The organism is Streptomyces sp. NPDC085866, assembly GCF_044541035.1.
Taxonomy (GTDB): Bacteria; Actinomycetota; Actinomycetes; order Streptomycetales; family Streptomycetaceae; genus Streptomyces.
Window position 1 is genome coordinate 429499 of record NZ_JBITSQ010000003.1, and the last position, 112509, is coordinate 542007.

General features: G+C 71.7%; 103 protein-coding genes, 1 pseudogene and 1 riboswitch (1 of these 105 only partly in view). Of the genes and pseudogenes, 39 read left to right on the forward strand and 65 right to left on the reverse strand.

The features are described from left to right. Positions 1 to 136: 136 nt before the first annotated feature. The 16 genes from ACIF83_RS08740 to ACIF83_RS08815 form a co-directional block, all read right to left on the reverse strand. Entirely contained in the window at positions 137 to 1432 is a 1296-nt protein-coding gene (locus ACIF83_RS08740; RefSeq protein ID WP_399724720.1) for an MFS transporter, read from the reverse strand. 82 nt (positions 1433 to 1514) lie between these two features. Beyond that, positions 1515 to 1874, reverse strand: coding sequence for an MmcQ/YjbR family DNA-binding protein (locus ACIF83_RS08745; RefSeq protein ID WP_393470340.1), 360 nt, complete (start codon positions 1872 to 1874; stop codon positions 1515 to 1517). Positions 1875 to 1904: 30 nt separating this feature from the next. Next, positions 1905 to 2405, reverse strand: coding sequence for a GNAT family N-acetyltransferase (locus ACIF83_RS08750; protein ID WP_393470338.1), 501 nt, complete (start codon positions 2403 to 2405; stop codon positions 1905 to 1907). Between the two features lie 26 nt (positions 2406 to 2431). After that, the gene (locus ACIF83_RS08755; RefSeq protein WP_393470335.1) at positions 2432 to 3004 is read right to left on the reverse strand and encodes a helix-turn-helix domain-containing protein; all 573 of its coding nucleotides are present in this window, start codon (positions 3002 to 3004) and stop codon (positions 2432 to 2434) included. Positions 3005 to 3050: 46 nt separating this feature from the next. Next, positions 3051 to 3953, reverse strand: coding sequence for a LysR family transcriptional regulator (locus ACIF83_RS08760; protein ID WP_393470332.1), 903 nt, complete (start codon positions 3951 to 3953; stop codon positions 3051 to 3053). Between the two features lie 31 nt (positions 3954 to 3984). Then, positions 3985 to 5184, reverse strand: a complete 1200-nt coding sequence (locus ACIF83_RS08765; RefSeq protein WP_393470329.1) for a glycine C-acetyltransferase — start codon at positions 5182 to 5184, stop codon at positions 3985 to 3987. Positions 5185 to 5329: 145 nt separating this feature from the next. Further along, entirely contained in the window at positions 5330 to 6358 is a 1029-nt protein-coding gene (tdh, locus tag ACIF83_RS08770; protein ID WP_399724726.1) for an L-threonine 3-dehydrogenase, read from the reverse strand. A gap of 192 nt (positions 6359 to 6550) precedes the next feature. Further along, entirely contained in the window at positions 6551 to 7126 is a 576-nt protein-coding gene (locus ACIF83_RS08775) for a GAF domain-containing protein (RefSeq protein WP_398137759.1), read from the reverse strand. 61 nt (positions 7127 to 7187) lie between these two features. Next, the gene (locus ACIF83_RS08780) at positions 7188 to 7787 is read right to left on the reverse strand and encodes an ATP/GTP-binding protein (protein WP_393470321.1); all 600 of its coding nucleotides are present in this window, start codon (positions 7785 to 7787) and stop codon (positions 7188 to 7190) included. Next, the gene (locus ACIF83_RS08785; protein ID WP_393470319.1) at positions 7765 to 8136 is read right to left on the reverse strand and encodes a DUF742 domain-containing protein; all 372 of its coding nucleotides are present in this window, start codon (positions 8134 to 8136) and stop codon (positions 7765 to 7767) included. The genes ACIF83_RS08780 and ACIF83_RS08785 overlap by 23 nt, the downstream gene beginning before the upstream one ends. Before the next feature lie 2 nt (positions 8137 to 8138). Next, positions 8139 to 8573 (reverse strand): roadblock/LC7 domain-containing protein, encoded by a 435-nt coding sequence (locus ACIF83_RS08790; protein WP_399724731.1) that lies wholly within the window; start codon positions 8571 to 8573, stop codon positions 8139 to 8141. A gap of 77 nt (positions 8574 to 8650) precedes the next feature. After that, a complete protein-coding gene (locus ACIF83_RS08795; protein ID WP_399724734.1) occupies positions 8651 to 10750 on the reverse strand; it encodes an ATP-binding protein in 2100 nt (699 codons plus the stop codon). Between the two features lie 369 nt (positions 10751 to 11119). Further along, the gene (locus ACIF83_RS08800) at positions 11120 to 12190 is read right to left on the reverse strand and encodes a M14 family metallopeptidase (RefSeq protein ID WP_393470311.1); all 1071 of its coding nucleotides are present in this window, start codon (positions 12188 to 12190) and stop codon (positions 11120 to 11122) included. A 17-nt stretch (positions 12191 to 12207) separates the two neighbouring features. Then, on the reverse strand, positions 12208 to 12516 hold the full coding sequence (locus ACIF83_RS08805) for a hypothetical protein (protein ID WP_399724737.1): 309 nt from the start codon (positions 12514 to 12516) through the stop codon (positions 12208 to 12210). A 166-nt stretch (positions 12517 to 12682) separates the two neighbouring features. Continuing rightward, complete coding sequence (locus ACIF83_RS08810; RefSeq protein ID WP_393470305.1) at positions 12683 to 13375, reverse strand: TetR/AcrR family transcriptional regulator; 693 nt, start codon at positions 13373 to 13375, stop codon at positions 12683 to 12685. 125 nt (positions 13376 to 13500) lie between these two features. Further along, the gene (locus ACIF83_RS08815; RefSeq protein WP_393470302.1) at positions 13501 to 14682 is read right to left on the reverse strand and encodes an MBL fold metallo-hydrolase; all 1182 of its coding nucleotides are present in this window, start codon (positions 14680 to 14682) and stop codon (positions 13501 to 13503) included. A 182-nt stretch (positions 14683 to 14864) separates the two neighbouring features. Between ACIF83_RS08815 and ACIF83_RS08820 the strand changes: the two genes are divergently transcribed. Beyond that, entirely contained in the window at positions 14865 to 16043 is a 1179-nt protein-coding gene (locus tag ACIF83_RS08820; RefSeq protein WP_399724740.1) for a Glu/Leu/Phe/Val dehydrogenase dimerization domain-containing protein, read from the forward strand. 94 nt (positions 16044 to 16137) lie between these two features. Further along, entirely contained in the window at positions 16138 to 16758 is a 621-nt protein-coding gene (locus tag ACIF83_RS08825) for a TetR/AcrR family transcriptional regulator (protein ID WP_393470296.1), read from the forward strand. A gap of 74 nt (positions 16759 to 16832) precedes the next feature. On the opposite strand, the gene ACIF83_RS08830 is transcribed toward ACIF83_RS08825, so the two are convergent. The 3 genes from ACIF83_RS08830 to ACIF83_RS08840 form a co-directional block, all read right to left on the reverse strand. Continuing rightward, positions 16833 to 17618, reverse strand: a complete 786-nt coding sequence (locus ACIF83_RS08830) for an SGNH/GDSL hydrolase family protein (protein ID WP_393471292.1) — start codon at positions 17616 to 17618, stop codon at positions 16833 to 16835. A gap of 261 nt (positions 17619 to 17879) precedes the next feature. Then, on the reverse strand, positions 17880 to 18785 hold the full coding sequence (locus ACIF83_RS08835; RefSeq protein ID WP_399724743.1) for a peptidoglycan DD-metalloendopeptidase family protein: 906 nt from the start codon (positions 18783 to 18785) through the stop codon (positions 17880 to 17882). Between the two features lie 4 nt (positions 18786 to 18789). Continuing rightward, positions 18790 to 18952, reverse strand: a riboswitch (cyclic di-AMP (ydaO/yuaA leader). A gap of 303 nt (positions 18953 to 19255) precedes the next feature. Next, complete coding sequence (locus ACIF83_RS08840) at positions 19256 to 21340, reverse strand: alpha-galactosidase (protein ID WP_399725207.1); 2085 nt, start codon at positions 21338 to 21340, stop codon at positions 19256 to 19258. 171 nt (positions 21341 to 21511) lie between these two features. Here ACIF83_RS08840 and ACIF83_RS08845 point away from each other — a divergent pair, with 171 nt between their 5' ends. Further along, a complete protein-coding gene (locus tag ACIF83_RS08845) occupies positions 21512 to 22309 on the forward strand; it encodes a tyrosine-protein phosphatase (protein ID WP_398137754.1) in 798 nt (265 codons plus the stop codon). Positions 22310 to 22315: 6 nt separating this feature from the next. On the opposite strand, the gene ACIF83_RS08850 is transcribed toward ACIF83_RS08845, so the two are convergent. The 20 genes from ACIF83_RS08850 to ACIF83_RS08945 all read right to left on the reverse strand — a co-directional run bounded on the left by ACIF83_RS08850 (position 22316) and on the right by ACIF83_RS08945 (position 43610). Further along, positions 22316 to 22438 carry a DUF6126 family protein gene (locus tag ACIF83_RS08850; protein ID WP_393470287.1) on the reverse strand — a complete coding sequence of 41 codons (123 nt, stop codon included), beginning with the start codon at positions 22436 to 22438 and terminating at the stop codon, positions 22316 to 22318. After that, a complete protein-coding gene (locus ACIF83_RS08855; RefSeq protein ID WP_393470284.1) occupies positions 22435 to 23058 on the reverse strand; it encodes a helix-turn-helix domain-containing protein in 624 nt (207 codons plus the stop codon). The genes ACIF83_RS08850 and ACIF83_RS08855 overlap by 4 nt, the downstream gene beginning before the upstream one ends. A gap of 65 nt (positions 23059 to 23123) precedes the next feature. Next, positions 23124 to 24509 carry an aspartate aminotransferase family protein gene (locus ACIF83_RS08860; protein WP_399724748.1) on the reverse strand — a complete coding sequence of 462 codons (1386 nt, stop codon included), beginning with the start codon at positions 24507 to 24509 and terminating at the stop codon, positions 23124 to 23126. Next, complete coding sequence (gene dxs / locus ACIF83_RS08865; RefSeq protein ID WP_399724750.1) at positions 24506 to 26449, reverse strand: 1-deoxy-D-xylulose-5-phosphate synthase; 1944 nt, start codon at positions 26447 to 26449, stop codon at positions 24506 to 24508. Before dxs ends, ACIF83_RS08860 begins: the two co-directional genes overlap by 4 nt. Before the next feature lie 41 nt (positions 26450 to 26490). Next, positions 26491 to 27606 carry a flavodoxin-dependent (E)-4-hydroxy-3-methylbut-2-enyl-diphosphate synthase gene (gene ispG, locus ACIF83_RS08870; protein WP_399724753.1) on the reverse strand — a complete coding sequence of 372 codons (1116 nt, stop codon included), beginning with the start codon at positions 27604 to 27606 and terminating at the stop codon, positions 26491 to 26493. A gap of 4 nt (positions 27607 to 27610) precedes the next feature. After that, positions 27611 to 28633 carry an adenosyl-hopene transferase HpnH gene (hpnH, locus tag ACIF83_RS08875; protein WP_393470272.1) on the reverse strand — a complete coding sequence of 341 codons (1023 nt, stop codon included), beginning with the start codon at positions 28631 to 28633 and terminating at the stop codon, positions 27611 to 27613. 5 nt (positions 28634 to 28638) lie between these two features. Then, the gene (locus ACIF83_RS08880) at positions 28639 to 29280 is read right to left on the reverse strand and encodes a 1-hydroxy-2-methyl-2-butenyl 4-diphosphate reductase (protein ID WP_393470269.1); all 642 of its coding nucleotides are present in this window, start codon (positions 29278 to 29280) and stop codon (positions 28639 to 28641) included. Beyond that, positions 29281 to 31332, reverse strand: coding sequence for a squalene--hopene cyclase (gene shc / locus ACIF83_RS08885; protein WP_393470267.1), 2052 nt, complete (start codon positions 31330 to 31332; stop codon positions 29281 to 29283). It abuts the gene before it with no gap. 116 nt (positions 31333 to 31448) lie between these two features. After that, the gene (locus ACIF83_RS08890) at positions 31449 to 32513 is read right to left on the reverse strand and encodes a polyprenyl synthetase family protein (protein WP_399725210.1); all 1065 of its coding nucleotides are present in this window, start codon (positions 32511 to 32513) and stop codon (positions 31449 to 31451) included. Positions 32514 to 32581: 68 nt separating this feature from the next. Further along, a complete protein-coding gene (gene hpnE / locus ACIF83_RS08895; protein WP_399724757.1) occupies positions 32582 to 34009 on the reverse strand; it encodes a hydroxysqualene dehydroxylase HpnE in 1428 nt (475 codons plus the stop codon). Then, the gene (locus tag ACIF83_RS08900; protein ID WP_393470261.1) at positions 34006 to 34299 is read right to left on the reverse strand and encodes a DUF6380 family protein; all 294 of its coding nucleotides are present in this window, start codon (positions 34297 to 34299) and stop codon (positions 34006 to 34008) included. Before ACIF83_RS08900 ends, hpnE begins: the two co-directional genes overlap by 4 nt. After that, the gene (hpnD, locus tag ACIF83_RS08905; protein WP_393470258.1) at positions 34299 to 35249 is read right to left on the reverse strand and encodes a presqualene diphosphate synthase HpnD; all 951 of its coding nucleotides are present in this window, start codon (positions 35247 to 35249) and stop codon (positions 34299 to 34301) included. The genes ACIF83_RS08900 and hpnD overlap by 1 nt, the downstream gene beginning before the upstream one ends. Further along, positions 35246 to 36142 carry a squalene synthase HpnC gene (gene hpnC, locus ACIF83_RS08910; RefSeq protein ID WP_399724761.1) on the reverse strand — a complete coding sequence of 299 codons (897 nt, stop codon included), beginning with the start codon at positions 36140 to 36142 and terminating at the stop codon, positions 35246 to 35248. The genes hpnD and hpnC overlap by 4 nt, the downstream gene beginning before the upstream one ends. A 367-nt stretch (positions 36143 to 36509) precedes the next feature. Next, on the reverse strand, positions 36510 to 37298 hold the full coding sequence (locus tag ACIF83_RS08915) for an ABC transporter ATP-binding protein (protein WP_399724764.1): 789 nt from the start codon (positions 37296 to 37298) through the stop codon (positions 36510 to 36512). Next, positions 37291 to 38220 (reverse strand): ABC transporter permease, encoded by a 930-nt coding sequence (locus tag ACIF83_RS08920; protein WP_398137748.1) that lies wholly within the window; start codon positions 38218 to 38220, stop codon positions 37291 to 37293. The genes ACIF83_RS08915 and ACIF83_RS08920 overlap by 8 nt, the downstream gene beginning before the upstream one ends. A gap of 142 nt (positions 38221 to 38362) precedes the next feature. Beyond that, a complete protein-coding gene (locus ACIF83_RS08925; RefSeq protein WP_399724767.1) occupies positions 38363 to 39235 on the reverse strand; it encodes a glycosyltransferase family 2 protein in 873 nt (290 codons plus the stop codon). Between the two features lie 5 nt (positions 39236 to 39240). Continuing rightward, positions 39241 to 40020, reverse strand: coding sequence for a CDP-alcohol phosphatidyltransferase family protein (locus tag ACIF83_RS08930; RefSeq protein ID WP_393470244.1), 780 nt, complete (start codon positions 40018 to 40020; stop codon positions 39241 to 39243). Continuing rightward, a complete protein-coding gene (locus ACIF83_RS08935; protein ID WP_393470241.1) occupies positions 39998 to 41059 on the reverse strand; it encodes an iron-containing alcohol dehydrogenase family protein in 1062 nt (353 codons plus the stop codon). The genes ACIF83_RS08930 and ACIF83_RS08935 overlap by 23 nt, the downstream gene beginning before the upstream one ends. Further along, complete coding sequence (locus tag ACIF83_RS08940; protein ID WP_145877662.1) at positions 41047 to 41799, reverse strand: sugar phosphate nucleotidyltransferase; 753 nt, start codon at positions 41797 to 41799, stop codon at positions 41047 to 41049. Before ACIF83_RS08940 ends, ACIF83_RS08935 begins: the two co-directional genes overlap by 13 nt. Beyond that, a complete protein-coding gene (locus ACIF83_RS08945; protein WP_398137745.1) occupies positions 41796 to 43610 on the reverse strand; it encodes a DUF5941 domain-containing protein in 1815 nt (604 codons plus the stop codon). Before ACIF83_RS08945 ends, ACIF83_RS08940 begins: the two co-directional genes overlap by 4 nt. Positions 43611 to 43877: 267 nt before the next feature. On the opposite strand from ACIF83_RS08945, the gene galE reads away from it, so the two are divergent. From galE to idi, 3 genes are all read left to right on the forward strand, one after another. Continuing rightward, complete coding sequence (gene galE, locus ACIF83_RS08950) at positions 43878 to 44849, forward strand: UDP-glucose 4-epimerase GalE (protein ID WP_399724772.1); 972 nt, start codon at positions 43878 to 43880, stop codon at positions 44847 to 44849. A gap of 136 nt (positions 44850 to 44985) precedes the next feature. Next, positions 44986 to 45927 (forward strand): cation diffusion facilitator family transporter, encoded by a 942-nt coding sequence (locus ACIF83_RS08955; protein ID WP_393470232.1) that lies wholly within the window; start codon positions 44986 to 44988, stop codon positions 45925 to 45927. Positions 45928 to 46110: 183 nt separating this feature from the next. After that, on the forward strand, positions 46111 to 46704 hold the full coding sequence (gene idi, locus ACIF83_RS08960) for an isopentenyl-diphosphate Delta-isomerase (RefSeq protein ID WP_393470230.1): 594 nt from the start codon (positions 46111 to 46113) through the stop codon (positions 46702 to 46704). A 7-nt stretch (positions 46705 to 46711) separates the two neighbouring features. Here idi and ACIF83_RS08965 read toward each other — a convergent pair whose 3' ends face one another. Further along, positions 46712 to 47206 (reverse strand): ATP-binding protein, encoded by a 495-nt coding sequence (locus ACIF83_RS08965; RefSeq protein WP_399725213.1) that lies wholly within the window; start codon positions 47204 to 47206, stop codon positions 46712 to 46714. 235 nt (positions 47207 to 47441) lie between these two features. Between ACIF83_RS08965 and ACIF83_RS08970 the strand changes: the two genes are divergently transcribed. Continuing rightward, positions 47442 to 48191 carry an enoyl-CoA hydratase/isomerase family protein gene (locus tag ACIF83_RS08970; protein ID WP_399724776.1) on the forward strand — a complete coding sequence of 250 codons (750 nt, stop codon included), beginning with the start codon at positions 47442 to 47444 and terminating at the stop codon, positions 48189 to 48191. Here the strand turns inward: ACIF83_RS08970 and ACIF83_RS08975 are convergent. Continuing rightward, on the reverse strand, positions 48178 to 48813 hold the full coding sequence (locus ACIF83_RS08975; RefSeq protein ID WP_145877672.1) for a DJ-1/PfpI family protein: 636 nt from the start codon (positions 48811 to 48813) through the stop codon (positions 48178 to 48180). The two genes, ACIF83_RS08970 and ACIF83_RS08975, sit on opposite strands and share 14 nt — an antisense overlap. An 11-nt stretch (positions 48814 to 48824) precedes the next feature. Continuing rightward, on the reverse strand, positions 48825 to 49784 hold the full coding sequence (locus tag ACIF83_RS08980) for a GlxA family transcriptional regulator (protein ID WP_393470225.1): 960 nt from the start codon (positions 49782 to 49784) through the stop codon (positions 48825 to 48827). 186 nt (positions 49785 to 49970) lie between these two features. Between ACIF83_RS08980 and ACIF83_RS08985 the strand changes: the two genes are divergently transcribed. Both ACIF83_RS08985 and ACIF83_RS08990 read left to right on the forward strand, forming a co-directional pair. After that, positions 49971 to 52376 (forward strand): Tex family protein, encoded by a 2406-nt coding sequence (locus ACIF83_RS08985; RefSeq protein WP_399724780.1) that lies wholly within the window; start codon positions 49971 to 49973, stop codon positions 52374 to 52376. A gap of 222 nt (positions 52377 to 52598) precedes the next feature. After that, positions 52599 to 53177, forward strand: a complete 579-nt coding sequence (locus tag ACIF83_RS08990; protein ID WP_393470219.1) for a DinB family protein — start codon at positions 52599 to 52601, stop codon at positions 53175 to 53177. 257 nt (positions 53178 to 53434) lie between these two features. On the opposite strand, the gene ACIF83_RS08995 is transcribed toward ACIF83_RS08990, so the two are convergent. Then, complete coding sequence (locus tag ACIF83_RS08995; protein WP_399724783.1) at positions 53435 to 55075, reverse strand: ABC-F family ATP-binding cassette domain-containing protein; 1641 nt, start codon at positions 55073 to 55075, stop codon at positions 53435 to 53437. A 67-nt stretch (positions 55076 to 55142) separates the two neighbouring features. Continuing rightward, positions 55143 to 56171: an oxidoreductase gene (locus tag ACIF83_RS09000; protein ID WP_399724786.1), complete on the reverse strand. Its 1029-nt coding sequence runs from the start codon at positions 56169 to 56171 to the stop codon at positions 55143 to 55145. Between the two features lie 90 nt (positions 56172 to 56261). Between ACIF83_RS09000 and ACIF83_RS09005 the strand changes: the two genes are divergently transcribed. Beyond that, on the forward strand, positions 56262 to 57170 hold the full coding sequence (locus ACIF83_RS09005) for an FAD-dependent oxidoreductase (protein WP_399725216.1): 909 nt from the start codon (positions 56262 to 56264) through the stop codon (positions 57168 to 57170). A 98-nt stretch (positions 57171 to 57268) separates the two neighbouring features. Here ACIF83_RS09005 and ACIF83_RS09010 read toward each other — a convergent pair whose 3' ends face one another. Further along, complete coding sequence (locus ACIF83_RS09010; protein WP_399724789.1) at positions 57269 to 59230, reverse strand: Xaa-Pro dipeptidyl-peptidase; 1962 nt, start codon at positions 59228 to 59230, stop codon at positions 57269 to 57271. Between the two features lie 172 nt (positions 59231 to 59402). Between ACIF83_RS09010 and ACIF83_RS09015 the strand changes: the two genes are divergently transcribed. Further along, positions 59403 to 60896, forward strand: coding sequence for a M1 family metallopeptidase (locus ACIF83_RS09015; RefSeq protein ID WP_399724792.1), 1494 nt, complete (start codon positions 59403 to 59405; stop codon positions 60894 to 60896). Positions 60897 to 60908: 12 nt separating this feature from the next. Here the strand turns inward: ACIF83_RS09015 and ACIF83_RS09020 are convergent, their stop codons facing one another. From ACIF83_RS09020 to ACIF83_RS09030, 3 genes are read right to left on the reverse strand one after another with little or no spacing between them, the layout of a single operon-like run. Beyond that, positions 60909 to 61826: an adenosine kinase gene (locus ACIF83_RS09020; RefSeq protein ID WP_393470204.1), complete on the reverse strand. Its 918-nt coding sequence runs from the start codon at positions 61824 to 61826 to the stop codon at positions 60909 to 60911. Further along, positions 61823 to 62311: a macro domain-containing protein gene (locus ACIF83_RS09025; protein WP_393470201.1), complete on the reverse strand. Its 489-nt coding sequence runs from the start codon at positions 62309 to 62311 to the stop codon at positions 61823 to 61825. The genes ACIF83_RS09020 and ACIF83_RS09025 overlap by 4 nt, the downstream gene beginning before the upstream one ends. Positions 62312 to 62371: 60 nt before the next feature. Beyond that, on the reverse strand, positions 62372 to 63838 hold the full coding sequence (locus ACIF83_RS09030) for an amino acid permease (protein WP_393470198.1): 1467 nt from the start codon (positions 63836 to 63838) through the stop codon (positions 62372 to 62374). 233 nt (positions 63839 to 64071) lie between these two features. Here ACIF83_RS09030 and ACIF83_RS09035 point away from each other — a divergent pair, with 233 nt between their 5' ends. Further along, entirely contained in the window at positions 64072 to 64800 is a 729-nt protein-coding gene (locus tag ACIF83_RS09035; RefSeq protein WP_398137731.1) for a MerR family transcriptional regulator, read from the forward strand. On the opposite strand, the gene ACIF83_RS09040 is transcribed toward ACIF83_RS09035, so the two are convergent. The 3 genes from ACIF83_RS09040 to ACIF83_RS09050 form a co-directional block, all read right to left on the reverse strand. Further along, complete coding sequence (locus tag ACIF83_RS09040) at positions 64786 to 66987, reverse strand: 3-hydroxyacyl-CoA dehydrogenase NAD-binding domain-containing protein (RefSeq protein WP_399724798.1); 2202 nt, start codon at positions 66985 to 66987, stop codon at positions 64786 to 64788. The genes ACIF83_RS09035 and ACIF83_RS09040 overlap by 15 nt on opposite strands. Before the next feature lie 41 nt (positions 66988 to 67028). Continuing rightward, complete coding sequence (locus ACIF83_RS09045; protein WP_399724801.1) at positions 67029 to 68243, reverse strand: acetyl-CoA C-acetyltransferase; 1215 nt, start codon at positions 68241 to 68243, stop codon at positions 67029 to 67031. Positions 68244 to 68316: 73 nt separating this feature from the next. Next, entirely contained in the window at positions 68317 to 69477 is a 1161-nt protein-coding gene (locus ACIF83_RS09050; RefSeq protein ID WP_393470187.1) for a CaiB/BaiF CoA transferase family protein, read from the reverse strand. A gap of 200 nt (positions 69478 to 69677) precedes the next feature. Between ACIF83_RS09050 and ACIF83_RS09055 the strand changes: the two genes are divergently transcribed. Continuing rightward, the gene (locus ACIF83_RS09055) at positions 69678 to 70856 is read left to right on the forward strand and encodes a saccharopine dehydrogenase family protein (protein ID WP_399724805.1); all 1179 of its coding nucleotides are present in this window, start codon (positions 69678 to 69680) and stop codon (positions 70854 to 70856) included. A gap of 10 nt (positions 70857 to 70866) precedes the next feature. On the opposite strand, the gene mmpA is transcribed toward ACIF83_RS09055, so the two are convergent. Further along, the gene (gene mmpA, locus ACIF83_RS09060) at positions 70867 to 71013 is read right to left on the reverse strand and encodes a morphogenic membrane protein MmpA (protein WP_393470182.1); all 147 of its coding nucleotides are present in this window, start codon (positions 71011 to 71013) and stop codon (positions 70867 to 70869) included. 203 nt (positions 71014 to 71216) lie between these two features. Between mmpA and ACIF83_RS09065 the strand changes: the two genes are divergently transcribed. Beyond that, complete coding sequence (locus tag ACIF83_RS09065) at positions 71217 to 71405, forward strand: hypothetical protein (RefSeq protein ID WP_393470180.1); 189 nt, start codon at positions 71217 to 71219, stop codon at positions 71403 to 71405. Here ACIF83_RS09065 and ACIF83_RS09070 read toward each other — a convergent pair. Next, positions 71369 to 72076 carry an endonuclease V gene (locus ACIF83_RS09070; RefSeq protein WP_399724808.1) on the reverse strand — a complete coding sequence of 236 codons (708 nt, stop codon included), beginning with the start codon at positions 72074 to 72076 and terminating at the stop codon, positions 71369 to 71371. The genes ACIF83_RS09065 and ACIF83_RS09070 overlap by 37 nt on opposite strands. A gap of 61 nt (positions 72077 to 72137) precedes the next feature. On the opposite strand from ACIF83_RS09070, the gene ACIF83_RS09075 reads away from it, so the two are divergent. Next, positions 72138 to 72434, forward strand: coding sequence for a YciI family protein (locus ACIF83_RS09075; protein ID WP_399724811.1), 297 nt, complete (start codon positions 72138 to 72140; stop codon positions 72432 to 72434). A gap of 10 nt (positions 72435 to 72444) precedes the next feature. Here the strand turns inward: ACIF83_RS09075 and ACIF83_RS09080 are convergent, their stop codons facing one another. Then, positions 72445 to 72777, reverse strand: coding sequence for a plasmid stabilization protein (locus tag ACIF83_RS09080; RefSeq protein WP_393470173.1), 333 nt, complete (start codon positions 72775 to 72777; stop codon positions 72445 to 72447). A gap of 57 nt (positions 72778 to 72834) precedes the next feature. Then, positions 72835 to 73947, reverse strand: coding sequence for a WD40/YVTN/BNR-like repeat-containing protein (locus ACIF83_RS09085; protein ID WP_399724815.1), 1113 nt, complete (start codon positions 73945 to 73947; stop codon positions 72835 to 72837). Positions 73948 to 74134: 187 nt separating this feature from the next. Here ACIF83_RS09085 and ACIF83_RS09090 point away from each other — a divergent pair, with 187 nt between their 5' ends. Beyond that, on the forward strand, positions 74135 to 74551 hold the full coding sequence (locus tag ACIF83_RS09090; protein ID WP_386577770.1) for an SsgA family sporulation/cell division regulator: 417 nt from the start codon (positions 74135 to 74137) through the stop codon (positions 74549 to 74551). 16 nt (positions 74552 to 74567) lie between these two features. Here the strand turns inward: ACIF83_RS09090 and ACIF83_RS09095 are convergent, their stop codons facing one another. Continuing rightward, complete coding sequence (locus ACIF83_RS09095; protein ID WP_393470168.1) at positions 74568 to 75401, reverse strand: isocitrate lyase/phosphoenolpyruvate mutase family protein; 834 nt, start codon at positions 75399 to 75401, stop codon at positions 74568 to 74570. Positions 75402 to 75764: 363 nt separating this feature from the next. Between ACIF83_RS09095 and ACIF83_RS09100 the strand changes: the two genes are divergently transcribed. From ACIF83_RS09100 to ACIF83_RS09110, 3 genes are all read left to right on the forward strand, one after another. Beyond that, positions 75765 to 77390, forward strand: a complete 1626-nt coding sequence (locus ACIF83_RS09100; RefSeq protein ID WP_399724819.1) for an ABC-F family ATP-binding cassette domain-containing protein — start codon at positions 75765 to 75767, stop codon at positions 77388 to 77390. Between the two features lie 136 nt (positions 77391 to 77526). Beyond that, positions 77527 to 78303: a dimethylargininase gene (gene ddaH / locus ACIF83_RS09105; RefSeq protein ID WP_393470162.1), complete on the forward strand. Its 777-nt coding sequence runs from the start codon at positions 77527 to 77529 to the stop codon at positions 78301 to 78303. 227 nt (positions 78304 to 78530) lie between these two features. Beyond that, on the forward strand, positions 78531 to 79505 hold the full coding sequence (locus ACIF83_RS09110) for an acyl-ACP desaturase (RefSeq protein WP_393470159.1): 975 nt from the start codon (positions 78531 to 78533) through the stop codon (positions 79503 to 79505). Between the two features lie 52 nt (positions 79506 to 79557). On the opposite strand, the gene ACIF83_RS09115 is transcribed toward ACIF83_RS09110, so the two are convergent. After that, the gene (locus tag ACIF83_RS09115) at positions 79558 to 79803 is read right to left on the reverse strand and encodes a WhiB family transcriptional regulator (protein WP_386577765.1); all 246 of its coding nucleotides are present in this window, start codon (positions 79801 to 79803) and stop codon (positions 79558 to 79560) included. 337 nt (positions 79804 to 80140) lie between these two features. Between ACIF83_RS09115 and ACIF83_RS09120 the strand changes: the two genes are divergently transcribed. Beyond that, a complete protein-coding gene (locus ACIF83_RS09120; RefSeq protein ID WP_399724824.1) occupies positions 80141 to 80932 on the forward strand; it encodes a VOC family protein in 792 nt (263 codons plus the stop codon). Positions 80933 to 80973: 41 nt separating this feature from the next. On the opposite strand, the gene ACIF83_RS09125 is transcribed toward ACIF83_RS09120, so the two are convergent. Continuing rightward, positions 80974 to 82014 carry a LacI family DNA-binding transcriptional regulator gene (locus ACIF83_RS09125; RefSeq protein ID WP_399724827.1) on the reverse strand — a complete coding sequence of 347 codons (1041 nt, stop codon included), beginning with the start codon at positions 82012 to 82014 and terminating at the stop codon, positions 80974 to 80976. Positions 82015 to 82142: 128 nt separating this feature from the next. Between ACIF83_RS09125 and ACIF83_RS09130 the strand changes: the two genes are divergently transcribed. Continuing rightward, on the forward strand, positions 82143 to 83024 hold the full coding sequence (locus ACIF83_RS09130) for a hypothetical protein (protein ID WP_399724830.1): 882 nt from the start codon (positions 82143 to 82145) through the stop codon (positions 83022 to 83024). A gap of 70 nt (positions 83025 to 83094) precedes the next feature. Next, entirely contained in the window at positions 83095 to 85236 is a 2142-nt protein-coding gene (locus tag ACIF83_RS09135; protein ID WP_399724833.1) for a HEAT repeat domain-containing protein, read from the forward strand. A 12-nt stretch (positions 85237 to 85248) separates the two neighbouring features. On the opposite strand, the gene ligD is transcribed toward ACIF83_RS09135, so the two are convergent. Further along, the gene (gene ligD, locus ACIF83_RS09140) at positions 85249 to 86268 is read right to left on the reverse strand and encodes a non-homologous end-joining DNA ligase (RefSeq protein ID WP_399724836.1); all 1020 of its coding nucleotides are present in this window, start codon (positions 86266 to 86268) and stop codon (positions 85249 to 85251) included. A gap of 74 nt (positions 86269 to 86342) precedes the next feature. Here ligD and ACIF83_RS09145 point away from each other — a divergent pair, with 74 nt between their 5' ends. Beyond that, entirely contained in the window at positions 86343 to 87422 is a 1080-nt protein-coding gene (locus ACIF83_RS09145) for an ATP-dependent DNA ligase (RefSeq protein WP_398140347.1), read from the forward strand. Between the two features lie 94 nt (positions 87423 to 87516). On the opposite strand, the gene ACIF83_RS09150 is transcribed toward ACIF83_RS09145, so the two are convergent. After that, on the reverse strand, positions 87517 to 88707 hold the full coding sequence (locus ACIF83_RS09150) for a zinc-dependent alcohol dehydrogenase (protein WP_393470143.1): 1191 nt from the start codon (positions 88705 to 88707) through the stop codon (positions 87517 to 87519). A gap of 302 nt (positions 88708 to 89009) precedes the next feature. Between ACIF83_RS09150 and ACIF83_RS09155 the strand changes: the two genes are divergently transcribed. Further along, positions 89010 to 89930, forward strand: coding sequence for a DUF3048 domain-containing protein (locus ACIF83_RS09155; RefSeq protein ID WP_399725219.1), 921 nt, complete (start codon positions 89010 to 89012; stop codon positions 89928 to 89930). Positions 89931 to 89942: 12 nt separating this feature from the next. Here the strand turns inward: ACIF83_RS09155 and ACIF83_RS09160 are convergent, their stop codons facing one another. After that, positions 89943 to 90410: a MarR family winged helix-turn-helix transcriptional regulator gene (locus ACIF83_RS09160; protein WP_399724839.1), complete on the reverse strand. Its 468-nt coding sequence runs from the start codon at positions 90408 to 90410 to the stop codon at positions 89943 to 89945. A gap of 181 nt (positions 90411 to 90591) precedes the next feature. Here ACIF83_RS09160 and ACIF83_RS09165 point away from each other — a divergent pair, with 181 nt between their 5' ends. The 8 genes and pseudogenes from ACIF83_RS09165 to ACIF83_RS09200 all read left to right on the forward strand — a co-directional run bounded on the left by ACIF83_RS09165 (position 90592) and on the right by ACIF83_RS09200 (position 98049). Next, complete coding sequence (locus ACIF83_RS09165) at positions 90592 to 91347, forward strand: CoA transferase subunit A (protein ID WP_399724842.1); 756 nt, start codon at positions 90592 to 90594, stop codon at positions 91345 to 91347. Beyond that, positions 91347 to 91991 carry a CoA transferase subunit B gene (locus ACIF83_RS09170; RefSeq protein WP_393470135.1) on the forward strand — a complete coding sequence of 215 codons (645 nt, stop codon included), beginning with the start codon at positions 91347 to 91349 and terminating at the stop codon, positions 91989 to 91991. The genes ACIF83_RS09165 and ACIF83_RS09170 overlap by 1 nt, the downstream gene beginning before the upstream one ends. Beyond that, positions 91988 to 93264 (forward strand): annotated as a pseudogene (locus ACIF83_RS09175) (thiolase family protein). The gene ACIF83_RS09170 and the pseudogene ACIF83_RS09175 overlap by 4 nt, the downstream one beginning before the upstream one ends. Positions 93265 to 93327: 63 nt before the next feature. Next, positions 93328 to 94101: a protocatechuate 3,4-dioxygenase subunit beta gene (gene pcaH / locus ACIF83_RS09180; RefSeq protein WP_393470129.1), complete on the forward strand. Its 774-nt coding sequence runs from the start codon at positions 93328 to 93330 to the stop codon at positions 94099 to 94101. 8 nt (positions 94102 to 94109) lie between these two features. Beyond that, entirely contained in the window at positions 94110 to 94712 is a 603-nt protein-coding gene (pcaG, locus tag ACIF83_RS09185) for a protocatechuate 3,4-dioxygenase subunit alpha (RefSeq protein ID WP_393470126.1), read from the forward strand. Next, entirely contained in the window at positions 94709 to 96049 is a 1341-nt protein-coding gene (gene pcaB / locus ACIF83_RS09190) for a 3-carboxy-cis,cis-muconate cycloisomerase (RefSeq protein ID WP_399724847.1), read from the forward strand. Before pcaG ends, pcaB begins: the two co-directional genes overlap by 4 nt. Next, positions 96046 to 97194 carry a 3-oxoadipate enol-lactonase gene (pcaD, locus tag ACIF83_RS09195; protein WP_393470121.1) on the forward strand — a complete coding sequence of 383 codons (1149 nt, stop codon included), beginning with the start codon at positions 96046 to 96048 and terminating at the stop codon, positions 97192 to 97194. The genes pcaB and pcaD overlap by 4 nt, the downstream gene beginning before the upstream one ends. Before the next feature lie 63 nt (positions 97195 to 97257). Further along, positions 97258 to 98049, forward strand: a complete 792-nt coding sequence (locus tag ACIF83_RS09200; RefSeq protein ID WP_399724851.1) for an SDR family NAD(P)-dependent oxidoreductase — start codon at positions 97258 to 97260, stop codon at positions 98047 to 98049. A gap of 70 nt (positions 98050 to 98119) precedes the next feature. On the opposite strand, the gene ACIF83_RS09205 is transcribed toward ACIF83_RS09200, so the two are convergent. Further along, on the reverse strand, positions 98120 to 100804 hold the full coding sequence (locus ACIF83_RS09205) for an ATP-binding protein (protein WP_399724855.1): 2685 nt from the start codon (positions 100802 to 100804) through the stop codon (positions 98120 to 98122). 295 nt (positions 100805 to 101099) lie between these two features. On the opposite strand from ACIF83_RS09205, the gene ACIF83_RS09210 reads away from it, so the two are divergent. From ACIF83_RS09210 to ACIF83_RS09220, 3 genes are all read left to right on the forward strand, one after another. Further along, positions 101100 to 102329 carry an MFS transporter gene (locus tag ACIF83_RS09210; RefSeq protein WP_399724859.1) on the forward strand — a complete coding sequence of 410 codons (1230 nt, stop codon included), beginning with the start codon at positions 101100 to 101102 and terminating at the stop codon, positions 102327 to 102329. Positions 102330 to 102332: 3 nt separating this feature from the next. Continuing rightward, positions 102333 to 103484 (forward strand): anhydro-N-acetylmuramic acid kinase, encoded by a 1152-nt coding sequence (locus ACIF83_RS09215; RefSeq protein WP_399724862.1) that lies wholly within the window; start codon positions 102333 to 102335, stop codon positions 103482 to 103484. Between the two features lie 182 nt (positions 103485 to 103666). Beyond that, a complete protein-coding gene (locus ACIF83_RS09220) occupies positions 103667 to 104686 on the forward strand; it encodes a DUF2510 domain-containing protein (protein WP_399724865.1) in 1020 nt (339 codons plus the stop codon). A gap of 118 nt (positions 104687 to 104804) precedes the next feature. On the opposite strand, the gene ACIF83_RS09225 is transcribed toward ACIF83_RS09220, so the two are convergent. Next, positions 104805 to 105449, reverse strand: a complete 645-nt coding sequence (locus ACIF83_RS09225; protein ID WP_393470105.1) for a TetR/AcrR family transcriptional regulator C-terminal ligand-binding domain-containing protein — start codon at positions 105447 to 105449, stop codon at positions 104805 to 104807. Between the two features lie 259 nt (positions 105450 to 105708). Between ACIF83_RS09225 and ACIF83_RS09230 the strand changes: the two genes are divergently transcribed. After that, positions 105709 to 106503, forward strand: a complete 795-nt coding sequence (locus tag ACIF83_RS09230) for a phosphatase PAP2 family protein (protein WP_399724869.1) — start codon at positions 105709 to 105711, stop codon at positions 106501 to 106503. Further along, positions 106500 to 107462: a hypothetical protein gene (locus tag ACIF83_RS09235; protein ID WP_399724872.1), complete on the forward strand. Its 963-nt coding sequence runs from the start codon at positions 106500 to 106502 to the stop codon at positions 107460 to 107462. The genes ACIF83_RS09230 and ACIF83_RS09235 overlap by 4 nt, the downstream gene beginning before the upstream one ends. A 114-nt stretch (positions 107463 to 107576) precedes the next feature. On the opposite strand, the gene ACIF83_RS09240 is transcribed toward ACIF83_RS09235, so the two are convergent. Continuing rightward, on the reverse strand, positions 107577 to 108431 hold the full coding sequence (locus tag ACIF83_RS09240; protein ID WP_393470097.1) for a phospholipid scramblase-related protein: 855 nt from the start codon (positions 108429 to 108431) through the stop codon (positions 107577 to 107579). 75 nt (positions 108432 to 108506) lie between these two features. Further along, positions 108507 to 110555, reverse strand: coding sequence for a phosphocholine-specific phospholipase C (locus tag ACIF83_RS09245; RefSeq protein ID WP_399724876.1), 2049 nt, complete (start codon positions 110553 to 110555; stop codon positions 108507 to 108509). A 224-nt stretch (positions 110556 to 110779) separates the two neighbouring features. On the opposite strand from ACIF83_RS09245, the gene ACIF83_RS09250 reads away from it, so the two are divergent. Together ACIF83_RS09250 and ACIF83_RS09255 are read left to right on the forward strand one after the other, a co-directional pair. Beyond that, positions 110780 to 111559: a hypothetical protein gene (locus ACIF83_RS09250; RefSeq protein WP_399724879.1), complete on the forward strand. Its 780-nt coding sequence runs from the start codon at positions 110780 to 110782 to the stop codon at positions 111557 to 111559. Positions 111560 to 111734: 175 nt separating this feature from the next. Beyond that, positions 111735 to 112509, forward strand: partial view of a hypothetical protein gene (locus ACIF83_RS09255; protein ID WP_399724882.1) — the 5' portion only. 41 nt of this gene lie beyond the right edge of the window; the window shows 775 of its 816 coding nt (coding positions 1–775); its start codon is at positions 111735 to 111737; the stop codon falls past the right edge of the window.

Sequence of the window (112509 nt, forward strand, 5' to 3'; positions counted from 1 at the left end):
AACACCCCGCGGCAGCCCACACGAGACCAGCCGCAGCACCGGCTCAGGGCGCGGACGGCGGCCACGCGAAGCCGACCAACGCACCCCACCCAGAACACCCCGCGGCAGCCCACACGAGACCGACCGCGGTGCCTGCTCAGGGCGCCGGTGTCCGCGCCTCCGCTCGCACCAGCCCCCGTATCGCGGGGACCGAGAGCAGGGCCGCGGCCACCACCACGCTCATCGTGGCGGAGACCAGCAGGACGTGGTCGGCGCCGAGGGCTGCGGCCGCCGGGCCCGCGAGGGCCTGGCCCACGGGCATCATCGCCAGGGAGCCGGCCACGTCGTAGGCGTGGATGCGGTTGAGGACGTCGGACGGGACCTGGGTCTGCACGCTGGTCGACCACATCACCCCCCAGAACGACATCCCGGCCCCGGCCACCGCCGCCCCGGCCGCCATGGCAGGCACTCCGAGGCCGGCGCCGACGGTCGCCGGGAAGCCGAAGAAGGCGAACAGGGCGAGCGCACCGGCTCGCAGCATGCGGCGGGGGCGCAGTCTGAGGGCGAGCAGGCCGCCGATCACGGTGCCGGCGCCGAGGGCCGAGTTGACCAGGCCGTAGGCGCGGGGACCGTGGTGCTGGACGACCTCGGTGGCGACGAGCGGGACCGTCGGCCCCCAGACAGCGATCATGTACACGCACCACACGGCGATCACGCCCCAGAGCCAGGTCCGCGACCGGAACTCCCGCCAGCCCTCGACCAGGTCGGCCCGGAAGGCGCGCAGGCCGGGGCCGGCGGTGCGGGCGGCCGCGGGGAGCGGCGGCAGCCGGAGGAGGAGCAGGCACAGGGCGCTGATGGCGTAGGTGGTGGCGTGCACGGCGAACAGGCCGCCCGGCGAGACGAAGCCGACCAGGAGGCCGGCGACGGCCGGGCCTGCGAGCTGTGCCGACGACTCGGCGATCCGGATCGCGCCGTTCGCCCCCTGGATGTCGGGGGCGAGACGGGGCACCGTGCTGGCCACCCCCGGCTGGAAAACGGCCGCGGCCACGCCGTTGACGACACCGATGGCGCAGATCTGCCACAGGACCACGTGCCCGGTGAAGAAGAGACCGGCGGCGAAGGACTGGGTGACGAGCCGGACCAGGTCTGCGCCGATCATCAGCCTGCGGGTGCTGAACCGGTCGGCGATGACCCCGCCGAGTACGACGAGTCCGGCGAAGGCGGCGACGGAGGAGGCCATGGCGAGGCCGACCGCGCCCGCGCCGTACCCGTGCTCCAGCAGACCGGCGGCGAGCGCCACAGGCAGCATGGTGTCGCCGAGGCGGGCGACGGCACGGGCGACGAAGAACAGCGCGAAGTCCCGCGACCAGACGGCCGGAGGCTCGGCACCGGCCTTGCGCCGAACCCGGGAGACGATGCCCACGATGTCACGCCGTGCGTCCGTACCGGTCACTCGTACGCTCCCCTCCCTGCCCCGGGGCATCCCCGCCGCGCGGGATCATGCCACGCCTCCCCCCACCTCCGCCGAGGGATTTTCAGCTGCCGCCGGGCAGACCCAACTCCGGGTGGACCTCGAGGAGTCGGGGCGGGGCGGCCTGCCGCCAGGAGTCGGCGAGGATGTCGCGCAGCTCGTCCTCGCCCTCCAGCGCGGCGAGTCTGGCTCTCACCCAGGCGAACTGCGCCTCGTGGTCGGCGATCCAGAACTTCCCCGGTTCGGCCATGACCAGCTCGTCGCGCTCCTCCTTGGGACAGCGCACGGCGATGGACGTCTCGTCCTCGGGCAGCGTGGCGAACATCTTCCCGGCCACCCGGAACGTGGGCATGCTCCAGGCGATCTTCTCCGTGGTGTCCGGCAGGGACAGGGCGATACGGCGTACGTCTTCAGCATCCGGCATGCCACGCACGGTAGTCCCTGCCACTGACAGTCACCCGGTCGGCGGACCGACCCGCTTGTAGTAGAGGGTCGTCGGGCGCAGTTCGCCGGCCGGGTTCGCCGCGTAGTCGGGGAGGGTGCCGGCCTCGGTCCAGCCGGCCGAGCGGTAGAGGTGTTCGGCGGGGCTGCCGGTCTCGGTGTCCAGGTGGAGGAGGGTGATGCCGGTGGCTGCGGCCGCATCCTCGGCGGTGGTGAGGAGTCTGCGGCCGAGGCCCTGCCCACGCGCGGACCGGTGCACCATCAGCTTCACGAGTTCGGCGCGGTGGCGGCTGTTGGGCTTGTCGGGCAGGGCCAGGCTCACCGTGCCCGCGACACGGTCCGTGTCGTCCACGGCCACCCACACCGCCAGCCGCCCGCTCCCCACCACGTCGGCCCGCTCCCGCCACCAGGCGACGGCCGCCGCCCGCCCGAGCGGCGCGAGGAAGCCGACCGAGGCGCCCCCGGCCACGGCGTCGGCCAGCAGTCCGGCCAACTCCTCGCTCCTGTGACGCACTTGGGCCTCGTTCCAGCGCAGCACCCTCACGGCCGCACCACCGCCAGCGCATAACGAGCCTCTTCCGGCCCGGCGCAGCGGAACCTCGTCGGCCCGAAGACCCTCATCCGCAGGCAGTCGCCCGCGTCGAGACGGTGGCCGGTGTCGCCGACGGTCACCTCCAACTCACCCTCCAGGACCCACAAATGCTGTTCCAGGCCGGACACCGGCGGGCGGTCGTACGCGATGTCGGCGCCCGGGGCGAGCCGGCCCTCGACCAGTTCGCCGCGCAGGCCGGCGTGCGGCGGGGACACGGACCGGCGGACGAAACCGGAGGCGCGGTCCTGCCACACCTGCTGCTCGGCCACCCGTACCAGCGGGGCCGGCTCCGCCTCGACCTCGCTGAGCAGCTGGGACATGGTGCGTCCGTAGACGTGGCAGAGGCGGTTGAGGACGGCCGCGGTGGCACTGATCTCGGCGCGCTCGGCCCGGGACAGGGTCGACCTGCTCACTCCGCTGCGCTCGGCCAGCTCTCCCAGGGACCAGCCGTGGCGAGCCCGGAGTTCGGCGAGCCGGGCACCGATCCGGGCGTCCACGGGGTCGGGACCTTCGCTTCTCATATCCGGGACGCTATCCCGGATATGAGACGTACGTGTTACGGAAGGCTCACGCCTGCGCCGCCTCCCCCAGTGCCGCCAGCACCTGGCGGATCAAGGGGTGCCCCTCGGCTCCTCGCCGTACGGCCGCGAAGACCCGGCGGGTCGGGGCCACGCCGTCGACGGGGCGGACGACCACACCTGTGAGGTCCATGCCGCGCAGGGCCGAGCGCGGCACGAGGGCCACGCCCGCGTCGGCCGAGGCCAGGGCGACGACGGCACGGAAGTCGTCGGAGGAGTGTTCGAGACGGGGCTGGAACCCGGCGCTCTCGCAGGCGAGGACGACCACGTCGTGGCAGGGGTTGCCGGGGTACGGGCCGATCCACGGGTCCTTGGCCAGCTCCGCCAGCGGAACCTCGGGGGCGTCCGCGAGGCGGTGGCCGACCGGGACGACCGCGTCGAAGGGCTCGGCGTACAGGGGCACGTGGGTGAGCCGGGGATCGTCGGCGGGCGGGGCCCCGCGGTACTCGACGGCGACCGCGACGTCCACCTGCCGGTCCAGGACCATGGGCAGACTGGCGTCGCCCTCGGCGTCCTGGACGCGGATGCGTATGCCGGGCGCGGCGGCCGCGAGGCGGGCCACCGCGGGCGCCACCACCTGGGCGATGCCGGTCGCGAAGGCGGCCACGGTGACCGTGCCGGCCTCCCCCGAGCCATAGGCCGCCAGCTCGGCCTCGGCCCGCTCCAGCTGGGCCAGGACCGCGTTGGTGTGGCCGAGCAGGATCTCGCCGGCCGGAGTGAGCCGCACGCCCTTGGCGCTGCGCTCGACCAGGCGGTGCCCGGTCTCCTGCTCCAGGGCCGCCAGCTGCTGGGAGACGGCGGAGGGGGTGAGATAGAGCGCGGCGGCTGCCGCCGTGACCGTGCGGTGGTCGGCCACCGCACGGAGGATGTGGAGCCGCCGGGCTTCGATCATGGGATCAATTATCTCAGGGTGTCCGCACTGGTCAGGCCGCCAGCTCCGCGCGGGCGGCGACGAAGGCGTCCACGGCCCGGTCGACGTCCTCGGTGGAGTGCGCGGCGGACAGCTGCACGCGGATGCGGGCCTGGCCCTGCGGGACGACCGGGTAGGAGAAGCCGATTACGTACACGCCCCGCTCCAGCAGCAGTTCCGCCATGCGGGCCGCCTCGGCCGCGTCGCCGATCATGACCGGGGCGATGGCGTGGTCGCCGGGGAGGATGTCGAAGCCCTCCTCGGTCATCCGGCGGCGGAACAGCGCGGTGTTCTCGGTGAGCCGGACACGCAGGTCGTCGGCCGACTCCAGCAGGTCGAGCACCTTCAGGGAGGCGGCGGCGATCACCGGGGCCAGGGTGTTGGAGAACAGGTACGGGCGGGAGCGCTGGCGCAGCAGGGCGACGATCTCGGCCCGCGCGGCGACATAGCCGCCGGAGGCGCCGCCGAGCGCCTTGCCGAGGGTGCCGGTGATGATGTCGACGCGGTCCATGACGCCGTGCAGCTCGGGGGTGCCGCGGCCGCTGGGGCCGACGAAGCCGACGGCGTGCGAGTCGTCGACCATGACCATGGCGTCGTAGCGGTCGGCGAGGTCGCAGATCTCGCCGAGGGGGGCCACGTAGCCGTCCATGGAGAAGACGCCGTCGGTGACGATCAGCTTGCGCCGCGCGCCGCCCTCGGTCGCCTCCTTGAGCTTGGCCTCCAGGTCCGCGAGGTCGCGGTTGGCGTAGCGGAAGCGGCGGGCCTTGGACAGGCGGATGCCGTCGATGATGGAGGCGTGGTTGAGGGCGTCGGAGATCACCGCGTCCTCCTCGCCGAGCAGGGTCTCGAAGACACCGCCGTTGGCGTCGAAACAGGAGGAGTACAGGATCGTGTCCTCCTGGCCGAGGAACGCGGACAGGCGCGCCTCCAGCTCCTTGTGCACCTCCTGGGTGCCGCAGATGAAGCGCACGGAGGCCATGCCGTAGCCCCAGCGGTCCAGGGCCTGGTGGGCGGCGCCGATCACCTCGGGGTGGTCGGCGAGGCCGAGGTAGTTGTTGGCGCAGAAGTTGAGGACCTCGCCGGGGCGGCCGCCGGCGCTGACGTTGACCGTCGCGGACTGCGGGCTGTCGATGACCCGCTCGGGCTTGTGCAGGCCGGCGGCACGGATCTCGTCGAGCGTGGCTCGCAGGTCGTCACGAACAGAGTTGAACATCAAAGACTCCATCAAGTGCAGGGGCGAGTGAGCCGAAGGGGCGCGCCGGTGTCGAGAGATCGAGCGCGCGGAGGCCCGAAGGGCTGAGCACGGTCGGGCTCTCGACACCGGCACCGAGCGCCCCGGAGGCGAACCGAGCCAGAAATCAGACAGTCCAGTCCAGGATGATCTTGCCGCCGGTGCCGCTGGCCGCGTCGGCGAAGGCCGCCTCGAAGTCGCGGTAGCCGTACCGGCCGGTGATCACCGGGGCGAGGTCCAGGCCGCCCTCCAGCAGGACCGACATCGCGTACCAGGTCTCGAACATCTCCCGGCCGTAGATGCCCTTGATGGTGATCATCGAGGTGACGATCCGGGACCAGTCGACCGCGAACTCCTCGGCGGGCAGGCCGAGCATGGCGATCCGGCCGCCGTGCGTCATGTTGGCGATCATGTCCCGCATGGCCTCGGGGCGGCCGGACATCTCCAGGCCGATGTCGAAGCCCTCGCGCAGGCCGAGCTCCCGCTGCCCGTCGGCGATCGAGGTCCGGGAGACGTTCAGGGCGAGGCTCGCGCCGATCTTGCGGGCGAGCTCCAGGCGCTCCTCGCTGACGTCGGTGATGACGACGTTGCGGGCACCGGCGTGGCGGGCCACCGCCGCCGCCATGAGGCCGATCGGCCCGGCGCCCGTGATCAGGACGTCCTCGCCGACCAGCGGGAAGGACAGCGCGGTGTGCACGGCGTTGCCGAACGGGTCGAAGATCGCGGCGACGTCGAGGTCGACGGGGACGCGGTGCACCCAGACGTTGGACGCGGGCAGCGCGACGTACTCGGCGAACGCGCCGTCCCGGCCGACACCGAGGCCGATGGTGGCCCGGCACAGGTGGCGGCGGCCGGCCAGACAGTTGCGGCACTTGCCGCACACCAGGTGGCCCTCGCCGCTGACCCGGTCGCCCACCCGGATGTCCGTGACGTCGCGGCCGGTCTCGACGACCTGCCCGACGAACTCGTGTCCGAGCACGAGCGGAGTACTGATGGCCTGCTGCGCCCAGCCGTCCCAGGCCCGGATGTGCAGGTCGGTGCCGCAGATACCGGTCCGCATGACCTTGATCAGTACGTCCCCGGGACCGATTTCGGGCTCGGGTACGTCCGCGAGCCAGAGCCCGGGCTCCGCCTTCTGCTTGACCAGCGCCTTCAACGCTACGACTCCTGTGGGTGAGGTCCCGGCCGCGGGCATGCCGAAGGAGCCCGCACCGGGTCAGAGGGGTGGAATCACCCTGCAATCTGCCGTATGCACGGGCCTGGGTCCATCGAGCTTTTCTTAACCGCCGCCTCAGCTTTCCTTCACGCCTCCCGGATCCCCACGGTCGTGTCCATTCCCGCGGGCACCTCAGATCGTCAGCCCGTCGTCCGCGGCCCGTTCGATGCGTACGACGAGTTCGGCGGCCAGCGCCTTGATGGTCTCCAGCCCGGCTCTCCCCCAGGCCCGGGGTGCGATGTCGAAGGCGCACACGGTGCCGAGCGCCATGCCGGAGCTGTCGATGAGCGGGGCGCCGAGGTAGGAGCGGATGCCGTACTCGTCCACGACCGGGTTGCCGGCGAAGCGTGGATAGTCGCAGACGTCCTCCAGCACCAGGGCCTTGCGACGGACCACCACATGCGGGCAGAAGCCGTGGTCGCGCGGCAGGACACGGCCGACCTCGGGCCTGCTGCCGTCCTCCCGGACCACCGGCGCGGCCACCGGCGTGCGCAGACCCGCGAAGTACTGGTGGTCCTCGCCGACGAAGTTGACCATGGCGTACGGCGCGCCGGTGAGCTGGGCGAGATGGTGCGCGAAGGCGTCGAGAGCGGGTTCGGGTCGCTCCCCCAGGCCGAGTCGGCGCAGTCGGGAGATGCGGGCGGGCGCCTCCCTGTCCTCGGGGGTGAGCAGCAGACCCCGGACCGGCCGGGGCGGCTCGTAGCTCATGGCCGGGCTCCGGCGCTGTGGGCGTGTCTCATGGGGCGGCTCCGTGGACGGTATGGCTGGATCACATGTGGGCGCCGTGGCTCGGCGCATGCGCCGGGGCGTGGGCGATGAGGTGGCGTACGAGGGTGAGCAGGGTTTGCACACCGGAGCTGGAGATGCGGGCGTCGCAGCAGACGACAGGGATCTCCGGGTCGAGATCGAGGGCCACGCGCACCTCCTCCGGGTCGTAGCGGTAGCCGCCGTCGAACTCGTTGATGGCGACGATGAAGGCGAGGCCGCGTTCCTCGAAGAAGTCCACGGCCGCGAAGCACTCCTCCAGACGGCGTGTGTCGGCGAGGATGACCGCGCCGAGCGCCCCTTCCGACAGCTCGTCCCACATGAACCAGAACCGCTCCTGCCCCGGCGTGCCGAACAGGTACAGGACGTGCTCCGGATCGAGGGTGATCCGGCCGAAGTCCATGGCGACCGTCGTCTCGACCTTGTTCTCGATGCCGTCGAGGTTGTCCGTGGCGGCGCTGACGGTGGTGAGCAGCTCCTCGGTGCTGAGCGGGGCGATCTCGCTGACCGCTCCCACGAAGGTGGTCTTGCCGACCCCGAACCCGCCCGCCACCAGGATCTTGAGGGCGGTCGGAAACGGGTCAGAGCTGTCGTCGTAGTCCATCGAGCACTGCCTCCAGCAGAGACCGGTCAGTGGGGTTGTGGTGGAAAGCGGGGGGCTTGGTGGTCAGCGCCCCGCAGTCGACGAGGTCCGAGAGGAGCACCTTGGTGACCACGGCGGGCAGTTTCAGATGCGCGGCCACCTCGGCCACCGAGACGGGCGCGCGGCACAGGTCGAGCGCCTGGGCGTGCTCGGGGCCGAGGTAGCCGAGCGGGGTGACACCGGTGGCCATCACCTGCGACATCAGGTCGAGGGCGATGCTGGGCTCGGTGCGGCCGTTGCTGACCGTGAACGGGCGCACCAGCCGCCCGGCCGCGTCGTCGAGCCAGGGTCCGTCGCCGGCTGCGGCCACGTTCAAGGCCTCGTCGCCGTGGATTCGACGGCGTGCTGCCGGGGTGCTGTCACCAGGTACGGGCGGACGCTCTTGACCAGCATCGCCATCTCGTAGCCGAGCACGGCGGCGTCGGCCTCGCGGCCGGCGAGCACGGCGAGGCAGGTGCCGGACCCGGCGGTGGTGACGAACAGCAGCGTCGAGTCGAGTTCGACGACGACCTGGCGGACGTCGCCGCCGTCGCCGAACCGGACCCCCGCGCTGCGGCCGAGGGAGTAGAGGCCGGAGGCCAGGGCCGCCATGTGGTCGGCACTGTCCGGGTCTAGGCCGTGCACGGACTTCACCAGTCCGTCGCACGACAGGAGCACCGCGCTGTTGGTGTGCGGTACGCGCTGCACTAGGCCGCTCAGCAGCCAGTCGAGGTCGGATGCCTGGGCGGTCGGCGCGTCGCTCGCCATGGTGGATCGACTCCTTGGGGTACGAAGGTCAGCGGGAGCGCTGGGGGTGGGGGGTGGTGCGGGACTGGCGAGGGTGGTCATCCGGCCGGTGCGCTCCCGTCGGACCGGCCGGTGCCCTCGGATACGGGCGCGTGCGTGTGCATGTGGGATATGGGCGTCTGGGCCAGAGGGTTGGCCGCGTCCATGGGGTGGGCAGCCATGGGGTTGGCGCCCAGTGGGCTTGCGTCGACGTGTGCGGGGCGCACATGGGGCGACACCGCGGCCGGTGCCGCGTGGGCCGGGCCCGCGTCCAGGTGTCCGGACACCCCGGGTGCGGGCTCCGCACGGGGTGAATCCCCATGTGCAGACTCCCTGTTCTGCTGTGCCTCGGCGAGTCCGATCCCCCGCTGGAAGGCCGCCATCAGACCGGGGTCGTGGCCCGGGACGACGTCGCCGTCCTGGCGGGGAACCGGGCCGCCGCGCAGTTGCGGAACGATGTGCTCCTGGGCGCGCCGGCGGGGCAGTTGGGGCTTGCCCATGGTGCCGCGGACCGCACCGGTGCGTGGAGCGGGCACGGTGCCCGTGTGGGCCTCGAGCACCGACCGGTCCTCGGCGTTGATGCCGGGCGCGGCTTCGGCGATGTGGGGCCGCGGCTCATGGGCGCCACGCACGGGCAGCGGGGGTGGTGAGCCCTCGCCGGGCGAACCCCCGTTCTGGGCGCTCCCGTTGTGCATGCCTCCGCTTTCGGGAGTGCCGCTGTGTCCGGATCCGTACGGCGTGTGCCGCCGCCGTCCGGCCGCCGGGTCCGGTCCGGTCCCGACCTGCCCTCCGGCTCGCGCGCTGCCCGGGCCACTCGTGCCGGGCGCGCCCATCGGGCCCGCCCCTGCCACGGCTCCCGACCGGTGCTCCACGGGTGCGGCGCGCCCCTGCTGCGGCGCCTGGGGGCTCCCCACCGGGTCCCGGGGCTGAGGTGCAGCCCCGGGTACACCCCGCGTCGTGCCCAACAACGCCTGCGGGACCACGAGTACGGCCTGCACACCGCCGTAGATGTTGGTCTGCAGGCGCACGCCGATGCCGTGGCGCCGGGCGAGCTGGGAGACGACGTAGAGGCCGATCCGGCCGTCGGCCAGCAGGCTCGCGACATTGACCTGGTCGGGGTCGGCGAGCAGGGCGTTCATCTTGTTCTGTTCGCCGACCGGCATGCCGAGCCCGCGGTCCTCGACCTCCACGGCGAGCCCGGAGGTGACCAGGTTGGCGCGGAGCAGCACCTGGGTGTGCGGGGCGGAGAACACCGTGGCGTTCTCGACGAGTTCGGCGAGCAGGTGGATGACGTCGGCGACGGCGTGGCCGCGCAGTTCGCCGTCGATGGGCGGCACCAGCTTGACCCGGGAGTACTGCTCGACCTCGGCGATGGCGGAGCGCAGCACCTCGGTCATGCTCACCGGGTTGCTCCACTGTCGGCGGGAGACGGCACCACCGAGCACGGCGAGGTTCTCGGCGTGCCGCCGGATCCGGGTGGCCAGGTGGTCGACGTGGAACAGGCCCTTGAGGAGCGCGGGGTCCTCGATCTCGTGTTCCAGGTCGTCGAGGATCGAGATCTCCCGGTGCACCAGGGACTGCAGCCGCCGCGCGAGGTTGACGAAGACCTCGAGCTTCTGCTCGCTGCCCGCCTGGCTGGAGAGCTGGCTGGCCTGCACGACGGCGGTGACGGCGCCGTCGTACGCGTGTGCCAGGTCGGCGGCGAGCAGCTCGAAGTCGTCGGCGTCCTGCGGCGGCCGGTGACGCGGCCCCCGCTGCGGCGGGGTCTCGCCGTGGCGCAGCGCCTCGACGAGGGCACGCAGATCGGCCTCGCCGCGCGCGGCGCTGCGGCGCAGGGCGCCGACACGGTCGCTGACCGAGCGGGCGGCCCGGTCCGCGGCGACGGCGGCGATCATGATGCCCGCGACGGTCACCGCGACCGCTCCGGCGAGCACGGCCCACAGGGTGGGCGCGGGGCGTGCGCCGGTGGAGCGGATGCTGAACAGGACCGCCGCACTGGCGCTGAGCGCGACCGCGACGGGCGGCAGCACGGCGAGCCGCATGAGCTGAGGCCTTATGTGCGTCTCGGGCAGTGCGGGAGCGGGTCGGGCGACCGGTCGTCCGTGTCGGCCGCCCTCACGGCGGTCGGCACGGGCGGCCGGTGCACGGAGGTGAGACATCTGCGTCCTCGTACTGGTCCGTCGGGCTGCCATCCGGACACTCACAGTAGTCGCCTGAGCATCACGTGCGGTGGGCAGTTGACAAAGTCACCCGGAGAGGGTCCCGCTCTGGTATGAGGCTTCGTACGACAGACCGATAACCGTGCCATGCCCTTCGATCCGACCCGAAAGAGATCGAAACTACCTGCTCAAATGCGGTCATGGGGGCGAGGGGGCGATCCGAGCGCCGGAGCCTTCTCCGCTTCGCCTCGGCCCCGGCGTGAGGCTCGAGATCCCCACCGAAGCACTCCGGAGACCCTCCGCCCGCCCCGAGAAATTGTCACGGAGAGTATCAGTCATGGCCTTGACTCAAGTCCTGTCTGGGGGGTGTCAGTCGAGTGCCGTGACGCAGAACTGGACCAGCCCGGCGTCGACGTCCAGGATGATCCGCTCCATCTCCTGCCAGGGCGGGTGGAAGCCGCCGGGTTCGTCGCCCCACTCGACGGTGAAGCCGAGGATCTTGCCCTTGTGCTCGTCGGCACGGTGCCGGGAGTAGGCGTAGTCGTCGCTGGTTCCACAGGTCGGGTAGAGGTGGAAGGCGGACATCGGGGTGTAGACACGGCCGCGTACGCCGTTCAGTGCCGTGCAGAACTGTTCGGCGAGCACCACGGCGTCGTCGGCGTCGGACTTCGGGAGGTACTCCGCGTACGCGTCACCCGGCACTCCGCGCTGGTGGTCGAAGGCCGGGTTGAGGAAGTTCTGGGACTGGGAGGCGGACTGGTTCTCGTCGTCGCCCCAGACCGTCAGCATGTCCTCGGAGTAGCTGTGCACGTCTACGAGCCAGCGGGTGCGCGGGTAGGTGTCGAGCAGCCAGCGGACGTTGCGGGTCTCGGGTTCCGAGAAGGCGTGGGGACCCTGGTAGACGAGGTCGCCGGGGTCGTCGGAGACGCGCGGTGCCGCGTCCGGGGCGAAGGCGGTGTGGAAATCGAAGAGGAAGTCGTAGTTGCGGTTGATGTCGACGCCGATGCGGTCGGGGTCGCCGTCCGACTGCGCCGGGTTGCGGTTCTTGCGCCACAGCGGCTCGACGGTCTGGCTGTGCAGCCGTCCGTCCGGGTTCACCAGCGGGAAGACGACGACCTCCAACTCGTCCAGGATTCTGTGCACCTGCTCGCTGGTGAAGCTCGTCCCTCCGTAGACCAGACCGGTGCCGGCGTCGTACGCCTCCAGCAGGTCGGCGGCGAAGTGGACCAGGATCTCGCAGCTGCCCCATTCCCGGGCGTGGACGCCGCCGATCAGGACGGCGCAGTCGCGTGTTCCGGCCGGGGCGGCGCCGATCCGCAGAGCGTGACCGGCGCGGCCCTCGACCGAGGGTTCGGGCAGGTCGATGAGCCGGCTCGTGGCCGGGAAGGCGGCGGCCAGGCTGGTCACGCCGGACTCGACCTCGGTGATGTTCAGGTACATGGCGTTCCTCCCGGGCGCTACGCCTTGACGGCCAACCCGTGCGGCACGGCGTCGTCGGGGGCGAACCGGTCCCCCGCGCCGACCTCGGCCTGGCGGGCGAGTCCCTTGGCTGTGGCGTTCTCGACCGTGGTGACCGACACGCCCTCGCGTTCGAGGGCCTCGGCCTGTTCGGCGGTGACGTAGGCATCGATGCTGCACCTGCCGTCATCGGCCCGGCGGGGGCTCCCGCCGACGTCGGGGTGCGCGTCGCGCAGGAGGGCGCGCAGGGTGTCCGCGTCCCGGGCGGTGACGCGCACGCGCAGGACGGGTTGATAGGTGCTGGACATGACCGCTTCTTCCGGCGCCGTCGGGCGCGCCACAAGGCCACCCGGCGGCGCGAGTGCCGCGTGTGAGGACCGTGCGGATTTCGACGATCGGTGACGTTGAATCGGTGAGTTGAACAACGCCGGATGACGTTCGATGACATTTACGTCATATATGTACGTCGTATTCTCAGGGTGCTCCGCCGTGATAGAAGGCGTCAAGGGGAACCTCGGGCAGGCCGCTCAGCAGCCTGTCGAGGCCGGCTGTCAGTTCACGCTCGTCGTCGTACTCGTCGAAGTGCGGGACGAGGGCGCGCAGCCGTGGGTAGTCGGCGGCGGGCAGCCGGTGCAGGCCGAGCCGGAGCATGGGGTCGGGTTCCTCGCTGTCGTCCACCACCTGGCGTTTGTCCACGAGGAGGCAGCCGAGGGTCCAGGCCACGAAGGTGCGGTGGACGGTGAGCACGGTGGGGTCGTCGAATCCGGCGCGAGCCAGGACGGCGAGCACGTGCTCGGTGAGCTGGAGCCAGGACTGCGGGCGGCGAGCCACGGGCACGGCGAGCGGGCGGGTGGCGACCACGGGGAGGATCTCGGGGTGGGCGTGCACGACATACGCGAACACCCGGGCGATCCGGCGCAGTTCGGCCCGCCAGGGCGCTTCTTCGGGTACGGCGCCCGAGCCGGCACCGGCCTGCCGCGCCGAGGTCCGCAGCCGCTCGTTGACCTCGGCGAAGAATGTCTCCACGAGGCCGTCGAGGAGCGCTTCCTTGCCGGCGGTGTACCGGTAGAGAGCCATCGGCTCCACACCGAGGTCGGCGGCGAGACGGCGCATGGTCAGGGCCGCGAGCCCCTCACGGTCGACCAGGTCGACGGCCGCGGCGAGCACGCGGGGACGACTGAGGCGCCCCCGTCTTTCTGGGTTGTCTCGCCGCGCCATGGCCGCACTCCGGATACGACGTACACTTCATCAATAATTGTACGTTTTATCCGGAGAAACGCGCGGGCCGTCGATCACCCGTGGTCGAGCCCCTTGCGCACGCCGGGCTCGGCGGCCAGCGCCCCGAGCGCGCGCCAGGTGCGGCGGACGGTTCCGGAGACTCCTCGCCACCAGGGCTCGGCGGGGAGCTTGCCTGCGGGCTCGAAGGGCTCGCCGGGTCGGGGCAGCGCCACCGCCTGACCGACCTCCTCGGCGACCTCCTTGGTCCACTCGCCGGGTTCGGCCCACGGGTGCGGGGCCAGGTTGAAGGTGCCCCAGTGGATCGGCAGCAGCACTCCGTGCGGGGCGCCGCCCTGGAGGTCGAGGTGGGCGCGCAGGCCCTCCTCGGGAGTCATGTGGATGTCGGGCCAGAACTCGCTGTACGCACCGATCTGGATCATCGTGGCGTCGAACGGGCCGTGGGCGTCGCCGATGTCCTTGAAGCCCTCGAAGTAGCCGGTGTCACCGCTGTGGTAGACGCGGTGCTCCTCGCCCGCCACGGTCCAGGACGCCCACAGGGTGTGCTGGGTGTTGCGCAGGCCGCGGCCGCAGAAGTGGCGGGCCGGGGTGGCGGTGAGGGTGAGTCCGCCGATCTTGGTGGCCTCGTGCCAGTCGAGTTCGCGCAGCCGGTCCGCGGACACCCCCCAGTGCTCGAGATGGGCACCGACACCGAGCGGCACGGCGAACACGGTGTCCGTGCCGGCCAGCGCCTTGATCGTGGGCATGTCCAGGTGGTCGTAGTGGTCGTGCGAGATGACCACCACGTCGACCGGGCCCAGCGCGGCCAGCGGCAGCGGCACCGGGTGCAGCCGCTTGGGCCCGACGAAGGGGAACGGGGAACAGCGCTCGCCCCAGACGGGGTCGAACAGGACGCGGTGGCCGTCGATCTCCACGAGCACGCTGGAGTGGCCCATCCAGGTCACCCGCAGCCCCGTGACCGGCGGCTTGGCGAGGTCGGCCAGGGTGGTGGCGTGCACCGGGACGGTGCCACGGGGGGCGCGCAGCGGCCGGGTGTCCTTGTCCAGGAACACCTTGGCGAAGTCGAGCGTGGAACCGGAGGGCCGGGTGCGGGCGGTGCCGCCGGGGTTCTGGAAGACGCCGTCCTTGAAGTGGGGGGAGCGGCGGATGCGGGCCATGCGCTCACCGCTCGGTTCCGCGCCGAAGGCCTCGGGCTGAAGCATGCCGAGCCCGAAGCTCTGGGAACGCAAACCGGTCACGGTACCTCCTGGTGGAGTCGCTGAGGTCCTCCATTATGGTCGGCGCCGCAGACAGGCCGGGGTGGCCGGGGTCACAGCCCGGCCTCCTGCACGCACCGCTGAGGGTCCGTCGCACGTTGACAGGCCGTCCACCGGATCCAAATACTGACTTGCGATTCAGTAACCCTCACCCGGGAGACCCCATGACCGCCCCTCTGATGTCGCTCGTCTGGACCGACCACATCACCGGCCGCCGGGGTTTCCTGGTCGTGGACCGGCTGGTGCGGGGCGTGGCCAGCGGCGGGCTGCGGATGCGGCCCGGCTGCACCCTGGAGGAGGTCACCGGACTCGCCCGGGGCATGACGATGAAGGAGGCCCTGCACTACGACCCCGAGGGCCGTTACGTCCCTCTCGGCGGCGCCAAGGGCGGCATCGACTGCGATCCGCAGGACCCCGGGGCGTACGGGCTGCTCGTGCGCTACCTGCGGGCCATGCGGCCGTACATCGAGAGCTTCTGGACCACCGGCGAGGATCTGGGCCTCACCCAGGACCTGGTGGACCGTGCGGCGGCGGAGGCGGGCCTGGTCTCCTCCGTGCAGGCCGTGTACCCGCTGCTGGACGACGAGGCGGCGGCCCGCGAGCGACTCGCGGACGCCTTCGCGGTCGAGGTGGACGGCATCGGCCTGGACGAGCTGGCGGGCGGCTGCGGGGTCGCGGAGTCGGTGCTTGCCGCCCTGGACCGGGCGTCGGTGCCGTACCGGGGCACCCGGGTGGCCGTGCAGGGCCTGGGCACGATGGGCGGGGCCACGGCCCGCTTCCTCGCGCGCGCGGGCCTCACGGTGGTGGCCGTGGCCGACATCAAGGGGACCGTCGCCAACCCGGAGGGTCTCGACGTGGAGGCGCTACTGGTCGCGCGGGACGCCTACGGCACGCTCGACCGCTCGGTGCTGCGCCCCGGCGACCGCGAACTGCCCGGTGACGCGTGGCTGTCCGCGGACGCGGAGGTACTGGTGCCCGCGGCGGTGTCGTACGCGATCGGCACCGCCGAGCAGCAGCGGATCGCCGCCCGCTGGATCGTCGAGGCGGCCAACATGCCCGTCCTGCCCGAGGCGGAGAGTCTGCTGGCCGCGCGCGGGGTGACCGTGCTGCCGGACGTGGTGGTCAACTCCGCCACGAACGCCTGGTGGTGGTGGACCCTGTTCGGCGACATCGGCCCGGACGCCGACGAGGCGTTCGCGCACATCCGCCGCTCGATGCGCGCCCTGGTCGACCTGGTGCTCACGCGCGCGGAGGCCGACGGTACGACGCCGCGCGCCGCCGCCCACGCCCTGGTGACCGACCGCCTGCCGGTGATCGCGGAGCGCTTCGGGTGGTACCGCTGACACAGGCCCGGTCCCCTCGGCCCACGGCATGCGAAGTGGCCGAGGGAGCCAGGCCCTTTCCGTGCGGCCGTGAGCGACGGATTAGGGTGGCCGCGTGGCGAGAGTGCGGTTGAGTGTGGCCGAGCGGCGGGAGGAATTGCTGCGGGCTGCCATCGAGCAGATCGAGGCGCGGGGCGTGGCGGCGGTGAGGATCGCCGACGTGGCCTCAGCGCTCGGCGTGAGCAACGCGCTGGTGCTGTACCACTTCTCGACCAAGGAGAAGCTGGTCGCCGAGGCCTTCACCTACGCGGCCGCGGACGACCTCGCGCATCTGCGGGGGCTGCTGGACCGGCGTGCCTCCGCGCTGCGCCGGCTGCGGGCAGCCGTGCGCTGGTACGCGCCCACCGGCCAGGCCAAGGGCTGGCGGCTGTGGATCGAGGGCTGGGCGGTGGCGCTGCGCGAGCCCACCCTCCGACAGGTCACCCGCGATCTGGACCAGCAGTGGAAGGCGGCGATCACCGAGGTCATCGCGGAGGGCGTGGCGGCGGGCGAGTTCGAGTGCGCCGACCCGGCGGGAGCGGCACTGCGGCTCACCGCGCTCCTCGACGGTCTCGCGGTGCAGCTGACGTCGTACCCGGGCTCGGTGCCGCGGTCCCGGGCGCGGCAGTGGGCGGACGAGGCCCTGGCCCGGGAACTCGGGCTGAGCCGGGAGGCGTTGGCCGAGCGGGCGCGGTGAGCGTCCGGTCGGTGCGGTGGTACGGATGTGCCCCGCACCGCCGGGTTCGCGGCGCGGGGCACGGACGGCGGCCGTCACGCCACCGACGCGATCCGCATCTTGATGTCGTCCGGCGACAGGGTGCCCTTCGCCGTCACATGGTCCCCGGAGGACTCGCCGCGCAGCCGGCGGCCGATCCACGGGACGAGGTACTCGCGGGCCCAGTGGACGTCGTCGCGGCGGACCTCCAGGGTGCCCCTGGGCGGGAGCGGCGGCCAGGGCTGCTCCGGGTCGGCCGGGATCTGCAGGCCGAGGGCCTGGCCGGCGCGCAGCGCCACGCGCGTGTGTCCCTCGGGTGAGAGGTGGAGCCGGTCGTCGTCCCACGCCCTGCGGTCCTGGACGGACTTCAGGGACCACAGGTCGAGCACGGGGCACCCGTACCGGTCGGCGATGGCGCGGACGTGCCCGTTGTAGGTGGCGATCTTGCCGCGCAGATGCTTGAGCAGCGGGACGCCACGGGTGTCGAAGCCGGTCGTCACGAGCACGGTGCCCACGGCCTCGGTGAGCTGGGACACGGCCCGCTCGAAGCGCTCGGCCACCTCGTCCGGGTCGGTGCCGGGCCGGATGATGTCGTTGCCGCCCGCGCAGAAGGACACCAGGTCCGGGGCGAGTTCGACGGCCTTCGGGAGCTGGTCCGCCATGATCTGGTCGAGCAGCTTTCCGCGCACGGCCAGGTTGGTGTACGCGAAGTCGCCCTCGGGACGCCGGTCCGCGAGCAGTACCGCGAACCGGTCGGCCCAGCCCACGAACGCCCCGTCGGGGCCGGGGTCGCCCACGCCCTCGGTGAAGCTGTCCCCCACCGCCACGTACGACCCGATCACTGATCTGTTGTCATTCTTCGAATCGTCTGCCACGTCGGACCATGATTCACCTTCGGATGTGACCTACGCGACCGTAGGCAGGGGTTGACGAACGGTGAGATGAGACACCCTTAAATGATGTGCCAATCCAGGAATAACGCCACGGTCAGGCGCGTTGACGGTGCGCACACGCAGAAGGCCGGACCCCGGGATCGGGGTCCGGCCTTCTGCGGCCTGTCAGGGCAGGTGATTCTCGAGAACGCGTCCCACGGAGCGGGAGCCTCAGACGGCGACGCCGTGCGAGCGGAGGTAGCCGACCGGGTCGATGTCCGAGCCGTAGTTCGGCGTGGTGCGGATCTCGAAGTGCAGGTGCGGACCGGTCACGTTGCCGGTCGCGCCGGAGAGGCCGATCTGCTGGCCCGCGGTCACGGTCTGGCCGGCCGAGACGGAGAGCCGCGAGAGGTGACCGTACTGGGCGTAGTAGCCGTCGTTCAGCTTGATGACGACCTGGTTGCCGTAGGCGCCGCCCCACCCGGCGGAGACGACGGTGCCGGCGGCGACGGCCTTGAGCGAGGTACCGGTCGGCACGACGAAGTCGACGCCGGTGTGGTAGCCGCTGGACCACATGCTGCCGGCCACGTGGTAGCCGGTGCCGATGGTGGCGCCGGCGACCGGGAGGGTGTAGCCGGTGGAGGGCACGGAGGGGGCGGAGGGTGCGGAGGGTGCGGTGGCGGCACCGGAGGCCTGGCCGGACCGGGACGGGGATGCCGGCGCCGGGGCGGAGGGCTCGGTGTGCGTCCGGGCGGTCTTCGCGCCGAGCGACAGCTTCAGACCCGGGTGGATCAGCGAGGGGTCCTGGCCGACGGCCTGCCGGTTGTCGTCGTAGAGCCGCTGCCAGCCGCCGCTGACGTGCTGCGCGTCGGCGATCTTCGCAAGCCAGTCGCCGGACTGCACCGTGTAGGTGCGCACACCCGAATTCCGCTGCACGGCCGCCTTCTTCACGGCCGTCTTTTCCACGACCGGAAGGGACTGCACGGCCTTTCCGGAAACGGGTTGCGTGGTGGCGGCGTGCGCTCCGGTGGCCCCGAGGAGTGGCAGGGCCAGCGCGGCACCACCGGTTCCGGCGACGGCGATCGAGCGGCTGAAACGCGGGGTCTTGGGGCGGCGGTGCTTACCCTTCGCGGGCATGGCGCATTCCTCTCCGGCGCCTGCGAGGTGAGCTGACGGGTTCGGGCTGGAGCTGCCCGGCCGCGCGGTGCGCGGCTGCACCCCAGCCTGTCCCGGAGACCGGGACAGGCAGTCGTACCTGGCGGGTCCCCCGCTCCTGCCGAACACGGGTGAAGTGTGTGGGGACTCCGGGCGGCGGCAGGATTCGGCGTTCCGTCCGGATTGGTGGCGAACGTAAGCGAGCAAGACGCAACCGGACAAGCAGCCGGTTCCCGGCGTGGATGTTCCAAGTGATCGAATTCGGGAATTCCCGGTCACTCTGCGTGAATTCCCGAATCCTTCCCCTTTTCAATTTCCTTCGCCTTTATGGGGATTACGTGGACATGACGCGCGACGCACGGTCACGAATATGACGCTCCTCACGCACCGACTCCCCACGCCCCCTTGCCCCAGAGCGAGTTGGAACGAAGGCGCCAATTCGGGCAGATGGCTCAGATGCGGCGCAGTCGGAGAACCGTCGCATCCAGGTCACCCTTCAGCCCGGCGCGCAGCCCGTGGTGCAGCAGGACGGCCCCTCGATGCTCTTCGCCCGTTTCGAGGCATTTGTACGATGCCGTCGGGTCGAGTCCGCGCAGCCGCAGCGCCGGCACCGGCTCGCCGTAGTGCTGCGCCTGGAGGCAGGCGAGGACCACGGTCTCGTCCCCGAGGACGTACTGGACAGCACTCAGACCGCCCGTCGGGGGCCGCAGCCGGTACTGGTCGCCGCGCTGGACGACCGGTCGGATCTCCTTGTAGAGGTCCACCCAGCGACGGGCTTCGGCCAGCTCCTCCCCGGTCCACTCGGTGAGGTCGCCGCCGACGCCGAGGACCCCGGCCATCGAGCTGACGAAACGGAACCGCAGCGAGCTCTCCCGCCCGTTGAGCTGGGTGTTCGGGCTGTCGGTGACCCATGCGGCCATGACCCGCGCCGGATGGATTTGGCTGAAGCCGTGCTGGATGGCGAGCCGGTCGAGCGGGTCGGTGTTGTCGGAGGTCCACACCTGGTCGGTGCGGCTCATCACGCCGAGGTCGATCCGCCCGCCGCCGCCCGAGCAGGACTCGAACGCGACCGAGGGATGGGCGGCTCGCAGCCGGTCCAGCAGGGCGTACAGAGCGCGGACATGGTCCACCCACAGGCGCTGCGGGTACGGCTCCCCGGGCCAGCCGGCGTCGGTGAAGCAGCGATTGAAGTCCCACTTCACGTAGTCGACCGGGGCGCTCGACAGGAGGGCGTCCAGCTGCTCCCAGAGATACTCCTGGACGTCCTCGCGGGCGAGGTTGAGAACGAGCTGGTTGCGCAGTTCCGTCCGCTTGCGTCCCGGCTGGTACTGCACCCAGTCGGGGTGAGCACGGTAGAGGTCGCTGTCGGGGTTGACCATCTCGGGCTCGACCCAGATGCCGAACTGCATGCCGAGGTCGTGCACCTGGTCGGCGAGGGGCTTGAGGCCGTGCGGGAAGCGGTCGGGGTCGGGCGTCCAGTCGCCGAGGCCGGCCCGGTCACTGGTGCGGGCACCGAACCAGCCGTCGTCCACGACGAACAGCTCGACGCCGATCTCGGCGGCCCGCCGGGCGAGGGCGGCCTGCTGCTCCTCGGAGATGTCGAAGTTGGTCGCCTCCCAGGAGTTGAACAGCACCGGCCGGTCCTGCTCCGCGCCCGGGACGACGTACGCCCGCTGGTAGGCGTGCCAGGTGCGGCTGGCCCCGCCGAAGCCGCCGTCGCTCCACAGGCCGGCGAAGACGGGGGTGGTGTACGACTCGCCTGGCTGGAGCAGCAGCAGGCCCGAGTCGTCGTATCCGGCGCCACCGGTGACCTGCACGCGTGCGTCCGGGAGTTGGGCGACGGCGATCCGCCAGGAGCCGGACCAGCCGAGCGCGCAGCCGTAGACCTCGCCGCGTTCCTCGGTCGCGTCGGTGTCCAGCGCGACCCAGGGCAGGTGCTGGTGGCCGGTGTGGCCGCGGCGGCTGCCGATGGTCTTCTCGCCGTAGGTGAGGGGGGCGGTGGTCAGCAGCGACTCGGCGGCCCAGCGGCCGTGCAGCTGGGACAGCCGCCAGCCCTCGCGGTCGGGCAGGGTCCAGGCGGCGGCGTCTGCGCGCAGCAGTTCCACGCGCGCGTGCGAGCCGTTCTCCACGGTCACCCAGCGCTCCACGACGTCCCCGCGCATCCGGTAGTGCAGGGTGACGGCCAGCCCGTCGTCGTCGAAGCGCAGCCGCAGCCCGTCACCGTCGTTGCCGCCCTCGGTGTCGAACGACACGAAGCGCCACTCGGTGCCGCGCCGCTCCTCGGTGCGCACGGACAGGGCCGGACGGACGAAGCGGGGGCCGCCCTCGACGGGGTACTCCTCGCGGCCGTCGAGCGGGGACTCGAAGGGCCAGTAGGCGGGCAGCGGGCTCACCGCCAGGGCCTCGGCGTCGGCGATCGCGATCCGTGGCCCCCAGTGCAGGTGCAGCAGTTCGTCCGCATCGGTGAGATGCAGCGCATAGCTGCTGCCGGGGCCCGACAGGAGCCATGTACGACCGTCTTCGGCGATGTCCACCATCGAGACCTCACAGGTGCCAACAGATCCGCTCAAGTGCGAACATCATTAGGCCCCGCAGCCCCTGGTGGCAACGCCTGTGGACAACTCATTGCCCGAGGAAATCGATGTCGTATCGTCGACGGAGTGCCCGTCGACGAGCCGCGCCGGCGGGGCCGACCGGGAGGAGCCCCCGTGACGCAGCAGGTCCCCTCGACCGAGCCCGAGCTGGCCGGAGTGCGCAATTTCCGCGATGTGGGCGGACTGCCGACCGTGGACGGACGGCGGGTGCGCCCCGGAGCGCTGTTCCGCAGCGGCCATCTCGCGCACGCCACCGAAGAGGACGCGGCCTTCCTAGCGTCCCTGGGCCTGCACACGATCTTCGACTTCCGCAACGCCGCCGACCAGAAGCTGGAGGGTCCGGACGTCGAGCTGCCCGGCGTGCGGAACGTGAACCTGCCGCTGAGCGACCCGGCGGACGGTGCCGAGTTCTGGCAGATGGTCCGCGACGGCGGCATCGAGCAGCTGCGCGGCATCCTCGCGGACGGCAAGGCGGCGGCCCGGATGGTCGCCTCGTACCGGACGATCGTCAAGGAGCGCACCGCCGAGCACTCCCGGGTGCTGCACGCCATCGCCGAGGACAGCGTGCCCGCGCTGATGCACTGCGCTGCGGGCAAGGACCGCGCGGGCATCTCCATAGCCGTCACACTCCTGGCCGTGGGCGTGGAGCGCGATGCCGTCATCGCCGACTACCTGGAGTCCAACGCCAAGCACCGGCGCTACAAGGTCCGTCGCAACGGCAGCGCGGACACCGCGTACACGCCCGAGGTGATGGAGCTGCTCAGCCCGCTCTTCGACGCCCGCGCCGAGTATCTCCAGGCGGCCTTCGCGAGCATCGAGGAGACGTGGGGCGGCACCGACGCCTACTTCGCGCAGGGTCTGGGGCTCACCCCCGAGACCCGGGAGCGGCTGCGGGAGCGCCTGCTGGACTGACGGCGGTCAGCCCTTGCCGCCCAGCTCGAACAGCAGATAGAGGAACGCCGCGAACAGGTGGCCGACGGCGATGTAGATGATCAGCCGGACCCACAGCGAGCGGGGGAACCTCTCCTCGAAGTTGCTCATGGCAGCTCTCCAGTCAGCGGGCCCAGGCACAGCGTGGCCGTGGGACTCTGCAGCAGGGTGTGGACGAACAGCAGCTCCACGCCGTCGTGGTCCTCGGCGGCGAGGCGGTGCGGGGTGAGCGAGTCGAAGTGCGCGCTGTCACCGGGCGTCAGCAGGTGCACGGTGTCCCCCAGGCGCAGCCTGAGCCGCCCCTTGAGGACATGGAGCCACTCCTCGCCGGGGTGGACGCGCACGATGTCGCCCTGGGCGCCGTACGGCACCCGGACGCGCAGCGCCTGCATGCCGCGCCCCGGGGCTCCGGCCTGGAAGTAGGTCCAGCCGCCCGCATGGGTCGGCTCCATGTCGGCGGCGCGCACGACGGCGTCCCGGTCGGCGACCGTCTCGCCGAGCAGCTCCGAGACGGTCGTACCGTAGATACGGGCGAGCGCGAGCAGCATCGGCAGCGAGGGCTGGCGCTGCCCGGTCTCCAGCCGGGACAGATGGGCCGGCGAGAGCCCGGCGGACCGGGCCGCGGCCTCCAGGGTGAGGCCGCTGCGCCGGCGCAAGGCACGCAGCTGCGGCGCCACGGCGGGCAGGTCGTCGCCCTGGCCCGCCGGTGGCGCGGCTTCTGAGGCGTTCATGCCTCCATTCAGCCGGATCATTGCCTCTGCGGCAAATTCCTTGCCTCAGAGGCAAAAGCCGGGGCTCAGCGGTTGGCCACCGCCTGCTTGATCAGGGTCTTGCCGAAGTCCCACATCAGGCCGCTGCCGCTGTGCGCGTCGTCCATCACCGTAGTGAAGGCGTCCACGAACCGGTCCACGTCGGCCTCGTCGACGACCAGCGGCGGGATGAGCTTGATGACCTCCAGGTGGTCGCCGGAGACCTGGGTGAGGATCCGGTGCCGCTGCAGCAGCGGTACGACCACCATCTGCGCGAACAGGCCCTTGCGTGCGGCCTGGAGCATGGTCCAGCGGCCGCGCAGCTTCAGCGAGCTGGGCTTCCCGAACTCGATGCCGATCATCAGGCCCCGGCCGCGCACGTCGGCGAGCAACTCGTACTTGTCGATCAGTGCGGTGAGCCGGGACTTCAGCAGGTCGCCCGTGGTGCGCACCCCGGCGACGATCTGCTCGTCCTCCAACACCGACAGCACGGCGAGTCCGGCCGCCATCGCCTGCGCGTTGGCCCCGAAGCTCGCCGAGTGGACCAGGACGCGGTCCATGGACGAGTAGACCTTCCTGAAGATCCAGTCCTTGCCCAGGGTCGCGCCGACCGGGACGTAGCCGCCGGACAGCGCCTTGGCCACGCACACCAGATCCGGTTCGACGCCGTCCTCGTGCTGGTAGGCGTAGAAGTCGCCGGTACGGCCGAGACCGGTCTGCACCTCGTCGGCGATGAGCAGCGCCTTGTGCCGGTGCAGCAGGTCCTGCGCGGCGCGCAGATAGCCGGGCGGGGTCTCGTGGACGCCCTTGCCCTGGATCGGCTCCACGATCAGGGCGGCCACGTCGCCCTTCTTCAGCTCCCGCGCGAGCGCGTCGAGATCACCGAGGGGCACGGCGGTGTCGGGCAGCAGCGGGGCGAAGCCGTCGCGGAAGCCGTCCTCGCCGTTGACCGAGAGGGAGCCGGTGGTCAGGCCGTGGAACGCGTGGTCGCAGTAGAGGACGCGCGGTCTGCCGGTGGCGTACCGGGCGAACTTCAGGGCGGTCTCGACCGCTTCGGTGCCGCTGTTGCCGAAGAACACCCGGTCCAGGTGCGGGCTGTGGCTGAGCAGCCGCTCCGCGAGCAGGCCGGGCAGCGGCTGGCAGTCGAAGCGGGTGAGGTCGGCGAGGTTGAGGTCCAGGACGTCGTGCAGCGCCTTGCGGACGACCGGGTGGTGGCGGCCGAGGCCCATCACCCCGAACCCGGCGAGCATGTCCAGGTAGTCGTTGCCGTCCGCGTCGTAGAAGTGGGCGCCCTCGGCGCGCTCGTAGACCTTGTCGAAGCCGATGGTGTGCAGCATGCGCGGGAGCTGCGGGTTCAGGTACTTCGTGTGCAGCTCGTAGCGCTCGGCTCCGCGGTCGGCGAGGAGGGCGCCGAGGTCGAACTCCTTGGTCATTCAGCTTTCTCCTTGACTGTGCCCCCCGGGTCCTTGGCGGCGACGCCCGTCTCCTCGACGACGAGAACCGGATCCTTGACGGCCAGGCTCGCGCCGATCCGTCCGGCGATCTCGACGGGCGTGAGGCCGATGTCGGCCAGCACCTCGCTGCGCTTGGCGTGCGCGAGGAACTGCTCCGGGATGCCGAACCTCCGTACCGGCACGTCCACGTCGGCGTCGCCCAGGGCGAGCGCCACGGCCGAACCGACCCCGGCGGCCCGGCTGTTGTCCTCCACGACGGCCACCAGCCGGTGTGCGGCGGCCAGCCCCGGCAGCTCCGGGTCGACGGGCTTGACCCAACGGGGGTCGACCACCGTGCAGCCGATGCCCCGCGCCGCCAGCAGCTCGGCGGCCTGCAGGCACACCGGTGCCATCACGCCTACGGCCACCAGCAGCACCTCGGGGTCTTCGCCGCGGTGCAGGACGTCCATGCCGCCGACGTGGTCGATCGCCGGGATCCGCGGGCCGACGGACTCCTTCGGGAAGCGGACCATGGTGGGCGCGTCGTCCACGGCGACGGCCTCGCGCAGCTGGGCGCGCAGCTGGTCGGCGTCGCGCGGCGCGGCGATCCTGAGGCCGGGGACGACCTGCAGGACGGACATGTCCCACATGCCGTTGTGCGACGCCCCGTCCACGCCGGTGACGCCGGCCCGGTCCAGCACGAAGGTCACCCCGCACCGGTGCAGGGCGACGTCCATCAGCAGCTGGTCGAAGGCGCGGTTGAGGAAGGTGGCGTAGACGGCGACGACCGGGTGCAGTCCGCCGGTGGCGAGACCGGCGGCGGAGACGGCCGCGTGCTGCTCGGCGATGCCGACGTCCCACACCCGGTCCGGGAAGCGCTCGGCGAACTTGCCGAGGCCCACCGGGTGCAGCATGGCCGCCGTGATGGCCACGACGTCCTCCCGTTCCTCCCCGATCCTGACGATCTCGTCGCCGAACACCGAGGTCCAGGAAGGCCCGTTGGACGGCGTGAGCGGTGCGCAGGTGAGCGGGTCCATCACGCCGACGGTGTGGAAGTGGTCCTCCTCGTGGGCGAGGGCGGGTTCGTAGCCGCGGCCCTTCTCCGTGAGGCAGTGGACCAGGACGGGCCCGTGGAAGCGCTTGGCCCGCCGCAGCGCCGACTCGACGGCCTTGATGTCGTGCCCGTCGATCGGACCGACGTACTTCAGGCCCAGGTCCTCGAACATGCCCTGCGGGGCGAAGGCGTCCTTGAAGCCCTTCTTCGCGCCGTGCAGGGACTCGTAGACGGTGTGGCCGACGACCGGGGTCCGCAGCAGCACGTCCTTGCCCCAGGCGAGGACCTTCTCGTAGCCGTCGGTGGTGCGCAGGGTGGCCAGGTGGTTGGCCAGGCCCCCGATGGTCGGGGCGTAGGACCGCTCGTTGTCGTTGACGACGATGATCAGCGGCCGGTCCTTGGCGGCCGCGATGTTGTTCAGCGCCTCCCAGGCCATGCCGCCGGTCAGCGCGCCGTCGCCGATGACCGCGACCACATGGCCCTTCGCCCCCTGTACCTGGTTGGCCTTGGCCAGGCCGTCGGCCCAGCCGAGCGCGGTCGAGGCGTGGCTGTTCTCGATGACGTCGTGCTCGGACTCCTCACGCGAGGGGTAGCCGGACAGGCCGCCCTTGCCGCGCAGCTTGGAGAAGTCCTGACGCCCGGTCAGCAGCTTGTGGACATAGCTCTGGTGGCCGGTGTCCCACAGGATGCGGTCGACCGGCGACTCGAAGACCCGGTGGAGCGCGATGGAGAGTTCCACCACCCCCAGGTTGGGCCCGAGGTGACCGCCGGTTCTCGCCACCGCGTGCACCAGGAACTCACGGATTTCTTCGGACAGTTCACCGAGTTCCGCCTCGGACAGCGCCTTCAGGTCGCGTGGTCCCCTGATGCTCTCCAGAATCGTCACGCTGGGCCCCCTCTCGGTCCGTGCCGTGCTTCAACCCCAACTCACTTCATCTGTTCCGCGAGCTTCATGGCCTCCTCGATGAGGGTCTCCACGATCCTGGACTCGGGGACGGTCTTGACGACCTCACCCCTGACGAAGATCTGGCCCTTGCCGTTGCCCGAGGCAACCCCGAGGTCTGCCTCGCGGGCCTCGCCGGGACCGTTGACGACACACCCCATCACCGCGACCCGCAGCGGCACGTCCAGGCCGTCCAGCCCCGCCGTGACCTCGTCGGCCAGCTTGTACACGTCGACCTGGGCCCGCCCGCAGGACGGACAGGAGACGATCTCCAGGCGCCGCTGCCGCAGCCCCAGGGATTCCAGGATCTGGATGCCGACCTTGACCTCCTCGGCGGGCGGGGCACTCAGCGAGACCCGGACGGTGTCGCCGATCCCCCGCGACAGCAGCGCCCCGAACGCCACCGCCGACTTGATCGTGCCCTGGAAGGCCGGGCCGGCCTCGGTGACCCCCAGGTGCAGCGGGTAGTCGCAGCTCTCGGCGAGCAGCCGGTAGGCCTCGATCATCACGACCGGGTCGTTGTGCTTGACCGAGATCTTGATGTCCCTGAAGTCGTGCTCCTCGAAGAGCGACGCCTCCCACAGCGCGCTCTCGACCAGCGCCTCCGGGGTCGCCTTGCCGTACTTCTGCAGCAGCCGCCGGTCCAGCGAGCCCGCGTTGACGCCGATCCGGATCGGGGTGCCGTGGTCCTTCGCGGCCCGCGCGATCTCCTTCACCTGGTCGTCGAACTTCTTGATGTTGCCCGGGTTCACCCGGACCGCCGCGCAGCCCGCCTCGATGGCCGCGAACACGTACTTCGGCTGGAAGTGGATGTCCGCGATCACCGGGATCTGCGACTTGCGGGCGATGGTCGCTAGAGCGTCCGCGTCGTCCTGCGTGGGGCAGGCGACACGGACGATCTGGCAGCCGGACGCGGTGAGTTCGGCTATCTGCTGCAGGGTGGCACCGATGTCCGAGGTACGGGTCGTCGTCATCGACTGCACCGACACCGGGGCTCCGCCCCCGACCGCCACCGGACCGACGTGGATCTGCCGCGACACGCGCCGCGGTGCGACCGGCCGGGCCGGTACCCCGGGAACGCCCAAGGGGACGGCGGTCATGACGTCACTCCCGGTTCCCGGCAACGGTCTCGCGCATGGCCCGCAGCGACTCCTTCAGGGAGCCCATGGTGGCGAGAACGGCGGTCGGCTCGTAGCCGCAGTGCGCCATGCAGTTGGCGCAGCGCGGGTCCTTGCCGCGGCCGTACTTGTCCCAGTCGGTCTCCTCGACGAGTTCGCGGTACGTCGGCACGTACCCGTCGCTCATCAGGTAGCAGGGACGCTGCCAGCCGAAGAGCGAGTAGTTCGGGATCGCCCACGCGGTGCACGGGAAGTCGACCTTGCCCTCCAGGAAGTCCAGGAAGAGCGGGGAGTGGTTGAGCCGCCAACGCCGGCGGTTGCCGCCCGCGAAGGCCTTCTTGAACAGCTCCCGGGTCTGCTCGACGCCGAGGAAGTGCTCCTGGTCGGGCGCCTTCTCGTAGGCGTAGGCGGGCGAGATCATCATCTCGTCGACCTCGAGGTCGTCGTTGAGGAAGTTGAGCACCTCGATGATGGTCTGCGGGGTGTCGGTGTTGAAGAAGGTGGAGTTGGTGGTCACCCGGAAGCCGCGCCGCTTGGCCTCCTTGATGGCCTCCACCGCCTCGTCGAACACGCCCTCCTTCGCGACGGACTCGTCGTGCCGCTCGCGCAGCCCGTCGATGTGCACCGCGAAGGCAAAGTAGGGCGAGGGCGTGAACTTGTCCATCTTCTTGCGCAGCAACATGGCGTTGGTGCACAGGAAGACGTATTTCCTCCTGGCCACCAACTGGCGCACGATCTCGTCGATCTGAGGGTGCATCAGCGGCTCGCCACCGGCGATGGACACCATCGGCGCACCGGACTCCAGCACCGCGCCCACGGCCTGGGCCACCGGCATGCGCTGCTTGAGCACACCCGCCGGGTGCTGGATCTTGCCGCAGCCCTCGCACTTGAGGTTGCAGGCGAACAGCGGTTCCAGCTCGACGATGAGCGGAAACTTGTCCCGCCTGCGGATCTTCTGTTCAGCCAGGTAAGTAGCGACCTTGATGGACTGACGCAGCGGCATGGCCATCTGGCTCACCTCCGGGGGAGCAACAAAGAACGGTGCCATTCGAAAAAAGCAGGAAGGACGGTACGAAGAACGCGGAAGGCCGATATTCCACCGCGCACCGTGCCGATCCGGACGAGTTCATGTTCTGGAGCGTCCACGACCACCCGTACGGCCGCAACCGGGCGCTCGCCCGCGCGGACAGCGCTCAGGAGCGTGGCCGCGGACTCCATGTCGACCGCGATCGCGCCGGTCGCGAGCAGGTCGGACCGCTCATGGCCGCGGACGACATGGTCGGAGCCGGTGACGGGCCCGGTGTGGACGGTGCGCCCCGGCAGGATGCGCACGAGTTCCTTGACGAGCAGGTCGGTGCCCACGCACGGGACGGTCCCGCGCGGGTCCCGGGTCTCCTCGGCGACGACCAGGTCGCCGGGGTGCATCCCGGGTGCGAGCCCGGCGCAGAAGCCGGTGGCCATAACGGCCGCGTCGGCCAGCGCCGGGTCCGCGAGGAGCCGGGTGACGGAGCGTTCCGCCGCCTTGGGGCCCATGCCCGTACGGACGACGGTGAACGGCCCGCCGGCACCGCCCCGGTCGCCGGTGCGCAGGGCGAGGTGCTCGATGCCGAGCGCGCAGGCGATCAGCAGCGGGGCCGGGGCGGGCTGGGCGCTCATTCAGCTCCCCTTGACCTCGGAGAGCGGCTTCTTGATCTCGGAGAGCGGCTTCCTGGCCCTGGCGAGCAGCTGCCGCTCGAACGGGTCGCCGTGCAGGTACCGGCCGAGCGCGGTGAGCGGGAAGACCTGCCGGTAGAGGTGGTAGTTGATGGAGAAGTCCCAGGGGAAGCCGGTGCCGGTGAAGTACGGCTCGTCCCAGGACCCGTCCTCCCGCTGGGTCTCGGCCAGCCACCGGACACCGCGCTCGACGGCCTTGGAGTCCTGCTCCCCCGCCGCGAGCAGGGCCATCAGCGCCCACCCGGTCTGCGAGGCCGTGGAGGCTCCGCGACCGCTCCACTCCTTGACGTACTTGTAGGAGCGCAGGTCCTCGCCCCAGCCGCCGTCGTCGTTCTGGACGCTCTCCAGCCAGGCCACCGCCCGCCGGATCGCCGGGTGGGAGCCGGGCAGCCCGGCCGCGGTCAGCGCGGGCACCACCGAACCGGTGCCGTAGACGTAGTTGACGCCCCAGCGCCCGAACCACGAGCCGTCCGGCTCCTGTTCGGCGAGCAGCCACTCGATGCCGCGCCGGGTGCGCGGGTCGTGGGCGAGGCCCTCGGCGGCGAGCATCTCGACCACGTGCGCGGTGACGTCCGCGGACGGCGGGTCGATGACCTCGCCGAAGTCGCAGAACGGCAGCCGGTTCGGGAACGGGCTGGTGTTGTCGACGTCGAAGGCGCCCCAGGCGCCGTTCTTCGACTGCATCCCGAGGTTCCAGCGCACCGCGCGCCCGATCGCCCCGTCCACCCGGTCGGGGTCGTGATGCCTGACCCGCCGCAGGGCGAGAGCGACCTCGGCGGTGTCGTCGATGTCCGGGTAGTTGTCGTTGTGGAACTCGAACGCCCAGCCGCCGGGCGGCAGTCCGGGCCGCTTCACGGCCCAGTCGCCGGGCCGGACGATCTCCTCGCCGAGCATCCAGTCGGCGGCCTTCACCAGTTGGGGGTGGTCGACGGGCAGGCCGGCGTCGACGAGCGCGATGGTGGCGAGGCAGGTGTCCCACACCGGGGACTGGCAGGCCTCGATCATCCGGGCGCCGTCCTCGCGCCATACGGCGAAACGGTCCAGCGAGGCGAGGCCCTCGCGCATGACCGGGTGCTGGAGGTCGTAGCCGAGCAGGTGCAGGGCGATGACCGAGTACACGGCCGGTGGCTGGATGCCGCCCCAGCAGCCGTCGTTCTCCTGGCGCTCGATGATCCAGCGGGCGGCGGAGTTCATCGCGGCCCTGCGCAGGCGGCGCGGGGCGACCTTGCGCAGCTGGTGCAGCACCTTGTCCAGGCGCTGGAACGCGCCGTCCCAACTGGCCACCGGCGCAAGGGGCTCGGCCGGGTTGGGGTTCGCCGGGTCGGTGTGCAGCTCGTCCAGCGGAAAGGGCGCCGGGCGGACCGGGCGCTTGGCCGAGACGATGGTCAGCGGCACGATGGTCTGCCGGGCCCAGCAGCCGAAGTCGTAGATGTTGAGCGGCATCCAGCTGGGGAAGTAGATCAGCTCCGGCGGGAGTTCGGGCAGGTCCTCCCACTTCCACCAGCCGAACAGGGCCAGCCAGATCCGCGTGAAGACCCGGGAGGCGGCGATGCCGCCCCGCTCGCGGATCCAGGCGGAGGCCTTCGCCATGTGCGGGGCGTCGGGCGCGTCGCCGGCCAGACGGAGGGCTACGTACGCCTCGACGGTGGTGGACAGTTCACCGGGCCCGCCGTAGAAGGTGGCCCAGGTGCCGTCCGCGCGCTGCTCGCCGCGGATGAACAGGGCGGCGGCCTGTGTCGTCGCCTCGTCGCGGATCCCCAGGAACTGACGGAGCAGCAGGTCCTCGGCGTCCATGGTGACGTTCGTCTCGAGGTCGCCCTTCCACCAGCCCTGGGCGTCCTGCCGTGCCAGCAGGAAGTCGGTGGCACGCCGCGCGGCGCGTTCGGCGGCTTCTTGTACCCCGGCCGCCGCGGGGGTGGTGATGTCGGTTTCGCTGGCCGCGGCAGCGCGGGGCGGGATGGTCGCCCCGGTGCTTCCGTCGGTCGTCGCTGTCATGGCTTCCCCTTAGTGCAGTCGTGCGAGTCGTGCTGCTGTGGGTCCGCCGTCGGCCGGTGTCCGTCGTCCCTCGACACCGGCCGGCGACTACGCGAGGGCTATTCGACCGATAATGATCATCTCTTTCGTACGACGACGAAGTCGGCGAGTGCCGTGAAGGCGGCCCGCACCTGTTCGGGCATGTCGACGACGTCGAGGGCCTCGACGGCGATCGTGTGCTGTCGGCGTGCTTCCTCGGCCGTCCACTCGCGGCCGCCGGCCTCCTCGATGAGGGCGGCGCGGGCCGCGAACTCCTCCTCGGAGAAGTTCTCGAAGTCGCTGCTCTTGGCGTCGGCGGCGAGGATCTCGCCGAGCCGCTCGGAGGCGGAGCCGCCCGCGGCGAGCGCGGCCACGACCGGCAGGGACTTCTTGCGCTGGCGCAGGTCGCTCCAGGTCTGCTTGCCGGTGGACCCCGGGTCGCCCCAGATGCCGAGCAGATCGTCGACGGCCTGGAAGGCGAGGCCCAGGTGGTAGCCGTACTTCTCCAGGGTGTCGGCGGTGCGGTCGTCGGCGCCACCGAGTACCGCGCCGATGGAGCTGGAGGCGGCGAGCAGGGCGCCGGTCTTGTTGCCCTCCATCTCCAGGCACTCCTCGACGCTGACGCGGTCGCGGTGCTCGTAGGAGATGTCCTGCGCCTGACCGTCGATCAGGGCGCGGCTGGCGGCGGTCAGGCGGCGGGTGGCGCGGCCGGCCTCGACGGTGCCGAGCTCCAGCAGGATCTCGTTGGCGAGAGCGAACAGGGCGTCACCGACCAGGATGGCCTGGGCGGGGCCGTGCACCTTCCAGACCGTGTCGCGGTGCCGGCGCTGCTCGTCGCCGTCCATCAGGTCGTCGTGCAACAGCGAGAAGTTGTGGACGAGTTCGACGGCGACGGCCCCGGGGATGCCCACCTCGGGTGCGGCGCCGGTGACCTCGGCGGAGAGGACGGCCAGGGCGGGGCGCACGGCCTTGCCGCCGTCGCCGTCGGCCGGGTTGCCGGCCGCGTCGATCCAGCCGAAGTGGTAGGCGGCGACGGTGTCCATCGGAGGCGCCAGGCGGTCGACGGCCGCACGCAGGACCGGGGTGGCCAGGGTCCGGCCGCGCTCCAGAAGCGCGGTCACGTCCACCGCGGTCCTCCGAGCGGGCGTCGAGGCCGGGGGCACAGTGGGCACAGTCTCTCCTCTTGTTGCGGTACCGGGGGTGCGGGGGCCTGCCGCGTGCTGATCGAGCGTCACGCCGCCTCCTCGAACTCGAAGAGGCGGCGGGGGCGGGGCCGGCCCAGGGCGCTCAGCACGGCGTCGGCCGCGCTCACTCCACTGCGGACCGCACTTTCCATGGTCGCGGGCCACCCGGTGGCGGTCCACGCTCCGGCCAGGTACAGGCCGGGGGCCTTGGTGCGGGCGCCGGGCCGCAGCCGCCCGACGCCGGGGGTGGGAGCGAACGTCGCCGTGCGCTCCCGGGTCACGAAGAAGTCCTTCACCACCGCGCCGCGCGTGCCCGGGACGAGGCGCTCCAGCTCGGGCAGGTAGCGCTCGCGGAGCTCGGCGACCGGTGCGTCGATCTCGTCCTGTGCGGCGGACTGGGACAGGGCCAGGTACTGCCCCTCGGCGAGCCCGGACGCGTCCGTCCGGTCGAAGACCCACTGCACGGGGGTGCCGAGGGCGGCGAAGAAAGGCCGGGCGAGCACCTTGCGGTCGTAGACGACATGCACGTTGAGGATCGGCGCGGTGCCGATCCTCAACAGCTGTTCGGGGGCGTCGAGGGCGCCGGACGGCAGCAGGTCGTACGTCTCACGCTGGGGTACGGCGAGGACGACCGCGTCGGCCCGGAGCGTCTCGCCGGGAACCTGAACGCTCCAGGTCCCGTTTTCGTTGATGGAGACGGAGGTGACGCGTGAACGGACCTCGGTACGGACGCCCGCGGAGTCGAGCGCCTTGCGGGCCAGTCGGTCGTGCAGTTCGCCCAGCGGGACATGGGCCCAGCCGATGTCGGCCGCGCCCGGGTCGGACAGCAGACCGGTCTTGAACACCATCGCGGCGAGCCCCAGCGAGGCGTCGCCCGCGACCGCGTTGAGGGTGGCGACCCCGACCAGGTCCCACAGGGCCTCGACGGCACGCGCCGACTGGCCGTGGGCGGCCAGCCAGCTGCCGAAGTCCTGGGTGTCCAGGGTCGGATCGGCGAGGTCGAGCCCCTTGAGCGCGAGCGCGGCACGCCCGACCGCGGCACGTTCGGCGAGCGACAGGTGCGGATAGGTGGCCAGGCTCCGGCCCAGATGCAGGGGTACGGGCAGGGCGTCGCGCCGCAGCCTGCCGAGCCGCCGTCCCTCGGGCCGGTTCACGTCCAATACGGGCACGTCGAGACGATCCTGCAGCGGCGCCAGCGCCGTGCCCTCGATGCGGTCGAGGAACCAGCGGTAGGCGGTGCAGCAGCGCAGGTACACGTGCTGGCCGTTGTCGACGGTCAGGTCGCCGCGCTGGAAGGAGAAGGCGAGGCCGCCCAGTCTCGGCCTGCCTTCGAGCAGGGTGACCCGGACGCCCGCGTCGGCGAGCGCGAGCGCAGCGGTGACCCCGGCGAGGCCGCCGCCGACCACGACGGCACTGCGCCCTGCCGGCGCCGGGGCGTCGGCGTGCGCCTGCGAGTGGTGTGCGCCCTCGCTCATCGTGCGTCCTTCCGTGCGTGCCCAAGCGCTCCGCTGGACGTGCCGCGATGGGCCGTCGCTCGTCCGCGGCGCCATCGTGGCTGGTCGTGCCCACGCGGCGGTAGCCGCATGTCCCGCACAGCCCCGCGCCCCTTCAGGGCGCTGTCGAACATCAGCGGACTTCGCCTGGCCTGCTTGGCGTGCTGGATGAACGGTGCACGCTCGGCCGTCGCAGTCAGGGACGCCACGCCGCAGCGGAGGGTTGCCCGCCGCATCGGGCCTTCGGAGTCGGCCAGTGCCCCGGAGTCCATCAGGCGCGCCTCCTGACGGTCCGCCGGGACACGTGCCGGGTGTCGAGGCCCGACAGTCCGCGTACGGCGACGTACGCCTTCTCACGTCCGGGCAGCGAGACACGGCCGCGCAGCACGGCCTCCGGGTCGCGCTCGATGCGGTCGAGCAGACGGCGGTAGATGCCGGCCATGGCGGCGACGCAGGCGCCGCTGCGCCGGTCGAGCATGGGGAGGAGCCGGTAGCCCTCGGCGAAAAGGGCCCGGGCCCGTCGCACTTCGAAGTGCACGAGGCCCGCGAAGTCGGAGCTCTCCGGTGGGGTCGGGCCGTTGAATCCGGCCGAGCACCCGAATTTGGCGAGGTCGTCGGCGGGCAGATAGGTACGGCCGCCCTCGGCGTCCTCACGGACGTCCCTGAGGATGTTGGTGAGCTGCAGCGCGAGGCCGAGCGTGTCGGCGTACTCGGACGCGCGCTCGGCGCCGCGCGCCCCCGGCTCCGTGCCGAACACGCCGAGCGAGAGGCGGCCGATCGCACCGGCCACACAGCGGCAGTAGAGCTTCAGGTCGTCCCAGGTCTCGTAGGTCTCCCCGCGCACGTCCATCTGAACGCCGTCGATCAGCTCGTCCAGACCGCCGAGCGGGATCGGGAAGGCCTGGGAGGCATGGGCGAGGGCGACGGCCACCGGGTCGGTGTCGTCCTCCTCGACCCGGCCCGCGCGGACACGGTCGAGCAGGGCCCGGGTGTCCTCGAGGCGCGCGACCTTGACCTCGCCGGGCAGGTCGCCGTCGCCGATGTCGTCGACACGCCGGGAGAAGGCGTACAGCGCGGACATGGCACGGCGCTTGGGCGTCGGCAGCAAGCGGATGCCGTACGCGAAGTTGCGGGCCTGCTGCCCGGTGACGGCCTCGCAGTAGCTGTAGGCGGCGAGTACCGGTGCGGACACGTGTGGCACAGACTCCACGGTCCGGATCACCCCTCTCCTCGCAGAGTCACGCCCACTTCACGCAGCAACTGGACCTTGCCGGGTCTGGGCGGGCCGGGAAGTACGTCGTATTCGGCGGCGGCGATCGCCCGGATCGCCGCCCTTCCCCCTGCCACGAACCCCGCGAGCAGCAGCTTCAACCTGCCGTGGACGCTACCCACCAAGGGGGCGCCTTCATTCAGCAGATCGCGGGCGCGTTGCGCTTCGTATGCAACCAGAGCGCGCAACGATGCGCCCGTGGTTTTCGCGGCGAGATCCGTTTCCTGGACGTGGAAGCGCTTCATGTCCTCGGCGGGCAGATAGATCCGGTCACGGCCGAAGTCCTCGGCCACGTCCTGGAGGTGTTCCACGATCTGCAGTGCGGTGCAGATCGCGTCGGAGAGGCGGATCCGCTCGGGGGTCGAGGTACCGGTGACGGCGAGGACGAGGCGGCCGACGGGGTTGGCGGACAGTTCACAGTAGGCGAGGAGGTCGTCGTAGGTCTCGTACCGGGCGACCAGCTGGTCCTGTCGGTTGGCGGCGATCAGGCCGAGGAAGGGCTCGGGGGTGAGGGCGCGGCGGCGGACGGTGGGCTGCAGGCGGCGGAGCAGCGGGTGGCGGGGTGTGCCGTCGAAGACACGCCGCAGGTCGGCCTCGAAGGCGTCGAGGAGCGCCAGCCGGTCCTCGGCCTCGGCGGCCGTCACACCGAGGACGCGCGCGTCGGCTCCGCCGGGGGCCAGGTCGCCGTCGCCGATGTCGTCCACCAGGCGGGCGAAGCCGTACACCGCCATGAGGTCGGCGCGCCAGGCCCGGGGCAGGAAAACGGGGGCCACGGGGAAGTTCTCGCTCGCAGCCTTGTCCAGGGTGGCGCGCTCCAGTTCCGGCGCCGTGTCGGTTCCCGTCACCGCGCGCTACCCGGGGCGGGGACGGCACATGCTGCGTTGAGCTGGGGAGTTTCCGTAGCCATTGCCGTCACATCTCCCGTTCTACACTGCCGATCCAATACACACTATTTCGGACACGCCGCCCGGCCCTCCGCGGGGCTGCCGCCGGGAGGGTGTCGCGCATTATGGCCCTACTTGCCGCTTTCCGGCACCCGTACAGCTTACGTTGTACAACGCAGCAAGGTCCGTCGGGGTGTCCTGCACATCACAACAACACACCGATTGGCGTCAAGATTCCTAAGGGCGCCGGGAGTTGACGTTTCCTTTGCAGACGCAGGGCCCCACCGGACGGTTGCCGACGGGGCCCTGGCCGAAACGGCTCAACGGGTCACTTGCCCGTGAACTTCTCGTACTCCTTGAGGACCTCTTCGGTCGGTCCGTCCATGCGTAGTTCGCCGCGCTCGAGCCACAGGACACGGTTGCAGGTGTCGCGAATGGACTTGTTGTTGTGACTGACCAGAAACACCGTGCCGGCCTCCTTGCGCAGTTCCCGGATGCGCTCCTCGGAGCGCTTCTGGAACTTGCGGTCACCGGTGGCCAACGCCTCGTCGATCATGAGGACGTCGTGGTCCTTGGCGGCGGCGATGGAGAAACGCAGCCGGGCCGCCATGCCGGAGGAGTAGGTGCGCATCGGCAGGGTGATGAAGTCGCCCTTCTCGTTGATGCCCGAGAAGTCGACGATCTCCTGGTAGCGCTCCTTGACCTGCTCACGGGACATGCCCATGGCCAGACCGCCGAGGATCACGTTGCGCTCGCCGGTGAGGTCGTTCATCAGGGCCGCGTTCACACCGAGCAGCGAGGGCTGGCCGTCGGTGTAGACCTTGCCCTTCTCGGCGGGCAGCAGACCGGCGATGGCGCGCAGCAGGGTGGACTTGCCCGAGCCGTTGGAGCCGATCAGCCCGATGGCCTCACCGCGGTAGGCGACGAAGGAGACGCCCCGCACGGCGTGCACCTTGCGCACGCCCCGCTCCTCGCCACGCTTGAGTATGCGGCTCAGGGCGGCCGTCGCACTGCCCTTGCCCGTCTTCGCGCCGTTGACCCGGTAGACGATGTGCAGGTCGTCGGCGATGACCGTCGGGCGCCGCTCGGCGCTGTCCCGGGGGTTCTGCTCAGCCACGGCCGTACCTCTCCTCCGCCTTCCAGAAGTACACGAACCCGCCGACGAAGGCGACCACGGCCCAGAACAGGGCGATGACCCACACGTGCGGCGGCAGGTTCGAGGCGCCGTAGCCGTCGATCAGCGCGAAGCGCATCAGGTCCATGTAGATGGCGGCCGGGTTCACCTGCAGCAGGCGGACCACCCACTCGGAACGGCCCTCCATCATCTTGCTGATGGAGAACATGACGCCGGAGGCGTACATCCAGGTCCGCAGGATGAACGGCATCAGCTGGGCGAGGTCCGGCGTCTTGGCGCCCATGCGCGCCACGATCAGCGCGAGCCCGGTGTTGAACAGGAACTGCAGTACCAGGACCGGCACGATCAGCAGCCAGGACAGGCTCGGGTAGCTGCCGAAGCCGATCGCCACGAGGAACATCACGATCATCGAGAAGAGCAGCTGCTGCAGCTGCTGCAGCGAGAAGGAGACGGGCAGCGAGGCGCGCGGGAAGTGCAGGGCGCGCACCAGACCCAGGTTGCCGGAGATCGCGCGGACGCCCGACATGATCGAGCTCTGCGTGAAGGTGAAGACGAACACGCCCGTGACGAGGAACGGGATGTACACGTCCTTGGACATGCCCCGGCTCGCGTGCAGGATGACGCCGAAGATGAAGTAGTAGACCGCCGCGTTCAGCAGCGGGGTCGCCACCTGCCACAGCTGGCCGAGCTTGGCCTGGCTGTACTGCGCGGTCAGCTTCGCCTGCGAGAAGGCGAGGATGAAGTGGCGGCGCCCCCACAGCTGCCGGACGTACTCGGTGAGCGAGGGCCGGGCACCGCTCACGGCGAGCCCGTACTTGGCGGCGAGCTGGGCCGCCGTCAGTCCCTCGTCGGGCGACGGGGCCGCGGTCACCGCGACACCGCCGTCGTGCGTTGTCTCACTCACAGGTGGAAGCTTTCGTCTTCGAGTGCGTCGGGTTCGTCGTGAACGTCGTGGTCGGCGTGGTGCGTCGTGCCTGCGCCGTCCGGCTGCGTCGGATCCGGCTTCGGGCGCGCCCGCGGGGGCGCGGCCCGCACGGTCGAGCTTGTCAGATGACGGGGGGCCGGCCCAGTCGTGTGAGCCGCCACACCGTGCGCCACCGCATCGGGCGACGGGGGCCGCACGGCGAGGTCCAGCCCTCCTTGAAGCCGCCGAACCAGGCCCTAAGGGCCGGTCCCGAGGGACGGCGCAGCAGGGTGAGCAGCAGCCAGACCCCGAGGTAGACGGGGACCAGGAGCGCGGGGAGGTTGCGCCGGGCCAGCCAGACCCGGTTGCGGGCGACCATGCGGTGGTACACCGCGTGCCGCGAGGGCGCGGTCGTCGGGTGGTACAGCACCATGTCGGACCGATAGTCGATCATCCAGCCCGCGTCGAGGGCCCGCCAGGCCAGGTCGGTCTCCTCGTGGGCGTAGAAGAACTCGTCCGGGAGCACGCCGGCCTCGGCGAAGACCTGGGTGCGGACCGCGTTGGCGCCGCCGAGGAAGGTGGTGACCCGGGAGGAGCGCATCGGATCGGAGGCGCGCAGCCGCGGGACGTGCCGGCGCTGGGTCTCGCCCGTGTCCGGGTCGGCGATGCGGAAGCTGACGATGCCGAGCTTCGGGTCGGCGTCGAACGCCTGGCGGCACAGCTCGGCGGTGTCGTGGCGGGCCAGCAGGCCGTCGTCGTCGAGGAAGAGGAGTATGTCGACGTCGCGGCCGCCGGGGCCGAAGGCCTCTATGCCGACGTTGCGGCCGCCGGGGATGCCCAGGTTCTCGGGCAGCTCCACGGTCCGTACGCCCTCGGGGACGTCCGGAACGGGCGAGCCGTTGCCGACGACCACCACCTCGACCGGGTCGCCGTCCTGCTTGGCGACCGAGTCGAGCAGGGCACGCAGCTCCTCGGGCCGGTTGCCCATGGTGATGATGACCGCGCCGACCTTCATGCCACTCACCTCAGCCTGCTGGAGGCGAGGATGGACACCAGGTGCAGCACGGTCTGCAGCACGGCGATGCCGGCGAGCACGGCGGTGCCGAGCCGGGTGAAGAACAGGTCGCCGTGGATCTGGTCCAGGATCGCGAGGACCAGGATCAGCAGCGAGGCCTCGATGCCGAGGATCAGCCGGTGGAACTTGAGCGCCGAGGCGGCCCGGCGGGCCAGCGCCATGCCGGAGGAGCGCGGCTCGGACGCCGCTTCCTTGACCGGCGCCATGCCGGCCTGGTGCCGGGCGACACCGACGAGGTCGGTCTCGGCCTTGATCAGGATCGCGCCGAGCGCGGCGAGGGTGCCGAGGAAGGCCCACAGCCAGTCGATACGGCCCGTGCCCCACAGGTCGGCGGCGCGCAGGCCGAGGCCGACCAGGACGGCCGCGTCGGTCAGGTACGCGCCGACGCGGTCCAGGTAGACCCCGCCGAGCGAGTACTGCTTCTTCCAGCGGGCGATCTCGCCGTCGACGCAGTCCAGCAGCAGGTACAGCTGGGTGGCGACCACGCCGAGCACGGCGCCCGCGATCCCCGGCACCAGCAGGGCCGGGGCCGCGAGCACACCGCAGACAGTCATCAGGTACGTGAGCTGGTTGGGCGTGACCCCGGTGTTCACCAGGTAGCGGTCGACGCGCAGGGACACCTCGCGCATGTAGAGGCGTCCCGCCCAGTGCTCACCGCTGCGCCGGTCCTTCACCCCGGCGGGGTGGACGACCGGCCGGAGTTCAGCTACCGATGGCCTTGACATAGTCGGCGTAGATGTCCTTGATCTGGTTCGTCTTGAGGTCGAGGTGCTCGAGGATCGTGTAGCGGCCGGGCCTGGTCTCCGGAGCGAACTCCACGGCGCGGACGAACTCGTCCAGCGTGAAGCCGATCTCCTCCGGAAGCACCGGAAGCCCGTGCCGACGCAGCACCTCGGCCATGTACACCGACTCCTCGTGCGCTCCGCGCAGGTACATCGCGAAGGCGGCACCGAGCCCGCACTGCTCGCCGTGGCTCGCGGCGCGCTTGGGGAAGAGCAGGTCGAAGGCGTGGTTGATCTCGTGGCAGGAGCCCGAGGCGGGCCGGGAGTCACCCGAGATCGACATGGAGATACCGGTGAGGACCAGCGCCTCGGCGAGCACCTGGAGGAAGTCGTTGTCGCCGATGCCGCCGGGGTGCCGGAGCACCGCCTCGCCGGCCTGACGGGCCATGGCCGCGGCCAGACCGTCGATCTTCTCGCCGTTGACGCGGTTGGACAGCTCCCAGTCCGCGACCGAGTTGATGTTGGAGATGGCGTCGCCGATGCCGGAGCGCACGAAGCGCGCCGGTGCCTCGCGGATCACGTCCAGGTCGATGAGGACGGCGATCGGGTTCGGCACACCGTAGGAGCCGCGGCCGGCGTCGTTGTCGAGCGTGGCGACCGGCGAGCACAGGCCGTCGTGCGCGAGGTTCGTCGGCACGGCGACCAGGGGCAGGCCGACACGCGCAGCGGCGAACTTGGCGCAGTCGATGATCTTGCCGCCGCCGAGGCCCACGACGGCGTCGAAGTGGCCGGCCTTCATGTCGCCGGCCAGCCGGATCGCGTCGTCGAGGGTGCCGCCGCCGACCTCGTACCAGGTGGCGCCGGGCAGCGAGGGGGCGATGCGCTCGCGCAGCTTGACGCCGGAGCCGCCGCTGACGGCGACGGCGAGCCGGCCCGACTGCGAGATCCGCTCGTCGGCGAGCACTCCGGCCAGGTCGTCGAGGGCACCCGGGCGGATGTCCACGACGACCGGCGACGGAATGAGCCGCGTCAGTACTGGCACGCGATCTCCCGTCCGCGGGCGAGGTCGTCGTGGTTGTCGATCTCGACCCACTGGACGTCACCGATCGGCGCGACATCGATCTTGAAGCCGCGGTTCACCAGCTCCTGGTACCCGTGCTCGTAGAACTGCTGCGGGTCGGTCTCCCAGACCGTCTTCAGCGCGTCGGCCAGGTCGGGAGCGGCGTCGCCCTCGATCAGGGTGACACCGATGTACTCGCCGGTCGCCTCGGCGGGGTCCATCAGCTTGGTGATCTTCTGGACGCCCTTGGCGGGGTCGACGACGACCTTCATCTCCTCGTCGGCGAGGGACTTCACGGTGTCCAGCGCGAGGATGATCTTCTTGCCGTCGCCGCGGGCGGCCAGCAGGGTCTTCTCGACGGAGACCGGGTGCACGGTGTCGCCGTTGGCGAGGATCACACCGTCCTTGAGGGCGTCACGGCCGCACCACAGGGAGTAGGCGTTGTTCCACTCCTCGGCCTTGTCGTTGTCGATGAGGGTCAGCTTGAGGCCGTACTTCGCCTCCAGCGCCGCCTTGCGCTCGTACACGGCCTCCTTGCGGTAGCCGACGATGATCGCGACCTCGGTCAGGCCGATCTCGGCGAAGTTGCCGAGGGTGAGGTCGAGCACCGTGATCGAGTCCTCTATGCCCGCGGGGCCCACCGGCACGAGTGCCTTGGGAAGGCTGTCGGTGTAAGGGCGCAGACGCCGTCCGGCGCCGGCCGCCAGCACGAGGCCGATCATGCGGGTTCTCCTTCATCGTGTACGGCGGGTGCCCCTGCGGACACCCAGAAGCGGATGCTCTCGATGAGCACCACCAGGGCGACGACCACGGCGAGGACCGTGAGCGCGACCTTGAACTGCGAGGCGGTGAGCACCGCCGCGAGGACGGTGACGAGCACCGTCCGCCCCTCCTGGCCCCCGATGGCACGTACCAGCCAGGCCGGGGGCGCTCCGGCGTTGCCGCGGATGCGGTACACCGTGTCGTAGTGATGGTAGGCGACGGCGGCCACCAGGCCGAAAGCCGCAGGGAGGGCTCCGTTCACCCCTGCGTCACGTGCCAGGACGAGCACCGTGCCGTACTCGGCGGCCCGGAACAGCGGGGGGATCAGCCAGTCGAGGGCGCCCTTGAGGGGGCGGGACAGCGCCCAGCCGGAGGTGACCGCATAGACGGCGGCACCCACGACAGGCCAGCCGACGAAGAGGTTCACGGTGAGGACCGCCACACCCGCGAGCGCCACCAGGAGCGGGGCGCCGGGGCGGACACGCGTCGGACGGGCCACGAGGTCGGCGAGCGGTCCGTTGTCGGCGAGGTCCGCGAGGGCCTGCGCGGCCCGGTCGGTGCGCCTCGCCTTGCGGGTCACCGAGCGCAGCACGCGGCCGGCCGTGGTGTACGTCGCGGCGAGGGCGCACCCGACGAGGAGCACGTAGAAGGTGATGCGGGGGGTGGTGGCCGCGGTCAGGACGGCGATCATGGCCCAGCGTTCACCGATGGGCAGGACGATCATCCGCCGCAGCCAGACCGTCCAGCCGACGCTGTCCAGCTTGTCGGAGAGGGCGGCGGTGGGGCTGGTGTTGGCGGTGGCGTCGTGGTTGGCCTCGTTGAAGGAGAAGTCCACGACGTGCCGGCAGGTCTGCAGGATCATCGCGCCGAGGGCCAGGGCCCACACGTCGTCGCCGCCGCGGGCCGCGCCGAGGGCGAGTCCCGCGTAGTAGGCGTATTCCTTGGCCCGGTCGAAGGTGGCGTCCAGCCAGGCTCCGAGCGTGGAGTACTTCAGGGCGTAGCGGGCGAGCTGGCCGTCCGTGCAGTCCAGGACGAACGAGGCGATCAGCAGCACGCCGGCCGCGACGAAACCGGCCCGGGTGCCGGTCGCCGCGCAGCCCGCGGCTATCAGCGCGGTGAGCAGCGAGGCGGTGGTGACCTGGTTGGGGGTCAGGCCCCGGCGGGCGCACCAGCGGGCGATGTAGCGCGAGTACGGGCTGATGAAGAACGTGGTGAAGAAGCCGTCGCGGGACTTCACGGCCGACTTCAGACGTACGGCCTCGTCGTCGACGGCGGCGACGGCCTGCCGGACCTCGTTGCGGGCCTGCGGGTCCTCCGGCACGGCGGCGACGAGGCTGCCCAGCTCGGGGCGGTGGACCGCGCTGCCGTCGGCGTCGAGGGCGGTGACGACGTGGTCGGCGACGCTGTCGACACCCCCCACGCTCGACTTCGCTCGCGCGGGGGCACCCCCATGGGCCATGCCGTCGCCGGCGGAGGTCTCACGGGCCAGGGCCCGGGCCAGCGCCTGCCGGGCGGCGGGCTGGGCGGTGACGGCTCCGGGGACGGCGGCGAGCGGGAAGCGCGGGTCGGTGAGGCCGAGGCGCAGGGCGTGCAGGTGGCCGACGAAGCGGGCGTCGACCAGGGCCACGCGCCGGTCAGCGGGGACGGCCGCGAGGAGGCTCTCCGCCTCGGAGGCGTCGGCGGCCGCGCGCACGTCGAAGCCGAGGGACCGCAGATCGTTCTCGAGCGACGATCCGGGCACCGGCTGACCGGTGACGATGGCGGTCGACAACCGAACTCACTCCCTGGGTGCCGGCGTGGCGGCGCCGGTCTTCTGCGTGGTTGGGGCGCCCCTGCCTGCGGCTCCCGGGCGGCATGTCGGCGAAGGGTATCCGATGGGCTCGATCCCTTGTTCACCGGCCGTTCATGGTCCGGCCCACGGGGGCTGCCCCGGCCTTTGCCGCGATCATCATCGGTGATCCGGGGCCCGCCCCACAAACCGTGGCCCCAGACCCGGGCATCAGGGACATGCGGACGGGTCGGCATAGGGTGGGCGACCATGACGTGGCTGATCACCGGCGGAGCCGGATACATCGGGGCGCATGTGGCACGGGCCATGACGAGCGCCGGAGAGAGCGTCGTGGCGCTCGACGACCTGTCGGCCGCCGTGCCCTCGCGCCTGCCCGCGGACGTCCCGATCGTCGAGGGTTCGACGATGGACGGCGATCTGCTGAAGCGGGTCTTCGCGGACCACGGCGTGACAGGTGTCGTCCATCTCGCGGCGCGCAAGCAGGTCGCCGAGTCCGTGGCCCAGCCCACCCGCTACTACCGGGAGAACGTGGGCGGCCTGGCGACCCTCCTGGACGCGATGGCCGAGGCCGGCGTCGGCCGGCTGCTGTTCTCCTCGTCGGCGGCCGTGTACGGCAACCCGGACGTGGACCTCATCACCGAGGACACCCCGTGCGCGCCGGTGAACCCGTACGGCGAGACCAAGCTCACCGGGGAGTGGCTGGTGCGGGCGGCGGGAGCCGCGCACGGCATCTCCACGGTGTGCCTGCGCTATTTCAACGTGGCGGGCGCGGCCGCGCCGGAACTGTCGGACACGGGTGTGTTCAACATCGTGCCGATGGTCTTCGACCGGCTCACCCGCGACGAGGCCCCGCGGATCTTCGGTGCCGACTATCCGACGCCGGACGGCACCTGCGTCCGTGACTACATTCACGTGGCCGACCTCGCCGAGGCGCATCTCGCGGCGGCCCGGCGGCTCTCCGACGGGGACCTGACCGGCGATCTGACGCTGAACATCGGCCGCGGCGAGGGCGTCTCGGTGCGCGAGCTGATCACGGTCATCGGTGAGGTCACCGGCGACCGGCGGGCGCCGCTGGTGGAGGGGCGCCGCCCGGGGGACGCGCCGCGCGCGGTCGCCTCGGCCGAGCGGGCCGCCGAGACGCTGGGCTGGCGGGCTCGGCGCGGGGTGCGCGAGATGGTGGAGTCGGCCTGGCAGGGCTGGCAGCTGCATCACGGCAAGTAAGCCGGCAACGCCCTGACCAGCGGTTCGTTTACGCAGGTCAGGGCACATGACAACGGTGTTCAGTGCCGCGTTGCCCGATACCCCCCACCCGTAGTTCACTGTCAGCTCGGGAGCAACACGGAAGGGTGGACTTCTCATGGGGGCAGGGCACGACCACGGGCATACGCACAGCCATGCGCCGCCCACGGGTACGGCAGCGGCCGCGTACCGCGGCCGACTGCGCGTGGCGCTGGGCATCACGCTCATGGTCATGGTGGTCGAGATCGCCGGCGGTCTTCTCGCGGACTCGCTCGCCCTGATCGCGGATGCGGCCCACATGGCGACCGACGCGGTGGGTCTGGGCATGGCACTGCTCGCCATCCACTTCGCGAACCGCCCGCCGAGCACCAACCGCACCTTCGGCTACGCGCGTGCCGAGATCCTCGCCGCCCTGGCCAACTGTCTGCTGCTGCTCTGCGTCGGCGGCTACGTCCTGTACGAGGCGATCCAGCGGTTCGTCACGCCCGCGGAGACCCGGGGCGGCCTGATGATCGTGTTCGGCTTCATCGGCCTGGTCGCGAACACCGTGTCGCTCACCCTGCTGATGCGCGGGCAGAAGGAGAGCCTGAACGTGCGCGGCGCCTTCCTGGAGGTTGCCGCGGACGCGCTGGGCTCGGTGGCGGTGCTGATCTCCGCGACCGTGATCCTCACCACGGGCTGGCAGGCGGCCGACCCGATCGCCTCGCTCGTCATCGGGCTGATGATCGTGCCGAGGACGCTGAAGCTGCTGCGCGAGACGCTGGACGTGCTGCTGGAGGCCGCCCCCAAGGACGTCGACATGGCGGAGGTGCGGGCGCACATCCTGGCTCTGGACGGCGTCGAGGACGTACACGATCTGCACGCCTGGACGATCACCTCGGGCCTGCCCGTGCTGTCCGCGCACGTGGTCGTCAGCTCGGAGGTGCTGAACGCCATCGGGAACGAGAAGATGCTGCACGAACTGCAGGGCTGCCTGGGCGGCCACTTCGACGTGGAGCACTGCACCTTCCAGCTGGAGCCGGGCGGGCACGCGGAGCACGAGGCACGTCTGTGCCACTGACCGCACACACATTCGTTCGATATTCCGGGACGGTTCCCGGCTGTGCCCGCCGGGCACGATGATCTACCGGGCCCCACCTCGGTGCCGCCCCCCGCGCGGGACATGCGGACGTGCCGGGAAGTGCCGGGAGTGCCGGATTCGTACGGCAGACTTGGGGTGCGAAGACCGAGGCGAAGGATGGGTATGCCGATCACACCTGCCACCGAGACGCACAGCTCGTCGAGCGGCACCGCAGAGGCGATTTTGCTGGAACTGGTCGACGAGAAGGGCGTGACGATCGGCACCGCGGAGAAGCTCGCCGCCCATCAGCCACCAGGACAGCTGCACCGGGCGTTCTCGGTGTTCCTCTTCGACGAGCAGGGCCGGCTGCTGCTCCAGCAGCGGGCGCTCGGCAAGTACCACTCCCCCGGTGTGTGGTCCAACACCTGCTGCGGCCACCCCTACCCCGGCGAGGCGCCCTTCGCGGCCGCGGCCCGGCGGACGTACGAGGAGCTGGGCGTGTCGCCGTCGCTGCTGGCGGAGGCGGGCACGGTCCGCTACAACCACCCGGACCCGGCCTCGGGCCTGGTCGAGCAGGAGTTCAACCACCTGTTCGTCGGCCTGGTGCAGGCGCCGCTCGCACCGGACACGGACGAGGTCGGTCAGACCGCCTTCGTGACGGCGGCCGAGCTGGCGGAGCGGCACGCCCGGGACCCGTTCTCGGCGTGGTTCATGACCGTGCTGGACGCGGCCCGTCCGGCGATCAGGGAGCTGACGGGCGAGTCCGCGGGCTGGTAGTCCGCCGTCAGGCGAGGGTCATGGGCTTGAGCGGCAGGGCGGCCCAGATCACCTTGCCGCCGCTCGCCGTGTGCTCCACGTCGACCACTCCGCCCGCCTCCTGGGCCACCTCACGGACCAGGAGCAGCCCGCGGCCGCCGGTCTGGCCGTGATCGGCCTCCAGCGCGGTGGGGCGGTAGGGGTGGTTGTCCTCCACCGACACCCGTACCCACTCGGCCCCGACGGCCACCTCCACGGCGAGCACCGGCGACAGCAGCGCCGCGTGCCGGACCGCGTTCGTGACCAGCTCGGAGACGATCAGCAGCAGTCCGTGGACCAGATCGTCGGAGACCGGTACGCCCTGGCGCAGCAGCAGGTCCCGTACGGCGTGTCGCGCCTGCGGGACCGACGCGTCCACGGCGGCCGCGGTGAACCGCCACACTCCCTCGTACGGCAGTGGATCAGGCAGCCGCTCGGCGCCCCCCGCTGGGCGCGGGTCGTCCCCGCGCCCGTGGTTGTCCATCGTCCGGTCGCCACCCTCGCGCTCGATTGTCACCACACGTCGAGTGTTGGTAACGATCCGCTCCGCACCGAAGGACTGAACACAAGTCAGCGCTTATCGAACGGTTCTGACCGCGTGCGTATGACAACGGCAGTTGTGGGACCGCTCCTGTCCCCCTGACGCCGGTTCACGAACTATTCGTGTTGTGGGAAAACTCCCAAAGAGCCCGACGGCGCCCCCGGATAGCATCCACCGCATGGATCCCCAGCTGTCGCACCAGGTCGTCGACGCCGTCGCCACGGTCGTCATCCGTCACCCGGCCAAGCGCAACGCCATGACGGCCTCGATGTGGCGAGCCCTGCCGCCGTTGCTGGCCCGGCTGGCGGGAGACCCTGACGTGCGGGCACTGGTGCTGATCGGGGAGGGCGCGACCTTCTGCGCGGGCGCGGACATCTCCACGCTCCAGGGCTCGCCCGCCGAGGCGCAGGGGCTGGCCGTGGCGGCCGAGGAGGCCCTCGCCGCGTTTCCCAAGCCGACGCTCGCCGCAGTCCGCGGCCACTGCGTGGGCGGCGGGGCCCAGCTCGCCGCGGCCTGCGATCTGCGGCTGGCGGAGGAGGGCGCGCTGTTCGGGGTGACGCCGGCGAAGCTCGGGATCGTGTACGCGGCTTCCTCCACCCGGCGGCTGGTCTCGCTGGTGGGACCGGCCACCGCCAAGTACCTGCTGTTCTCGGCCGAGTTGATCGACGCCCAGCGGGCGCTGCGCACCGGGCTCGTGGACGAGGTGCTGCCCGAGGGCGAACTGGACAAGCGGGTCGCCGAGTTGGCCCGGATCCTGGTGTCGCGCTCCCAGCTCACCCAGGCCGCCGCGAAGGAGTTCGCGAACGGCCGCACCGACCGGGACGCCCACTGGGCGGAGCAGGCACGCGGCAGCGGCGACACCGCGGAGGGGGTCGCCGCGTTCCTGGAGCGCAGGCAGCCGCGCTTCACCTGGACTACGACAGGATGAAGCGGCTCCGCGCGCGCAGCAGCTCGACGATGTGCGCGGGTGCCTTCTCCGGCGAGCCCGCGTCATAGGGCGGCTGCGGGTCGTACTCGGTCCCCAGCTGGACGGCCTGGGCGTGCTCGTCACCCGCGATCCGGCCGAGCAGGGCGAGCCCCATGTCGATGCCGGAGGACACACCGGCCGCGGTGACGTACTTTCCGTCGAAGACGACGCGTTCGCCCGTGGGCTCGGCCCCGAACCGGCTCAGCTGATCGAGGGCCAGCCAGTGGGAGGTTGCACGTCGCCCCTTGAGAAGCCCGGCGGCGGCCAGGAGCAAAGAGCCGGAGCATACGGAGGTCGTCCAGGTGCTGGTGGCGTCGGCGGCGCGCAGCCAGTCCAGCAGGGGCTCGTGGTCCATCAGCGCGCTCTGACCGGGGCCGCCGGACACCAGCACGATGTCGGGATCGGGTACCGCCGACAGTGCCTTGTCGGCGCTGATCGCGAGAAATCCGGTCTCCGTGCGTACGAGGCCGGCCTCCTCGGCGACGAACACCGTCTCCGCGTCCGGGACCCGGGAGAGGATCTCGTACGGGCCGACGACGTCGAGGGCGGTGAAGCGGTCGTAGACGACGATGGCGATCTGCATCGGTATTCCTTTCAGTGGGCGGATGCGGGCCGGAAGCGGCGGCGGTACTCGGCCGGTGCCGTTCCGAGAGCCCTGACGAAGGCGCGGCGCATGGCCTCCGGGGTGCCGTACCCGCTGGCACGGGAGACCTCCTCGATCCCGTCGCCCGTGTCCTCCAGGAGGCGGCGGGCGTGTTCGAGACGGACCCGGTCGACGAAGCGTCCGGGGCTCATGCCCGTCTCGGCCTGGAACGCGCGGGCGAAGTGCCGCGGTGAGAGGCTCGCCCGGGCCGCGAGCGCCTCCACGGTGAGGTCACCGGCCGGGTGCTCGGTGATCCACTGCTGGACCTCCCGCAGCGGGTCGCGCTGCGCGGTCTGGGCGGCGAGCTGGGCGCTGAACTGGGCCTGGTTTCCGGGCCGCCGCAGGAACACGACCAGGTGGCGGGCGATGACCAGCGCCGCCTGACGGCCCAGGTCCTCCTCCACCAGGGCGAGGGCGAGGTCGATGCCCGAGGTGACGCCGGCCGACGTGGAGATGTGTCCGTCCCGGACGTAGATGGGGTTGGGATCGACCTCGACGGCCGGGTGGTCACGGGCGAGCTTGTCGCAGTACGCCCAGTGGGTCGTGACACGGCGGCCGTCGAGCAGGCCCGCCTCGGCCAGCAGGATCGCACCGGTGCAGACCGAGACGAGGCGTCGCGCGCGCGGGCCGTGCGTGCGCAGCCACTCGGTCAGCAGCGGGTCGGAGCTGCGGGTGCCCTGACCGCCGGGGACCAGCAGGGTGTGCGGATCGGGCACCTCCCCGAGCGCCGCGTCCGGTACGAGGGTCAGACCGCTGGAGGTGCGCACAGGGCCGCCCTCCAGGGAGGCGGTGCGGATGCGGTACGACCCCGGCGTGTGCGTCTCGGCGCCGTTGAACACCTCGAGGGGGCCGGTGACGTCGAGGCTCTGCACGCCGTCGAAGAGGACGAAGAGGAGGGTGCGCTGCGGCATGTCTCGATTCTTCGAGGGTGGGTGCGTGGCCGCAATGACGGATACCCCACCTTTCCTGCCATACGGCACGGGGCAGGCTCGGCTTCTGGGCCCCGCGCCCCGCCGCGTGGCGCCCTGATCCCCGGTTGTCGGTGTCACCTGCCACAATTGCCGCGCAAGCTGACGTGGAGAAGGCGGTACGGGATCGTGACGACACCCCTCGTAGGGTCCATCGAAGGCAGGATCGCCGAGGAGCTCGGCGTACGGGAGCGGCAGGTGAAGGCCGCGGTGGAGCTGCTCGACGGCGGTTCGACGGTGCCCTTCATCGCCCGCTACCGCAAGGAAGCGACCGAGATGCTCGACGACGCGCAGCTGCGCACGCTCGAGGAGCGGCTGCGCTATCTGCGGGAGCTGGAGGAGCGGCGGACCGCGATCCTGGAGTCGGTGCGCGAGCAGGGCAAGCTCACCGAGGAGCTGGAGGCGCAGATCCGCGGCGCCGAGACCAAGGCGCGGCTCGAGGACATCTACCTGCCCTACAAGCCCAAGCGGCGCACCAAGGCGCAGATCGCGCGGGAGGCGGGCCTGGAGCCGCTCGCCGAGGGGCTGCTGGGCGACCCGACGGTCGAACCACTGGCCGCGGCTGCCGCGTTCGTGGACGCCGACAAGGGCGTCGCCGATCCGCAGGCCGCGCTGGAGGGCGCGCGGGCGATCCTGACCGAGCGGTTCTCGGAGGACGCCGACCTGATCGGTGAGGTGCGCGAGCGCATGTGGGTGCGCGGGCGGCTGGCCGCCAAGGTGCGGGACGGCAAGGAGGAGGCGGGCGCCAAGTTCGCCGACTACTTCGACTTCGCCGAGCCGTTCACCGAGCTGCCCTCGCACCGCATCCTGGCGATGCTGCGCGGCGAGAAGGAGGAGGTCCTCGATCTCGTCCTGGAGCCGGAGGAGGCCACGGAGGGCCCGTCCTCGTACGAGGGGATCATCGCCCACCGCTTCGGGATCGCCGACCGGGGCCGCCCCGCCGACAAGTGGCTCACGGACACGGTCCGCTGGGCCTGGCGCACCCGCGTCCTGGTGCACCTCGGCATCGATCTGCGTCTGAGGCTGCGTACGGCGGCCGAGGACGAGGCGGTGAACGTGTTCGCGGCGAACCTGCGCGACCTGCTGCTGGCCGCCCCGGCCGGCACGCGCTCGACGCTCGGCCTGGACCCCGGCTTCCGTACGGGCGTGAAGGTCGCCGTGGTCGACGCCACCGGCAAGGTCGTCGCGACGGACGTGATCTACCCGCACGTCCCGGCCAACAAGTGGGACGAGGCGATCGCCAAGCTCGCGCGGCTGGCGAAGGAGCACGCGGTAGAGCTGGTCGCCATCGGCAACGGCACGGCGTCCCGGGAGACCGACAAGCTCGCCGGTGAACTGATCTCCAAGCACCCGGAGTTGAAGCTCACCAAGGTCATGGTCTCCGAGGCGGGCGCGTCCGTGTACTCGGCGTCGCAGTACGCCTCGCAGGAACTGCCCGACATGGACGTCTCGCTGCGCGGCGCGGTCTCCATCGCCCGCCGGCTGCAGGACCCGCTGGCCGAGCTGGTGAAGATCGACCCGAAGTCCATCGGCGTCGGTCAGTACCAGCACGACCTGTCCGAGGTGAAGCTGTCCCGCTCGCTGGACGCGGTCGTCGAGGACTGTGTGAACGGCGTCGGTGTGGACGTCAACACCGCGTCCGTGCCGCTGCTCTCGCGGGTGTCCGGCATCTCCTCGGGCCTGGCCGAGAACATCGTCGCGCACCGGGACGCGAACGGGCCGTTCTCGTCGCGCTCGGAGCTGAAGAAGGTGGCGCGGCTCGGCCCGAAGGCGTACGAGCAGTGCGCGGGCTTCCTGCGCATCCGCGGCGGCACCGACCCGCTGGACGCCTCCAGCGTGCACCCGGAGGCGTACCCGGTGGTGCGGCGCATGGTGAAGACCTCGGGCCAGGAGGTCGCCGCCCTCATCGGCAACACCGGTGTGCTGCGCTCGCTGCGCCCGGCGGACTTCGTGGACGACACCTTCGGTCTGCCGACCGTCTCCGACATCCTCAAGGAGCTGGAGAAGCCCGGGCGCGACCCGCGGCCCGCCTTCAAGACGGCCACCTTCAAGGAGGGCGTGGAGAAGATCTCCGACCTGTCCGCCGGGATGGTGCTGGAGGGCGTGGTCACCAATGTGGCGGCCTTCGGCGCGTTCGTGGACATCGGTGTGCACCAGGACGGTCTGGTGCACGTCTCGGCGATGTCGAAGACGTTCGTGAAGGACCCGCGGGACGTGGTCAAGCCCGGTGACATCGTCAAGGTGAAGGTCCTCGACGTGGACATCCCGCGCAAGCGGATCGCGCTGACGCTGCGGCTGGACGACGAGGCCGCGCCGCAGGGGCAGGGCGGCAAGCAGCAGCGGGGCGGCGGTTCCCGGCCGCCTCAGCAGCGGCAGGGCGGCCAGGGCCAGCGGCAGGGCGGTCAGGGCCAGGGCCAGCGGCAGGGCCGCGGCGGTGACCGGGGCGGGCGTCAGGCGCCGGCACCGGCCAACAGCGCCATGGCGGACGCGCTGCGGCGGGCGGGGCTGCTGAACCCGAAGGACGGACGCCGCTGAGGCGGGGCTCCGCCCCTGGCTCGTTTCCCACCTGCCCACCCGTCCCGGTGGGCTGAGAAGCACCCTCACGGGGCTTCGCCCCGGACCCCGGCGGGGACGCGTTCATGCGTCGCCGCCGGGTCCGCGTCGGGGCCGCTTCCTCACGCCCGGCCGCGAGTCGGTTTCCCCTCCCCGCACGAACAAATCCGTGGACACGGATCACCCGATCACCAGACTGGTCCCATGACCGGATCAGATCCCAAGGCCGACCTCCAGGTGTATCTGCAGGACGCCCGTGACGTGCTGCTGTGGAAGCTGGAGGGCCTGCCGGAGTACGACGTCCGGCGTCCGCTGACCCCGACCGGGACCAATCTGCTGGGCCTGGTCAAGCACCTCACCGGCGCCGAGGCGCTGTACTTCGGGGCCTGTTTCGGGCGGCCCTTCGACGGGGCACCGCTGTGGATCACCGGGGACGCCGAACCGGACGCCGATCTGTGGGCGCGGCCGGACGAGCGCCGCGAGGAGATCGTCGGGCGGTACCGGGAGGCGTGGGCGCACTCCGACGAGACGATCGCCTCGCTGCCGCTGGACGCGGTCGGCCGGCTGCCGGGGGACACGGGCACCGAGCTGACGCTGCACCGGATCCTCACGCACATGGTCGCCGAGTCCCAGCGGCACGCCGGGCACGCCGACATCGTGCGGGAGTTGATCGACGGGGCCGTGGGACAGCGGCGGAACGGCCTGAACACGGCGCCGTTCGATCCTGAGCACGTCGAGCGGGTAGAGCGGGCGGCGAAGGAGGCCGGGCAGCAGGACCGGTGAAGGGCGGACGGAGGACGGCCGGTCACCGGGACCTGCCCTCCCCCGAGGCGTGTGCCGCACACGAGGAGGGCTGGACGCACTACACCGGCCGGCTCGCCGTCGTGGCGGCGGGCGGCGGGCGGCGATCCCGGTCCCGGTCCCGACGCCTGGAAGTGAGCCGGCCGGACGTGAGCGGCCTGGATGTGGGCCGGCGTCACACGTACCCGCGCCGCTGGACGAAGCCGAGGGCCAGCGCGCCGATGCGGCACGAGGTCGGGTCAGCGTTCCGTGACCTTGCCCGCCGCCACTTCCAGTCGGCGGGTCACCCGGACCGCGTCCAGCATCCGCCGGTCGTGGGTGACCAGGAGCAGCGTGCCCTCGTAGGAGTCCAGGGCCGACTCCAGCTGCTCGATGGCGGGCAGGTCGAGGTGGTTGGTCGGCTCGTCGAGGACGAGCAGGTTGACGCCCCGGCCCTGGAGCAGCGCCAGGGCGGCGCGGGTGCGCTCGCCCGGGGAGAGGGTGGCCGCCGGGCGCAGCACATGGTGCGGCTTCAGGCCGAACTTGGCGAGCAGGGTGCGGACCTCGACCGGCTCGGTGTCCGGGACGGCCGCGCAGAAGGCCTCCAGCAGCGCCTCCGGGCCGTGGAACAGCTTGCGGGCCTGGTCGACCTCGCCGACGAGGACGCCGGAGCCGAGGGAGGCATGGCCGGAGTCGAGCGGGACCCGGCCCAGCAGCGCGCCGAGCAGGGTCGACTTGCCGGCGCCGTTGGCTCCGGTGACCGCGACCCGGTCCGCCCAGTCGATCTGCAGCGACACCGGGCCGAAGGTGAAGTCGCCGCGCCGGACCTCGGCGTCCCGCAGGGTCGCCACCACAGCGCCGGAACGCGGGGCGGCCGCGATCTCCATGCGCAGTTCCCACTCCTTGCGCGGTTCCTCGACGACCTCCAGGCGTTCGATCATGCGCTGGGTCTGCCGGGCCTTGGCGGCCTGCTTCTCGCTGGCCTCGCTGCGGAACTTGCGGCCGATCTTGTCGTTGTCGTTGCCCGCCTTGCGCCGGGCGTTCTTGACGCCCTTGTCCATCCAGGAGCGCTGCATCTGCGCGCGGTCCTGGAGGGCGGCCTTCTTGTCGGCGAACTCCTCGTAGTCCTCGCGGGCGTGCCGACGGGCGACGTCCCGTTCCTCCAGGTAGGCCTCGTAGCCACCGCCGTAGAGGTTGATCTGCCGCTGGGCGAGGTCGAGTTCGAGGACCTTGGTGACCGTGCGGGTGAGGAACTCACGGTCGTGGCTGACGACCACCGTGCCCGCGCGCAGGCCGCTCACGAAGCGCTCGAGGCGCTCCAGCCCGTCCAGGTCGAGGTCGTTGGTCGGCTCGTCGAGCAGGAAGACGTCGTAGCGGGAGAGGAGCAGGGAGGCGAGACCGGCGCGGGCCGCCTGGCCGCCGGAGAGCGAGGTCATCGGCTGGTCCAGGTCCACGGCCAGACCGAGGGAGTCGGCGACCTCCTCGGCGCGCTCCTCCAGGTCCGCGCCACCGAGGTTCAGCCAGCGCTCCAGGCTGGTCGCGTACGCGTCGTCGGCGCCGGGCGCGCCGTCGACCAGCGCCTGCGTGGCCTCGTCCATCACGCGCTGCGCCTCGGCGACGCCGGTGCGGCGGGCCAGGAACTCCCGGACGGTCTCCCCCGGCCTGCGCTCCGGTTCCTGCGGCAGATGGCCGACGGTCGCGGCCGGCGGGGACAGCCGCAGCTCGCCCTGCTCGGGCACGGTCAGCCCGGCGAGCAGCCGCAGCAGGGTGGACTTGCCCGCACCGTTGGCACCGACCAGCCCGATCACGTCGCCGGGCGCGACGACGAGGTCGAGCCCGGAGAAGAGGGAGCGGTCGCCGTGCCCGGCGGCGAGGTTCTTGGCGACGAGGGTGGCAGTCATCAGGAGGCCGATCCTAGTGTCCCGGGCACCGGGCCATCGGCGGGGTTTCCCGGGGACTGCCCGGCCCTCACTTCCCCATCGGCTCCACCAGCACGCTCCCGGACGTTCTGGCCACCACGAACGCCTCCCCCTTCACAGCCTTCGGGTCCAGCGGAATGCGGTGGCGGCCGGGCTCCAGAACGCCGTCGAAGACCTCCTGGGCGTGGGTGCGGTAGAGGCGGTCCAGGCGGTAGGCCGTGACCCGGACCCGGCAGGGCGAGGTGACGTCGACGGTCGCCTCGCCGTCGGCGGCGACCAGGCCGGTCAGCCGCCGCTGTGGGAGCGGGCTGCGGTCCAGGGCGTGTTCGATCTGTGCGACGAGCAGGGGAATGATCGGGGCCAGGCCGCTGACGTAGGCGACCTCGACCCCGGCAAGCTCGAACGCCTCCCGGACGGCGGCCCGGTCCGCCTCGCCGACCGCGCGGCCGAAGGCGACCGCGCCGTAGCCGCGAAGCTCCTCGGCGGGGACGGCACGGGCGTCCTGGGTGATGTCCGCGCCTATGCCGATGGTGCGCAATGCGGCGGCGAGCTTGGCGAGGACCGCGACGCGGGCGCCGATCAGGAGCACCCGGCGGCGGGGCGCGGGCGGGCCGTCGGCGTCCTCGATCAGGGCGGCGAGGGCGGCCCGGTACTCGGGTCCGGCGAAGCGGAACGGCCCTATGCCGTGGTAGCCGTTGAGGTCCAGGTCGGCGTGCTCCTCCGTCTGCCAGGCGAAGTCCCGCCAGATGAAGTCGTCGCCGTCCCGCTCGATCACGGCGGTGACGGCACCACAGGCCAGGTCCGCGCACTCGGGACAGCCGTAGATCACGAACCGGCCGCCCGGGAGCGGTGGTTCGGTCTCCAGCAGCAGGCTGCGCACCTGCGCGGTGAAGATGGCGGGCGGGATGTCGGAGGCGAGCGGGGAGACGGCATCCAGGTCGGAGAGCTGGAACAGGAGCGGACGCCCGTCCACGATGAAGTCCACGAAGTCGCGGTGGACCTGGTAGCCGCCGTCGGCGAGGACACCGCCGGCGCGCATCGCCGGTGCCAGGCCGAAGGTCGCGTATGCGGCAGACATGCTGTGAGTATCCCCACACCGGGACGGATGTGAGCGCGGCATGACATATTCCGTTAGCGTCCTGGCGTGAAGCGCGAGTCGAGTGACGAAGTGATCGTGGTCGGCAGCGGGGTCGCCGGGCTGACGACGGCCGTGGTGCTGGCCGAGTCCGGCCGCCGGGTACGGGTGTGGGCCCGGGAACCCGCCGAGCGCACGACCTCGGCGGTCGCCGGCGCGCTGTGGTGGCCGTACCGGATCGAGCCCGAGCCGCTCGTCGGCGCGTGGGCGCTGGACTCCCTCGGCGTGTACGAGGAGCTGGCCGACCGGCCGGAGGAGACGGGCGTACGCCTGGTCGAGGGCGTACACCGGGGGACCCGGCTGGACGAGCTGGGTGCCTGGGCGGGCCGGGTGCCTGGGCTGCAGGCGGTGGCCGACGGGCTGGCTGCGCGGCTGCCGTTGATCGACATGCCGGTCCATCTGGCGTGGCTGCGGGAGCGGTTCGCCGGGGCGGGCGGCCAGGTGGAGGAGCGGGAGGTGACCGATCTGGCCTCCGTGCCCGCCGGGGTGGTGGTCAACTGCACGGGACTCGGGGCGCGATCGCTGGTGCCGGATCCGGCGGTGCGTCCGGTGCGCGGGCAGCTGGTCGTGGTGGAGAACCCGGGGATCACGACCTGGTTCACCTCCGTCGACCACTCCTCCGACACCTCGACCTACTTCTTCCCGCAGCCCGGCGGGCTGCTTCTGGGCGGTACGGCGGAGGAGGACGCCTGGTCGCCGGAGCCGGACCCGGCGACCGCCGCGGCGATCGTCGCGCGGTGCGCGGCCGTCCGGCCGGAGATCGCCGGGGCACGGGTGCTGGCGCACCGGGTGGGGCTCCGGCCCGCCCGGGACGCCGTACGGCTGGAACGGCAGGCGCTGCCGGACGGGCGGGTACTGGTGCACAACTACGGGCACGGCGGGGCCGGGATCACGGTGGCCTGGGGGTGTGCCCGGGAGGCGGCCGGGCTGACCGGAGCCTGAGCCCGGGGGGTACCGGTGCCGAGCGGGCGACCGCGCGAACGGTCGGCCGCCCAGCACCGGCTGATTCCCCCGAAGGGGACCGAGTACTGCCTGGGTGATCAGCTCGCCGGGACGTGCCGGGTGACGCGCGGGGCACGGACGCCGTCCAGGGTGCGCGCCGCGGGTGCGGCGGTCACACTGCCGGAAGTGGCCCGTTCGAACGCCGCCGTGCCGCCGACCAGCGGGACGCGGGCCGTCGTACGGGACAGATCCAGGGTGAGGGTCGGCTTGGTGGACGGAGGGTCGATGAGGTCCTTGTCGGTGCCTGCGACGATCAGTGCCAGGCGGTGCCCCTTGGGGACGACGTGGTCGGTCGCCGCCAGGGACAGGGTGATCGTGTACGCCTTGCCCGGGGTCAGAGGGACGCCCTGGTCGATGGTGGCGTAGTGGCCGAGGTCGGCCCAGCCGCGGCTGAACACCGTGGAATCGACCTTGGCCGTCTTCGCCTCGGTCGTCTTGAAGCAGGCGCTGTCCCCGGCCGTGCTCTGGCCCCAGCAGGTGCGGTCGGTGAGGGTGGTGATGCCCTCGGCGCTGTCGGCGTAGTCGCGGATGGTGTCCGGGCCGAGGTCCACCAGGACGGCGGAGAGGTGGGCCGAGGAGGTGGTCGGGGTGGCGGTCACGGTCACCTTGGAGGAGCCGGACAGGCGCAGGTCGCGGGTGAGCGGCGCCGTGATGAAACCGGCCTTCTCGGGTGTGGACGTGGTGAGGTGGGCGGCCCAGTCGGTCTCGCTCAGCTTCGGGTCGTCGGTGAACGTCTCGGCGCCGGTGGCCGGGCCGAGGCCGAGGGTGCCGACGCCGGGCTGGGTGCCGCGGGCCGGGTGGAGCGTGGTGGTCCGGGTGCCGTGCGGCGGCCAGACCTTGGAGGTGACCCACTGGTCGGGGTGACGCTCGATGTCGGCCATCGGCTCGCGGTCGATGCCGTTGTCGTAGCCGAGGAGCTCGTGGTCGAACCAGCGGTGCAGGGTGTCGACCCAGGCCCCGCGCCGGTAGTCGAAGGGGTCGACGTGCCCGGTCTGGGAGAGCCAGATCTTGCGCTCGACACCGTGCTCGGCCAGGGCGTTCCACCACTGGCCGAAGTGCTTGGTGCGCACGTTGAGGTCCTGCATGCCGTGCACGAGGAACACGCTGGCCCTGACCTTGCCCGCGTCCTTGACGTAGTTCCGCTCGGTCCACAGCGGGGTCCAGTCCCCGGTGCGCGGGCTGCCGTCGGCGAGCTTCTTCTGCACGGCCGCGCAGTGGGCCGTCGCGCTGTCGCTCTCGACGTAGCCGGCCAGCTCGTCGGGGCCGCCGTCGTACAGCGGGGCGCCCTGGGCGAAGTAGTAGTCGTACCAGGAGGAGATCCCACTGATCGGGACGATCGTCCTCAGGCCCTTGACGCCGGTGGCCGCGACGCCGTTGGCGATGGTGCCGTCCCAGCTCTTGCCGATCATGCCGGTCCGGCCGTTGGTCCAGCTCGCCCTGACGGTTCGGGTACCGGTGCGGGTCGTGTACGCCTTGGCGCGGCCGTTGAGCCAGTCGATGACGGCCTTGGCGGACCGGATGTCGGAACGGCCGCCGACGTCGACGCAGCCGTCGGAGCGGTTGGTGCCGGCGAGGTCCACACCGACGAAGGCGTAGCCGCGGGGCACGAAGTAGTTGTCGTAGAACAGCGGCATCTGGACGACGTGGCCGTGCGCGTCGTACGTCTTCTTCTGGCTCTCGTTGCCACGTCCGCAGCAGGAGTAATAGGGGCTGGCGTCCATGATGACCGGCACCTTGCGGCCCTGGCGGGCGGGTTCGGCGGGTCGGACGATGTCGGCGGCGACGCGGTCCTTCTTCCCGTCACCGTCCTCGTCGAGGCCGGTGTCCACCCAGACAGCCTCGCGGATGGCGTGTGCGTACGAGTAGACGGGACGGCTCTCGCGGGACGCCGCCTGCGCGGCGGCGGGGGCGAGGAATGCGGCCAGCAGGGCTGTGACGGCCGCAATCGCGAGCGGTCTCCAGATCGTGAAGCGCGTGCGCATGGTCGAACGAATCGGCATGCGCGGACGGTACTCCGGACAACTCCCGTACAGAAGAGGGCTTTCCGACGCCTCGCGCGGCTGTGTCGGCCGAATGGCGATCGTGTGACAGCGGGGGCTGTGGACAGGTCAGGGGCCACAGATACTGAATAGGCTCCGAACAGACTTCCTGTCCCGACGACTTGGAGCTGACGTGCACCGCAGAATCATCGCGCCGGGAGCACTCGCGGCGGCCTCCCTCCTGCTGGCGATCCCGGCATCGGCCGCGAGCCACTCCCCCGGCGCGCCGGGCATCGGCGACCCCTACTACCCCGACTACGGCAACGGCGGCTACGACGTCTCGCACTACGACCTGAGGCTGCAGTACCAGCCGAGGACGGACGAGTTGCAGGGCACGGCGACCATCCTGGCGAAGACGACGCAGGACCTGTCCAGCTTCGACCTGGACTTCCTGCTGGACGTGAGCGAGGTGCGGGTCAACGGCGCCAAGGCGTCCTTCACGACGTCCGGCCAGCACGAACTGGTCGTCACCCCGAAGACACCTCTGGCCAAGGGTGCGGCGGTGACCGTCGTCGTCCGCTACAGCGGAGTGCCGTCGGCGAAGAGCGCCTACGGTTTCACCGCCTGGCACCGCACGCCGGACGGCGCCGTGGCCGCGGACGAGCCCGAGGCCGCCTGGTGGTGGTTCCCGAGCAACGACCACCCGAGCGACAAGGCGACCTACGACGTGTCGGTGGCCGTCCCGGACGGCACCCAGGCCATCTCCAACGGCACACTTCAGTCCACCAGTTCGAAGCTGGGCTGGACCCGCTACAACTGGCGGCAGAACAAGCCGCAGGCGACCTATCTGGCCACGCTCGCCCTCGGCGGGTTCGACATCACCACCAGCACCTCCGACGGCGGGGTGCCCGTCATCAACGCCTACAGCAAGGACCTCGGCGACAACGGCGGTGCCGCGCGGGCCAGCGTGGAGCGCACCGGGGAGCTGATGGACTGGCTGAGCGGCTACTTCGGGCCGTATCCGTTCAGCACGGCCGGCGGGTACGTGCCGAACACCACCACCGGCTACGCGCTGGAGACGCAGACCCGTGTCTACTACAGCCCCAAGCAGTTCGCGAACGGCTCCAACACCTCGGTGGTCGTGCACGAGCTGGCCCACCAGTGGTACGGCGACGACGTGTCGCTGAAGGGCTGGAAGGACATCTGGATCAACGAGGGCTTCGCGCGCTACGCGCAGTGGCTGTGGTCCGAGCACGAGGGCGAGGGCACCACCCAGGAACTCGCCGACTACGTGTATGCCTCCCACCCGGCCGACGACGCGTTCTGGACGGTCAAGCCCGGCGACCCGGGCCCGGACGACCAGTTCGACATCGCCGTGTACGACCGGGGTGCGCTCGCCATCCAGGCACTGCGCAACGAGATCGGTGACGACGCCTTCTTCGCCGTCCTGAAGGGCTGGCCGAAGGAGCACGCCTACGGCAACGCGTCCGTGGCCGACTTCCAGAGGTACGCCGAGCAGGTGTCCGGCAAGCCGCTGACCGCCCTGTTCGACACCTGGCTGTTCCAGCCGTCGAAGCCGGCCGCGCCCTCGGCACGCACGGCGTCCCTCACCAAGGCGGGTACGGCGGTCGCCCGGCCGAAGTCGTGGAAGAAGATCGAGGCGACGAACGACGTGCACGGGCACTGATGCCCGGGCGGCTCAGGGTCTCGGCTCGGCCGCCTGCTTGAGCAGTTCGTCCCGGCCTATCGCCTCCGCGCGGGTGGCCGGGACCGTGCAGGCGTACGCCCCGGCGACCGCCCCGTACCGGGCGCACCGCCGGGGCGGCTCGCCGGCGAGGCGGCCGTAGAGGAACGCGGCGGCGAAGGCGTCGCCCGCGCCGTTGGAGTCGACCACCGGCGCGGGCGGCTCCGCCACCGGTATCCGGGTCAGCTCGCCGTCGGCCAGCAGATAGGCACCCTCGGCGCCCGCGGTGGCGACGACGGTTTCGGCCCGGCCACGCTCGGCGATGCGCCGCATGGTCCGCTCGGGATCGGTCAGTGCGGCCGCGGAGAGGAAGACGACGTCCGCCGCGAGCGCGAACGGCTCGTGGTACGGGTTCTCGCCGTCCCAGTCGTGCAGGTCGGTGGAGAGAGGTACGCCCGCCTCGGCCAGCACCGGCAGGGCGTGGGCGCAGGGCTGGGTGATGGTCACGTGGACGTGCCGGCCGGCCGCGGCCAGCTTGCGCAGGGTCTCCTCGGGGAAGCGGTCGTCGGGGTGGGCGCGGCTGGTGTCGTACAGGGACAGCCGGCGCCCGTCCGGGCCGACGAGGTTCACCGCGCGCTTGGTCCCGGCGGGTTGCGGGAGCGCGGTGAGCCCGATGCCCCGCTCCTGGTGCAGGGCCCGGACGAGGGCGCCCTCCGGATCGTCGCCGAGCAGGTCGAGGTGGTGCGTGCGCAGCCCCAGCGCGGCCAGGCCCACGGCGACGAAGTCGCCGGTCTGCCCGGCACGGGTCCGGATCCCGGAGTCGATCATGTAGCTGTCGGCGTACGGGAGCGGCAGCTCCGGGACATACACGATCGTGTCGACGCCGGCTCCGCCCAGCACCAGAACGTCGTGGGCACCTGTCTGTGCGGTCATGCCCCGCCCTCCCCGTGGTCGTAGACCGTCACCGCGACACCGCGGCTCACCAACCGCTCGGTGACGAGCGGTTCTATGCGGGACCACTTGCCGCCCGCCAGGCCGCAGCCTATGCGGGGCATGTGCACGGACGCGCCGAGTTCGATCACTTCGTCGGCGAGGCGGCCGAGGGCGGTGTCGATCGCCTCGTAACGGACGGGGACGCCCTTGCTGCCCGTGCCGATGCCGCGCTGGCCGACCATGTTGGCCACCCACACGTGCGGGTCGACCTTGACGAGCTGGACCGCGCCCAGGCCGAAGTCGTTCTTGGCGCGGTCGCGGTGCCACGCCCGGTAGGCCGCCTCGGGCTCCGGCCAGCGCCGCGAGAGCGCGAGGACGAAGCCCTTCCCCCAGCCCCCGATGTCGTTGCAGACATGGGCGATCACCTTGACGCCCTTGACCGACGGAACGGTGGCGTCACCCCGGACATACGTGATCTCCGACATGACGCCACCGTAGGCGCTGCCACTGACAGTGGCGGTGAGTTGCTGCTTCGCCGGCAACCGCTACTTCGTCAGCTGCGCCAGCTCCTGGTCGGTGTTCTTGGACACCCGGCGGCGCACGCCGAACCAGCCGGCGACCAGCAGCACGGCGATCACCGGGATGAGCAGCAGGGTCTTGCGGCCGACCTCCGGGTCGTTCCACATCATGCCGAGGCAGACCAGCAGGAAGGTGATCGTGGCGATCTCCGTCACCGGGCTGCCCTTCAGGCGGAAGTGCGGCCGGGTGGCCAGGCCCGCGCGGGCACGGCGGACGAAGATCATGTGGCAGAGCATGATGATCACCCAGGTGCTGATGATGCCGAGGGAGGCGATGTTCAGCACGATCTCGAAGGCCTGGCTGGGCATCAGGTAGTTCAGGCCGACACCGAGCACGCAGACCGCGCAGGTCAGCAGGATGCCGCCGTAGGGGACCTGGCTGCGGTTCATCCGGGCGGTGAACCTGGGCGCGGAGCCCGCCATGGCCATCGAGCGCAGGATGCGGCCGGTGGAGTACAGACCGGAGTTCAGCGAGGACATGGCGGCTGTCAGGACGACCAGGTTCATCACGTCGCCGGCCGCCGGGACGCCGATCTTCGACAGGACCGTGACGAACGGGCTCTGGTCGGCGGAGTACACGGAGCCCGGCAGCAGCAGGGCGAGCAGCACGACCGAGCCGACGTAGAACAGGCCCACACGCCACATGATCGAGTTCACCGCGCGCGGGACGACCTTCTCCGGCTCGGCGGTCTCACCGGCGGCGACGCCGACCAGCTCCAGCGCGGCGTACGCGAAGATCACGCCCTGCATGACCAGGACGACGGGCATCACACCGTGCGGGAAGATCCCGCCGTGGTCGGTGATCATGCTCAGGCCGGGGGTGTGGCCGCCGACCTTGTGCTGGGTGGCGAGCAGGAAGATGCCGATCAGCATGAAGCCGACGATGGTGGCGACCTTGACGATCGCGAACCAGAACTCCATCTCGCCGAAGATCTTCACCGAGATCAGGTTCACGGCGAGGACCACCGCGAGGGCGATCAGGGCGAGCACCCACTGGGGAATGCTCGTGAACATGCTCCAGTAGTGCGTGTAGAGCGCGATCGCGGTGATGTCGGCGATGCCGGTGGTCGACCAGTTGAGGAAGTACATCCAGCCGGCGACGTAGGCGCCCTTCTCGCCGAGGAACTCGCGCGCGTACGACACGAAGGAGCCGGAGGACGGGCGGTACAGGACCAGCTCGCCCAGGGCCCGGACGACGAAGAAGGCGAAGACGCCGCAGACCAGGTAGGCCAGGGCGAGCGCAGGGCCCGCGTTGTGCAGGCGGCCGCCGGCGCCCAGGAGGAGTCCGGTGCCGATGGCGCCGCCGATGGCGATCATGTTGACGTGGCGGGCCTTGAGGTCCTTGCTGTAGCCGGCGTCGCCCGCGTCCGCGGGCGTCTGGGCCGCCTGGGGACGGGCGGCCGCCTGGGCCGATTCCACGGCTTCGTTGCTCACGGGTGGTTCTACTTCCTGGTGCGCCCGGACCTCGTGGGCCCGGGTGTCCGTACAGTTCGGCCCGCACCACCCTGGTGAGTCGCGGTACAGACCAAGGCAGCACCTTCCCAGAAAGATCACGGGTATGCGGTGGCCCATGTCACAGAGCGTCACTTCTCACATGATCCATACGGAGTACACACCGTGTTCATTCGGGGTGTCACAGTGCTGGTGAGACAGCGATACTGCTGCACATGACAAGCGAGGCCGAGGAGCCGACCCTCACCATCGACGAGCTGGCCGCCCGGGCGGGTGTCACGGTCCGCACCGTGCGCTTCTACAGCAGCAAGGGGCTGCTCCCGCCGCCGGTGATCGGTCCGCGCCGGGTCGGTCACTACGGGCCCGGGCACGTGGCACGGCTGGCCCTCATCGAGGAGTTGCAGCGGCAGGGCATGACGCTCGCTGCGATCGAGCGGTACCTGGGGCAGCTGCCGCCCGACCTCACCCCGCACGATCTGGCCATCCACCGCGCGGTGGTCACGTCGTGGGCGCCGGACCTGGTGGAGACGGTGTCGCGGCGGGAACTGGAGCGGCGCGCGGGACGGCCGCTCGCCCCCGAGGACATCGAGCGGCTGGCGGCGATGAGCGTCGTCGCGCCCGAGGACGGGGACGGGGACGGGGACGACGAGGAGACCTTCCGGGTCGACTCCGGGCTGCTCCGGCTCGGGGTCCAGCTCCTGGACGTACCGCTGTCGCAGGACGCGATCCTCGCGGCGCGCAAGGTGCTCATCGAGCACTCGCGCGCCGCGGCCCACGAACTGGCTCAGCTCTTCCGTGGCGAGGTGGCGGAGCGTGACGCCCGGGACGTGAAGTCTCTGTCGGCGCACATGCACCCGCTGGTGGTGCAGGCGCTGCTGACGACGTTCCAGCGGTCGCTGCGGGAAGAGCTGAGCGAGTGGCTCAGCGGATCACGAGCCGGCTGAGTCGCTGAACCGCTCCCCCTTCTCCGCCTTCTCCACGAGCAGCGCGGGCGGGGTGAAGCGCTCGCCGTAGCGCTCGGCGAGTTCACGCGCGCGGGCCACGAATCCGGGCAGGCCGACACCTGCCCCGGCGCCGCCGTCGTAGCCGTTGATGTACTGGAGCACACCGCCTGTCCAGCCCGGGAAGCCGATGCCGAAGATGGAGCCGATGTTGGCGTCGGCGACCGAGGTCAGGACGCCCTCTTCGAGGAGCCGTACGGTGTCGAGCGCCTCGGAGAAGAGCATCCGCTCCTGCATGTCGCGGAACGGGATCTCGTACCCGGGCTTGGTGAAGTGCTCGCGCAGCCCCGGCCACAGCCCGGCCCGCCTGCCGTCCTCCGCGTAGTCGTAGAAGCCGCCGCCGCCGCTGCGGCCGGGGCGGCCGAACTCGTCGACCATGCGGTCGATGACCGCCTCCGCCGGGTGCGCGGACCAGGTGCCGCCCGCCTCCTCGACGGCCTTCTTCGACTCGTTGCGGATCTTGCGCGGCAGGGTGAGGGTCAGCTCGTCCATGAGAGAGAGCACCTTGGCCGGGTAGCCGGCCTGGGCGGCGGCCTGCTCGACGGAGGCGGGCTCGACGCCCTCGCCGACCATGGCGACGCCCTCGTTGATGAAGTGGCCGATCACCCGGGAGGTGAAGAAGCCGCGCGAGTCGTTGACGACGATCGGCGTCTTGTTGATCTGCCGGACCAGGTCGAACGCGCGCGCGAGAGCCTCGTCGCCGGTGCGCTCCCCCTTGATGATCTCGACCAGGGGCATCTTGTCGACGGGCGAGAAGAAGTGCAGTCCGATGAAGTCGCCTTGCCGCTCCACGCCCTCGGCGAGGGCGGTGATGGGCAGGGTGGAGGTGTTGGAGCACAGCAGCGCGTCGGGGGCGACGACCGACTCGATCTCCTGGAACACCTTGTGCTTGAGAGCCGTGTCCTCGAAGACGGCTTCGATGACGGCGTCGCAGCCCGCGAGGTCCGCCGCCTCGGCGGTCGGGGTGATGCGGGCGAGCAGCGCGTCGGCCTTCTCCTGGCTGGTACGCCCCCTGGCGACGGCCTTGGCGCACAGCTTCTCGGAGTAGCCCTTGCCCTTGACGGCCGCTTCGAGGGAGACGTCCTTCAGCACGACCTCGATGCCCGCACGGGCGCACGAGTACGCGATGCCGGCGCCCATCATGCCGGCGCCGAGGACGGCGACCTTGCGGACCGGGCGGGGCTCGATGCCCTTGGGGCGGTTGGCGCCGGAGTTGACGGCCTGGAGGTCGAAGAAGAACGCCTGGATCATGTTCTTCGAGGTCTGCCCGGCGGCCAGCTCCACGAAGTAGCGGGCCTCGATGACCTGGGCGGTCTCGAAGTCGACCTGGGAGCCCTCGACGGCCGCGGCGAGGATGTTGCGCGGGGCCGGGTAGGGGGCGCCGTTGGTCTGCTTGCGCAGGGTGGCCGGGAAGGCGGGCAGGTTGGCGGCGAACTTGGGGTTGGCCGGCGTGCCGCCGGGGATCTTGTAGCCCGGCTTGTCCCAGGGCTGCTGCGACTCGGGGTTGGCGTCGATGAAGGCGCGGGCCTTGGCGAGCAGTTCCTCCGGCGTGGCGGCGACCTCGTGGACGAGACCGTTCTCCTGGGCGCGCCCGGCGTTGTACTGCTGGCCCTGGAGGAGCACCTTCAGGAGGGCGTCCGCGATGCCCAGCAGCCGTACGGTGCGGACGACTCCGCCGCCTCCGGGAAGCAGGCCGAGGGTGACCTCGGGGCAGCCGATCTTGGTGCCGGAGGTGTCGAGGGCGACCCGGTGGTGGCAGGCGAGGGCCAGTTCGAAACCGCCGCCCAGGGCGGCGCCGTTGATCGCCGCGACGACCGGCTTGCCGAGGGTCTCGATGCGGCGCAGGTTGCGCTTGATGGCGAGGCCGCCGTCGAACAGGTCCTGCGCGGTCTCCGGCGTGACCCGGATCAGGTCGCGCAGGTCGCCGCCCGCGAAGAAGGTCTTCTTCGCCGAGGTGAAGATGATGCCGCGGATGGAGTCCTGCTCGGCCTCCAGGCGGTCGGTGATGGCGGCGAGGGAGTCGCGGAACGCCTGGTTCATGGTGTTCGCGGACTGGTTGGGGTCGTTGAGGACGAGGGTGACGACACCGGTGTCGTCCTGCTCCCAGCGGATGGTGGTGCTCTCGGTCATGACAGTCGTCTCCGTTGAAGTCTCGTGATTCCGCGGGGAGTTCAGATGCGCTCGACGATGGTGGCGATGCCCATGCCGCCGCCCACGCAGAGGGTGGCGAGGCCGTACCGCTTGTCCTGGCGCTCCAGTTCGTCCACGAGCGAGCCGAGGATCATCGCGCCGGTCGCGCCGAGCGGGTGGCCGAGGGCGATGGCGCCGCCGTTGACGTTGACCTTGTCCAGGGACAGGCCCATGTCCTTCACGAAGCGCAGCACGACCGCGGCGAACGCCTCGTTGATCTCGACCAGGTCGATGTCGTCGATGGTCAGGCCGGCCTTGGCGAGCGCCTTGCGGGTGGCGGGCGCCGGTCCGGTGAGCATGATGGTGGGCTCGGAGCCGGAGACCGCCGCGGAGACGATCCGCGCGCGCGGGGTGAGGCCGTGGCGCTCGCCGACCTCCTTGGAGCCGATCGCGACCAGCGAGGCGCCGTCCACGATGCCGGAGGAGTTGCCCGCGTGGTGGACGTGGTCGATCTTCTCCACCCAGTGGTACTTCTGCAGCGCGACGGCGTCGAAGCCGCCCAGCTCGCCGATGTCCGCGAAGGACGCCTTGAGCTTCGCGAGGGAGTCGGCGGTGGTGCCCGGGCGCATGTGCTCGTCGTGGTCGAGGACGACCAGGCCACTGCGGTCCTTGACGGGGACGACGGAGCGGTCGAAGCGGCCCTCCTTCCAGGCGGTCGCGGCGCGCTCCTGGGACAGTGCCGCGTACTCGTCGACGTCCTGCCGGGAGAAGCCCTCGATGGTGGCGATGAGGTCGGCGCCGATGCCCTGCGGCACGAAGTTGACGGCCAGGTTGGTCATCGGGTCGTTGAACCAGGCGCCGCCGTCCGAGGCCATCGGCACGCGCGACATGGACTCCACGCCACCGGCCAGCACCAGGTCCTCCCAGCCCGAGCGGACCTTCATGGCGGCCAGGTTGACCGCCTCGAGACCCGAGGCACAGAAGCGGTTCTCCTGGACGCCCGCGACCGTGTCCGGCAGCCCGGCGGCGATCGCGGCGATCCGGGCGATGTCGGAGCCCTGGTCGCCGACCGGACCGACGACGCCGAGGACGATGTCGTCGATCGCGGCCGGGTCGAGGCCCGGGAAGCGGTCCCGGATCTCGTGGATCAGGCCGACGACCAGGTCGATGGGCTTCGTGCCGTGCAGGGCGCCGTTCGCCTTGCCGCGGCCGCGCGGGGTGCGGATCGCGTCGTACACGTACGCTTCGGTGCTCACTGATGTGCCTTTCGGGAGGGTGGGCCGAGCGGGAGTCGGTCGCCGAGGGCGGGTGGTCGTCGGGTGGGCGGGGTCAGTCGCCCTCGGTGACGAGGTCGTCGTTCACGAGGTCAGGTATGCCCCAGTCGCGCGCCACCGTCCCGGTGTCGGCGCCCGGCAGGGCCGGGCCGGTGCGGACCGTGGTGGGGGTCGCGGAGAACCGGGGCGCGGGGGCGGGCTGGGTGATGCCGCCGTGGTCGGTGAAGGTGCCGCGGGCGGCCAGGTGCGGATGGTGCGGGGCCTCGCCGAGGGAGAGGACGGGGGCCACGCAGGCGTCGGAGCCCTCGAAGAGGGCCGTCCACTCGTCCCGCGTGCGCGACTTGAAGCGGGCGGCGACGCGTTCGCGCAGCTCGCCCCAGCGGGTCCAGTCCTTGCGGGCCGGGACCAGGTCGTCGAGGCCGAGCAGGTGCAGGAACTCCTCGTAGAACTGCGTCTCCAGGGCGCCGACCGCCATGTGGCCGCCGTCGGCCGTCTCGTAGGTGCCGTAGTACGGGCAGCCGCCGTCCAGGAGGTTGGCGCCGCGCCGGTCCTGCCAGCCGCCGGCGGCGAGCATGCCGTGGATCATCGCGGACAGGTGCGCGGTGCCGTCCACGATGGCCGCGTCCACGACCTGGCCGGTACCCGTCGCGCGTGCGTGGTGCAGGGCGGCGAGGACGCCGACGACCAGGTAGAGGGAGCCGCCCGCGTAGTCGCCGAGCAGGTTGGCGGGGACGGCCGGGGGCTCGTCCGGGCGGCCGATCATGCCGAGGGTGCCGGTGAGGGCGATGTACGCCACGTCGTGGCCCGCGCGGTCGGCCAGCGGGCCGTCCTGTCCCCAGCCGGTCATGCGGCCGTAGACCAGACGGGGGTTGCGGGCGTGGCAGTCCTCGGGGCCGACGCCGAGCCGCTCGGCCACCCCGGGGCGGTAGCCCTCGACGAGGATGTCGGCCCGTGCGGCGAGGTCCAGGACGCGTGCGGGGCCGTCCGGCGCCTTGAGGTCGACGACCACCGAGCGCTTGTTGCGGTTGGTCACGTCGTACGCGGGGTCGATCCCGAGGCCCGGACCACCCGGGCGGTCGACCCGGACCACGTCGGCGCCCAGGTCGGCGAGGAGCATGGCGGCGAACGGACCCGGTCCGATGCCTGCCAGCTCCACCACGCGCACGCCGGAGAGCGGGCCGTGCCCCGACGTCGTCGGCGTCCCTGCCGTCGTCATGCGTCCTGCCCCCAAGCCATGTGACACAACTGATGTAACACCGGTGATGCTAAGAACACGTTCCACCGGACACAAGACCTGAACGAGCAAGCGCTTAGCCAAGTGCCCGGCCGGACCTGCCGAGGCCGTGTCGGGAGTCCGTACGCTTCACGCTAGCCTCAGCCACCGACAGCGGCGCGGCTGCACGACCAAGGGGTGTCATGAGCAGGCTGAAAAGGACGGACCGTCCCTACGACATCGTGCTCTTCGGGGCCACCGGCTTCGTCGGCACGCTCACCGCGGAGTACCTCGCCGCGCACGGACCCGACGACCTCCGCTGGGCGATCGCCGGCCGCGACGAGGGCCGGCTGGAGCGGCTGCGCGACCGACTGCCCGGCGGCTCCGGCATAGGCGTGCTGCGGGCCGACGTGATCGAACCGGTCACCCTGCGCGCACTCGCCGAGCACGCGCGCGTGGTGGCCACGACGGTCGGGCCGTACATCAGCTACGGCGAGGAGCTCGTCGCCGCCTGCGCGGACACCGGGGCCGACTACCTCGACCTCACCGGCGAGCCGGAGTTCGTGGACCTGATGTACGTCCGGCACGACGCACGCGCGCGTGAGACCGGCGCCCGCCTCGTGCACGCCTGCGGTTTCGACTCCGTGCCGCACGACCTGGGCGTGTACTTCACGGTCCGGCAGCTGCCGGAAGGGGTGCCGCTGACCGTGGACGGGTTCGTGACCGCCGACGCGGCCTTCTCCGGGGGCACACTGGCCTCGGCGCTGAACCAGTTCGCGCGCGGGCGGCAGATGGTGGCCGCGGCCCGCGAACGCGGCCGGCACGAGCCGCGTCTGATGGGGCGCCGGGTGACGGCACCGACGGGCGTGCCGCGGTTCGCCAAGGAGGTCGGCGCCTGGGCGGTGCCGCTGCCGACGATCGACCCGCAGGTCGTGCGCCGCTCGGCGAGGGCCCTGGACCGGTACGGCCCCGACTTCCGCTACCGGCACTATGCGGCGGTCCGGCACCTGCCGGTCGCCGCGGGCGGCGTCGCCGCCGTGGGCGCGGTCGCGGCCGCCGCCCAGCTGCCGCCCGCCCGGCGCTGGTTGTCGGACCGGCTGCGGCCCGGGGACGGGCCGAGTCCGCAGAAGCGGGCGAAGAGCTGGTTCCGGGTGCGCTTCGTCGGCGAGGGCGGCGGAGAGCGCGTCTTCACCGAGGTCTCGGGCGGCGACCCGGGCTACGACGAGACGGCGAAGATGTTCGCCGAGGCGGCCCTCGGCCTGGCCTTCGACGAGCTGCCGCCGACCGCCGGTCAGGTCACCACGGCCGCCGCGATGGGCGACGCGCTGACCGAGCGGCTGCGCGCGGCGGGGATCACCTTCCGGGTGGCCGCCAAGCAGTAGCCCGCCGACGCTACATCCGCCATCCCAGCAGGGTCCAGAACATGCCGCCGATCCAGGCGAGCCCCGCCACCACGGCAAGGACCAGAGCGGCCGTCACGGCACGCTCGACGGGCTGGGCGGGACGGGTCACGGTCTTGGCGGAACGGTGCGTCGTCATGGGCGTCAGCCTGCCGTCGGGCCGGTACGGGCACATCCGTACGCGTACTCAGGCGACGTACTCACCCGGCTCGGGCCCCCCTTCTCCCTCATTTGAGACTTTCCGCGCCAGGAGTGCCCGGCCACCTGCGGCCACGCGCTCGAAGTTTCACAGGGAACTTCAATGAGACGCTGGAAGCCCAGGCCGAAGGAGGGGGAACGGAAGTGAAGTTCGTACTCGAAGTGACCGTGGACGAGGGCGCGTCGGCGGCGGACCGGGCCGGCGAGTTGGGGCGGATCCTGCGCTACTGGGGCGGGAACCTCCACCACTACGCCCTCGAACCCGGCGACGGCTCCGCCGTCCACGACTCGCGGTATCAGGAGGTGGGCGCCTGGCGCATCGACGCCTCCTGAAGCGCCCGCCGGCACAGCGCGTCGGCTCTGCGCGTGGTCTCCGGCAGGCGGAACTCCGGGGTCAGGGCCAGGGTGTGTGCCAGGGCGTTGTCGAGGCTCACCCGGTGGCCGACGGAGACGAACACCGGCTTGACGCCGTCCCGGGTGCGCAGGGCGCGGCCGACCTCCTCGCTGCCCGCGAGGAGCGGCGCGGAACTGCCCCGCGCGGGCCCGGGTTCGTCGTACGTGAAGGTGAACGGGTTCTTGGCGACGCCGATGGTCGGCAGGCCGGTGAGCACGCCGAGGTGACTGGCGAGGCCGAAGCGGCGCGGGTGGGCGAGGCCGTAGCCGTCGCACACCACCAGGCCCGGCGCGCAGGGCAGCGCGTCCAGGGCTGCGCGCACGGTCGGGATCTCACGGAAGGCGAGCAGTCCGGGAACGTACGGGAAGGAGATCCTGCCGACGGCCGTCGTCTCCGCGACGACGGCCAGGGTGGCCGCGTCCAGGACGACGGCCGCCGCGGCGACGAGGTCACGGTCGTCGTCGTAGGCGACGTCCACGCCCGTGACGTGCCCCGTCCCGGGCGGCGGCCCCGGCTCGTCGAGCTCCACCCGCCCACGCAGCTCGTCCTGTACGGCGCGGGCCTCTTCCTCGGTCGCGGGCCAGCCCGCGGGTACGCCTACGGTCGTCATGATGGCCAAGACTGTACGGCCCGCCGACACCCGTGCCGGGCCTGGGGGTAGGCTCGCGATCATGTTCGTACTGGAACTGTCCTACACCGCCCCGCTCGATGCCGTGGACGCCGTGATCCCGGCACATGTGGCCTGGCTCGACGAGCAGTACGAGAAGGGTTTCTTCCTCGCCTCCGGACGCAAGAACCCCCGCGACGGCGGCGTGATCCTGGCCGTCGCGGAGAACCGCGCCCGCATCGAGGAGGTAGCCGCGAGCGACCCGTTCATCGCCGCCGGGGTGTGCGAGTACCGCATCACGGAGTTCGTCGCCACGAAGACGGCCCCCGAACTGGCCCGGCACCGGCAGACGCTGGACTGAGTCCGGGGGCTCAGCCCTTCCTGGCGTTCAGCGCGCGCTGCAGCTCCTCCTTGTTCATGTGCGAACGGCCCTCGACACCCCGCTGCCTGGCCTCGTTGTACAGCTGGTCGTAGGTGGGCCCTTGCGGACCCTTGCCGGACCGCCGACCGCCCCGCTCGCCGGACGACATGTCCTGGGTGGAGGTGCGGCTGGCCGTCCTCGACTCGCCGGACCGGGCACGCTCCTTGTTCACCGTCCGCGCGGCGATCTCCTCGGCGCGCCGCGTGCTCTCTCCCCGGTCCAGCGCGCTCTGCTTGATGTGTTCGTACTGGCGTTCCCGCTTGGGGCTGGAACCACGTGGCATGACCGCTCACTTCCTCTCGTGCGCGGTGACCGGGTACCCGCGATCAGGCCTCCTGCATCAGCGCTCCAGCCGGGCCACCCGCCCCTTCTCTCCGGCGGCCCAGCAGCCGAGGTCGGGGGTGCAGGACACGGTGTCGTACGAGCCGGTGTCGATGGTCCGCCAGGTGCGGCCACCGTCGGTGGTCAGGTCGGTGCCGGAGGGGCCGACGGCGAGGGCGGCACTGCGGCTGTGCGGGAGCCAGGCGGCGCCGGAGCGGTAGGCGGGCGGCGGGGTCGCGGCGGGACGCCAGGTGCGGCCGCCGTCGTCGGTGACCGCGGCCGCCTGTGGCGAGGTCTGGTCGGGGCGGTAGTCGCCGCCGACCGCGAGTCCGTGCGTGCGGTCGCGGAAGGCGAGCGCGAAGACTCCCTTGGCCGGATCGCCCGCCGGAACCGGTGTGTCGGCGGCCGTCCAGGTCAGCCCGCGGTCGGCGGAGTGCAGCACGCGCGCGTGGGCGCCGCCGCCGGTCGCCAGCCAGACGTCCCGCGGACCGGAGGTGACCAGGCACTGGCCGCTCGCGGCGAAGCCGGCCTCTCCGTCCAGGGCGGCGGGCATGCCCTCGGCGGGCAGCACCCGCCAGGAGCGGCCGCCGTCACTGGTGGACAGGATGCGGAACCTGCCGTCCACGGGGTCGCTCATGGCGAGGCCGTGACGGCGGTCGAAGAAGGCGAGGCAGTCGTAGAAGGCCTTCGGGTCGGTGTTGCGGAAGGACTCCGTCCAGGTCGCACCTCCGTCGTCGGTGCGGTAGACGCGGGAGGCCTCTCCCTCGCCGATGGCCAGCACCACCGCGCGCCGCGCGTCGAACGCCTCCACGTCCCGGAACTGCAGGTCGGCCGCGCCCGGCGGAGAGACGTTCCGCCAGCTCGCCCCGCCGTCGGTGGTGCGCAGCACGGTGCCTGCCGTACCGGCCAGCCAGGCGGTGTCACGGTCGACTGCGGCCAGGCCGCGGAATCGCACCTGCGGGGTGCCGCTGTTCTTCGCCTCCCAGTGCACGGTTCCCGGGCCTCCCCGACCGAGCTGGCCCGCCTCGGCCGCCGGCACCGTCAGCGCGGCCAGCGCCGCCCCGCACGCCACCCCCGCCGCCACCAGCCGGCCCGTCCGTCCCCTGCGTCGCGTGCTCCCCAAGCGCCTCATGGCGGGCGAAGCTAGTCCACCGGCCCGCCGCCGTCCAGAGGACCTCACGGCCACACTCCCGTGCATGAATGCGGTGACCGAGGTCACTCGTTCCCGACGTGCACGCAATGGCCGATTCCATCGTCTCTTCCAGTACCAGGCCCCACCCGCCCGGGAGCACGTCCAGCCGTCACGAGGGAGCAAGGCGTTGTCCACCGTCATCGAGCAGCCCGTAGAGGCCCGCCTCGTCGCCGCCGCACCGCGCATGCCGAGCATTCCCGCCAAGCTGCGCTACGACCGGAGCGACCCGTTCGCCGTCCGCATGACCTTTCCGGCCCCGGCCACCCTGGAGGGTGTCGAGGTCTGCTGGACCTTCTCCCGCGAGCTGCTCGCGGCCGGGCTGCACGGCCCGGAGGGCTTCGGTGACGTGCGCGTACGGCCGTACGGCTACGACCGCACCGTACTGGAGTTCCACGCCCCCGAGGGCACCGCGATCGTGCACGTGCGCTCCGGCGAGATCCGGCGGTTCCTGCAGGCGACCGGCGACCTGGTGCCCGTCGGCCTGGAGCACCTGCAGCTGGACCTCGACCACGACCTCGCCGAGCTGATGCGGGACGCCTGCTGACCCTGCGCGAAAAGCGCTACGCGCGCGTGAGCAACGCGTTCAGCTCGCCGTAGTCGGCCCCGCCGGCCAGCGCCCCGTACGTCCCCTCCCGCAGCAGCTCCCGCGCGGCGCGGCGGACCAGGGCGTGGGCGGCCTCGGCGAGACTCGAGCCGGCGCTGATCCGGGCGACGCCGAGCGCGGCCAGTTCGGCGACCGTCGGCGCGCCGGGGCCGACCAACACGTTGAGCGGCCCGTCGACGCCCGCGACGAGCGCCTTGACCGTCTCCGGGTCGACGGCCCCGGGGACGAAGATCCCGTCGGCCCCCGCGGCCAGGAAGGCGGCCGCGCGTTCCAGGGTGAGGTCCACTCCCCCGGCGCCGCGCAGGAAGGTGTCGATCCGCGCGTTGACGAACAGCGGCAGGCCCTCCGCGTCGGCCGCCGCACGGGCCGCGGCGATCCGCTCCGCCTGCTCGGCGACCTGCCGCAACGGCTCACCGCCCGCCGCGTGGCGGGCGTCCTCGATGTTGACGCCGACCGCGCCGGCGGCGATCACCGCACGGACGGTGTCGGCGACCCCGGCGGCGTCCTCGGCGTAGCCGCCCTCGATGTCGGCGGTGACCGGGACCCGTACCGCGTCGACGACGCGCGCGACGGCCGCGAGTGCGCGGTCACGGTCGAGCCGGTCGCCGTCGGCGGTGCCCAGCGCCCAGGCGAGCCCCGCGCTGGTGGTCGCGACGGCGGCGGCGCCCGCCTCCACGACGACGGCCGCGCTGACCGGGTCCCAGGCGTTCGGCAGGACCAGAGGGCGGCCGGGCACGTGCAGTGCGCGGAAGGCGAGGGCGGAGTCGGCAAGCGGGTGCTGAAGCGTCATGCGGGGAAGTCAAACAGCCCCGGCGGGGCGAACGCTGGCAGAAATCCGACACCAGCGTGCGCCGCGCCAGAGGCACGGAAATCGGCCACTCGGAAGCACGCGCATTAATCGCGTTGACAGCCTTTCCGGCCCGCTCCTACGGTGTACAGCGTTCCTGTTGCCGTCGATTGGAGAAGGACGTTGCTCGTCTGAGGTCCTGAGACATCGCGTTCACACCGGTGAGGTGTGCGTGGCGTTCGACCTCGGCGTCCGAGCCGTCCTCAGGCACAGGCCCTCTCTCCGTGCCCCAGGTTCTTCGGTTTCCGCCTCGCGGTGTCTCGACATGCGTCCGCCCACACCACACCGAGCAACCGCGAGGCCTGTATGTCTACTTCCCTCACCTGCACGTCCCTGTCCTTCTCCTGGCCCGACGGCACCCCCGTCTTCGGCGGCCTCGACATCGCCTTCGGCCCCGGCAGGACCGGGCTGGTCGGCGTCAACGGATCAGGGAAGTCGACCCTGTTGAAGCTGCTCGCCGGCGAAATCGGCCCGACCGACGGCGCCGTCAAGGTGACCGGCGAGGTCGGCTGTCTGCCGCAGAACGTCACGCTCGACACCACGCTCCGCGTCGACGAGGCCCTCGGCATCGCCGGCCGGCGAGCCGCCCTGCACGCCATCGAGGCGGGCGACGTGTCCGAGGAACACTTCGAGACCGTCGGCGACGACTGGGACGTCGAGGAGCGCGCCCTGGTCACACTCGGCGAACTCGGCCTCGGCCACATCGGCCTGGACCGCACCGTCGGCGAGGTGTCCGGCGGCGAGTCGGTGCTGCTGCGCCTGGCCGCACTGCTGCTGCGCCGCCCCGACATCCTGCTCCTCGACGAACCCACCAACAATCTCGACGTGTACGCGCGCCGGCGGCTGTACGCGGCCGTCGCCTCCTGGCCGGGCGTGCTGGTGGTGGTCAGCCACGACCGTGAGCTCCTGGAGCTGGTCGACCAGATCGCCGAGCTGCGCTCCGGGGAGGTCACCTGGTACGGCGGCAACTTCTCGGCCTACGAGGAGGCTCTCGCCGTGGAACAGGACGCGGCCGAGCGGATGGTGCGGGTGGCCGAGGCGGACGTGCGCAAACAGAAGCGCGAACTCGCCGACGCCCAGGTCAAGCTGGCTCGCCGCAAACGGTACGGGCAGAAGATGTTCGAGCAGAAGCGCGAGCCGAAGATCGTCATGGGCGCACGCAAACGCGCCGCCCAGGAGTCCGCGGGCAAGCACCGCATCATGCACGAGGAGAGGCTCGCCGAGGCCCGGGAGCGGCTGGACGAGGCGGTGGAGGCCGTTCGGGACGACGACGAGATCCGCGTCGACCTGCCGTACACGGCCGTACCGCCCGGCCGGCAGGTGCTCACCCTGGAGAACCTGGAACTGGCCTACGGGGCGCGTGTCCAGGGGATCCTCGATCTGCGCGGCCCGGAGCGGATCGCCCTCGTCGGCCGCAACGGTGCGGGCAAGACGACGTTGCTGCGGACCGTCGCCGGGGAGCTGGCGGCGGAGGCCGGCGAGGCGCGGGCGCACGTCCCGCTGCGGTTCCTGCCGCAGCGCCTGGACGTGCTGGACGACACGCTGACGGTCGCCGAGAACGTGGCCCGGTTCGCGCCGGGCGCCACGAACAACCGGATCCGGGCGCGCCTGGCCCGCTTCCTGTTCCGGGGCGCACGGGCCGACCAGAAGGCCGGGACGCTGTCCGGCGGCGAGCGTTTCCGGGCGGCCCTGGCCGCGCTGATGCTCGCCGAGCCCGCACCGCAACTGCTCCTGCTGGACGAGCCGACCAACAACCTCGACATGGCGAGCGTCCGGCAGCTGACCACGGCCCTGGAGTCGTACGAGGGTGCCCTGCTCGTCGCCAGCCACGACCTGCCGTTCCTGGAGTCGATCGGCATCACCCGGTGGCTGCTGATGGAGGGCGGAGAATTGAAGGAGACCACGCCCGAGACGCTCGGCGATCCGGCGTAGCCGGACCGGTGGGGGTCTCAGGTGGGGCACAGCCTGACAACGAGGGTTTTGTCCGGGCCGCCGTGCCCTGCATGATGGCGGACCGGCGCCGTATCACGGGCGCCGGAGCCGCACCGCCGATAACGAAAGGTCCCTCGTGCCCAGCAAGAAGGCCCTCGTCCGCCGCCCCAGCCCGCGCCTCGCCGAAGGCCTGGTGACGCACATCGAGCGGGAGAAGGTCGACGTGGACCTCGCCGTCGAGCAGTGGGAGGCGTACGTCGAGGCGCTGGGCGAGCACGGGTGGAAGACGATCGAGGTCGATCCGGCCGACGACTGCCCGGACTCGGTGTTCGTCGAGGACACCGTCGTCATGTACAAGAACGTGGCGTTGATCACCCGGCCCGGCGCCGAGTCCCGGCGCGCGGAGACCGCGGGGGTCGAGGAGGCCGTTGCCCGGCTCGGCTGCTCGGTGAACTGGATATGGGAACCGGGCACCTTGGACGGCGGCGACGTCCTGAAGGTCGGCGACACGGTCTACGTCGGCCGGGGCGGGCGCACCAACGCGGCCGGCGTGCAGCAGTTGCGGGCCGCCTTCGAACCGCTGGGCGCGCGCGTGGTCGCCGTACCGGTGAGCAAGGTGCTGCACCTGAAGTCGGCGGTCACCGCGCTGCCGGACGGGACGGTCATCGGGCACATCCCGATGGTGGACCGGCCGTCGCTGTTCCCGGGGTTCCTGTCGGTGCCGGAGGAGTCCGGCGCGCACGTGGTGCTGCTCGGCGGGCACAAGCTGCTCATGGCGACGAGCGCCCCGAAGACGGCGGAAATGCTCACCGATCTCGGCCACGAGGTGGTCACGGTGGACATCAGCGAGTTCGAGAAGCTCGAGGGCTGTGTGACGTGCCTCTCGGTGCGTATGCGGGAGCTGTACACCTGATCGGGTGATCCGCCACTCCGGCAGCCCCGGGACCTGTGGGTCCCGGGGCCGTTTGGCATGCCCTCGGAAAGCCGGGCCGTGGGCGCTGATCAGCGATCTTTACAACGAACTTAACCTACGGCTTCGTAACCTACGGATTCGTAGCCTACGATCTCGTAGGTTTCCGGCTCCGCTCGCCGGACCGTCCCCGTCTCTCCCCCTTCGTACGGCGTCCCCCTGGAGTTCCTGTGACGATCACCTCCCCTCACCTCGGCAGCCCGTCCGTGTGGACCGACGCGCGGCTGCTGTACGCGCTGGAGGAAGTGGTCGAGAAGGAGCTGAACCGGCATCTGCAGGTCGCCAAGGACTGGATGCCGCACGAGTACGTGCCCTGGAGCGACGGCCGTAACTTCCCCGGCCTGTTCGAGGACGGCGAGGCCTGGGACAAGGAACAGTCCAAGGTGACGGAGGTCGGCCGTATCGCTCTCGTCGTCAACCTCCTGACCGAGGACAACCTCCCCAGCTACCACCACGAGATCGCCTCGCTCTTCGGGCGCGACGGCGCCTGGGGCACCTGGGTGCACCGCTGGACGGCCGAGGAGGGCCGGCACGGCATCGTGATGCGCGACTACCTGCTCACCTCGCGCGCGGTGGACCCGGACAAGCTGGAGCAGTTCCGCATGTCCCACATGAGCGAGGGCTTCGAGTCCGACAACCGGCACTCGATGCTGCACTCGATCGCCTACGTCGCCTTCCAGGAGCTGGCGACCCGCATCTCGCACCGCAACACCGGTCACCAGTCCGGCGACCCGGTCTGCGACCGCATGCTGGCGCGCATCGCGACCGACGAGAACCTGCACATGGTCTTCTACCGCAACCTGCTGAAGGCCGCCTTCGAACTCGCTCCCGACCTGACCATGCAGGCGGTCCGGGACGTCGTGGTCAACTTCCGCATGCCCGGCCACGGCATCCCCGGCTTCGAGCGGGCCGCCGCGCAGATGGCGATCGGCGAGGTCTACAACCTGCGCATCCACCACGACGACGTTCTCCAGCCCGTGCTGCGCTTCCTGAAGATCATGGAGATCGACGGCCTCGGCCCGGAGGGCAGCCAGGCGCAGGAGGAACTCGGCCTCTTCATGGGCGGCCTGAACTCGGAGGCCGCCAAGTTCGACGAGAAGCTGGCGGCCCGCAAGGCGCGGATGGCGGCGCGGGCCGCGGGCTGAGCGGCGCTCGGGCCGTCGCCCGAGGTGGCTGTCGGTGGGACGTGCGGCCCGTTCAGTGGGACGTGCGGCGCAGGGCGAGGCGCTCCTTCTCGGAGAGGCCGCCCCAGACCCCGAAACGCTCGTCGTTGGTGAGCGCGTAGTCGAGACAGGCGGAGCGCATCTCGCACATGGCGCAGATGCGCTTCGCCTCGCGCACCGAGCTGCCGGGCTCGGGGAAGAAGAAGTCCGCCCCGGTCTGCGCGCACAGAGCCTGTGCCTGCCAGGCGGTGTCGGCCGGGGTGATCGTGTCGATGTGCATGTCCAGGATCGTGCCGGGCGGCGAAAAACGTTCGATCAACGCCGGGTCAACGGCGCGGCCGCGATGCGGGCCACCCGTTGATGCTCCACCGGAGCCCTGGGCCCCCCGATGATGCTCCGCGTGCAGACGCCCGCGCACGGCGGCGCGCGGAAGCAGTGTGAAAACCCGGAGAACCAGGCGCGGCCCCCAGGGTGACCGGGGGCGTCGGTCCGGCGCGCGGCGGCGCTCCGGCAGCGGTTGTCGGTGGGCGGTGCCAGACTCGGCAGTGCAGAGGACGGGACCCGATTCCGGACGCCCCCTTCAAGGGTTTCCGGACCCCCTTTCAAGGAGGGCGAAGATGCTCACCACCCGTTTCGTCGACGGCGCTCCGAACTGGATCGACGTCGGCACCCCCGACCTCGACGGCGCCCTCGCCTTCTACGGCGGGCTGTTCGGCTGGCAGTTCCAGTCGGCGGGGCCGGACGCCGGCGGCTACGGCTTCTTCCAGCTGGGCGGCAGGACCGTCGCCGGTGGCATGCAGACAGGACCCGACCAGGGGCCTGCGGCCTGGACGGTCTACTTCCAGAGCGAGGACGCGCAGGCCACGGCCAAGGCGGCCGAACAGGCGCACGGCAGCGTGCTGTTCCAGCCCATGGACGTGATGGGTCAGGGGCACATGGCGGTCCTCGCCGACCAGGCGGGCGTGCCGTTCGGGATCTGGCAGCCCGGGCAGACCAAGGGCGTGGACATGGCGAACGAACCGGGCGCGCTGTGCTGGGTCGAGCTGTACACGCCGGACATCGCGGCGGCCGCCGCGTTCTACCAGCGGGTCCTCGGCCTGGAGACCTCGGCCGTGCCGTTCCCGGGCGGCACGTACACCTGTGTGAACCCGGGTGGTGCCGGTGAGGACGCGATGTTCGGCGGGATGGTCCCGCTGGCCGACGACCCGACGGAGGCCGAGGCGGGCGCGTACTGGCTGCCCTACTTCGAGGTCGAGGACACAGACGCCGTGGTCGAGAAGGCGCAGCAGCTGGGCGGCGCGGTGCGCATGCCGGCGACGACCATGGAGGGCGTCGGCCGGATGGCCAAACTCGCCGACCCGTACGGCGTCCGCTTCGCGGTGATCAAGAGCGAGTCGCCGCAGGGCTGAGGCGTCGTCGGGCACGGTGTGCCCGAGCGGGCAGGGTGTGTCTAGGCGGACGCACGTCGTATCAGGGTCGTCGGCAGGACGACGCCGGAGACGGCCGCGTCCGCCGGGGCCGCGTCGCGCGTCCGGCCGGCGAGGCCACGCAGCAGGAGACGGGCCATCAGCCGGCCCATCTCCTCGATGTCCTGACGGACCGTCGTGAGCGGTGGATCGGCCTCTTCGGCGATGGGCAGCACATCGTCGAAGCCGATGACGGCCACGTCGTCCGGCACGCGCCGGCCCCGCTCGCGCAGCACGCGCAGGGCGCCGAGCGCGGTGAGGTCGTTGGCGGCGAACACCGCGTCCACGTCCGGGCAGCGGTCGAGCAGTTCCCGCATGGCGCGCTCGCCGCCGCCGGGGGTGAAGTCGCTCTCCACGACGAGCCGGGCGTCGGCGTCGCCCACCACGTCCCGGTAGCCGTCGAGCCGGTCCACCGCGGAGGTCTGGTCCAGCGCACCGGTGATGTGCGCGATCCGGGTGCGGCCGAGGTCCACGAGGTGGTGTACGGCCTCACGGGCGCCGCCCCGGTTGTCACTGTCGACGTACACCGGACCGGGAGTGCCGTCGCTCCAGTCGGGACGGCCGCCGAACACGGTGGGCACGCCCGCGTTCCGGATCAGGCCGGGCAGCGGGTCGTCGAGGTGGAGGGAGAAGACGAGCGCGCCGTCGACATGGCCTCCGGCGAGATAGCGGGCGACACGGGCGTGGTCGGCGCGGCCCTCGGTCAGCAGCAGCACGAGCTGGTTGTCGTGGGCCGTCAGCTCCTTGCTGATGCCGCGCAGTTGCAGCGCGAAGAAGGGGTCGGCGAAGACCCGGGCCTCGGGTTCGGCGATGACGACGGCGACGGCGTCGTGCCGCTTGGTGACCAGGCTGCGTGCGGCCTGGTTGGGCACGTACCCGAGTTCCTCGACCGCCTGCCGGACCCGTTCGACCAGGGGCTCCCTGACCCCGTCGCCGCCGTTGACGACCCGTGACACGGTGGCCCGGGACACCCCGGCCCGCGCGGCCACGGCCTCCAGCGTGGGACGCGACACTGCCTCGGTCACTTCGGGACTCCTCATCGGCGGCTGGCGATCAGGATAACCGCGGTGCGGTGGGGCCGTCGGGGCCGGAAAAGGGGTTGCCCCCAGCAGCTCCCCAAGTGAGGATCGCCGCATGAAGACGAGAAAGGCTCATGCCGGCTGAGCGCCCCGAGACGCGGCTCGTGCCCTACGCACGGCTGCCGCGCACCTACCGCGACCGGCACATCGTCCACAGCTCGGTCGACGCGTTCGGCCGGGCACACTGGCTGCTCACCGAGCAGCCGCCCGAGAACCTGGACACCGATCCGTACGACGCGCTGGTGGTGACCGTCGGGGAGGGCGCGTGCCACGAGACGTACCTGCACGCGGTGCTGCCCTGGCGCCCCCGTGTCGAGGCCCTGCCCGACGGCGGGTTCGTGCTGGCGGCGCCCCGGGCGGACACGAGCGACGGGCAGCAGGTCCAGGTCTTCGACGCACTGGGCCGGACGACCGGCACCTTCCGCGTGGGAGACGGCATCGAACACCTCCTGGCCGACCGGGCGGGAGACCTCTGGCTCGGGTACTTCGACGAGGGCGTCTACGGCGACGCGTTGAGCGCGCCCGGCCTGCGCCGCTGGAGCATCACGGGCGAACCCCTGTGGTCCTACAGTCCGGTGCCCGGCGCGGGACAGATCGACGACTGCTACACCTTGAACGTGGCGGGGCGCACCGCCTGGGCGTGCCCGTACGCCTGCTTCCCGCTCATCGAGGTGGACGAGGGCCAGGTCGTGCGGGTGCGACAGAACCCGGTGCGGGGTGCGAACGGGCTCTCCGTCCTGGGCGAACGGGCCGTGTTCTTCAGCGGATACGGCGACGACCGCGACCGGCTCGTCGACTGCCGTCTGACGGAGACCTCCGTGGAGCCGGTGGCCGAGAGCCGCCTGGTCCGCCCCGACGGCGGCCGGCTCGGTCGGCGCCGGGTCGTCTCCCGTGGCTCCCGGATCCATGTGCAGGTCAAACCGTTCACCGAGTGGTTCGTGTTCGACCTCGCGTGAGGGTTTTCCACAGGCCCGGGCCGTTGTCAGTGGCGTGCGGCATCCTGTGATCAGTGGCGGAACACGCGCCATGAACCACGGGGAGGGCTGGATGTTCGGGGGGATCGACGACGTCGACTGGGCGTCGATGGGGCATGCGTACACGGAATCGGCGACCGATGTGCCGGAGCTGCTGTGGGGGTTGGCGTCGGACGACCCGGAGCGCAGGGAGATCGCGCTGGACGGCATGTACGGCGCGGTGCACCACCAGGGGGATGTGTACGACAGCACGGTCGCCTGCGTCCCGTTCCTGTTCGAGCTGGTCGCGAACCCGTCGATCGCGGACCGGGGTGCGGTGATCGGCCTGCTGTGCAGCATCGCCCACGTCTCGGACGAGGACGAGTGGGACGAGGAGGAGGCCGAGGCCTTCGCGGAATTCGACGAGGACGAACACGAGGAATGGCTGCGGCACTTCTTCGTGGCGCGTGACCTGGTCCGCGAGCGGGCCGGGGACTTCATCGGGCTGCTCGGCGATCCGGATCCCGGGGTGCGGGCCGCCGTGCCGGGTGCGCTGGCGCGGCTGCACCCGGAGCCGGTGCGGGTGTTCGGCGCCCTGCGTGATCGGGTGCCCGCGGAGACCGACCCGGAGGCCGCCCGGTCGCTGGCGCGCGCCCTGGGCACACTGGCCGGACGGCACCCCGCCGAGCTGGGCGCCGAGGCGGTCCAGGTGCTGAAGGATCTCGTCTCCGGCACCCCCGATCCCCAACTGCGGATGACGGCACTGGCCCGGCTGGCGCGCAGTGCGCCCGGTGAACTGCCGCCGGACACCGTGGAGATCGCGTTGGACGTGATGCGGCTGGCCCGGGAGGCGGACGACCTGGGCCCGCCGCCCGCCACGCCCGAGCGGCCGCGCACGGCCACTCTGATCTCCCATGTGCGCGAGCTGCACGCGGAGCACCGCCGCAGCCTGGACCTGGACGATGCGGCGGACCTGCTCGAAGAGCTGCACACGGAGCTGCGCGACCGGGTCGACCTGCGCTTCCCGCTCCTCGTCGGCCAGTTGGGCAGCCCCAGTCTGCGCCAGCGCAGGCACGCCGTCGGCATGGCGGGACGGCTGCTGACCGGGTGGCGGGCTCCCGACGACGAACCGATGCTGGCGCTGGCCCGACTGCTGGCCGACGACGATCTGCGGCTGCAGAAGGAGGTGCTGTCGGAACTGCGGTATCTCGCGCCGGTGGCACACCGCGTGTCCGAGGGGGTGGCGGCGTACGTCGAGAGCTGGGAGGGTCGCCCGCTGGAGACCGACACGGTCTTCCGGGACATGGCCCTCGGCATGGCGCTCGAGGTGCTGGCGCTGCAGGGCGACGGCCGGATCGTGCCGGCGCTCACCCATGTGCTCGAAGTGGTCGAGTTGCCGGAGAAGCTGTCCCGGTGGCTCGAGGCGCTCGGTCCCGAGGCGGCGGCTCCGCTCGGCCCCGTGCTCCACGACCGGCTGGCCCGACTGGACCACCGCACACCGTCCGCGGAGCTGGACGGCCTCGTCGAGGCCCTGGGCACACTTCGGCACGCCGAGTCGGTGCCCCTGCTGACCCGCGTCCTGGCCGAGGCCGAGCGCTTCCGGACGACACGGGAGGTCCTGGAGGCCCTCTCCGCCTACGGCCCGCAGGCTGCCGAAGCAGCCCCGCTGGTGAGGCGGTTGTGGGACGACGACACCCTCGCGGACGAGCACCGCATCCATGTCGCACACGCCCTGTGGGCCCTGACCGGCGAAGCGGACGCGGTGCTCCCCGTCGTCCGCAAGGGCCTGCGGTCGCGCTCGTGGAGCCCGTGGTACGCGGCCCTGCAGCTGGCCGAGTCCCTGGGCCGGGCCGGTGCCGCACTCGCACCCACCTTCCGCGAGATGATCGCGGACGGCCACACGCCCGCCCGGGCGGCAGTGGGCCTGTGGCAGGTCACCGGGGAGACGGACGAGACGCTCCCCGTGCTCCTGACCGAGTGGTCGGCCACGCCGGCTCAACGCCCCGCCATGGCCCGCTGCCTGGCGGGCATGGGCCCGGCGGCCGTACCCGCGCTTCCGCTGATACGCGCGGAGCTGGCCTCGCCCCGCCGCCACAACAACGACGACTCCACCGGCAACATGCGCTACGACGTTCCCACCGACGTGGCCCTCCAGCAGGACTGCCGGCGCGTGCTGGCCGGGTTCGGCGAGCGGATCGACAGCCCGGTGCGCTAGCGCCGGGCCGGGTCAGGAGTCCTGCTCGCGGCGGGCCCGGCTCGGCTGGACCCGCCTGGGTTCGCCCGGCATCTTCGGGTACTCCGGCGGGTACGGCAGGTCGCCCAGCCCGTGGTCGTGTTCGTCACGGCGGGCCAGTTCGAGGAGGTCGTCGAGGGAGTAGGCGTGGTCGTCCATGTCGGCGTGCACGTCGCCGAGTTCGGCGAAGCGGGCCGGCATGGTGGCGAGGTCGAAGTCGCGGGGGTGGGCCGCGCCGACCTCGTCCCAGCGAAGGGGCGCGGAGACGGGGGCGTTCGGGCGGGGGCGGACGGAGTAGGCGGAGGCGATGGTGCGGTCGCGGGCGGTCTGGTTGTAGTCGAGGAAGATGCGCTCGCCGCGCTCCTCCTTCCACCACTTGATCGTGACCTGGTCGGGCATCCGGCGTTCCATCTCCCGGCCGACCGCGATCGCGGCGCGCCGCACCTGGGTGAACGTCCAGCGCGGTTCGATGGGCACGAAGACGTGCAGGCCGCGGCCTCCCGAGGTCTTGGGCCAGCCGCGCAGGCCGCCGAACTCGTCGAGGACGGCACGCAGTTCGTGGGCGGCACGGACGGCGTCGTCGTAGTCGGTGCCGGGCTGCGGGTCGAGGTCGATGCGGAGTTCGTCGGGATGGTCGACGTGGGTGCGACGCACGGGCCAGGGGTGGAAGGTGAGTGTGCCGTACTGGGCGGCCCACACCACGGCGGCCTCCTCGGTCGGGCACATCTCGTCGGCACTGCGGCCGCTGGGGAAGGTGATGTGGGCGGTGGGGATCCAGTCGGGCATGCCCTTGGGCGCGCGCTTCTGGTAGAACCACTCGCCGTCGACACCGTCCGGGTAGCGCTGCAGGGTGGTGGGGCGGTCGCGCAGGGCGCGCAGGATGCCGGGGCCGACGGCGGCGTAGTACCGGGCGACATCGAGCTTGGTGAATCCGCGCTCCGGGAAGAAGACCTTGTCCGGGCTGGACAGTCGTACGGTCCGGCCGGCCACCTCCAGTTCCACCGCTGCACCCATGCGGCCACGGTAGGCGCACCCGGCACACCCCGCATACCGGGCGGCAGCTGACGTATGCGAGCAGAATCGGACGCATGGATCTGCCGGTGATGCCGCCCGTGAAGCCGATGCTCGCCAAGTCGGTGGCGAAGATCCCGCCGGGCATGCACTACGAGGCGAAGTGGGACGGGTTCCGCGCGATCGTGTTCCGGGACGGGGAAGAGGTGGAGCTGGGCAGCCGTACCGGGAAGCCGCTGACCAGGTACTTCCCGGAGCTGGTAGCGGCGTTGACGGAGCGGGTGCCCGAGCGGTGCGTGCTGGACGGGGAGATCGTGATCGCGCGGGGCGGCCGGCTGGACTTCGACGCGCTGACCGAGCGGATCCATCCGGCGGACTCTCGGGTGCGGATGCTGGCCGAGAAGACTCCGGCCTCCTTCGTGGCCTTCGACCTGCTCGCGCTGGACGACCACGCCCTGCTCGACGTGCCGCTGACCGACCGGCGGGCCCTGCTGGAGCGGGCGCTGTCCGGGGTGAGCGCACCGGTGCATCTGGCGCCGGCGACGACCGACGTGGAGGTGGCGCACCGCTGGTTCGAGCAGTACGAGGGCGCCGGTCTGGACGGGGTCGTCGCCAAGCCGCTCGATCTGCGCTATCTGCAGGACGAGCGGGTCATGTTCAAGATCAAGCACGAGCGGACGGCGGATGTCGTCGTGGCGGGCTACCGGTTCCACAAGAGCGGACCGGTGGTGGGCTCGCTGCTGCTGGGCCTGTACGACGACCGGGGCGCCCTGCAGCACGTGGGCGTGTCGGCGGCTTTCGCCATGAAGAAGCGCGCCGAGCTGGTCGAGGAGCTGGAGCCGCTGCGGATGGACGACGTGACCGGGCATCCGTGGGCGGCCTGGGGCGACGAGGCGGCGCATGAGACGGCCCGGCTGCCGGGGGCACCGAGCCGCTGGTCGGGCAAGAAGGATCTGTCCTGGGTGCCGATCCGGCCGGAGCGGGTCGCCGAAGTGGCCTACGACCACATGGAGAACGGCGCCCGCTTCCGGCACACGGCCCGCTTCCGCCGCTGGCGCCCGGACCGGACACCGGAGAGCTGCACCTACGCGCAGCTGGAGGAACCGGTGCGCTACGACCTCGCGGAGATCCTCGGGGCCGGGGAGGACGGCTCCTAGGTCCGGTCCGCAACGGCCTTCAGGTCGCAGGCGTCGACGGTCACGGTGACGCCGGTGGGTCCGGTCCGCTGCACGTCGGACACCCGGACGCCGCCTAGGGCTGCATCAGGATCTTGATCGCGCCGTCCTGCTTGTGCTGGAACATCTCGTACGCGTGCGGCGCCTCGTCGAGCGGCAGCCGGTGCGTGGCGAAGTCGTCGACGCCGAGTGGGTCCTCGTCCGTGAGATAGGGCATGATCGCGTCGGTCCACCGGCGGACATTGGCCTGCCCCATCCGCATCTGGATCTGCTTGTCGAACAGGGTGAGCATCGGGATCGGGTCGGCCGTGCCGCCGTAGACGCCGACGAGGGAGAGCGTGCCGCCCCGCCGGACCAGTTCGATGGCCAGGTGGAGGGCGCCGAGCCGGTCGACACTGAAGCGTTCCGCGAGCGGCGCGCCCAGCTTGCGGGGCAGCATCGCGGACGCCTGCTGGGCGAGCCGGGCCGCGGCGCTGCCGTGGGCCTCGGTGCCGACGGCGTCGATCACGGCGTCCGGGCCGCGGCCGTCGGTCGCATCGCGTATCGCGGCGACCAGCTCCTTCTCGTCGTCGTAGGCCCTGAGGTCGTACGTCCGCACACCGCGCCGGCTCGCTCGGGCCAGCCGCTCGGGCACCAGGTCGACGCCGAACACCCGCTCGGCCCCCCGGGCCGTCGCGACCCGGCAGGCCATGTCGCCGATCGGGCCGAGGCCGAGGACGGCGAGGCTGCCGCCGGGCGGGAGGGACGCGTACTCGACGGCCTGCCAGGCGGTGGGCAGCACGTCCGAGAGGTAGACGAACCGGTCGTCCGGCGGGCCTTCGGGCACCTTGATCGGGCCGTACTGCGCCTGCGGAACGCGCAGGTACTCGGCTTGGCCGCCCGGCACGGCGCCGTACAGACGGGTGTAGCCGAACAGGGCGGCACCCATGCCCTCACCGGTGACCTGGGTCGTCTCGCACTGGGTGGGCAGCCCGGTCAGGCACATCCAGCAATCGCCGCAGGCGATCTGGAACGGGACCACGACCCGGTCGCCCGCGGCGAGGTCCGGCACCCCGGCACCGACCTCCTGGACGATACCCATCGGTTCGTGGCCGAGGATGTCACCCGGGGTCATGAACGGGGTGAGCACCTCGTACAGATGCAGATCCGAGCCGCACAGGCCGCTGGACGTGACGCGGATGACGGCGTCGGTGGGCTGTTCGATCCGCGGGTCGGGCACGTCCTCCACCCGCACGTCCCGCCTGCCCTGCCAGGTGACTGCCTTCATGGGGTCGCGCTCCTTTGCTCGCGTGCGCGCCGGTTCGCCCTGGCGCGTCCGGTTTGCGGTGGCGCCCGGGTACCCGCGCGTGCCGCGACGAACACCTGCGCCGCCCCGGTGGATCGGACCGCCGGGCCACGCCGTGGACCCGATCGACCCACGGAACGCGCATGACCGGAACCGACCAGGGATGGCCCCCGATGACCCGATGAGCACACAATCGATACATACGAACGGGGGCAACGGTGGTCAGAGGAAGCAGCACGCGCACACGACGCACGGCACTGACGGCGGCCCTGGTCGCCGTCACGATGACGGTCTCCCTGACGACAGGCTGCACACGGCACGGCCCGGCCGGCGACGACCGCTCGCCGCACCGGACCCCGGCACCCATCCGCACCACCGCACCCGCAGACGGCTCACCGCTCGCCGTGAAGATCGACAACGTGCCGGCGGCCCGCCCACAGACGGGGCTCGACGCGGCGGACGTCGTGTACGCGGAGCAGGTCGAGGGCGGCCTGAGCCGCCTGATGGCGGTGTACGCCAGCACTCTTCCCGAGGCGGTCGGCCCGGTGCGCAGCGCCCGCGAGTCCGATCTGGAGCTGCTGCGCCAGTTCGACGAGCCGACGCTGGCGTTCTCCGGAGCCCAGCGCAAGCTGCTGCCGCTGATCCACCAGGCCCCGGTGCGGGCCGAGTCGCCCGACGAGGCCGCAGACGCCTACTACCGGGGCACCGACAGGGCCGCGCCGCACAACCTGTATCTGCACCCCGCCCGGCTGCTGCCCTCCGCGCCGGGCAAGGCCGCGCTGACCACCGGGTTCCGCTACGGTCCGGCGCCCTCCGGTGGCACGCCCGAGTCCGCGCGGACGGTGCGCTATCCGTCGGCACGCTTCACCTTCACCTGGTCCGCGGGGCGGGGCGGCTATCTGGTCGCGATGGACGGCACACCGACGGTGACGACCGACGGGGGGCGGCCGGCGCCGGCGACGGTCGTCGTGCAGTACGTGAAGATCCGCGCGTCGCAGTATCACGACGTACTCGGCAACAGCACGCCGTACACCGAGACGGTCGGCTCCGGGAAGGCCGAGGTGCTGCGGGACGGCCGGTCCTTCGACGCCACCTGGTCCCGGCCGTCGGCGACGGACGGCACGGCGTTCACGGCGGCCGACGGCAGCCCGATGAACTTCGCCGCCGGTCAGGTGTGGGTGGTGTTCGCCGAGGCCCCCTCCTGACCGGGCCGCCGTTCAGCCCTGCGGGGCGACCAGCGGCTCGGCCGGGTTGCGCAGGTCCTCGGCGGCGTCCGCGACCCGGCGGATCAGGTCGAAGAAGACGGCCTGCTCCTCGGGGGAGAGCGGGGCGAGGAAGACCTGGTTCATCCGCGCGGTGCGCACGGTCAGCTTGCGGTGGACGCGCAGGCCCTCGTCGGTGAGGCGGAGCAGGAAGCGGCGGCCGTCCTGCGGATCGCGGACCTTGTGCAGCAGCTCGCGACGGGTGAGCCTGCTGATGACCTCGGCGATGGTCGACCGGTCCAGGCCCACCCGCTCCCCCACGGTCCGCTGGTCGAGACCCGGCTCGGCGACGAGCGCGTTGAGCACCGCGAACTGCGGTGAGGTGATCTCCTCGGAGACCATGGTGTTCCACAGCAGGTAGTGCGCCTGCTGGAGCCGCCGGGCCAGATGCCCGGGATGGGTGGCGAGGTCCACCGCGGCCATGTGCACTCCCTCATTCAATTCGTTGGTGTACTGAACGATACTCGCCCGAAGGCACACGTGTCTGCATGCAGAATCCCGCGTACCACGAGGTCTTGACGGCTCTGGCGTCCGATGGCAGCGTGAGGAGCACCTCGATGAAATACTCAGTGCGCTGATTAATTGCAGAGATGAGGCTTCACGGATGGACAAGGTGGTCGCCACTGCCCTGGAGGCGGTGGCCGATGTGCCGGACGGCGCGTCCCTCGCGGTCGGCGGCTTCGGGCTGAGCGGTGTGCCGAACGTACTGATCCAGGCGCTGTACGAGCGCGGGACGACCGGTCTGCGCGTGGTGTCGAACAACTGCGGTGCGATGGAGTCCGGCCTCGCGGTGCTGCTGGCGGCCGGCCGGATCGCCCGGGTGACCGGCTCCTACATCGGCGGCAACAAGGAGTTCGCCCGCCAGTACCTGTCCGGCGAACTGGAGGTCGAGCTGATCCCGCAGGGCACGCTCGCCGAGCGGCTGCGCGCGGGCGGCGCCGGCATCCCCGCCTTCTACACCCCGGCGGGCGTGGGCACGCAGGTCGCCGAGGGCGGGCTGCCGTTGCGGTACGACGGTGCGGGCGGGGTGGCGCTCGCCTCGCCGCCCAAGGAGGTCCGGGAGTTCGACGGCGTGGAGTACGTCCTCGAGCGGGGCATCCGCACCGACTTCGCGCTGGTCCGCGCCGCCAGGGGCGACCGGCACGGCAACCTCGTCTTCGGCAAGTCCTCCCGGAACTTCAACCCCCTCTCCGCGATGGCCGGCCGAGTGACCGTCGCCGAGGTGGAGGAGCTGGTGGAGCCCGGGGAGATCGCCCCGGACGCGGTGCATCTGCCCGGCGTCTTCGTGCAGCGCGTGGTGGCGCTGACCCCCGAACAGGCGGCGGACAAGAAGATCGAGCAGCGGACGGTGAGGTCCTGATGGCCTGGACACGCGAGGAGATGGCCGCCCGCGCGGCCCGCGAACTGAAGGACGGCCAGTACGTCAACCTCGGCATCGGTCTGCCGACGCTGATCCCGAACCATCTGCCGCCGGGCGTCGAGGTGGTCCTGGAGTCGGAGAACGGCATCCTCGGCACCGGCCCGTACCCCGCCGAGGACGAGGTCGACCCGGACCTGATCAACGCCGGCAAGGAGACCGTGACGGTCCTGCCGGGCGCCTCCTACTTCGACTCGGCCCTGAGCTTCGCGATGATCCGGGGCGGACACATCGACGTGGCCGTGCTGGGCGCGATGCAGGTGTCCGCGGGCGGCGACCTGGCCAACTGGGCGGTCCCGGGGAAGCTGGTCACCGGGATCGGCGGGGCGATGGACCTGGTGCACGGCGCCCGTACGGTCGTCGTCGTCATGACGCACACGGCCAAGGACGGCTCCCCGAAGATCCTGGAGCAGTGCACGCTGCCGCTCACGGGCAAGGCGTGTGTGAACCGAGTCATCACGGATCTGGCGGTGCTGGACATCACGGATGCGGGGCTCGTCCTGGTGGAGACCGCGCCGGGCGTGACCGTCGAAGACGTCGTCACCAGGACCGACGCTGAACTGACCATCGGGGAGAACGTGCTGTGAACCCGGTTTACATCGTCGACGCCGTTCGCACCCCGATCGGCCGCTACGACGGCGGGCTGTCCTCCGTGCGCCCCGACGACCTCGCCGCCCACACCCTCCGCGAACTCCTCGCCCGCACGCCCGGCCTGGACCCCTCCCGCATCGACGACGTCTACTTCGGCAACGCCAACGGCGCCGGCGAGGAGAACCGCAACGTCGCCCGCATGGCCGCCCTGCTCGCGGGCCTGGCGACCTCGGTACCGGGCGTGACGGTCAACCGGCTGTGCGCCTCCGGCCTCGAAGCGGTGATCCAGGCCGCCCGCGCCATCGCGGTCGGCGACGCGCGGATCGCCGTGGCGGGCGGTGTGGAGTCGATGACCCCCGCGCCGTACGTGCTGCCCAAGACGGACAGGCCCTTCCCCACCTCACACACCGAGCTGTACTCGACCACGCTCGGCTGGCGCATGGTCAACCCGGGGATGGACCCGCAGTGGACCATCCCGCTCGGGGAGAGCGCCGAGCTGATCGCCGACAAGCACAAGATCAGCCGCGAGCAGCAGGACGAGTACGCGCTGCACAGCCACCAGAAGGCGGCCGCCGCCCGGCAACAGAGCCTGTTCGACGCCGAGTCGGTGCCCGTCCCGGTCCCGCAGCGCAAGGGCGACCCGGTCGACTTCGCCGCCGACGAGTGCGTACGACCCGACGCCTCCCTGGCCGCGATGGCGAAGCTGAAGCCCTCGTTCCGCGGCGCGAACGAAGCGGGCTCGGGATCCCCCCGGCCGAAGGCTGGGGGAGGTACCGTCACCGCGGGCAACGCCTCCCCGCTCAACGACGGCGCCGCCGCCCTGCTCCTCACCGACGAGGAGGGGCTGAAGGCCACCGGCCGCGAACCCCTCGCCCGGGTCACCGCGACCGGGTGTCGGGAATCGACCCGCAGTACTTCGGGCTCGCTCCCGTCGAGGCCGTCAACCGCGCCCTCGCCAAGGCGGGCAAGGGGTTCGACGACCTGTCCGTGCTGGAACTCAACGAGGCGTTCGCCGCCCAGGTCCTCGGCTGTGTGGCCGAATGGCCCGAGTTCGACCCGGCGATCCTCAACCCCCAGGGCGGGGCGATCGCCCTCGGCCACCCTCCCCCACTCTCGGCTTCGCTCGAGCGGGGGGACCCCCATGGCGCCTCCGGCGCCCGGCTCGCCGGCACCGTGGCCCACCAGCTCGCCCGTCGTGGCTCCGGCACCGGTGTGGCCACCCTCTGCATCGGCGTGGGCCAGGGCCTGGCCCTCGTCCTCGAACGCTGAGGACTCGTCCTCGAACATCAAGGACTCCTCCTCGAACGCCAAGGAAGCGTCAGGTATCCCCCAATGACTCTCACCCAGCAGGACATCGACCAGGAGATCGCGGCCGAGCACGCCGCGTACGAGAAGCGGGTCGCCGACGGAGCACCCGTCGAGCACCACCCGCGCCGCGACTACGCGCCCTACCGCTCCTCCGTGCTCCGCCACCCCAAGCAGCCCTTGGTCGCCATCGACACCCGCCAGGATCCCGAACTGGTGGAACTGCACTCCCCCGCCTTCGGGGAGCGTGACCTCACCGACATCGACAACGACCTCACCCGGCAGCACACCGGCCAGCCGGTCGGTGAGCGGATCACCGTGTCCGGACGGCTCCTGGACCGTGCCGGACGCCCGGTGCGCGGCCAGCTCGTCGAGATCTGGCAGGCCAACTCGGCCGGCCGTTACGCCCACCAGCGCGAGCAGCACGACGCCCCGCTGGACCCCAACTTCACCGGCGTCGGCCGCACCCTCACGGACGCCGAGGGCCGCTACCACTTCACCACCGTCCAGCCCGGCCCCTACCCCTGGCGCAACCACGTCAACGCCTGGCGCCCGGCGCACATCCACTTCTCGGTCTTCGGTACGGCGTTCTCCCAGCGGCTGGTGACGCAGATGTACTTCCCGAACGACCCGCTGTTCCCGTACGACCCGATCCTGCAGTCCGTGACGGACGACGCGGCCCGGCAACGGCTGGTCGCCACCTACGACCACGGCCTGTCGGTGCCGGAGTTCTCCCTCGGCTACCACTGGGACATCGTGCTGGACGGCCCGGCCGCCACCTGGATCGAGGAAGGACGCTGACGGAAGCGATGACGAAGATCGACACGAGCGGCCCGCAGAGCGTGCCGCCCACCCCCTCCCACACGGTCGGCCCCTTCTACGGGTACGCGCTGCCGTTCCGCGGCGGCGAGGACATCGCGCCCGTGGGACACCCCGACACGGTCACCGTGCACGGGTACGTCCTCGACGGCGAGGGCTATCCGCTTCCGGACGCCCTCGTCGAGCTGTGGGGGCCGCGCCCCGACGGCACCGTCCCGCAGGTGGACGGCTCCATCCGGCGGGACCCGGCGACCGGCGGTCATCTGGGTCGCAACGGTGTGGAGTTCACCGGCTGGGGCCGCATCCAGACCGACGCGAACGGCCACTGGTACGCGCGGACGCTGCGGCCCGGCGCACGCGGGCAGAGCGCCCCGTACCTGAGCGTGTGCGTCTTCGCGCGCGGCCTGCTCGTGCACCTGTTCACCCGGATCTACCTGCCGGGCGACGAGGCCGCGCTCGCCGCGGACCCGCTGCTCACCCAAGTGGGCGACCGGCGCGACACGCTGATCGCCGGCGACGAGGGCGGCAGCACCTACCGTTTCGACATCCGCCTTCAGGGCGAAGGCGAGACGGTCTTCCTGGAGTTCCAGTGACATCTGTGTCCCCGCCGTACGCCGACACGGGCCTGCTCGCCCCCGAGTGGGGGCTGTCCGAGGCCGCCTCCGAGACCGGCGACCACGCCTATCTGCGGGCCCTGCTCGACGCCGAGGCCGCGCTGACCCGGGCGCAGGCCGCGCTCGGGCTCGCCCCGGCCGAGGCCGCGGCGGCGGTGACCGAGACGGCCGTCCCGGCGAACTTCGGCATCCGTTCGCTGGCGGCCCGCACCCCGGCGGGCGGCAACCCGGTCATCCCGCTGGTCGCCGACCTGACGGCGGCGGTCGGCGAGGAGTACGGCCCCTACGTCCACCGGGGCGCGACCAGCCAGGACATCATGGACACGGCGATGATGCTGGTCGCCGTACGCACCCTGGAGCCGATCCTCGCCGACCTCGGGCGTACCGAGCGGGCGCTGGCCGGCCTCGCGGCGGAGCACCGCGACACGCCGATGCCCGGCCGGACACTCACCCAGCACGCCGTACCCACGACGTTCGGGTTGAAGGCGGCCGGCTGGCGCTCGCTGGTCCTGGACGCATGCGACCGCATCACCCGGGTCCGGGACTCGCTCCCCGCCCAACTCGGAGGCGCGGCGGGTACTTTGGCCGCCCTGCAGGCGTACGGCGCCCAGGACGCGGAGGCGCTGACCCAGGCGTACGCCCGCGAAGTCGGCCTCGCGGCACCGGCGTTGCCCTGGCACACGCTCCGCACGCCCGTCGCCGACCTGGCCGGCTGCCTCGCCTTCACCGCGGGGGCACTGGGCAAGCTCGCCGTGGACGTGCTGACGCTGTCGCGCACCGAGATCGGCGAGGTGAGCGAGGGCAGGGGCGGCGGCTCCTCCGCCATGCCGCACAAGGCGAACCCGGTGCGGTCCACGCTCCTCGCCGCCGCCGCCCGGCGCGCCCCACAGCTCGCGGCCACCCTGTACGGCTCCCTGGCCGCCGAGGACGAGCGGCCGGCCGGCGCCTGGCACGCCGAGTGGGAGCCGCTGCGCGACCTGCTCCGGCTGGTGGGCGGTGCGGCGGCCCATGCGGCCGAGCTGACCGCGGGGCTGCGTGTGCACCCCGCCGCGATGCGCCGGAACCTCGACACGACCCGGGGTCTGATCGTCTCCGAGCGGCTGTCCGCCGCGCTGGCACCCGTCCTCGGCCGGGCACGGGCCAAGGAGCTGCTGACCGAACTGGCTCGGCGCGCCCATGAGGAGGATCGCTCACTGGGTGAACTCCTCGCCGAGGAAGCAGAGTTGAAGGACGTCGAGCTGGACGACCTCACCGATCCCGCCCACTACACCGGCTTCGCCGGTGACCTCACCGACCGTGCCCTGGAGCGACGTTGACCGTGAAACTCCTCAACCACCTGGCAGAAGGCCCGGCCTCCGCTCCCCCGCTGCTGCTCGGCCCGTCGCTCGGCACCTCGTACGCCCTGTGGGACACGATCGCACCCGAGCTGTCGATCACCCACCGGGTGGTGCGCTGGGACCTGCCGGGGCACGGTGGTTCGGCGCCGGACCTGATCGGGCCGGGTGCCACCGTCGGCGACCTCGCCGCGTCGGTGCTGGCGCTCGCCGACGCGCTCGGCATCGAGCGGTTCGCCTATGCGGGCGTGTCGCTCGGCGGCGCGGTCGGCCTGCATCTGGCCGTGCACCACCCGCAGCGGCTGACCTCGCTGGCCGTCATCTGCTCCTCCGCGCACTTCGGCGGCAGCGCGCCCTGGCGGGAGCGGGCCGAGCGGGTGCGCCGGGAGGGCCTGGGGTGGCTGGTGGAGAGCGCCGACGCGCGGTGGTTCACGCCCGGCTTCACCGTGCCGCGGCTGGTGCTCGACCACCGGGAGGCCGACCCGGCGGCGTACGCCGCCTGCTGCGACGCGCTGGCCGCGTTCGACCTGCGCGACCGGCTCGCCGACATCGCCGTACCGACCCTGCTCATGGCGGGACGGCAGGATCCGGCGACGCCTCCCGCGCATCTGCGGGAGATCGCGGACGCGGTGCCCGCGGCCGCCCTCGTGGAGCTGCCCGGGGCCTCGCACCTGGCACCCGCGCAGTGCCCGCAGGCCGTCCTGACCGCCCTGCGCACCCAGCTGACCGGGGCCCCGGCGAGCGGGATGGCGGTGCGCCGAGAGGTGCTGGGCGATGCGCACGTCGACCGGGCGCAGGCCCGGCAGACCCCGTTCACCGCGCGGTTCCAGGACTTCATCTCCCGCTACGCCTGGGGCGAGATCTGGACCGACCCGACCCTCTCGCGCCGCGAGCGCAGCATGATCACACTGACCGCGCTGGTCGCCCACGGCCACTACGACGAGCTGGCCATGCACGTCCGGGCGGCGCGGCGGGGCGGGCTGACGCCGGAGGAGATCGGCGCGGTGCTGCTGCAGACCGCGGTGTACTGCGGGGTGCCCGCGGCCAACTCGGCGTTCGCGACGGCCCAGCGGGTGCTCGCCGAGGAGGACGGGAAGGACGAGGACGGGACGCCCGGCCGAGGGTGACCCTGCTGGTCGTAGCTTCAACAGCACCTCCTTCCCGGGGCGGGCCGTGTCTAGGGTGGGGGCATGTCGACAGTTCTGATCACGGGCGCCACCTCCGGGCTCGGCCGGTACATCGCCTTCGAACTGGTCCGGGACGGCCATCTCGTCCTCGCCCACGGCCGTGACCGGGCGCGCACCGAGCAGTTGGTCGCGGAGCTGCGCACCGAGGGCCGGGCGGAGGGGTTCGTCGCCGATCTGGCCTCGCTCGCCGAGGTGCGCGAGCTGGGCACCCGGGTCGCCCGGGCCCATCCCGAGCTGGACGTGCTGATCAACAACGCGGGCGCCGGCGGCGGTCCGCACGGCTCCGGGCGGGAGCTGAGCGCCGACGGGCACGAGCTGCGGCTCGCGGTGAACTACCTGGCGCCGGTGGCCCTGACCCGCGCCCTGTTGCCGGTCCTGCGCGCCAACCCGCCCGCCCGGATCGTGAACGTCGGCTCGGCCGGCCAGGAGCCGCTGGACTTCGCCGACCCGGAACTGACCCGTGGCTACAGCGGCGTGTCGGCGTACTGCCGCAGCAAGTTCGCGCTGGCGGCTCACACGTTCGCCCTCGCCGAGGAACTGGCGGGCACCGGGGTGTCCGTCAACGTGCTGCACCCGGCGACCTACATGGACACGACGATGGTGCGCGACGCGGGCGTGACGCCGTGGAACACGGTCGCCGACGGCGCGCCGGGTGTCCTGGCCCTGGCCACCCAGGACCTGGGCACGGGCCGCTACTTCGACGGCACGAGCCCGTCACGGGCGCACGAGGCGACGTACGACCCCGATGTGCGGGGGCGGCTGGCGTCGGTCACCGACCAGCTGCTGGCCATCTGACCCAGGGGCTGTCGTCGCATTCCCGTCCGCCCCGCTCCTTCGCGCGACGACGGGAATGCGACGACAGGCCCTAACGCAGTCCCCGGCCCGTCTCCAGCACTTCCCGCGCCTGGGCCACCAGCCCGTCCGCCCCGATCGAACGGGCCAGCGCCATGCCCCGGTTGAGTTCCGCGACCGAGCGGATCGCGATGCCGTACTCGACCCGGGCCGCCGCGTGCTCGTACTGGCAGGGCGAGGCCTCCAGATAGGCGACAGCCTGGGCGGCCAGGTGGACCGCGCGCTGGCCGGTCTCCAGGGCGGCGGCACAGCGCAGGGCCTCGCCGATGGCGGTGTCCGTGCCGAACCGCTCGGCCTGCCGACGGGCGTCCGCGGCGAGCTGGGCGGCCCGGGCGGGGTCCTGCGTGGCGAGGGCTTTGGCGAGCTCGATGGACCAGGGAGCGAGGACGGGGTTGTGGCCGCCGCGGGAGGCGGCGGTCTTCTCGGCGGCCTCCAGTTCGTTGATGCCCTCCTCGGTGCGGCCCATGGCGAGCAGCAGCCGACCGCGCACGGAGCGGATGTCGGGCAGCACGATCGTGGACGGGTAGGGCGGGGCGAAGCCGTACTGCTCGGCGATCGACCAGGCCTCCTCGACATGGCCACGGGCCAGCAGGGTGTCGACGAGTCCGCAGGTCGACGACCAGTAGAGCGGCAGGCCTCGGCCGACCCGCTCGGCCAGGGTCAGCGCCTCGCGCAGCGTGGTCTCGGCGTCGCGGAGCCGACCCTGCCTGCGGTAGGCGAGGCCGAGGAAGGCGTTGGCCAGGGAGAGGTGGCCGCCGCGCCAGCCGGCGCCGGTGTAGGCGCGCAGGGCCTCGGCGAACAGGCTCTCGGCGCGGTCGAGCCGGTCGGCGTAGGTGTAGGCGCTGCCGAGCATCATCAGCAGTTCGATGCCCCACTCGCCGTCGGTCCAGCCGAGGCCGGGTGCGAGGCGGCCGTTGACGAGGGCGCGGTCGCACAGCTGGAGGACCTCCTCGGCGTTCTCGCCGTGGGTCATCGCGTCGAAGCCGCGCAGGATCAGCAGGGCGCGCTCGGAGTTGTCCCGGCCGGTGCAGGTGCCGGCGAGTTCGGCCAGGCGCCGGGAGCGTTCCTGGGACACGGTCTCGCCGTGGATGCCCTCCCACATGAACTGCACGGCCTGCAGCCGCAGCTTGACCGGGCCCGGCTCGTGCCGGGCGGCCTCGGCCTCGACCGTGCGGACGGCCTCCTCCAGCTGGTCGTTGTGGAGCAGCGCCTGGGAGAGCCGGACCACGGCGTCGACCCGCTGGGTGTTGCTCAGGCCGGGCATGGCGAGCGCGGACTGCAGGTGCTCGATGGTGACGGCGGGTGCGGTGAGCAGGGTGGCGTGGCCCAGTTCGAAGAGCACCTGTGCGTGCGCGTCGGGGAGCGGCGGCTCTGCCAGCGCGCGCTCCAGGCAGCGGCGGGCCGCGTCGGGCGCGCCGACGGCCAGGTGTTCGCGGGCCGCCTCGCGCAACTGCTCGACGAGTTCCTCGTCGTCGTCCGGGTGCACCTTGAGCAGGTGCCGGGAGGCCTCGGCGGCGCTGTGCCCGGTCTCGGTGAGGATCTGAGCGGCGACGCCGTGCATGGCGGTGCACACGCCCGGCGGGATGGAGTTGTAGACGGCGGAGGCGATCAGCGGGTGGACGAACTCCAGCTCGCCCTCCTCGGTCTCGGCGCCGGCCGCCGGGTCGGGTTCGGTGAGGATGCGGGCGGTGCGGAGCAGGTCGGCGCAGCGCTCGGCGACATCGGGGTTCATGGAGGCGAGCCGTGCGACGAGGTCGACGGAGATGCCGGTGCCGAGGATGGCGGCGGCCCAGGCGAACTGGGTGGCGTCGATGCCGAGTCCCTTGAGCCGGTCGACCAGGCCGCCGCCGCGGGCGGAGCGGTTCAGGTCGCGCAGTTCGCCGGCCCGGGACTCGACCGGATGGACCTCGCTGTCCAGCACCTTGGCGAGGAGTTCGACGGTGTCGTACGGGTTGCCTCCGGTGACGGCCCAGACCTCGCGGCAGAACGGGTCGTCGGCGTGCCGGCCGACAGTGGCGCGGGTGAGTCCGGCGGTGGCCTCCGGGGTGAGGGCGCTGAGGTTGTTGACGGGGCGGCCCGCCGCGGCGGCGATCGCTTCGAGGTGACGGGCGCTCTCGCCGGTCACCTCGCCGGGGCGGCGGGCGACCAGGACCAGCACGGACAGGTCGTCCAGGCGTTCGGCGAACGCGGCGAGCCAGCGCAGGGTCTCCTGGTCGGCCCAGTGCGCGTCGTCGATGATCAGCACCAGCGGCCACTCACGGCGGGCCAGTCGGCGTACGGCCGCGACGAGTCCGTCGCAGACGTACTGCGGGTCGACGCTGCCCTCGCCGGGGTCCACTATCCCGAGGGCGGGGCCCGCGATGTCGTACCAGTCGCCGAGGTACTCGCGGGCCTCCCCCGGGAGCAGGGAGACCAGCGCCGGCTGCAGCAGCTGCCGCACCACGTTGAACGGCACGGACTTCAAGGTCTCGCCGCCGCGGGCGTACCACACCGTGCAGCCGCGGCGCTCGGCGATCCGGCGGGTCTCGGTGAGCAGCGCGGTCTTGCCGAGTCCGGCCTCGCCCCGGAAGACCAGCAGGCTGCCCGCGGATGACTGATCGGCACACAGGACGTCGAGCGTCCGTGTGACGGTGGCGATCTCCGCGTCCCGCTCCCACAGGGAAGCCGCGGCGGCCGCCGACGGCCGTCCCTCCGTCATCCCGTTACCTCCCCAGGTCGCCCGAATGACGTACAGACCACGAGCGTAGCCGTCCGATGGGATGTGTGGAGGCCGGTCCGGGCAGGTGTTGCCCCGCCGGGTGAACGATGAGGCGAGTGGGCGACGCGCACGCCGTGCCACCAGCCGCTGTGGAGCCGACGAACCGTCAACAGGGCCTGGAATGAAGCTGATTTTCGAACCCCCCGGAGATCGCGGGGATCACGGGGAACGACACGACCGCGACGATCGCGGATCCCGCGGCGGTACCGCCGCCCGCCCGCCGACGGTGCGGGCGGTGGCGGCGGGGTCGGTGGGCAATCTCGTCGAGTGGTACGAGTTCGGTGTCTACGGCTATCTCGCGACCGTCCTCGCCGAGCGGTTCTTCACCCCGGCGGGCGGAACTCCGGCCGAGGGCCTGGTGCGCACGTACGCCTCCTTCGCGCTGGCCTTCTTCTTCCGGCCCCTCGGCGCGGCCCTGTTCGGCAGACTGGGCGACCGGATCGGGCGGCGGCCGGTGCTGATCGCGGTGATCGTGCTGATGACTGCCGCGACGATGCTGATCGGCGTGTTGCCGACGTACGCCACCGCGGGCGCCCTGGCACCGTGGCTACTGACGTTCCTGAGGGCGCTTCAGGGACTGTCGGCGGGCGGGGAGTTCGGCGGTGCGGTGGCATTGATGACGGAGCTCGCCCCGCCGGGGCGGCGCGGACTGTACGGCGCGTGGCAGTCGTTCACGGTGGCGCTGGGCCTGCTGGGCGGTGCGGGTATCGCGGCGGCGGTGGCCACGTTGCTCGGCGAGAACCAACTCGCCGCCTGGGGCTGGCGGTTGCCGTTCCTCCTGGCGTTGCCGCTGGGGCTGGTGGCGCTGTGGCTGCGGTTCGGGCTCGAGGAGACGCCGGAGTTCCGGGAGCGGGAGAGGACGGCTGTCGGCCCAAATGGCGCCGGGGCGGTCGCCTCGGCGGTGCTGCTCGGCATCGGGCGGGTCATGGGCTGGTCGGCGGCCGGATACACGTTCCTCGTCGTCCTGCCCTCGTATCTCCAGGCCTCGCTGCACACGGGTGTCCGGGAGGCGCTGCTCGCCACCGTACCGGCCAACGTCGGGTTCGCCGTGGCGATCCTCCCGGCGGGGCTGCTCAGCGACCGCGTCGGGCGGCGGCCGGTGATGCTCACCGGGGCGGTCCTGGTGGCCGGACTGGCCGTGCCGCTGTTCAACCTGCTTCAGAATGACGGGACTTCGGCCGTGATCAGGGGCCTGGCCACCGGTGCCGCGGGCGCCGTGGTGGGACTCATGGCCGGGCCCGGGCCCGCGCTGCTCGCCGAGATGTTCCCGGCACGGGTGCGCTGGACGGGCCTCGGGCTGGCCTACTCCCTGTCGAACGCGGTGTTCTCCGGATCCGCGGGGCTGATCACCACGGAGGCCGTACGCCGAACCGGGAACGTGGACGCGCCCGCCTACTACGCGGCGGCGGCGTGTGCGGTGAGCGCGCTGGCGCTGATGAAACCACAGACGAGAAAGGTGAGTTGAGCGATGCGGGTGATCGGGCTGATGTCGGGGACGTCGTACGACGCGGTCGACGCGGCGGCCGCGGATCTACGGCTGGACGGGGACACGCTCGTGCTGAAGCCGTTGGGGATGGCGAGCACGCAGTACGACGGCACGTTGCGCGAAGCGCTCGCCGCGGCGCTGCCGCCGGCCGCCGTCCCGCTCGCCGAGGTGTGCCGCCTCGACACCCTGATCGGACAGGCATTCGCCGCGGCGGCGGTCCGGGCCGACCGTGAACTGTGCGGTGGGCTGGGCGAGTTGGTGGCCTCGCACGGGCAGACCGTCTACCACTGGGTGGACGGCGGTCGGGTGCGCGGCACGCTCCAGCTGGGGCAGCCGGCGTGGATCGCCGAGGCCACCGGACTGCCGGTGGTCGCCGACTTCCGGTCCCGGGACGTCACCGCCGGCGGCCAGGGCGCGCCCCTGGTGAGCCTGGTCGACCTGCTGTGGCTGCGGGGCAGGCCGGGCATGCCGGTGGCGCTGAACATCGGCGGCATCGCCAACCTGACCGCGCCGGACGGGACCGCCTTCGACACCGGGCCGGGCTGCGCGCTGCTCGACGCGGCCGCCAGGGAGTTCAGCGGCGGGCGCCTGGCCTACGACGCCGACGGGGCGCTGGCCGCGCGGGGCCGGCCGGACCTGACGCTGCTGGACCGGCTGCTCGCGGAGCCGTACTACGCGCTGGTCCCGCCCAAGACGACCGGCAAGGAGCTGTTCCACGCCGGGTACCTGCGGGCGGCCGGGGTGGACGGCCTGTCCGCGCCGGACGTACTGGCGACGCTCACCCTGCTGACGGCCCGGACGGTCGCCGACGCGGTACGGTCCGTCGGTGCCACGGAGGTGATCGCCTCCGGTGGAGGCACTCGCAACCCGGTGCTCATGTCCCGGCTCCGGGAGCTGCTCCCGCGGACCGCCGTACGCACCTCGGACCAGCTCGGCCTGTCCGCCGCCGCGAAGGAGGCGTACGCCTTCGCGGTGCTCGGCTTCCTCACCGCCCACGCCCTGCCCGGCACCGACCCGCGCAGCACGGGCGCCCGGCACCCGAGCGTGCTGGGCTCGCTGACACCGGGGCGGGAGGGCCTGCGGCTGCCGCCGGCGCCGCGGGTCGGACCGGTGCGGTTGGTGGTGGCGGTGTGAGGAAGCCCACCGTGCCGTGCCGCACGCCGGCCGGGCTGTGGTGGCCGGAGCGCGGGAGTCCGCGGCGAAGACACGGAAATCCGCGGCGAAGGCAGAGAAATCCGAGGTGAAATGTGCCGGTCCGAGGAATTGGCGGCGGATCCTCTCATCCGGCTTTCACCGATGCCTCATACGGTGGGGGCATGACGCAGGTGACTCCTCCCGGGTGGTACCCCGACCCCGGGCAGACGAATGACGGTCCGCCCACCGAGCGCTGGTGGGACGGCAAGGCCTGGACGGACCAGACCCGCCCCGCCGGGACGGCCGCCACGTGGGGTCCTCCGGCGCAGCAACTTCCCGGCGGCCCGCAGCCGGCTCCCCCGGCGTACGGGGCCGCCTTCCCGGGATATCCGGCCTACCCGGTCCAGCCGTCGGCCGCGCCCCGGCGCGGTCTGCGCACGGGCATAGCCGTCGCGGCGGCGGCCGCGGTCCTGGTGAGCATCGGGGTCGGCGTGTACGCGCTCACCAAGGGCGACGGAGGCAACGCGGGCAACGACCGCGCCGGTTCCCAGCAGGGACCGGGCGGGCAGAACGGCGGGCAGGGCGGACCCGGCGGCGGATCCGGCGGTCCGGGCGGGTCCGGTGGCTCCGGCGAGTCGCCCTCCCCGGGGCAGTCCGCGGCGCCCAAGATCCAGGGCGGCGGCACGGTGCCGGATCCGGTGAACGGGATCAGCATGCCCGTGCCCAAGGGCTGGACCGGCCAGACGATCAGTGTGGGGGCGCAGGTCACGTCCGACACCTCCTACAAGTGCCCCGGCAACAAGCAGCAGACGTGCACCGCGGGCGGCGCCTACTCGGCACCTGCCGTCGCGCTCGGCACGGACGGCGACACGGCCGAGGCGGTCGCCAAGGCGGACATCGCGGCCAACGCCAAGGAGTCCTACGGCGGCACCAGCTACGGCAGCATCACCTCGCACGAGGTGCTGGCCTCCAAGGCGGTCACGGTGGCCGGACAGAAGGGCTACCTGGTGCGCTGGAAGGCGGTCACCGCCAACGGCGCCGACGGCTACGTCGAGTCGGTCGCCTTCCCCTCGCCCAACGACGCCAAGCAGATCGTCGTGGTGCGCTTCGGCGTGGACGTCGGCCGGAAGGTGTCCGTCATCGACGACATCCTGAAGGGGATCAAGGTCTCGTCGGGCGGCGGCAACGGCCAGAACGTCTGAGGACACCGGCAGACAGCAGTCGGCCGGGTGGGGTTCCCCTCCGCTCAAGAGGAACCCCACCCGGCCGGGGGGTGCGCGCCGCCCCCGTCCCCACGGTGCGGCGCCGGCAGGTCACCGTTCAGTCATCCCGTGAACGGCGGCCTGGGTCCTGGGTCAGTCCGAGTGCGGGCAGCACGGCGGACTCCACGAAACGGTCGAGATAGTCGGCGTCGGCGTACTCGCCGCTCAGCACCGGGCGCACCCGCAGGACGCCGAACATCATGGCCGGGATGTACTCGAGCGCGGGGTGGTCCGCGCGCACCTCGCCCCTTTGCACACCTCTCTCCAGCATCTCCTGCAGTGCGGCGATCTCCGGCGTGACGAGTGCGTCGCGCAGCGCCTGCGCCAGTTCGTGGTCGGCCGTGACCGCGTGGCCGAGCGCCTGCAGGAGCCGGGCGTCCTTGTTGGACCAGTCGCCCGCGGCGCGTGCCGCCTGGCGCAGGTCCTCGGCGAGTGAGCCGGTGTCGATCCCGGCGAAGCGCACCTTGCGGTTGGCGCGCAGCGCGGCCGCGACGAACTGGGGTTTGGTCTTCCACTGCCGGTAGAGCGTGGACTTGCTGCACCGGGTGCTGGCGGCGACGCCCTCCATGGTCACGGAGTCGTAGCCGCACTCGCGGATCTGCTCCAGCACGGCGTCGAAGAACTCCCGCTCACGCTCGGGCGTGATCTTGGAGCGGCGCGAGGCGGCGACCGTCTCCGGTCCGTCCGCGGCCTGCGACGTCATGCGTGGCTTCCCCTCACTCGTACCCGGTCCGTTGAAGATCCGCGCAAGGGCGGCTCGGGACCCTGTCTCCAGTGTGTCGCACATCAATCGATACGCAAGTGTACCGGTACTCAAGCGTATCGGTACACTGCCGTATCGGTACACTCGCGTATCGGTACTGAGACGTATCGGTACCTAGGCGTCTCGATGAGCTCCGGACCCCGGTCCGGGTCTCAGCCCGCACCACCACACGCACGACCGTCAGCGAAGGGGCCGGGGGATGAATGCCCGAACCGAGCCTGCAGAAGCGGAGCCGGACGCGATAGCGCGCCCGCCGCTCCTCCGTGAGTTCCTGCTCGTCGCAGGGCTCTTCCTCGTCTACAAGCTCGGGCGGCAGCTGGCCACCGGCCATACCGCGGACGCCTTCCGCAACGCCCACCGGGTGTGGGACCTCGAGCGGACCCTGCACCTTCCCCACGAGACCGCCGTGCAGTCCGCACTGCTGCACGGCGACGCCCTCGTGCACCTGGCGAACACCTACTACGCGACCGTCCACTTCCCGGCCACGCTGGCATTCCTGGTGTGGCTGTACCTCAGGCGGCCCGCGCACTACGTGTGGGCCCGCCGGGTCCTGGCCGTGGTCACCTCCGCGGCCCTGGTGCTGCCGTTCGCGTTCCCGCTGGCTCCGCCGCGGATGCTGACCGACACCGGCCTGGTGGACACCGCCCGGATCTACGGCCCCTCCGTCTACGGCCCGCCGTCCAGCGACCACCTCTCCAACCAGTTCGCGGCGATGCCGTCGCTGCACTTCGGCTGGGCCCTGATGGTGGCGATCGGCCTGATCGCGGCCACCCGGTCACCATGGCGCCTGCTCTGGCTGCTGCACCCGCTGATCACCCTGCTGGTGATCGTGGGCACGGCGAACCACTACTGGCTGGACGCGATCGCGGCGACCGCCATGCTCGGCGTCGCGCTCGCGGTCGTCCACCCGCCGGAGCGGACGTCCAGCACGGCGGGACACGGTGCCCGGAGGCTCGCCCCGAAGGAGCCCGTCCTGGTGGGAGCGGGCCGATGAGCCTCGCCGCACTCCTCGCCGTGGGCCTGTCCCTGATCTCGGCCGTCGCCTACGCCGCGGCCGCCGTCGCCCAGGAACGCCTCGCCTCCCGCAGTCCCGGGACCGGACTCCTGCGGCTGCTGGGCACCGGCGCCTGGTGGTCGGCGGTCGGGCTGAACGCGGCCGCCTCGCTGCTGCACGTCGTGGCCCTCAAGTACGGCCCGCTCACCGTCGTCCAGCCGCTGGGCGCGCTCACCCTCGTCGCGGCAGTGCCGCTCGGGGCGCGGGCGGCCGGGCGGCGGGTCAGCGTGGTGGAGTGGCGCGGTACGGCGCTCACGCTGCTGGGGCTGGCCGCGCTGCTGGTCACCGCGTCGGGTCCGGCACCCGAGCGGGTGCTGAACCTGACCCAGGCGCTGGCGGTCGCCGGTACGACCGCTGCCCTGATCGGCGTGCTCTCCCGGCCCGGCGCCCGGCCGGGCCTGCGGCACGCGACCGCCTCCGGGTTCGCCTCGGGCGTCGCCTCCGCCCTCACCCAGACGGTGACGGTGGCGGCGACGGACCGCACGGGCCCGGCGCCGAGTGCCGAGGTGATCGTGGTCGCCGTCCTGGTCGCCGCGTTCGCCACCGGCGGGCTGCTGCTGTCGCAGACGGCCTACCGCGGCGGCCTCGGCGGCCCGCTGGCCGTGGTCACCCTGGCCAACCCGGTGGCCGCCGCGATCATCGGACTGACCCTGCTCGGGCAGGGCCTGCGGGGCGGAGCCGGCGGCGTGCTGCTGGGGCTGGCCGGGGCGGGGCTGGCGGCCTGGGGCGTGGTCCTGCTGACCCGGTCGGCGCCCGAACCCGACCAGTCCGACGTGCACGACGAGCACGACGACCACCCCGTCGCCGCGGTCCTGGCCCTGGAGCCGGGCACAGCGGCGGCGGAACCAGCGCTGGTGCCCCGGCAGCCGGAGCAGCCCGGGCATCTCACCGCACTCTGAGCGGACACCCGATCCGACCGGACACACGGCCCGACCGGACACACGACGGCGGCCGGTGCGCGCGAAGTCCGCGCGCACCGGCCGCCGTTGCCGTACTCCCCGTGCGGGTCCCGCTCAGTTCCAGCCCCGGGAGTCCTGCTTGAGCGCGGTGTCGACGGTCAGCGCCGTCGCCACGACCAGGCTCAACAGCGGCTCGGGCAGCTGGTAGTGGATCTGCAGGACGTAGTTGTCCGCCGACGTGAACAGCGTCTTGGCGAGGCCTTCCCAGGTCTTGGTGATCCGGGCCACCTCGTTGTCCGCGTGGTCGACGATCGCGAAGTTCCACGCCCGCCAGTTCTCCGCCTTGATCGCGCCGACCTGCTGGCCGTTCGCGTTCATCGCGAAGTTGATCTTCCCGATCATGTTCTGCTGGACGATCTCGCCGACCTGCGAACCGTCCGGGCGCGTCACGATGACCCGGGACTTGAAGATCTTCGCGGGCCGGGTCAGCAGAAGCTGCGGCTGGCCGTAGGCGTCGCGGATCTCCAGCTTGTGCGTCAGGAACTGGTCCCAGCTGGAGAGGAAACGGAAGATCTTCCGCAGCGCGCTCTGCCCGACCTCGGTCACCGCGCCGATCTCGCGGCCGCCCTGATCCATGACCTTGTACTCGTTGGTCAGCTCGATCAGCTTGGCCTTCTGGTTCACGACCAGGACCGGCTCGGTGAAGAGGGTGCCGCCGCCGGGACCGCCGGCCGCGACCCCGGCCTGCTGCTGCACCTGGCGCTGCACCTTGGGGTCGGCGGCCTGCTGGTGCGGGATGTGGGCGGCGGGCTGCTGGGGTGCGGCCTGCTGCTGCGGAACCTGTCCGGCGGCCTGCTGGGCCGGGTTCGTGTGCTCGGTCCACTGCGCGCCGTCCCAGTAACGGAGCGTCTGGGCAGCCCCGTGCGGATCGGGGTACCAGCCTGCAGGAGTGTTCGATTGCGTGGTCACCGGGGCACACTACCCTGATGTGACCGGTACCTGACCAGTCCGCACGGAGCGGTGTTCATCGCCCGTTCACCCCGTTCACCCCGTGATGATGGCCGGGTCGCTGACGCCGGCGTGCCCGTTCTCCACATGGCCGGCGAAGCCGCGAAGGAAGGCCGGGTCGCTGTCCGAGGTGACCGTGAGGTCGTACCACCGCTTGCTCGCCTTGAGGGCGACGGTGTGCTTCACGGTGGCGCCGGGTCGCACGGTGAAGGCGACCGGGCCGCCGCCGTAGCGGTTCACGAGCTTCAGCTTGACCGCGCCGGAGCCCTTGTTGGTGAAGGTCAGCTCGACGTCGTCCCCGGCGTACCGGGCCGTGACCTCGGGTCCGGCGACCTTGTTGCGGCCCTTGAACAGGCGCAGGAAGCCGTTCGGGCCGTGCACGGCGAGGTCGTACGCGCCGCCGGAGTAGACCGAGTTCCAGGTGTCGGAGAGGGTCTTGCCGGCCTCGGTGGTGTAGGGCCAGGGACCGTCGGTGCGGTTGTTCGAGGTGACCAGGAACGCGGCGCCCGCGTGTGTACCGGAGGCGAAGGAGAGCGTGAACTTCCCGGCCGCCGTGTCCGCGGAACCGTCCACCACGGGGGCGTACTTGAGCGGGCGGGTGGGCCGGCAGCCGCGCTCCTGCTTGGGCAGGGCGGGGTTGGCGGGCGGGACGGGCACGTAGTCGGGGTGCCTGTCGTGGTCCGGCGGCTGGTAGCCGGCCGTGGACGGCAGTGTGACCGGCTTGGCGTCCTTGCGGGAGAAGTCGAAGGCGGCGGTCAGGTCGCCGCAGACCGCGCGGCGCCAGGGCGAGATGTTCGGCTCCTGGACGCCGAAGCGGCGCTCGATGAACCGGATGACCGAGGTGTGGTCGAAGGTCTCGGAGCAGACGTAACCGCCCTTGCTCCACGGCGAGACCACCAGCATCGGCACCCGCTGGCCGAGCCCGTAGGGGCCGGCGGGGTGGCCGGCGTCGCCCTTGAACAGGTCGAGCGAGGGGTCCACGGTCGACAGGCCCTGGGCGGCGGAGGCCGGCGGGAAGGGCGGGATCACGTGGTCGAAGAAGCCGTCGTTCTCGTCGTAGGTGATGAACAGCGCGGTCTTGCCCCACACCTCGGGGTTGGAGGTGAGCGCGTCCAGGACCTGGGCGACGTACCAGGCGCCGTAGTTGGCGGGCCAGTTGGGGTGCTCGGTGAAGGCCTCGGGGGCGACGATCCAGGAGACCTGGGGCAGCTTGTCCGCCTTGACGTCCGCCTTGAGCTGGTCGAAGAAGCCCTCGCCCTTGCGCGCGTCGGTGCCGGTGCGGGCCTTGTCGTACAGCGGGTCGCCGGGCTCGGCGTTCCGGTACTGGTTGAAGTAGAGGAGGGAGTTGTCGCCGTAGTTGCCGCGGTAGGCGTCGTTGATCCAGCCCCAGGAGCCGTTCGCGTCCAGGCCGTCGCCGACGTCCTGGTAGATCTTCCAGGAGACGCCGGCCTGCTCCAGGCGCTCGGGGTACGTCGTCCAGCCGTAGCCCTTCTCGTCGTTGCCGAGGACCGGGCCCCCGCCCTTGCCGTCGTTGCCCGTGTAGCCCGTCCACATGTAGTAGCGGTTGGGGTCGGTCGAGCCTATGAAGGAGCAGTGGTAGGCGTCGCAGATGGTGAAGGCGTCGGCGAGCGCGTAGTGGAAGGGGATGTCATCACGCGTCAGGTACGCCATCGTCGTGGACGACTTGGCGGGCACCCACTTGTCGTACTTGCCCCCGTTGAAGGCCGCGTGTCCGTCGTTCCAGCCGTGCGGGAGGTCCTGGATGAAGGCCAGGCCCAGGTCGTCGGCGTCCGGGTGGAACGGGAGGATGTCCTTCGTGCCGTCGGACTGCTTCCAGACGGACTTGCCGTTCTGCGTCACCGGACGCGGGTCGCCGAAGCCCCGCACACCCCGGAGCGAGCCGAAGTAGTGGTCGAACGAACGGTTCTCCTGCATCAGGACGACGATGTGCTCGACGTCCTCGACCGAACCCGTGCGGTGGTGCGCGGGCAGTGCGGCCGCACGCTGGATGCTGCTGGACAGCGCGGTGAACGCCGTCGTGGTGCCCGCGAGTTGGAGGAAGCGCCGCCGATTGACTTCGGTCATGAGTGAGGGTCCTCTCGTCCTGACGTACGTGACGCCGGTAGATGACGGAATCTGCGCGCAGCGAGTGTTCCAAGAGCAGCAAACGTCAGGGAAGGGTCTGATGGCGGCGATGTGAAAGTCGTCGGTACGGAGGGGGTTGGGGCGACTGCACCCTTTGCCCCCGGTTCGGAGAAGTCCCCATATGGGGGGATCGAAAGGATGAAGACATGTAATATCCCGCGCACATGACGTCCGCCGAGCCGTTCTCGGCGGTGCGGGAGGGGCGGAAATCCATGATCAGAAAGTGGGCGCTGACACTCGGGGCGTTACTGCTCGCGAGTGGGTGCGGCGGCGGCTCGTCGCATGATCGGTCGAGTGCGGAGCAGTCCCCGTCGGCGGACGTCTCCGCGTCGGCCTCCGACACGGCCTCGGCGACGCCGGACGTCAGCAGCTCCCCCTCGGACCCCACCCCCACCACGCAGGAACCCGTCGAGGAGACCCCCACCGAGGAGAGTGCGACCTCCGACTCTCCGGACAGCTGGAGCGGGGGCGACGCGACGGACGACGACGGTCGGCCGGCGGGAGACGGCAGCCGGGACTGCGGCAGCCTCACGGGCAGCGGCACCTTCACCGACCCACTGCAACTCGGCGTCGTGGACAGCCTCGTGACAGCCCGGAACTGCGCCCCGCTGACCTCGGGCTCACCGTTCAACGTCCGCTACTTCTCGTTCACCCTGTCCGGGACGCCGGGCACGAACGCCCACGCCGGGGCGTCCTTCACCCTCACCCAGGACGCGCTCGGCCCGGTGTACCCGGCGATCGTCCAGCCGAACGGATGGATCCTCAAGAACAGTCTCGGCTCCGGGTACTGGACCGGAACGGAGCCCGACTTCACCGGCCGCTACCAGGAGATCTCGGACCTTGCTCCGGGCACGTACATCCTCCGCACGGAGAAACTCGACTCCCCGCTGCACTCCCTGTCCACCCCTTCGTACGACGTCGTCGTCGATACGGACGGGTCCTGAGAATCCTCACAGGGCACGGGAATTCACTTCTGTTCTTTATTGACCGAATGTGAATTGACGGCTCTTTAAGGCGTATTATCCCTTAAACTTTCCGGCATCACGCCAGGAAGCGTGCTGGGGGGCGCGTCGGGGGGAGCTGGTTCTCGTGCGCTGCAGATCCTTATGCGCAACACTCTTGAGCTGCGCAGCATTACTCATCCCGCTGTATCTGTCCGCGGCGTCGGCGCACGCTGCGGACCCGACCGCGCCCTACGCCGAACTGACCTCGGATTCCGGGGAGATCGTGCCCGGTGGTGACCCGCTGACCGTGGACGCCACGTTCCACAACACGCTGGACACCGACATCACGGACAGCTTCATCGTCGCCGTCGGCATCCGGCTCGCGCCGCCCGCAGACCGGCTGACGCCCGATCAGGTCACCGTGGAATGGTTCGACGCCGGCCCGTCCGTGTGGCGGCCGGTGGAGTTGACTCCCGGGGACACCGCGCTGAGCGGCTACCTCAGCACGGACGCCGGACTGCCCTCCGTGGGGTCGCTCCCGGCGGGCGACTCGGCCCACATCCCGCTGCGCGTCTCCCTGGCCTCCGGAGTGCCGGCGCCGGCCACGCTCCAGTTCGTCACGCAGGGCCTGATCCAGCCGACGACCTCGGTCGACCCGGCGCCCCTGATGGACGGCAAGGCGTCGTATTCCGTGGTCGAGCAGGCGACGTCCCCGGCACCGACGCCGGACACGCCCTCGGCGAGCCTCGCGCAAGGGAGCCCGGTGAGCGAGGCGACGACACCGACCGACACCCCGTCCGCCTCGCCCTCCCCGCCTCCCCCGTCCGCCACCACCCCCGCCCCTTCGGCGCTGTCCGACGGCACCGGAGGGGACGGGCACACGGACGGCGCCACCTCCGCGTCGATCGTGGCCGCCGGCGTGACAGGCCTCGTGTTCGCCGCGGTTGTCG

What these genes read in the sequence shown, in the direction of transcription:
- ACIF83_RS08745 (WP_393470340.1), bottom strand. Translation starts at nt 1,874, where the DNA reads ATGCCGGATGCTGAAGACGTACGCCGTATCGCCCTGTCCCTGCCGGAC.
- ACIF83_RS08755 (WP_393470335.1), bottom strand. Translation starts at nt 3,004, where the DNA reads ATGAGAAGCGAAGGTCCCGACCCCGTGGACGCCCGGATCGGTGCCCGG.
- ACIF83_RS08760 (WP_393470332.1), bottom strand. Translation starts at nt 3,953, where the DNA reads ATGATCGAAGCCCGGCGGCTCCACATCCTCCGTGCGGTGGCCGACCAC.
- ACIF83_RS08765 (WP_393470329.1), bottom strand. Translation starts at nt 5,184, where the DNA reads ATGTTCAACTCTGTTCGTGACGACCTGCGAGCCACGCTCGACGAGATC.
- ACIF83_RS08775 (WP_398137759.1), bottom strand. Translation starts at nt 7,126, where the DNA reads ATGAGCTACGAGCCGCCCCGGCCGGTCCGGGGTCTGCTGCTCACCCCC.
- ACIF83_RS08780 (WP_393470321.1), bottom strand. Translation starts at nt 7,787, where the DNA reads ATGGACTACGACGACAGCTCTGACCCGTTTCCGACCGCCCTCAAGATC.
- ACIF83_RS08790 (WP_399724731.1), bottom strand. Translation starts at nt 8,573, where the DNA reads ATGGCGAGCGACGCGCCGACCGCCCAGGCATCCGACCTCGACTGGCTG.
- ACIF83_RS08795 (WP_399724734.1), bottom strand. Translation starts at nt 10,750, where the DNA reads ATGTCTCACCTCCGTGCACCGGCCGCCCGTGCCGACCGCCGTGAGGGC.
- ACIF83_RS08800 (WP_393470311.1), bottom strand. Translation starts at nt 12,190, where the DNA reads ATGTACCTGAACATCACCGAGGTCGAGTCCGGCGTGACCAGCCTGGCC.
- ACIF83_RS08805 (WP_399724737.1), bottom strand. Translation starts at nt 12,516, where the DNA reads ATGTCCAGCACCTATCAACCCGTCCTGCGCGTGCGCGTCACCGCCCGG.
- ACIF83_RS08820 (WP_399724740.1), top strand. Translation starts at nt 14,865, where the DNA reads ATGACCGCCCCTCTGATGTCGCTCGTCTGGACCGACCACATCACCGGC.
- ACIF83_RS08835 (WP_399724743.1), bottom strand. Translation starts at nt 18,785, where the DNA reads ATGCCCGCGAAGGGTAAGCACCGCCGCCCCAAGACCCCGCGTTTCAGC.
- ACIF83_RS08840 (WP_399725207.1), bottom strand. Translation starts at nt 21,340, where the DNA reads ATGGTGGACATCGCCGAAGACGGTCGTACATGGCTCCTGTCGGGCCCC.
- ACIF83_RS08850 (WP_393470287.1), bottom strand. Translation starts at nt 22,438, where the DNA reads ATGAGCAACTTCGAGGAGAGGTTCCCCCGCTCGCTGTGGGTCCGGCTG.
- ACIF83_RS08855 (WP_393470284.1), bottom strand. Translation starts at nt 23,058, where the DNA reads ATGAACGCCTCAGAAGCCGCGCCACCGGCGGGCCAGGGCGACGACCTG.
- ACIF83_RS08860 (WP_399724748.1), bottom strand. Translation starts at nt 24,509, where the DNA reads ATGACCAAGGAGTTCGACCTCGGCGCCCTCCTCGCCGACCGCGGAGCC.
- ispG (WP_399724753.1), bottom strand. Translation starts at nt 27,606, where the DNA reads ATGACCGCCGTCCCCTTGGGCGTTCCCGGGGTACCGGCCCGGCCGGTC.
- hpnH (WP_393470272.1), bottom strand. Translation starts at nt 28,633, where the DNA reads ATGGCCATGCCGCTGCGTCAGTCCATCAAGGTCGCTACTTACCTGGCT.
- ACIF83_RS08880 (WP_393470269.1), bottom strand. Translation starts at nt 29,280, where the DNA reads ATGAGCGCCCAGCCCGCCCCGGCCCCGCTGCTGATCGCCTGCGCGCTC.
- shc (WP_393470267.1), bottom strand. Translation starts at nt 31,332, where the DNA reads ATGACAGCGACGACCGACGGAAGCACCGGGGCGACCATCCCGCCCCGC.
- hpnE (WP_399724757.1), bottom strand. Translation starts at nt 34,009, where the DNA reads ATGAGCGAGGGCGCACACCACTCGCAGGCGCACGCCGACGCCCCGGCG.
- ACIF83_RS08900 (WP_393470261.1), bottom strand. Translation starts at nt 34,299, where the DNA reads ATGGACTCCGGGGCACTGGCCGACTCCGAAGGCCCGATGCGGCGGGCA.
- ACIF83_RS08925 (WP_399724767.1), bottom strand. Translation starts at nt 39,235, where the DNA reads ATGAAGGTCGGCGCGGTCATCATCACCATGGGCAACCGGCCCGAGGAG.
- ACIF83_RS08930 (WP_393470244.1), bottom strand. Translation starts at nt 40,020, where the DNA reads ATGTCAAGGCCATCGGTAGCTGAACTCCGGCCGGTCGTCCACCCCGCC.
- ACIF83_RS08940 (WP_145877662.1), bottom strand. Translation starts at nt 41,799, where the DNA reads ATGATCGGCCTCGTGCTGGCGGCCGGCGCCGGACGGCGTCTGCGCCCT.
- galE (WP_399724772.1), top strand. Translation starts at nt 43,878, where the DNA reads ATGACGTGGCTGATCACCGGCGGAGCCGGATACATCGGGGCGCATGTG.
- ACIF83_RS08955 (WP_393470232.1), top strand. Translation starts at nt 44,986, where the DNA reads ATGGGGGCAGGGCACGACCACGGGCATACGCACAGCCATGCGCCGCCC.
- idi (WP_393470230.1), top strand. Translation starts at nt 46,111, where the DNA reads ATGCCGATCACACCTGCCACCGAGACGCACAGCTCGTCGAGCGGCACC.
- ACIF83_RS08965 (WP_399725213.1), bottom strand. Translation starts at nt 47,206, where the DNA reads ATGGACAACCACGGGCGCGGGGACGACCCGCGCCCAGCGGGGGGCGCC.
- ACIF83_RS08970 (WP_399724776.1), top strand. Translation starts at nt 47,442, where the DNA reads ATGGATCCCCAGCTGTCGCACCAGGTCGTCGACGCCGTCGCCACGGTC.
- ACIF83_RS08975 (WP_145877672.1), bottom strand. Translation starts at nt 48,813, where the DNA reads ATGCAGATCGCCATCGTCGTCTACGACCGCTTCACCGCCCTCGACGTC.
- ACIF83_RS08980 (WP_393470225.1), bottom strand. Translation starts at nt 49,784, where the DNA reads ATGCCGCAGCGCACCCTCCTCTTCGTCCTCTTCGACGGCGTGCAGAGC.
- ACIF83_RS08990 (WP_393470219.1), top strand. Translation starts at nt 52,599, where the DNA reads ATGACCGGATCAGATCCCAAGGCCGACCTCCAGGTGTATCTGCAGGAC.
- ACIF83_RS08995 (WP_399724783.1), bottom strand. Translation starts at nt 55,075, where the DNA reads ATGACTGCCACCCTCGTCGCCAAGAACCTCGCCGCCGGGCACGGCGAC.
- ACIF83_RS09000 (WP_399724786.1), bottom strand. Translation starts at nt 56,171, where the DNA reads ATGTCTGCCGCATACGCGACCTTCGGCCTGGCACCGGCGATGCGCGCC.
- ACIF83_RS09010 (WP_399724789.1), bottom strand. Translation starts at nt 59,230, where the DNA reads ATGCCGATTCGTTCGACCATGCGCACGCGCTTCACGATCTGGAGACCG.
- ACIF83_RS09020 (WP_393470204.1), bottom strand. Translation starts at nt 61,826, where the DNA reads ATGACCGCACAGACAGGTGCCCACGACGTTCTGGTGCTGGGCGGAGCC.
- ACIF83_RS09025 (WP_393470201.1), bottom strand. Translation starts at nt 62,311, where the DNA reads ATGTCGGAGATCACGTATGTCCGGGGTGACGCCACCGTTCCGTCGGTC.
- ACIF83_RS09035 (WP_398137731.1), top strand. Translation starts at nt 64,072, where the DNA reads ATGACAAGCGAGGCCGAGGAGCCGACCCTCACCATCGACGAGCTGGCC.
- ACIF83_RS09040 (WP_399724798.1), bottom strand. Translation starts at nt 66,987, where the DNA reads ATGACCGAGAGCACCACCATCCGCTGGGAGCAGGACGACACCGGTGTC.
- ACIF83_RS09050 (WP_393470187.1), bottom strand. Translation starts at nt 69,477, where the DNA reads ATGACGACGGCAGGGACGCCGACGACGTCGGGGCACGGCCCGCTCTCC.
- ACIF83_RS09055 (WP_399724805.1), top strand. Translation starts at nt 69,678, where the DNA reads ATGAGCAGGCTGAAAAGGACGGACCGTCCCTACGACATCGTGCTCTTC.
- mmpA (WP_393470182.1), bottom strand. Translation starts at nt 71,013, where the DNA reads ATGACGACGCACCGTTCCGCCAAGACCGTGACCCGTCCCGCCCAGCCC.
- ACIF83_RS09070 (WP_399724808.1), bottom strand. Translation starts at nt 72,076, where the DNA reads ATGACGACCGTAGGCGTACCCGCGGGCTGGCCCGCGACCGAGGAAGAG.
- ACIF83_RS09075 (WP_399724811.1), top strand. Translation starts at nt 72,138, where the DNA reads ATGTTCGTACTGGAACTGTCCTACACCGCCCCGCTCGATGCCGTGGAC.
- ACIF83_RS09080 (WP_393470173.1), bottom strand. Translation starts at nt 72,777, where the DNA reads ATGCCACGTGGTTCCAGCCCCAAGCGGGAACGCCAGTACGAACACATC.
- ACIF83_RS09085 (WP_399724815.1), bottom strand. Translation starts at nt 73,947, where the DNA reads ATGAGGCGCTTGGGGAGCACGCGACGCAGGGGACGGACGGGCCGGCTG.
- ACIF83_RS09095 (WP_393470168.1), bottom strand. Translation starts at nt 75,401, where the DNA reads ATGACGCTTCAGCACCCGCTTGCCGACTCCGCCCTCGCCTTCCGCGCA.
- ACIF83_RS09100 (WP_399724819.1), top strand. Translation starts at nt 75,765, where the DNA reads ATGTCTACTTCCCTCACCTGCACGTCCCTGTCCTTCTCCTGGCCCGAC.
- ACIF83_RS09115 (WP_386577765.1), bottom strand. Translation starts at nt 79,803, where the DNA reads ATGCACATCGACACGATCACCCCGGCCGACACCGCCTGGCAGGCACAG.
- ACIF83_RS09120 (WP_399724824.1), top strand. Translation starts at nt 80,141, where the DNA reads ATGCTCACCACCCGTTTCGTCGACGGCGCTCCGAACTGGATCGACGTC.
- ACIF83_RS09130 (WP_399724830.1), top strand. Translation starts at nt 82,143, where the DNA reads ATGCCGGCTGAGCGCCCCGAGACGCGGCTCGTGCCCTACGCACGGCTG.
- ACIF83_RS09135 (WP_399724833.1), top strand. Translation starts at nt 83,095, where the DNA reads ATGAACCACGGGGAGGGCTGGATGTTCGGGGGGATCGACGACGTCGAC.
- ligD (WP_399724836.1), bottom strand. Translation starts at nt 86,268, where the DNA reads ATGGGTGCAGCGGTGGAACTGGAGGTGGCCGGCCGGACCGTACGACTG.
- ACIF83_RS09145 (WP_398140347.1), top strand. Translation starts at nt 86,343, where the DNA reads ATGGATCTGCCGGTGATGCCGCCCGTGAAGCCGATGCTCGCCAAGTCG.
- ACIF83_RS09150 (WP_393470143.1), bottom strand. Translation starts at nt 88,707, where the DNA reads ATGAAGGCAGTCACCTGGCAGGGCAGGCGGGACGTGCGGGTGGAGGAC.
- ACIF83_RS09155 (WP_399725219.1), top strand. Translation starts at nt 89,010, where the DNA reads ATGACGGTCTCCCTGACGACAGGCTGCACACGGCACGGCCCGGCCGGC.
- ACIF83_RS09160 (WP_399724839.1), bottom strand. Translation starts at nt 90,410, where the DNA reads ATGGCCGCGGTGGACCTCGCCACCCATCCCGGGCATCTGGCCCGGCGG.
- ACIF83_RS09165 (WP_399724842.1), top strand. Translation starts at nt 90,592, where the DNA reads ATGGACAAGGTGGTCGCCACTGCCCTGGAGGCGGTGGCCGATGTGCCG.
- ACIF83_RS09170 (WP_393470135.1), top strand. Translation starts at nt 91,347, where the DNA reads ATGGCCTGGACACGCGAGGAGATGGCCGCCCGCGCGGCCCGCGAACTG.
- pcaH (WP_393470129.1), top strand. Translation starts at nt 93,328, where the DNA reads ATGACTCTCACCCAGCAGGACATCGACCAGGAGATCGCGGCCGAGCAC.
- pcaG (WP_393470126.1), top strand. Translation starts at nt 94,110, where the DNA reads ATGACGAAGATCGACACGAGCGGCCCGCAGAGCGTGCCGCCCACCCCC.
- ACIF83_RS09200 (WP_399724851.1), top strand. Translation starts at nt 97,258, where the DNA reads ATGTCGACAGTTCTGATCACGGGCGCCACCTCCGGGCTCGGCCGGTAC.
- ACIF83_RS09205 (WP_399724855.1), bottom strand. Translation starts at nt 100,804, where the DNA reads ATGACGGAGGGACGGCCGTCGGCGGCCGCCGCGGCTTCCCTGTGGGAG.
- ACIF83_RS09215 (WP_399724862.1), top strand. Translation starts at nt 102,333, where the DNA reads ATGCGGGTGATCGGGCTGATGTCGGGGACGTCGTACGACGCGGTCGAC.
- ACIF83_RS09220 (WP_399724865.1), top strand. Translation starts at nt 103,667, where the DNA reads ATGACGCAGGTGACTCCTCCCGGGTGGTACCCCGACCCCGGGCAGACG.
- ACIF83_RS09225 (WP_393470105.1), bottom strand. Translation starts at nt 105,449, where the DNA reads ATGACGTCGCAGGCCGCGGACGGACCGGAGACGGTCGCCGCCTCGCGC.
- ACIF83_RS09230 (WP_399724869.1), top strand. Translation starts at nt 105,709, where the DNA reads ATGAATGCCCGAACCGAGCCTGCAGAAGCGGAGCCGGACGCGATAGCG.
- ACIF83_RS09235 (WP_399724872.1), top strand. Translation starts at nt 106,500, where the DNA reads ATGAGCCTCGCCGCACTCCTCGCCGTGGGCCTGTCCCTGATCTCGGCC.
- ACIF83_RS09245 (WP_399724876.1), bottom strand. Translation starts at nt 110,555, where the DNA reads ATGACCGAAGTCAATCGGCGGCGCTTCCTCCAACTCGCGGGCACCACG.
- ACIF83_RS09250 (WP_399724879.1), top strand. Translation starts at nt 110,780, where the DNA reads ATGACGTCCGCCGAGCCGTTCTCGGCGGTGCGGGAGGGGCGGAAATCC.